Here is a 115,343-nt window from a genome sequence, read left to right on the forward strand (position 1 = left end):
CCGGCCCCAACCTTTGGCCAGAAGATATCCATCAATTCCACCCTGCCATCGGAAATTGCGGCAGATTGCAATAGAGTCACGGAACAGGCGTCGGCCGGCCGCGTTTCGCGGGGATTAAGGCGGAGGTTCGGACATGCGCATTCCCGCGCATTCGGTATGCACGGCAATCCGTGACGACATCGTCTCCGGTGTCTACGAGCGCGGCAGCCGCCTCACCGAGGAGCTGCTGGCGCGGCGGTACGGGGTCTCCCGCGTCCCGGTGCGCGAGGCGCTGCGCACCCTGGAGTCCGAGGGGTTCGTCGTCACCCGCAGGCACGCCGGGGCCTGTGTCGCCGAGCCCACCGAGCAGGAGGCGGCCGACCTGCTGGAGGTGCGGATGCTCCTGGAGCCGCTCGGCGCGGCCCGGGCCGCCCAGCGCCGTACGGAGGCCCACCTCAAGGTGCTCCGCGGGCTGGTCAGGCTGGGCCAGGAGCGGGCCCGCCGGGGCGAGGGGGAGGATCTGCGGTCGCTGGGCGGCTGGTTCCACGAGACCCTCGCCCAGGCCTCCGGCAGCCCCGGCCTCATCGCCCTGCTCACCCAGCTCCGCCACAAGATCGCCTGGATGTACGCCGTCGAGCAGCCGGCCCGCCCGGTCGACTCGTGGGCCGAGCACGGGGCCATCGTGGACGCGGTGGCGCGCGGCGACGCGGAACGGGCCAGGGCGCTGACCGCCCAGCACGCGGAACGGGCCGCCGGGGCGCACCGGCTGCGCCGCCCGGACCGCCCCGGCCGGCGCACGGCGCCGCCGCCCCGGGTGAGTTCTTCGCAACACGGCGTAAACATCGCGGGTGCCCGCCATTAACAAGAACGCCGTATACAAAGAGAAGTAATTGCCGAGGGCTTTATCCGTGCTGCCCGAATAAAGCCTGAGCGGTCGACGGGGCGGCGTCAGGAATAACGAAAGAGCCGTGGTCCCCCTCGGGGAACCACGGCTCACAGTCCGTCGCCGTTGTACGGTCTCGGGATCGTCAGACGGTCTCGGGAAGCTCTTCGAGCCCCTCGGCGACCAGCTTCGCCAGACGGTCCAGGGCGGCCTCGGCGTCGTCCGCGTCGGACGCGAGCACGATCTCCTCGCCACCCTGCGCACCCAGACCCAGCACCGCGAGCATGGAGGCGGCGTTGACCGGGTTGCCGTCGGCCTTGGCGATCGTCACGGGGACGCCGGAAGCCGTGGCGGCACGGACGAAGATGGAAGCGGGGCGGGCGTGCAGGCCCTCGGCCCAACCGACGTTTACGCGGCGCTCAGCCATGGTTCTGCCCTTCACATATCAACGGTTGTCTAGACCAGTCTCTCATGCGGTGCGCGATGCTGTGCCCGGCCTCCCTCCCCTTTGCGACGCCCCGGCCGGGGCGGTCCTCAGACTGCCCCGGTACCGATCCCTCCGCGACCGGGAGACCGGCCGTAGGCTTTGCCCATGGAGCCCTCGCCGGAGCAGAGTCCGCATCACGCGTACCCCGACCACTGGGAAGCGGACGTGGTGCTCCGCGACGGTGGCACCGCACGCATCAGGCCGATCACCACGGACGACGCCGAACGGCTGGTCAGCTTCTACGAGCAGGTCTCCGACGAGTCGAAGTACTACCGGTTCTTCGCACCGTACCCCCGCCTTTCCGACCGGGACGTGCACCGCTTCACCCATCACGACTACGTCGACCGGGTGGGGCTGGCCGTCACGATCGGCGGCGAGTTCATCGGAACCGTCCGCTACGACCGCATCAACGACCAGGGCCGGCCCGCCTCCGCACCCGCCGACGAGGCCGAGGTCGCCTTCCTGGTCCAGGACGCCCACCAGGGCCGCGGCGTCGCATCGGCGCTGCTCGAACACATCGCCGCCGTCGCCCGCGAGCGCGGTATCCGGCGCTTCGCCGCCGAGGTGCTCCCCGCCAACAACAAGATGATCAAGGTGTTCCGGGACGCCGGCTACACCCAGCAGCGCAGCTTCGAGGACGGCTCCGTCCACCTCACCCTCGACCTCGAACCCACCGAGAAGTCCCTCGCCGTCCAGCGCGGCCGCGAACAGCGCGCCGAGGCCCGTTCGGTCCAGCGCCTCCTCGCCCCCGGCTCCGTCGCGGTGATCGGCACCGGCCGCACGCCCGGGGGAGTGGGCCGCACGGTCCTGCGCAACCTCCTCGCCGCCGGCTTCACCGGCCGTACGTACGCGGTGAACCGGGCCTTCGACGAGGGTCTGGCCACCCTCGACGGGGTCCCCGCCCACCGCTCGCTCGGCGAGATCGACGAGCAGGTCGACCTGGCCGTCATCGCGGTCCCCGCCCACCGCGTCCCCGAGGCCGTCGCGGACTGCGGCGAGCACGGCGTCCAGGGCCTCGTCGTCCTCTCCGCCGGTTACGCCGAGCGGGGCTCCGCCGGCCGCGAGCTCCAGCGCGAACTGGTCCGCCAGGCCCGCTCGTACGGCATGCGCATCATCGGCCCCAACGCCTTCGGCATCATCAACACCGCCGAGTCCGTCCGGCTGAACGCCTCCCTGGCCCCCGAGTCGCCGGCCCGTGGCCGGATCGGCCTGTTCACCCAGTCCGGCGCCATCGGCATCGCCCTCCTCTCCGGCCTCCACCGGCGCGGCGCGGGCCTCTCCTCGTTCATCTCGGCGGGCAACCGGGCCGACGTCTCCGGCAACGACTTCCTCCAGTACTCGTTCGAGGACCAGGACACCGACGTCGCCCTCCTCTACCTCGAATCGCTCGGCAACCCCCGCAAGTTCACCCGCCTCGCCCGCCGCACCGCCGCCGTGAAGCCCGTCGTCGTGGTGAAGGGCGCCCGGCACAGCGGCACCAACCCGCCGGGCCACGCCGTCCCGGTCAGCCGCATCCCCGACGCCACCGTCTCCGCCCTGATGCGGCAGGCGGGCGTGATCCGGGTCGACACGGTGACCGAGATGGTCGACGCCGGACTGCTCCTGGCCGGCCAGCCGCTCCCGGCCGGGCCCCGGGTCGCGATCCTCGGCAACTCCGAGTCGCTCGGCCTCCTCACGTACGACGCCTGCCTCGCCGAGGGGCTCCGCCCGCGCCCGCCGCGCGACCTCACCACCGCCGCATCCCCGCAGGACTTCCGGGACGCGCTGGCCGAGGCGCTCGCCGACGGGACCTGCGACGCCGTGATCGTCACCGCCATCCCGTGGGTGGGGGAGAACGGCGAGGCCGAGACCGGTGACGGCGAGGTGCTGGCCGCCGCCCTGCGCGGAGCCGCGGCCGGCGGACCGGCCAAGCCCGTCGCCGTCGTCCACGTGGAGATCGGCGGCCTGGCGGAGGCGCTGGCCGCCGCGAGCAGCACGGCCGCACCCCGCACCCGGCCCACGACGCTCGCCGCCCAGCCGTCCGGCCCGCCTGCCGCGTCCACCCCGCCCGCCACGACGGAGACCGCGACGGAAGAAACCGAAGAGGGCACCGAACCTCCCGCCCGCCCCGGCCGCATCCCCGCCTACCCCGCCGCCGAACGGGCCGTACGGGCGCTGGCCGAGGCCGTGAAGTACGCCCAGTGGCGGCGCCAGGCGGCCACTCCCGGCAAGGTGCCCGAGTTCCTGGACGAGACCACCGACGGGCCCGGCGCCGCCGCCCTGATCGACACCCTCCTCGGCGCCACCCCCGACCCGCGCGGCCGCCCCCTCACCCACGACGAGGCCCGCGAGCTGCTCGGCCGCTACGGCATCCCCGTACGCCCCACGCTCCCCGCCCCGGACCCCGACGCGGCGGTGGCGGCGGCCGCCCGCCTCGGCTACCCGGTGGCGCTGAAGACCACCGCACCCCACCTGCGCCACCGCGCCGACCTCGGCGGCGTCCGGCTCGACCTCGCCGACGAGGACGCGCTGCGCCGCGCGTACGGAGAGTTCACCGAGCTCCTCGGCAAGCCCGCCGAACTCCTCCCGGTCGTCCAGTCCATGGCCCCGCGCGGCGTGGACACCGTCGTACGGGCCTCCATCGACGCCGCCGCCGGGGCGATCCTCTCCTTCGGCCTCGCGGGCGCCCCCTCCGAGCTCCTCGGTGACACCGCGCACCGGCTGGTTCCGGCCACCGACCGCGACGCCGCCGAGCTGATCCGGTCGATCAAGGCGGCCCCGGTCCTCTTCGGCTGGCGCGGCTCGGCCCCCGTGGACACCCCGGCCCTGGAGGAGCTGCTGCTCCGGCTGTCCCGGCTGGTCGACGACCATCCCGAAGTGGTCTCCGTGGCGCTGGAACCGGTGGTCGTGGCCCCCCAGGGCCTCACCGTGCTCGGCGCGAGCGTCCGCCTGGCCCCACCGCCCCCGCGCGGCGACCTCGGCCCCCGCCGCCTCCCGAACTACTGACAGGTCCCAGGCAGCCACCGGCCCACCGTAGGATGGTGCACATGGCAAAGACCGGTACGACGACCCAGGGGCTGCGCGCGGCGATCGAGCGCAGCGGCTACTACCCGGCCCTCGTGGCCGAGGCGGTCGAGGCCGCCGTCGGCGGAGAGCCGGTCGCCTCGTACCTGGTCCACCAGGAGACCACGTTCGACTCCAACGAGGTCCGCCGCCATGCCACGGTCCTCGTGCTGACCGAGAACCGGTTCATCGTCAGCCACACCGACGAGCAGGCCGCCGACACCAGCTCCCCGACGCCGTACGCCACCACCTCCACGGAGTCGGTCAAGCTCGACCGGATCTCCTCCGTCGTGGTCAGCCGGGTGGTGGCCAACCCGGAGAAGTACGTCGCGGGCACGCTGCCCCGCGAGGTCGTCCTCACCATCGGCTGGGGCGCGGTCTCCCGGATCGACCTGGAGCCCGCCGCCTGCGGCGACAGCAACTGCGAGGCCGACCACGGCTACACCGGCAGCTCCACCGCCGACGACCTGAGCCTGCGCGTCAGCGAGGCCGGTGACGGCCCCGACGCCGTCCGCCAGACCCTCGCCTTCGCCCAGTCCCTCTCCGAGGCCACGGCCGCCACCGCCGCGACCGGCCGGTGATGGCCCAGGCCGCCTGGCAGGACCCGGTCCCGCTCGCGCTCGACACCGCCCCCGTCCCGGCGTACGGCGGTGGCTCGCTGGCCGACCTGCTGCCGACGCTCGCGGCCGGGCAGGGCGTGGAAGGCCTCACCGCCACCATCGGCGAGCTGACGCCCGCCGACCGGAACTGCGTCTTCCTGATCGACGGCCTCGGCTGGGAGCAGATCAAGGCCCACCCCGCCGAGGCGCCCTTCCTGCACTCCCTGCTCCCCACCTCGCTCGGCAACACCGGCCGCCCCATCACCGCCGGCTTCCCCTCCACCACCGCGACCTCGCTCGCCTCGGTCGGTACGGGACTCCCGCCCGGCGAGCACGGCCTGCCCGGCTACACCGTGCGCAACCCGGAGACGGGCGCGCTGATGAACCAGCTCCGCTGGAAGCCGTTCACCGCGCCGAAGGTCTGGCAGCCCTACCCCACGGTCTTCAAGCTGGCCGACGCGGCGGGCGTGCACACCGCGCAGGTCTCCTCCCCGGACTTCGAGCAGACCCCGCTCACCAAGGTCGCGCTCAGCGGCGGCTCCTTCCTCGGCCGGCTCTCCGGCGAGGACCGGATGGACGTCGCCGCCCAGCGCCTCGCCGCCGGTGACCGCTCCCTCGTCTACACGTACTACAGCGAGGTCGACGGCAAGGGCCACCGCTTCGGCGTCGACTCCGACGCCTGGCGCGGCCAGTTGATGTACGTCGACGGGCTCGCCCAGCGCCTCGCCGAGCAGCTCCCGCCGCGCTCCGCGCTCTACATCACCGCCGACCACGGCATGATCGACATCCCGTTCGACGAGCAGTCCCGGATCGACTTCGACGAGGACTGGGAGCTGCGCGCCGGCGTCGCCCTGCTCGGCGGCGAGGGCCGCGCCCGGCACGTCTACGCGGTGCCCGGCGCCCAGGGCGACGTCCTGGCCGTCTGGCGCGAGGTGCTCGGCGAGCAGTTCTGGGTGGCGAGCCGGGACGAGGCGATCGCGGCGGGCTGGTTCGGGCCCGTGATCGACGAGCGGGTGTACGGCCGCATCGGCGATGTGGTCGCCGCCGCCCACGACGACGTGGTCATCACCGCGTCGGTCAACGAGCCGCACGAGTCGGTGATGGTCGGCATGCACGGCTCCCTGACCCCCGTCGAACAGCTCGTCCCGCTGCTCGAAGTACGCTCGTAGCCGCGTTTCCCCCCCACTGTTCCGATCCGCTGTTCCGATCCGCTGTTCTGAAAGGTGCTCGACCCCTCATGCCCGAGCTGGTGTTCTTCTCCGGAACCATGGACTGCGGAAAGAGCACGCTGGCCCTGCAGATCGGTCACAACCGCTCCGCGCGCGGCCTCCAGGGCGTGATCTTCACCCGCGACGACCGGGCGGGCGAGGGCAAGCTCTCCTCCCGGCTCGGCCTGGTGACGGACGCCGTCGAGGCGGACGAGGGCATGGACGTGTACGCGCACATCGTCGACCGGGTCAGCCGCGGCGGCCGGGTGGACTACGTGATCGTGGACGAGGCGCAGTTCCTCGCCCCGCTCCAGATCGACCAGTTGGCCCGGGTCGTCGACGATCTGGGCCTGGACGTCTTCGCGTTCGGCATCACCACGGACTTCCGCACCAAGCTCTTCCCCGGTTCCCAGCGGCTGATCGAGCTGGCCGACCGGATAGAGGCCCTCCAGGTCGAGGCGCTCTGCTGGTGCGGCGCCCGCGCCACGCACAACGCCCGTACGGTGGACGGCGAAATGGTCGTCGAGGGCGCCCAGGTCGTCGTCGGCGACGTCAACCGGCAGGCGGGCGAGGTCGGTTACGAGGTGCTGTGCCGACGCCACCACCGCCGCAGGCTCACCGCGGAGACGGCCCGCGCCGGCACGCTCTCGCCGGACGTGCTGCCGGTCGCTGCCGAAGGCTGATCCGGTCAGTCCTCGGACGACCGTACGATCGTGAACGCCGCGCCCTCCGGGTCGGCCACCGTCGCCAGCCTGCCGCTCGCGCCCTCGCGCGGCGGCTGCAGGATGTGCCCGCCCAGCTCCACCACCCGCGCCGCCGACGCGTCCACGTCGGCGACCTCGAAGTACGTCATCCAGTGCGGACCCCGGTCGCGCGGCAGCGACTGGCCGACGCCGTGCAGAGCGGCCACCGGGCGGCCGGCCAGGTGCAGGGTCTGGTAGTCGAAGTCGGCGGAGACCACCGCCTCGGTCTCGTAACCGAAGACCGTCTGGTAGAACTTCGCGACCATAGAGGTCTCCCGGGTCACCAGCTCGTTCCAGACGGGGGTGCCGGGGACGCCCGCCGTCATGGTCCCGATGTGCTCCGAGCCCTGCCAGGCGCCGAACACCGCCCCGCCCGGGTCGGAGGCGATGACGAGCCGTCCCGCCTCGCCCGCGTCGAGCGGGCCGACCGCGACCGTGCCGCCGCAGGAGCGGATCACCTCGGCCGTCCGGCCCGCGTCGTCCGTCGCCAGGTAGGTGGTCCAGGCGATCGGGAGGTGTCGGTCGGGTGGCAGTTGGCCGATGCCCGCGACCTCCTTCCCGTCGAGCAGCGCGCGGACGTAAGGGCCCAACTGGTCGGGCCCCGGCCGGAACTCCCAGCCGAACAGAGCCCCGTAGAACTCCTGGGTCGCGCTCAGGCCGTGCACGATCAGACTCACCCAGCAAGGTGTTCCGGGCGTGCGCCGGGCAGCAGCCTCGGTCATCGTCTTGTCTCTCCTCGGACCGTTGTGTGGCCGGACGGGGGAACGGGGCGCGGGCGGCCGTCCCGGGTCAGGACGCGGTCCGCACACCCCGTGCAGATGCTCGCACCACCCGGCGCCGGTACGGCTCCGGCCGCGCCGCGTTCTGCGGGTTCTCGACGGGGCGGGACCGCTTCGAGCGGGTATTTCCGTTCCGACGCGGGTACGGGTACGGGTGCCACGGCCTCTGCGCGAGGATGGCACCCATGAAGCCCATCATCACCGCATCCGCATACGCGAGCGAGTCGGCGGGACCACGGCCCCCGGTGCTCCTGGACGTCCGCTGGCAGTTGGGTGGTCCGCACGGCCGCCCCGACTACGAGGCCGGCCACCTGCCCGGTGCCGTCTTCGTCGACCTCGACACGGAACTGGCCGGACCGGCGGGCAGCGGCGGCCGCCACCCCCTCCCGGACCCGGAGGCCTTCGGCGCCGTGATGCGCCGCGCCGGGGTCGGCCAGGACGCCCCGGTCGTGGTCTACGACGGCGGGCAGGGCTGGGCCGCCGCGCGTGCCTGGTGGCTGCTGCGCTGGACGGGGCACCCGGACGTACGGGTCCTGGACGGCGGGCTCGCCGCGTGGACCGGCGACCTCTCCACCGAGATCCCGCACCCCGCCGAGGGCGATTTCCGGCCGAAGCCGGGCGCCCTGCCCACCCTGGACGCGGACGCGGCCGCCGACCTCGCCCGTACGGGTCTGCTCCTGGACGCACGGGCGGCCGAGCGCTACCGGGGCGACGTCGAGCCGATCGACCGCGTCGGCGGCCACATCCCCGGCGCGGTCTCCGCCCCCACCACGGCAAACGTCGCGGAGGACGGCCGCTACCTTCCCGCCGAACGGCTCACCGAGCGGTTCACCGCGCTCGGAGCGGGGAAGAGCGGCGGGCCCGTCGGCGTCTACTGCGGATCGGGGGTCTCCGGCGCCCACGAGGTGCTCGCCCTGGAGATCGCCGGCATCCCCGCCGCGCTCTACCCCGGCTCCTGGTCCGAGTGGTCCGCCGACCCCGCCCGCCCGGTCGCCACCGGCCCCGAGCCGGCCTGACGGGCGGCAGCACGGAGAGGGGCCCGTACGCCATGGCGTACGGGCCCCTCTCCTGCCGACCGGCACTCCCGGTCAGTCCTGCTTCTTGCGGCGGGTGCCGAACACGATCTCGTCCCAGCTCGGCACGGCGGCCCGGCGGCCCGGCCGGACCCCGTCCGCCTCGGCCTGACGGTCCGTCGTCCCGGTCAGCCGGTCGCGGTGACCCGCCACCGCCCGGGGCATCAGTACATCCGCGTACGCCGAACCGGCGCCGGCCGAGGCCGCGGCGGCGGGCGGCTCGTCCGCCTCGCTCTCCTCCACCGCCGGTTCGAGCGCGGGCGGCTCGGGCTGCGTGGGCCGCTCCGGTACGACCATGTCACCGCGGAAGCTCGGCACCGCCTCCAGCAGGCTGGTCAGCGAGTCACGCTCACCGGCCGACGCGCTGCTCACGTACTCCTCCGGCTCGGAAACCGGAGCGGGCCGCTCGACGTGCCGCTCGATCTGCCGGTCGAGAGCGCGGTCCAGCGGCCGGTCGCGCGGCAGCCGGGCGATCCGGGGCACGAACGGGAAGCTCGGCTCGGGCGCCGCGCTGTCGCTCTCGCCGATCAGCGAGCGCGCCTCGTCGTCCAGGGCCTGGACCAGCCGGCGCGGCGGGTCGTAGGACCAGCTCGCCGAGTGCGGTTCGCCCGCGACCCGGTAGACGAGGAGGACCTCCCAGGTGCCGTCGTCGCGGCGCCAGGAGTCCCACTGGACGGTCTCCTTGTCGGCGCCGCGCAGCAGCAGCCGCTCCTGCACCGCCTCGCCGAGCTGGGGGCCGGTGTTCTCGCCGGGGCGGCGCACGGGAGTCTTCCGGGCCCGCTCGGCCATGAAGGCGCGCTCCGCGAGCACGGGGCCCTCGAAGCGGCGGACCCGGTCGACCGGGATGCCGGCGAACTGGGCGACCTCCTCCGCGGAGGCACCGGCCCGTATGCGGGCCTGGATGTCGCGGGGGCGGAGGTGGCTCTCCACCTCGATCTCGATCTGGCCGAGCCGGGCGCGGTCGTTGCGCACGGCGGCGCGTAGCCGCTCATCGATCGGAAGCGTGTATTCCGTGCTGTCGGCAGCCTTGAGCACCAGTCGTGTGCCGTCGTTGGAGACGGCCACGACACGCAGTTCGGGCATGGGGACCTCCCGGGTGGTGCCTGCCGACGTCACGTGCGTCGCTGCTTCCGCTAGTCGAGTGTGACCTGCCCGGGTGCAGCCTGCCACAACCTTGCCAAGTTGCCCGGCGTGTCGGGCGCTCGCCCTGGAACGCCGCCATGGCACGGTTGTCTCTTGCGTCCCAAAGTGACCGATTTGGTCGCTCTGTACGGCAAGTGCCCGTGCCATGCCTTGGCGCTGCCCGGTCCGAGTGCCGCTGCCGGCCCCCTCCCGTAGCTGCGGATTCCGGTGTCGGAGTCCGCCCCAGGGCTCGTACGGTACTCCATTCGGGCCACTTGGGTGGACCGGCGCGCCGCCGAACTTCGCGGGAGGTGCGGGAGTTGGGATACCCGGTTCCCCGTGAAATGCCCCTGATGCGTGTTGTGCTTCACACAATCACCGGAAACGGAACTATCCACTTCGCTCATTTGTCCCTTCCTGTTGCATGGTGGGAGAGATGTCAAGCAGGGGCTGGTAATGGTTCAGAAGCCGGAAAGTGACACAGAACCCAAGGAAAGGCGCATAGATCTGAGTCTGCCGCAGGTCGCCGGGAGTGCCGTGGCGGCCGTCGCGGCAGCCGTGGCGGCCTCACAGCTGGGCGTGTACGGCACCATCGCCGGGGCCGGCGTGATGAGCGTCGTCGCCACGTGCGGCGGCTCCGTCTTCCAGCACTTCTTCCGCCGCACCGGCGAGCAGATCCGCGAGGTGACGGTCCAGGTGACCCACCCGGAGGGCCGCCAGGTGACGGTGCACACCAAGGAGACGACGCCCTCGGCGCACAGAGCCGCCGAGCGGCGGCCGCGACCGGAGCCCGCGTCGGCTGCGACGGAGGACGCCACCACGGTGCTGCCCACGGTCGACCCGGGCGCGGTCCCGGAGGTGCTGGCGGAGGGGGAGAGCACGCAGTTGCTGAAGCCGGTCGCCGACACCGACCGGACGCAGGTGCTGAAGCCGGTCGCGGAGACCGACCGGACGCAGATGCTGGACCTCGGCGACGCGCGCACCCGGATGCTCCGGGCGGTGCCCGGCGCGGGCGCGGGATCCGGCCCGGGAACGGGTGCCGAATCCCACCCGGACCGTACGCAGGTGCTGCCGCAGGCCGCCCCAGGTGAGCCGTCCCCTGATGACGCGTTCACCGAAGGCACCACCCACGGCACCCGGCTGCGCGGCTGGAAGCGCCCGGTGCTCGCGGCCGCCGCGGTCTTCGCCGTGTCCATGGCCGGGATCACCGCCTTCGAGGTGTTCTCGGGCAACGACCTCAGCGGCGGCAAGGGCACCACCCTCGGCTCCGTCGTACGCGGGGGAGGCGGCGGAGACCGCGATTCCGGCCCGGCCGACCCCACGCCCTCCGGGGAGACCGGCCAGGACGGGCGAGGCGAGCAGAGCCCGACCCCCGGCGACGGCGACGAGGACGGCAGCGGCACCGGTTCCGCCCCCGCCACCGACCCGGGCGACGGCAACAGCCAGAGCCCGGACCCCGGTACGGGAACGGGCGGCGAGCAGCCGGACACCGGGTCCACCCCCACGCCGACGCCCTCGGGCTCCGGCGACGGCGGGACCACGCCCGCGCCGACGCCGACCCCGTCCGCCCCCGACGGCGGCGGCACCGGCGCCCCCGACCCGACGACCGCCCCGGGCACCGGCGGCGCCGCCGGCCAGGGCGAGCAGGCGCCGCCCGCCGACGGCACCGGCGGCGAGTGACGACGTACGGCGGGAAACGCCTCGGCCCCCTTGAGGCATCAAGGGGGCCGAGGCGTTGCGGGAGGTCAGTCGCCGAGGACGCGCCGCAGGTAGTCGTTGCCGAACATCCGGTCCGGGTCGAGCCGGTCGCGTACGGCCGTGAACTCGCCGAAGCGCGGGTAGACCTCCGCCAGATAGGCCGCGTCCCGGGTGTGGATCTTGCCCCAGTGCGGGCGGCCGGAGTGCGCGGTCATGATCCGCTCGACCGCAGTGAAGTACGAGCGGTGGGGCGTGCCCTTGTAGAGGTGGACGGCGATGTACGCGCTGTCGCGGCCCGAGGCCGTCGAGAGGGCCATGTCGTCGGCGGGTGCGGTGCGCACCTCGACCGGGAAGCTGATCTTCAGCGGCGAGCGCTCGACCATGGCCTTCACCTCCCGCAGCGCCGCCACGGCCTGCTCGCGCGGAACGGCGTACTCCATCTCCACGAACTTCACCCGGCGCGGGCTGGTGAACACCTTGTACGGGATGTCGGTGTAGGTCCGGGCCGAGAGGGCGCGGCTGGAGAGCTTGGCGATCGAGGGGATGGCCGGCGGGATCGCCCTGCCGACCGAACAGGCCACCTGGAAGATGCCGTTGGAGAGCAGCTCGTCGTCGATCCAGCTACTCACCTTTCCGGGCGGGGCGGCCGGGCCGGCGCTGCGGTTGTTGCGCTTGGTGTTGCAGTTGCCGGTGTGCGGGAACCAGTAGAACTCGAAGTGCTCGTTCTCGGCGACCAGCCCGTCGAAGTCGGCCGTGACCCGGTCGAAGGTCATCGGCTCCTCACGGGCGGTCAGCAGGAAGACCGGCTCCACGGCGAGGGTGACCGCGGTGATCACCCCGAGGGCGCCGAGGCCGACCCGGGCGGCGGCGAACACCTCGGGGTGCTCCTGCTCCGAGCAGACCAGCACGGTGCCGTCGGCGGTGACCAGCTCCAGGGCGCGGATCTGGGCGGATATCGACGCCGAGTCACGGCCGGTGCCGTGCGTCCCGGTGGAGGTCGCCCCGGCGATCGTCTGCTCCATGATGTCGCCCATGTTGGTGAGCGAGAGCCCCTCACGGGCGAGCGCGGTGTTGAGGCGCTTGAGCGGAGTGCCCGCCTCCACCGTGACGGTCATCGTCGTCCGGTCGATGTCCCGGATGCCGGTGAGCAGACCCGGGCGTATCAGCACGCCGTCGGTGGCGGCGGTCGCCGTGAAGGAGTGGCCGGTGCCGACCGGCTTCACCGTGAGACCGTCCGCGTGCGCCCGGCGCAGTACGTCGACGAGCTCGTCCACGGACGCGGGGGACTCGGCCCGCGCAGGCCGGGCGGTGACATTGCCCGCCCAGTTACGCCACGCGTTCGTCGTCGTCCGTGCGTAGGTGTCGGTCATCTTCCCCGCGCCCTCCGGTAGGAGCCGGCTTCACGAGCCGGCGGTACCCCAGGAACGCCACCGCCGCCGCGAGCGCTCCCGCCGCGACGGGCACCGCGTACCCCGCCTTCGCCCCGGCGGCGTCGACCACCCAGCCGGCGGCCGAGGAGCCGAGCGCCACTCCGACCGCCAGCCCGGTACTGGTCCAGGTCATGCCCTCGGTCAGCTTGGTGCGCGGTACGTGCGCTTCGACGAGGCCCATGGTGGTGACCATCGTCGGTGCGATGGCGAGGCCCGCGACAAAGAGCGCCACGGCCAGCAACGTGAGGTTCCCGGCCAGTTGGAGGGGGATCATACTCACGGCCATCGCGCAGACTCCCACCAGCCACCTGGTCGCGGGCTTCCCCTTCAGGTGCAGCAGCCCGAAGACGGCCCCCGCGAGGCACGAACCGAGCGCGTAGACGGCGAGCACGAGGGAGGCCGCGGCCTTGTGGCCGCTCTCCTCGGCGAAGGCCACGGTCACCACGTCGACGGCCCCGAAGATCGCGCCCGTCGCCACGAAGGTGATCACCAGGACCTGGAGGCCGGGGGAGCGCAGCGCCGAGCCGCCGGTGTGGAGGGACTTCGGGTGCGGGATGGGCTCGGTGGCGCGCTGCGCGGTCAGCCAGAAGACGCCGACGAGGAGGAACGCGGCGGCGATCAGCGGACCGGCCTCCGGGAACCACGCGGTGGAGAGACCGATCGAGATGATCGGCCCGAAGATGAAGCACACCTCGTCGACGATCGACTCCCAGGAGTACGCCGTGTGCAGCTCACGGCTGGAACCCCGGTAGATCGCCGCCCAGCGGGCCCGAACCATCGACCCCACGCTCGGCACACAGCCCGCGCCCGCCGCGAAGACGAACAGCGTCCAGTCCGGCGCCCCCTGCTGGGCACAGATCAGCAGCCCCGCCACCGCCGCCACCGCGACCAGCGTGAAGGGGCGCAGCACCCGCCGCTGCCCGTACCGGTCGACCAGGCGCGAGACCTGCGGACCGAAGACCGCGGCCGCCATGGCGAGGGTCGCGGTGAGCGCCCCGGCCAGCCCGTAGCGTCCGGTGAGCTGGGAGATCATGGTCACGACGCCGATGCCCATCATGGACAGCGGCATACGGCCGAAGAAGCCTGCTGCGGAGAACCCCTTGGAGCCGGGGGCGGCGAAGATGGCGCGGTAGGGGCTGGGCAAGGGAACTCCGGTGGTGCCTGTCATGCGTGTAGGGGGCTGATACAGCTTACGGCCGGGCGGAGGGAGTCCGACACCGGATTTCGGAGCCTCCGGGGGCGCGGAGCAGGCGTGCGGCCGCCACGGTTTCCGGCTCTTGCCGACGGGGCGTCGGATGTCGGTTGCCGCGCTGTCGGCGGGGGGTGGCAGGATCGATGTCATGTCCGATCTGCGCGATCCCGCTCCTTACGACGCCCTGCTGCTGCTCTCCTTCGGCGGTCCCGAGGGCCCGGACGACGTGGTTCCGTTCCTGGCGAACGTGACCCGTGGCCGGGGCATCCCCGAGGAACGGCTCAAGGAGGTCGGGCAGCACTACTTCCTCTTCGGCGGGGTCAGTCCGATCAACGCCCAGAACCGCGCTCTGCTGGACGCCCTGAGAAAGGACTTCGCCGACCACGGCGTGGACCTCCCGGTCTACTGGGGCAACCGCAACTGGGCGCCGTACCTCATCGACACCCTGCGCGAGATGACCGCCGACGGGCACCGCCGCATCGCCGTCCTCGCCACCAGCGCCTACGCCTCGTACTCGGGCTGCCGTCAGTACCGCGAGAACCTCGCCGAGTCGCTGGCCGCCCTGGAGGCGGAGGGCCTCGACGTGCCGCGCGTGGACAAGCTGCGCCACTACTTCAACCACCCCGGCTTCGTGGAGCCCATGGTCGACGGGGTGCTGGCCTCCCTCGCCGACCTGCCCGAGGACGTCCGCGGGGGCGCCCACCTCGCCTTCACCACGCACTCCATCCCGACCGCCGCCGCCGACGCCTCGGGGCCCATGGAAGCGCACGGCGAGGGCGGCGCGTACGTCGCGGAGCACCTGGACGTCGCCCGGCTGATCGTGGCGGCGGTGCGCGAGCAGACCGGCACCGACCACCCCTGGCAGCTCGTCTACCAGTCCCGCAGCGGCGCCCCGCACATCCCGTGGCTGGAGCCCGACATCTGCGACCACCTGGAGACCCTGCACGGCCAGGGCGTGCCCGCGGTCGTGATGGCGCCGATCGGCTTCGTCTCCGACCACATGGAGGTCCTGTACGACCTCGACACCGAGGCCACCGCGAAGGCCGCCGAGCTCGGCCTGCCGGTCCGCCGGTCCGCGACGGTGGGCGACGACCCGCGCTTCGCCGCCGCCGTACGGGACCTGCTCCTGGAGCGCGCTGCGCGTGAGCGGGGGCGTGAGGTGAAGCCCTGTGCGCTGGGCTCCCTCGGCCCGTCCCACGACCTCTGCCCGGTCGGCTGCTGCCCGGCCAGGGCCCCGAAGCCGGCCGCGGCAGGCGCGGACAGCCCGTACGCGTAGCCCGTACGCACCGACCACCTCTGGGAGCACCGTGACCGACCCCGCCCTGACCGAACTGCTCGACCTCGCCCTGGAGGCCGCGCGCCGCGCCGGAGCCCTGCTGCGTGACGGCCGCCCCGCCGATCTGGGGGTGGCCGCGACCAAGTCCAGCCCCATCGACGTCGTCACCGAGATGGACATCGCCGCGGAGAAGCTGATCACCGGCTACCTCTCCGACTTCCGCCCCGACGACGGCTTCCTCGGCGAGGAGGGGGCCAGCTCCCCGGGCTCCACCGGCATCCGCTGGGTCATCGACCCGCTCGACGGCACCGTGAACTACCTGTACGGCCTGCCGACCTGGGCGGTCTCCATCGCCGCCGAGCGCGACGGCGAGCGGGTCGTGGGCGTCGTCGAGGCCCCGATGCGCCGGGAGACCTACCAGGCGGTCCTGGGCGGCGGTGCGTACGCGAACGGCAACGCCCTGCGCTGCCGCCCGGCCCCGCCCCTGGACCAGGCCCTCGTCTCGACCGGCTTCAACTACGTCAGCACCGTCCGCAGCCACCAGGCGGACGTCGCCCAGCAGCTCATCCCGAGGCTTCGGGACATCCGGCGCAGCGGCTCGGCGGCCGTCGACCTCTGCGATGTGGCGGCGGGCCGGCTGGACGGCTTCTACGAGCGAGGGCTGCACCCCTGGGACCTGGCCGCCGGCGACCTGATCGCCCGGGAGGCGGGCGCGCTGACCGGCGGCCGCCCCGGGCTTCCGGCCGACGGCGACCTCGCGGTGGCCGCCACCCCGGGCGTCTTCGAGCCGCTGCAGGCCGCCCTGGAGGAGCTCGGCGCCTGGCACGACTGACATCCCTGCCCGGCCGAACGCCCTGGTAGAAGCTGTGGGGGCCGCACGGCACAGCAGAGGGCCCCGGATGCCGCCAACGGCATCCGGGGCCCTCTTTCGTACGGCTCAGACGCTTGTGGCGCCGATTTCCACGCCGTGCTCGGCCGCGAGGCGGTGCAGGTCGTCCAGCTCGCCCTGCTCGACATCCGCCAGGAAGTCGTCGCCGTCCTCGCGAGCCCGCGTGAGGTCGGTCTCGGTCGTCTTGATGCGTTGCAGCAGACCTGCGGTGAAAGCGTCCATGATGCGCCCCCTCATCGTGGGTCGGTGGCACGGGGGTGTGCCCGGAATACCTCAGGCCGGGGAGCCGGAGGAGCGGGTGATCTCGCCGCTCTCCGGGGAACGGAGACGGGGCCGTGGGATGCCACGGGCCGGGGCGTGATCGCGGGTGTGAACCCCTCATCCCCATACGCAGACTCAGAGAAACCTCAACTGACCGGTAATTCCGCCCCCTTCCCCGGGTCCGTCCGGCCCAGCGCCGTCTTACCGCCGGTTTATACGCGTTGCGGGCAGGATGGACGCACACAGTCGGCCTCCCTCGGAGGCCGTTCGCCGTGTGAACCCGTAGAAGGACCTAGGGAAGGACTGCGCTGTGCGCGTACTCGTCGTCGAGGACGAGCAGCTGCTCGCCGATGCGGTGGCCACCGGACTGCGCCGGGAGGCCATGGCCGTCGACGTCGTCTACGACGGTGCCGCGGCTCTGGAGCGCATCGGGGTCAACGACTACGACGTCGTCGTGCTGGACCGGGACCTTCCGCTGGTGCACGGCGACGACGTCTGCCGCAAGATCGTCGAGCTGGGCATGCCCACCCGGGTGCTCATGCTCACCGCCTCCGGTGACGTGAGCGACCGGGTCGAGGGCCTGGAGCTGGGCGCCGACGACTACCTGCCCAAGCCCTTCGCCTTCAGCGAGCTGACCGCCCGGGTCCGCGCGCTGGGCCGCCGTACGACGGTGGCGCTGCCGCCCGTCCTGGAGCGGGCCGGCATCAAGCTCGACCCGAACCGGCGCGAGGTCTTCCGGGACGAGGTGGAGATCCAGCTCGCCCCCAAGGAGTTCGCGGTGCTGGAGGTCCTGATGCGCAGCGAGGGCGCCGTCGTCTCGGCGGAGCAGTTGCTGGAGAAGGCCTGGGACGAGAACACCGACCCCTTCACCAACGTGGTGCGGGTCACGGTCATGACGCTCCGCCGCAAGCTCGGCGAACCGCCCGTCATCGTCACCGTGCCGGGCTCCGGATACCGGATCTGAGGACCATGGCCGCCACCCCGCCGCCCCCCACGGCGCCCCCGAAGCCCACCTGGGAGCCCAAGCAGCAGGACCCCCCGTACCCTTGGCTGCGCCCGACCATCCGGATACGGCTCACGCTGCTGTACGGCGGGATGTTCCTGATCGCGGGCATCCTGCTGCTCTCGATCATCTACATGCTGGCCGCGCAGGCCCTCCACGACGCGGGGAGCCTGGAGTTCAAGGTCGGCGGCAACAACGTGCTGATCGCCAGCGACACCTGCCCGCAGCTCGGCGCCGCGACCAACAACGACCAGCTGAACGAGACCATCAAGGCGTGCACGGCGGCCCAGCGGCAGCACGCGCTGGACAGCCTGCTGAACCGGGCGCTCCTCGCCCTGGTCGGCCTCAGCGTGATCGCCTTCGCCTTCGGCTACGCCATGGCCGGACGCGTCCTGTCCCCGCTCGGCCGGATCACCCGGACCGCGCGTCGGGTGGCGGGCACGGACCTCACCCGGCGGATCGAGCTGGACGGCCCGGACGACGAGCTCAAGGAGCTCGCGGACACCTTCGACGACATGCTGGACCGGCTGGAGCGGGCCTTCACCGCGCAGCAGCGGTTCGTCGGCAACGCCTCGCACGAGCTGCGCACCCCGCTGGCGATCAACCGCACGCTGCTGGAGGTCCATCTCTCCGATCCGGAGGCACCACCGGAGCTCCAGCAGCTCGGCAAGACGCTGCTGGCCACCAACGAACGCAGTGAGCAGCTCGTCGAGGGGCTGCTGCTGCTGGCCCGCAGCGACAACCAGATCATCGAGCGCAAACCGGTCGACCTCGCCGAGGTCGCCGACCGCGCCATCGACCAGGCCCGGGCGGAGGCGGTGGCGCGGAAGGTCGAGATCCGCGGTGAGCGGTCCGCCGCCGTCGTCCAGGGCAACGGGGTCCTGCTGGAGCGGATCGCGCTGAACCTCGTACAGAACGCCGTGCGTTACAACGTGGCCGAGGACGGCTGGGTGGAGGTCGACACCTCCGTACAGCCCGGAGAGGCCCTGCTGACCGTCTCGAACACCGGTCCCGTGGTGCCGGCGTACGAGATCGACAACCTCTTCGAGCCCTTCCGGCGGCTGCGTACGGAGCGCACGGGCAGCGACAAGGGGGTCGGGCTCGGCCTGTCGATCGCACGCTCCGTCGCGCGGGCCCACGGAGGCCGTATCATCGCGGAGCCCCGCGAAGGCGGCGGTCTCGTGATGCGCGTCACCCTGCCGGTCTGAGAGGCTGCACGGTGTGACTCTGCACCGAATCTTCATGTTCGCTTTGGGCGGAATTTTCAGGACCCGCTCCCGGGCGAGCCGTGTGTGATCGATCACAGAGCCCCTTTTCGGGTCATCTACGCTCCGTGAGCGCATCCCGTTCGGAAAGCCGGTAATCGTCCGGGTTTTCGGGGGGTGCTATCACGGGAAGTACACGGGGTGGCGCCTGTGAACTGCACCGTCGGGACCGTGTACGGTCCCCATCGCCACCCAAGCCGAGCCTCGCCGAGGCGGCCGGTTGGGTGTCGATTGAGTAACAGACCTTGATGTGAGGCAAAATCTCCGCCTCAGGTCGGGCACAAGTCCGGCCTCTCACGCGTTACGTGCGCTGAGACACCCGCAGAAACCCAAGAGGGGGAGAGCGACATGGCAACGGATTACGACACCCCACGCAAGACCGACGACGACGTGGACCAGGACAGCCTCGAAGAGCTCAAGGCTCGTCGGAGCGACAAGACGGCATCCGCCGTCGACGTCGACGAATTCGACGCGGCCGAAGGCCTCGAGCTGCCCGGCGCGGACCTCTCCAACGAGGAGCTGGCCGTCCGGGTACTGCCCAAGCAGGCCGACGAGTTCACCTGCATGAGCTGCTTCCTGGTGCACCACCGCAGCCAGCTGGCTCGCGAGAAGAACGGTCAGCCCATCTGCCGCGACTGCGACTGAGGTCGGGTCGGCCGTGGCAGGCGACACACCGTTCCGGAAGCGGCGCCCCTGGCGCCGGCACGGACCGGAGGCGAATCAGGGCGGCACAGGCCCGGCAGCAGGCGTCAGCCCGTCTGCCGAGCGGTCCGCCGCCCTGCCGGACCCCTCCGGTGTCCCCGGTCCCGGTAATTCCGGCACCTCCGACGACGACGAGCGGGGCCGTTCGGCCTCGCTCGAAGTGGCGGGGGCGGCAGACCTGCCGGACGGAAGCGGAGAGCAGGACCAGGCGGAGCCCACGACCGGGGCAGGCCGCCTGCACGCAGTGAAACGGGGGGTGCGCAAGGGCGGGGAGAGCGCCCGGGTCCTGGCCGGCCAGCTGGCCGACCGGATCATCGAGACGGCTCCCCGCGTCCCGGTGCGCGATCTCGCCACCCTGCGCAAGCAGTTCCCCGGGCTGGGGCCCGAGGAGCTCGCCGACAAGCTGGTGGCGGGCGCGAGCCGGGCCACCGCCACCGTCGGCGCGGGCATCGGAGCGGCCGCCATGCTGCCCGTACCGCCCGCCATGGTCGCCGAGCTGGCGGCCGAGGTCACCGGCGTCGCCGCGATCGAGATGAAGCTCGTCGCCGAGCTCCACGAGGTCTACGGCCGTCGCCCGCCGGGCCATCTCGCCCAGCGCTCCACCGCGTATCTGACCTCGTGGACGGAGGAGCGCGGCATCGACGTCACCCGGCCCACCACGCTCAACGCGGCCCTGGGCGGCCAGATGAAGCGCGAGCTGCGCCAGCAGATCATGAAGCGCATGGCCCGCAATCTGCCCAACCTGATCCCGTTCATGATCGGCGCCGCCGTCGGCGCCACGATGAACCGCCGCGACACCCGCAAGCTCGCCGACCGGATCAGGAACGACCTGCGCAAGCAGCAGATCCCCTGGGACCGGCTCGCCGAGCTGCCCCCGCTGGAGCGGCCCGCCGTACCGGTGGTGCTGCCCAAGGAGATCGAGGGCTGAGCCCCCGATCGTCCGTACATCCCGCTCGGGCCCCAGGTCCCTCAGGCCGTCGGGACCGCCGTCAGCGCCGCCGCCAGGCCCTTGGGGTCCCGGGTGGAGAGGAAGACGTACGGAGTCGGGTCCTGCGGATCCGTCACCTCCACCCGCACCGCCGTCCCCACGTAGCTGCGCAGCAGCATGAAGGCGCGCGCGTCCGCCTTGTGCGTGCGCCAGGCGCGCGCCTCCTCGGCGTCCAGCACCTCGGGCTCCCCGAGCGCCGAGAGCGGAACACGGGCGTCACCCGCCACCAGCGCCCCGGCCACCACCCGGATCCGGGCGGAGCCGTAACTGCTCACCGCGGCAGCGGCCGCGGCGGTGCCGCCGACCAGCCCGGCGAGCAGCGGCAGGGCCCCGAGAGGCAGAAGCATCAGCGCGCAGGCGACACCGATCCCGAAGGCGATGAACCACCAGGAACGGGGAGCGGTGAGACGTTCGTCGAAGGGCGGTGCGGAAGGCTGCATGGAGCCAAGCTTGGCACGGCGGGACCGGCACACCGCCGCGCGGGTAAGGTCTGCGCCTGTGAGTGGAACATCAGCAGCTCTGACACCTCCGGCCGACGCCGTCGCCCCGGTCCGGCACCCTGACGCCCCCGCCCCCGGCGAACTCCTCGGCGCGCACTACGAGCACTGTTTCGGCTGCGGCGAGGGCCAGCCGCACGGCCTGCACCTGGCGGCGCGGGCCGGCGAGGGCGTGAGCGTGACCGCCGAGTTCACCGTCAGGCCCGCCCACCAGGGCGCTCCCGGCCTCGCCCACGGCGGCGTGCTCGCCACCGCGCTGGACGAGACGCTCGGCTCGCTGAACTGGCTGCTGCGCACGATCGCGGTGACCGGACGGCTGGAGACCGACTTCGTGCGCCCCGTCCCGGTGGACACCGTGCTGCACCTCGACGCCCGCATCACGGCCGTGCACGGCCGGAAGATCTACTCCACGGCCACCGGCCGGATCGGCGGCCCCGATGGACCCGTCGCGGTGCGGGCCGACGCCCTGTTCATCGAGGTCAAGGTGGACCACTTCATCGAGAACGGGCGGCCCGCCGAGATCCAGGCGGCGATGGCCGACCCGGACCAGGTCAAGCGTGCCCGAGCCTTCGAGGTGAACCCCTGATGCGCAGCCCCGTCGACGTACTGATCCGCCTGCTCGACCCGGACGTGCCGATTCCGGCGTACGGACACCCGGGGGACGCCGGGGCCGACCTGGTGACCACCGAGGCCGCCGAACTCGCCCCCGGTGAGCGCGTGGTGCTGCCCACCGGGGTCTCCATCGCCCTGCCCGACGGGTACGCCGCCTTCGTGCACCCCCGCTCCGGCCTCGCGGCCCGCTGCGGAGTGGCCCTCGTGAATGCCCCAGGGACGGTGGATGCCGGGTACCGTGGGGAGATCAAGGTGATCGTGGTCAACCTCGATCCGCGCGAGAGCGTGCGGTTCGAACGGTTCGACCGGATTGCCCAACTGGTTGTCCAGCAGGTCGAGAAGGTGCGCTTCCACGAGGTGGCGGAACTTCCCGGCTCGGCGCGGGCCGAAGGGGGCTTCGGGTCCACCGGCGGCCATGCGTCGGTGGACGTCGCCGAGGGCGGGATCACCCACGGTGGGAACAGCTACGCTTCGGTCGTATCCGACCGGGAAGGACAGTGACGTGTTCGGACGTCGCAAGAAGAGTGGTTCCGCCGAGGACGCGGCGGACGAGGTGCGCGAGGCCGAGCAGGTCGCCGACGAGAGCGCCGACGGGGCCGCGCCGAGCGCCCGCCGGACGAATCTTCCGCCGGCTCCCCGGCCCGACGGACCCTGGGACAGCGCCGAGGTCTCCCAGCCCGGCGAGGGCCGGGTCGACCTGGGCGGCATCTTCGTGCCCGGGGTCGAGGGGATGGAGCTGCGGGTGGAGGTGGCCGGGGACGCCATCGTCGCCGCCACCGTCGTGCTCCGCGACAGCGCGGTCCAGCTGCAGGCCTTCGCCGCTCCCAAGCGCGAGGGCATCTGGGGCGAGGTCCGTGAGGAGATCGCCTCCGGCATCACCCAGCAGGGCGGCGTCATCGACGAGGTCGAGGGCCCGCTGGGCTGGGAGCTGCGCGCGCAGGTCCCCGTACAGCTCCCGGACGGCACCAACGGTGTGCAGCTGGTGCGCTTCGTCGGCGTCGACGGCCCCCGCTGGTTCCTGCGTGGGGTCATCTCCGGCCAGGGCGCGGTGCAGCCGGAGGCCGCGGGCCTGCTGGAGACGATCTTCCGGGACACCGTGGTGGTCCGCGGGGAGGGTCCGATGGCCCCCCGTGACCCGATCGTCCTGAAGCTCCCCAACGACGCCCAGATGGTGCCCGAGGGCATCCAGCAGGAGGAGCAGGAGGGCTCGAAGTTCTCCGGCGGCATGGGCCAGCTCCAGCGCGGACCGGAGATCACCGAGGTCCGTTAGCGGTACGTCACCACAGCATCGCGGCCGGTGGGCCGCACCCCTTTCCGGGGTGCGGCCCACCGGCCTTTCCGCGTCCTTCGGCCAGGGCGTGTCCGGCGGGCGGGCCCGCGCCACCGCCATCAGGGTTGCGTCAATACGGCCCTCACCTGCGCTCCCAGGTGCCGGAGCCATGGATTCGCGGAGTAGCGTCGTCAGCGGCAGCCGCACCCGGCGCCATCGGCCACCGGCACGGACGGCCGCAGGAAGAAGACAATGGGGCCATGGGACGCGGCACACTCCGGATCTACCTCGGCGCGGCACCGGGCGTCGGCAAGACGTACGCGATGCTCGCCGAGGCGCACCGCCGGGTCGAGCGCGGCACCGACTGCGTGGTGGCCCTCGTGGAGCACCACGACCGGCCGCGCACCGAGGTGATGCTGCACGGCCTGGAGCAGGTCCCGCGCTCCGAGATCGAGTACCGTTCCGCCGTCTTCACCGAGATGGACGTCGACGCCGTCCTGGAGCGCGCCCCCGCCGTGGCCCTGGTGGACGAGCTGGCCCACACGAATGTGCCGGGCTCCCGCAACGCCAAGCGCTGGCAGGACGTCGATGAGCTCCTCAAGGCCGGGATCGACGTCATATCCACGGTCAACATCCAGCATCTGGAGTCCCTCGGCGACGTGGTCGAGTCCATCACCGGCGTACGCCAGCAGGAGACCGTCCCGGACGAGGTGGTGCGCCGGGCCGACCAGATCGAGCTGGTCGACATGTCGCCCCAGGCGCTGCGCCGCCGGATGGCGCACGGCAACATCTACCAGCCCGACAAGCTGGACGCCGCCCTCTCCAACTACTTCCGCCCCGGCAACCTGACCGCCCTGCGCGAGCTGGCCCTGCTGTGGACCGCCGACCGGGTGGACGAGTACCTCCAGCAGTACCGGGGCGAGCACGACATCCGCACCACCTGGCAGGCCCGCGAACGCATCGTCGTCGGCCTCACCGGCGGCCCCGAGGGCCGCACCCTCATCCGCCGCGCCTCCCGGATGGCCGCCAAGGGCTCCGGCAGCGAGATCCTCGCCGTCTACATCGCGCGCAGCGACGGACTGACCTCCGCCTCGCCCAAGGAGCTCGCCGTCCAGCGCACCCTGGTCGAGGACGTCGGCGGAACGTTCCACCACGTCATCGGCGACGACATCCCCGCGGCCCTCCTGGAGTTCGCCCGCGGCGTCAACGCCACCCAGATCGTGCTCGGCTCCAGCCGCCGCAAGACCTGGCAGTACATCTACGGCCCCGGGGTCGGCGCCACCGTCGCCCGGGAGTCCGGACCCGACCTGGACGTCCACATCGTCACCCACGAGGAGGTCGCCAAGGGGCGCGGCCTGCCCATCGCGCGCGGTGCCCGGCTCGGGCGGGCCCGGATCATCTCGGGCTGGCTGGTCGGCGTCGCCGGCCCGGTCCTGCTCTCGCTGCTGCTGCTGAGCCTGGAGAACGGCCCCGGCCTCGCCAACGACGTCCTGCTCTTCCTCTTCCTGACCGTTGCCGCGGCCCTGCTCGGCGGACTGCGGCCCGCCCTCGCCTCGGCCGCCGTCGGCACCCTGCTCCTGAACTACTGGTTCACCCCGCCGACCCATACTTTGACCGTCCAGGACCCGGAGAACTTCGTCGCCATCGTGATCTTCTTCGCGGTGGCGGTGGCGGTCTCCTCGGTGGTGGACCTGGCGGCCCGGCGTACCCACCAGGCCGCCCGGCTGCGCGCCGAGTCGGAGATCCTCTCCTTCCTGGCGGGCAGCGTGCTGCGCGGCGAGACCGCGCTGGACGCGCTGCTGGAGCGGGTCCGCGAGACCTTCGCGATGGAGTCCGTCGCCCTGCTGGAGCGGGCCAGTGACGTCGACCCGTGGACCTGCGCCGGATCCGTCGGGCCCGCCCCGGTCGCCCGGCCCGACGACGCGGACGTGGACATGCCGGTCGGCGACAACATGGCGCTCGCGCTGTCGGGCCGGGTGCTGCCCGCCGAGGACCGCCGGGTGCTCGGCGCCTTCGCCGCCCAGGCGGCCGTCGTCCTGGACCGCCAGCGCCTGGTCTCGGAGGCCGACCGGGCCCGCAGGCTCGCCGAGGGCAACCGGATCAGGACCGCGCTGCTCGCCGCCGTCAGCCATGACCTGCGCACCCCGCTCGCCGGGATCAAGGCCGCCGTCAGCTCGCTGCGCTCCGACGATGTCGCCTGGTCGCCGGAGGACGAGGCCGAGCTGCTGGAAGGCATCGAGGACGGCGCCGACCGGCTCGACCACCTGGTCGGCAACCTGCTGGACATGTCCCGCCTCCAGACCGGCACCGTGACCCCGCTGATCCGTGAGATCGACCTCGACGAGGTGGTGCCGATGGCGCTCGGCGGGGTCCCCGAGGGCAGCGTCGACCTGGACATCCCCGAGACGCTGCCCATGGTCGCCGTCGACCCGGGGCTGCTGGAGAGGGTCGTCGCCAACGTCGTCGAGAACGCCGTCAAGTACAGCCCCGGCGCGGAGCCCATCGCGGTGGCCGCCAGCGCGCACGGCGAACGCGTCGAGCTCCGGGTCGTCGACCGGGGGCGCGGCGTCCCCGACGAGGCCAAGGAGCGGATCTTCGAGCCCTTCCAGCGGTACGGTGACGCCCCGCGCGGCGCCGGGGTGGGCCTCGGCCTCGCCGTCTCCCGGGGCTTCGCCGAGGCCATGGGCGGCACCCTGGACGCCGAGGACACCCCTGGTGGCGGGCTCACCATGGTCCTGACCCTGACGGCCGCACCGGGCCGGGAGCAGGCCCGGGACCGGGTGGTGCTCCCGGCCGAGGCCACCTCATGACGGACCCGCCCCGCGTGACGCCCGCCCCCTCCTCCCCGTACAGCCCCTCCCGTAGAAACCCGTACAGCCCCTCCCGCAGAAAGGCAGGTCCGCGATGACCCGGGTGCTTGTGGTCGACGACGAGCCGCAGATCGTACGCGCCCTCGTGATCAACCTGAAGGCCCGCAAGTACGAGGTCGACGCCGCGCCCGACGGGGCGACCGCCCTCCAGCTCGCCGCCGCCCGCCACCCCGACGTCGTGCTCCTGGACCTCGGGCTGCCCGACATGGACGGGGTCGAGGTGATCAAGGGCCTGCGCGGCTGGACCCGGGTCCCGATCCTCGTCCTCTCCGCGCGCCACTCCTCCGACGAGAAGGTGGAGGCGCTGGACGCGGGCGCCGACGACTACGTCACCAAGCCCTTCGGCATGGACGAGCTGCTGGCCCGCCTGCGCGCCTCCGTACGCCGCTCGGAACCGGCCGGCCAGGACATCGGCGAGGACCTCGCGATCGTGGAGACGGCCGGCTTCACCGTCGACCTGGCGGCCAAGAAGGTGCACCGCGCCGGCCGCGACGTACGGCTCACCCCCACCGAGTGGCACCTGCTGGAGGTCCTCGTCCGCAACGGCGGACGCCTGGTCAGCCAGAAACAGCTCCTCCAGGAGGTCTGGGGGCCCTCCTACGGCACCGAGACCAACTATCTGCGGGTCTACATGGCCCAGCTCCGCCGCAAGCTGGAGGCGGACCCCTCGCACCCCCGCCACTTCGTCACCGAGCCGGGCATGGGCTACCGCTTCGAGCGCGGCTGACGCGCACCGGCTCACCCTTTCGAGTGGTCCACCCAGGGCTCAGTGCACGGCCCGCAGGACCGGTACCCTTCGGTTATGAGTGCTGTTCCCCGACACGAGAAGGCCGGCAGGGCGGAGAGGCCTTCCGGGCGCTTCCGCCGTATGCTCGACCGGCTCTCCAGCTCCCAGGAGGACCTGGAGTCCCAGGAGCTGCGGGAGGACACCCAGGCCACCGGATGCACCCGGATATCCGAGTGCTCCGACCGCCAGATCGTGAAGGTGGCTGGTACGTTGCGGACCGTCACCCTCCGACCCCGTGCCGGAGTGCCCGCCCTGGAGGCGGAGCTCTTCGACGGCACCGAGCCGCTGGACGTGGTCTGGCTGGGCCGGCGCTCCATCGTCGGCATAGAGCCCGGCCGCAGGATCATCGCCTCGGGCCGGGTCGCCATGAGTCACGGCCGCCGGGTGCTGTTCAACCCCACATACGAACTCCGACCGCTCGGCAAGGAGTAGCCGGTGACGTCTCTCGACAAGCCGACGTCCGAAACGGACCAGCCCCACCCCACCGACCGTCAGAGCGCCGGCGGAAGGCACGCCGCCCAGCAGGACGCCGCGTCGAAGGCGGTCACCGAAGCCGCCCTCTTCGAGGCCTTCGGCGGCGTGCGCGGCATGGTGGAGACAGTCCTGCCCGGGCTGCTCTTCGTCACGATCTTCACGATCAACAAGGACCTGCACGTCTCGGCCATCGCGGCCCTGGCCGTCTCCCTGGCCCTGGTCGCCGTACGGCTGATCCGCCGGGACACCGTGAAGCACGCCTTCAGCGGGGTCTTCGGGGTCGCCTTCGGTGTCGTCTTCGCGATGATGACGGGCAACGCCAAGGACTTCTACCTGCCGGGCATGCTCTACACCCTGGGGCTGGCGGTCGCCTATCTGGGCACCGCCGCCGCGGGCGTACCGCTGATCGGGCTGATCCTGGGCCCGGTCTTCAAGGAGAACCTCTCCTGGCGGACGCGTAACCCGGGCCGGAAGAAGGCGTACACCAAGGCCAGTTACGCCTGGGGTCTCATCCTGCTCACCAAGTGCGCGATCCTCTTCCCGCTCTACTGGTGGGCCGACACCACCCAGTTCGGCTGGGTGCTGATCGCGCTCAAGATCCCGCCGTTCCTGCTCGCGGTCTACCTGACCTGGGTCTTCCTCGCGAAGGCTCCGCCGCCCATCGACGTCTTCGCCGAGATGGAGGCCGAGGAGAAGGCCGCGGAGCAGGCGGAGAGGGACCGGAAGGCCGAGCAGGCCGCGGCGGCTCTCCGCAACCCGGAGGCGTAAGACGTACGTATAAGAGGGCCCGTAACCGCTGTTGGGCGGTTACGGGCCCTTCTTATGCTCACGCGTCAGCTGTGCGACTACTCACGCGTCAGCTGTAGGACCGCTCACGCGTCAGCTCTAGGGCTGCTCACACGTCAGTCGTCGGACGACAGATCGCGGCGGACCGACAACAGGTCCTCCAACTGCTCCTCGCGCGCCTGGGCCGCCACGAACAGCAGCTCGTCACCGGCCTCCAGAGACTCCTCGGGACTCGGCGTCAGCACCCGCGTCCCCCGGATGATGGTGACCAGCGAGGTGTCCTCGGGCCACGCCACATCACCGACCCGGGTGCCGGCCAGCGCCGACTCCGGCGGCAGCGTCAGCTCCACCAGGTTGGCGTCGCCGTGGCTGAAGCGCAGCAGCCGGACCAGATCGCCGACGCTCACCGCCTCCTCCACCAGGGCCGACATCAGCCGCGGGGTCGAGACCGCGACATCGACGCCCCAGGACTCGTTGAAGAGCCACTCGTTCTTCGGGTGGTTCACCCGTGCCACGACGCGCGGCACGCCGTACTCGGTCTTCGCGAGCAGCGAGACGACCAGGTTCACCTTGTCGTCGCCCGTCGCCGCGATCACCACGTTGCAGCGCTGGAGGGCCGCCTCGTCCAGCGAGGTGATCTCGCAGGCGTCCGCGAGCAGCCACTCCGCCGACGGGACCCGCTCCACCGAGATGGCACTGGGCGCCTTGTCGATGAGTAGCACCTCGTGCCCGTTCTCCAGCAGTTCGGTGGCGATGGAACGGCCCACCGCGCCCGCCCCGGCAATCGACACACGCATCAGTGACCGCCCTCCTCAGGACCCTCGGCGAAGGCCTCTTCGACCTTGGCGATCTCATCCGTACGCATCATCACGTGGACCAGGTCGCCCTCCTGCAGGACGGTCTGCGACGTCGGCAGGATGGCCTCGCCCAGCCTGGTGAGGAAGGCGACGCGGACGCCGGTCTGCTCCTGGAGCGTGCTGATCCGGTGGCCGATCCACGACGGTGTCGTGTGCACCTCGGCGAGCTGCACACCCCCGCTCGGATCGCGCCACAGCGGCTCCGCGCCCGAGGGCAGCAGCCGCCGCAGCATCTGATCCGCCGTCCAGCGGACCGTGGCCACGGTGGGGATGCCGATCCGCTGGTAGACCTCGGCCCGCTTCGGGTCGTAGATGCGGGCCGCGACGTTCTCGATGGAGAACATCTCGCGGGCCACACGGGCCGCGATGATGTTGGAGTTGTCGCCGCTGCTGACCGCGGCGAACGCCCCGGCGTCCTCGATGCCGGCCTCGCGGAGGGTGTCCTGGTCGAAGCCGACCCCGGTGACCCGGCGGCCGCCGAATCCGGACCCGAGACGGCGGAAGGCCGTGGGGTCCTGGTCGATCACCGCGACCGTGTGCCCCTGCTGCTCCAGGGTCTGCGCGAGTGCGGCTCCGACGCGCCCGCAGCCCATGATGACGATGTGCACCGTTCGCCTACCTCGCAGTCCTGGTCAACCGGCTGACCTGCGAAAACACGCTGCTCACACTTCTCTCTCAGCTTGCCGGGCAAACAACGGGGCAACGACTTCGGCGTTGCCCGGGGATGAGCTTATGCCGCGGAGGGACCGCTGTTTCCTCCGAGTGTGCGTTGCCCCGGACACATGGGCAAAGGGGGAGTAAAAGCGCTGCGCTGTTCGCAAGGATTGCGTTAAGGATTACGGCTGAATTCTGCTCCCGCCGCAGGAGAACAGGGGTGTCACGCCGATCAGGCGCGCTTGACCGGCACGGCGGCCGCTTACGATCCTCGACGTGTCCAAACTGACCGACGTGCCCAAAAGGATCCTGATCGGGCGGGCGCTGCGCAGCGACAAGCTGGGGGAGACCCTTCTCCCCAAGCGCATCGCGCTCCCCGTCTTCGCATCCGACCCGCTGTCCTCGGTGGCGTACGCACCCGGAGAAGTCCTCCTCGTGCTGTCCATCGCGGGTGTGTCGGCGTACCACTTCAGCCCGTGGATCGCGGTGGCCGTCGTGGTCCTCATGTTCACGGTCGTCGCCTCCTACCGGCAGAACGTCCACGCGTACCCGAGCGGCGGCGGCGACTACGAGGTCGCCACCACCAACCTCGGGCCCCGGGCCGGACTGACCGTCGCCAGCGCGCTGCTGGTCGACTACGTCCTCACCGTGGCCGTGTCGATCTCCGCCGGTGTGGAGAACCTGGGCTCCGCGATCCCCTTCGTCATCGAGCACAAGACGCTCTGCGCGATCGGCGCCATCGTGCTGCTCACGCTGATGAACCTGCGCGGGGTCAAGGAGTCGGGGAAGCTGTTCGCCGTCCCGACCTACCTCTTCGTGGCGGGCGTCTTCCTCATGCTGCTGTGGGGCGCGTTCCGGGGCCTGGTCCTCGGCGACGCGATGCACGCCCCGACCTCCGAGCTGGAGATCAAGCCCGAGCACCAGGGCCTTGCCGGCTTCGCGCTCCTCTTCCTCCTCCTGCGTGCCTTCTCCTCCGGCTGCGCCGCCCTCACCGGCGTCGAGGCGATCAGCAACGGGGTGCCCGCCTTCCGCAAGCCGAAGTCCAAGAACGCCGCGACGACCCTCGCGATGATGGGCCTGCTCGCCGTCACCATGTTCTGCGGAATCATCGCCCTGGCCATGACCACCGATGTCAAGATGGCCGAGAACCCGGCCGTCGACCTGCTCCGCGACGGCGTCCCGGTCGGCGAGAGCTACACCCAGGACCCGGTGATCGCCCAGGTGGCCGAGGCGGTCTTCGGCCATGGCTCGTTCCTGTTCATGATGCTCGCCGCGGCCACCGCGCTGGTCCTCTTCCTGGCCGCGAACACCGCGTACAACGGCTTCCCGCTCCTCGGCTCGATCCTTGCCCAGGACCGCTACCTGCCGCGCCAGCTCCACACCCGCGGCGACCGGCTCGCCTTCTCCAACGGCATCGTGCTGCTGGCCGGCGCCGCCATCCTGCTGGTCGGGATCTACGGAGCCGACTCCACGCGCCTGATCCAGCTGTACATCGTCGGCGTCTTCGTCTCCTTCACCCTCAGCCAGACCGGCATGGTGCGGCACTGGAACCGCCTGCTGGCCGACGAGAGCGACCCGGCCAAGCGCCGGCACATGATCCGGTCCCGCGCCATCAACGCCTTCGGCGCCTTCTTCTGCGGCGTGGTCCTGGTGATCGTCCTCGCCACCAAGTTCAGCCACGGCGCCTGGGTCGCCCTGCTCGGCATGGTGATCTTCTACGGCACGATGACCGCGATCCGGAAGCACTACGACCGGGTGGCCGCCGAGATCTCCGCCGAGAACGCCTCCCCGGACGAGACGATCCGCCCCTCCCGCGTCCACGCGATCGTGCTGGTCTCCAAGCTGCACCGCCCGACCCTGCGCGCCCTCACCTACGCCAAGCTGATCCGCGCCGACCACCTGGAGGCGCTCTCCATCAGCGTCGACCCGGACGAGACGAAGGCCCTGCGCGAGGACTGGGAACGGCGCGGCATCGACGTACCGCTCAAGATCCTCGACTCGCCCTACCGCGAGGTGACGCGCCCGGTCATCGAGTACGTGAAGGGCCTGCGGCGGCAGAGCCCGCGCGACGTGGTCAGCGTGTACATCCCGGAGTACGTGGTCGGCCACTGGTACGAGCACCTGCTCCACAACCAGAGCGCCCTGCGCCTCAAGGGCCGTCTGCTGTTCACCCCGGGCGTGATGGTCACCTCCGTCCCGTACCAGCTCCAGTCCTCCGAGGCGGCGAAGAAGCGGGCGCGCAGGCGGGCGGACTGGAGCGCACCGGGTTCGGTACGGCGGGGCCCGGTGGAACGCCGGCACAAGGAGCCGGGCCGGAAGGGCTGAGGCGGGGGCGGCCGGTCGTGGTCGGCGTCCTGACCACACCCACGTAGACTGGACGGCTGTTGTCCGGCCGCAGGCCCGACCGTTTGCCCCCTTCCTCCCTGGAGCCTCCCCTCATGCAGAACGCACCCACGTCGTCGCTGGTCGGGGAGGAGTACGAGGTCGAGGTCGGTCCCGTCGCACACGGCGGCCACTGCATCGCCCGTACCGCCGAGAACCAGGTCCTCTTCGTCCGTCACACGCTGCCCGGCGAGAAGATCATCGCCAAGGTCACCGACGGCGACACGGACTCCCGCTTCCTGCGGGCCGACGCGGTACGGATCCTGGAGCCGTCCAAGGACCGGGTCGAGGCCCCGTGCCCGTACGCCGGCCCCGGCATGTGCGGCGGCTGCGACTGGCAGCACGCCAAGCCCGGCGCGCAGCGCCGCCTCAAGGGCGAGGTGATCGCCGAGCAGCTCCAGCGCCTGGCGGGCCTGACGCCCGAGGAGGCCGGCTGGGACGGCACGGTCATGCCCGCCGAGGGCGACAAGCTCCCGCCGGGCGAGGTCCCCGCGTGGCGCACCCGCGTCCAGTACACCGTCGACGCGGACGGCCGGGCGGGTCTGCGCAAGCACCGCTCGCACGACGTCCAGCCGGTCGACCGCTGCCTGATCGCCGCACCCGGCGTCGCGGAACTCGGCGTCGAGAAGCGCGAATGGCCGCAGATCGCCGCAGTCGAGGCCATCACCGCGACCGGCTCCAACGACCGCCAGGTCATCCTCACCCCGAAGCCCGGCGGCCGGCTCCCCCTGGTCGAGCTGGACAAGCCGGTCTCCGTACTCCGGGTCGAGGAGCACGACGGCGGCGTCCACCGCGTCCACGGCCGCGCCTTCGTCCGCGAACGCGCCGACGACCGCACGTACCGCGTCGGCTCCGGCGGCTTCTGGCAGGTCCACCCGCAGGCGGCCAACACCCTGGTCCGCGCGGTCATGCAGGGCCTGCTGCCCCGCAAGAACGACACGGCCCTCGACCTCTACTGCGGCGTCGGCCTCTTCGCCGGAGCCATCGGCCAGCGCATCGGCGAGAAGGGCGCGGTGCTCGGCATCGAGTCCGGCAAGCGCGCGGTCGAGGACGCCCGCCACAACCTCAAGGACCTGGACCGGGTCCGCATCGAACAGGGCAAGGTCGACCAGGTCCTGCCCCGCACGGGCATCACGGAGTGCGACCTGATCGTCCTGGACCCGCCCCGCGCGGGCGCGGGCAAGCAGGTGGTCAAGCACCTGGTGTCGCTGGGGGCGCGCCGTGTCGCGTACGTCGCCTGCGACCCGGCGGCGCTGGCGCGGGACCTGGCGTACTTCGCGGAGGGCGGGTACCGGGTGCGGACGCTGCGGGCGTTCGATCTGTTTCCGATGACGCACCATGTGGAGTGCGTGGCGATTCTTGAGCCTGCGGACAAGGGTGCCTGAAATGCCGCTTTGTGGTTCGGGTGGGTTGCTCGACCTGTTTCCCTTCGTGCGGCGGGTCGAGGGGACGGATCACCCCTCGTGCATTCCTGACCTGCGAATTCATCAGGGGGGCGCTTGCGTCGGCGACACCTTCAGGGTCGAGATCGGAGAGTCCTGACGCTCGTGTGGCGCTCGCAGGTCCGCCCTGTTCTGAGTCGTCGTGTGCATCGGCTGTCTGCGGGACGCGGTCAGCCGCCGTGCGACTGTTTGTGGAACCGGCCGTCGACCCAAGGGGATGCACGGAGGTCTCTGTCCCGACGTGGCCTGCTTCGCCTGCGTGAGTCAGTAGGCCGAGGCAAGCGAGCGTAGCTTCTGGACTGGGGCCCCTGTCGGCTGTGCCGGCGCGCGTGCCCAGGATCACCTTGGGAGCTGGGTCAGAGGCCCACCGATCCGTTGCCTGGACGCTCTGCGGGTGTTTTGACCGGTCAGTTCAGAAGAGGTCGAGCTCTGCAGACTCGACTGCACCCAGTAGTCGGCATTCTCCGGTATTTCCGTCAACGAGCAGGTAGCACGTACCCGCAGCTATGTCCCGGAGGCCTCCGTCACGGAGAGGCAGCTGACTGGCAGTCGAAAAGGAAGTTGCTTCCCACTTGGGCGCGTTTCCCTTCGACGAGATTGTCGCTGTCGGTGAAGGGCTCGGCCCATGAGACCAGCGTTCGGCCACCTGATTGAGGTGGCCGGACGCTGCGTCTCCCGCCTGGATCTCGGGACCTGCGGATTGCCTTCCCTTGGAGCTAGTCAGCCAAGACCAGCTCGTCAGGGCCATCCATCCCAGCCGTCCTGACTACCGCCCGGCAGAACTCCGCGGGGGGGCAGTAGCGGTGCTCCGTGATGTAGTGGATGACGAGGTTGGGGGCCGAGTAGACAGTGCCGTCGGTGTCCTGAGCCCGGATCTCAGCGGAGCCGAGCCACACCTGGGTGTCGAAGGCCGGACCACCAAGGATGACGGGCCGTTCGGTGGAGCAGAACTCGCAGTCGTGAACACCGCGCGTCTGGTTGTCGTAGGCACTGCTGAGGGCCTTCAACGCATCGATCACACGGTCATCCACGATCCCGGTGCGGTAAGCACAATCGGGCGCCAACCAGCCGACGTTGAGCATCTCCTGGTCCGATGTGTCGTACACGTAGGCGGTCATGTCGGGGAAGTGTGGCATAACCACTCCTCAGCGTGGGTTGCAGTGTTCTCGGCAGAAGGCCATGTGCACGGGTCCCATGTTGGGTTTGAGGATATCGCTGAGCAGCGTGGGCTTGCTCACCGTGATCGACCCCGACATCATCCTCAGGTCGGTCCCCGGGAACACGGTGTAGTTCGGGATGTCCTTGCCGGGTCCGAAGACCTCCGTGGGCTTCACTTTCTTGCCCTGCTCGACGGCAAGCCCGACGGGCTGTCCGAGCATCTTCCCGTCCTCGACATAGAGGTAGCCCCAGGTGCCGCTAGGCATCTGAGTGTCCCCGGTGCCTCGGATGTATGCCCCGTGGCCCGCGATGACGGCTTGGCCGTCCGGCCGCCCGCCAGGGATGCGAACGCGGGCCGGGCCGACGCCCTTACCGTGAGAGGGAATGCTGTGTCCGCGCAACTCGGGTGCCACGGCTGCTCGCCGCCACCCGGTCAGTCCGCCGAGTCCGGTGACCGCGAGCTGTTGGGTGAGTTCGTCGGCTGCTTCGGCGTAGAGGTCGGCGAGTGCGTCGCAGCCTTGTTGGCGGAGCATGTACTCGGCGCGGTAGAGGCGGTAGGCGGGGCGGACGGGGAGGTACTTGTCGAGGAAGGCGCCGGCGCCGCCGTTCTCGCCGGTGAAGGCGTCCTGCGCGTCACCGAGGAACACGAACGGTGACTTGACGACGTCGACGAAGGCGTTCCCGAAGATGCCCAGCACGTCGCCGATGCCGTCGACACTGTCATTCGGGTCTTCGGGAGTCCGGCCGCTGGGGTCGGTGAGCAGGGTGGGCTTGTTGTCGGCGTAGGCGTACGGGGACACGTAGGGGGTTGAGGTGCTGCGGGTTGCCGGGTCGGTGCTGTTGAAGCGGCCGGTGGCGGGGTTGTACTGGCGGGCGTGGAGGTCGATGTTGCCGGTGGTGGTCTCGTAGCGGGCGCCGGTGTAGGTGGGGGTGCTTGAGGGTGCGCCTGCGGTGACGGTGCCCAGGACGCGGGTGCCGTAGGGGTCGTAGGCCCAGCGCTGGTGGAGGGTGCCGGTGCTGCTGGTGACGGCGAGCGGGGAGCCCTGGGTGTCGTGGTGGTAGTAGAAGACCGCGCCCGTGCCGGTTTTGGTGGCGGCGGGCTGGCCGAGGGGGTCGTAGCGGTAGGACTGCTTGACGGTCCAGGCGCTGTCGTACTCGGTGGCGAGGATCGGCAGGGGTGCGTTGGGGTCCCACTGGGTGCGGCTGGTGACCGCGCCGTCCTTGAGCGTGGCGACCTGGTTGCCGCTGGCGTCGTGGTCGTAGGCGTAGTTGGCGCCTGCGACGGTGGCGGAGGAGATCTGTCCGGCCAGGTCGTAGGTGAAGGTGTCGGCGCCGGCCTTCGTCTGGTTGCCTTCCGCGTCGTACTCGTATGCGGTGGTGGCGGCCCCGGTGGTGGTGGAGGTGAGCTGGTCGGCGTCGTCGTAGGCGTAGCTGGTGGACGTGGCGCCGAGGGCGGAGGTCAAGCGGTTGCCGACCTTGTCGTATGTGTAGGACGTGGCGCGTGTCGCGGCGCAGCCGGTTACCCAGGGCTGGGGGTAGCAGCCGGAGGTGATACGGCCCGCCGTGTCGTAGGTCTGGTCGTAACCGCCGGTGCCGACTCCAGCCCGGGTGACGTCGACGCGGGTGGGCAGGCCGGCCGCCGACAGCGTCAGGGCGGTCTTGGTGACCGTCGTGCCCGCCTTGGCGGACGTGACGGCGGTCACGCGGCCCGCCCGGTCGTAGGTGCGCTCCTCGGTCTCCGTGTTGGGCAGCGCCGTCTTCGTGAGGTTGCCCGCCGGGTCCGAGGTGTAGGTGGTGGTGGTGCCGTCGGCCGTCATCGTGGCGGTGCGGCCGTCGTTGTCGTAGGTGTAGCCGATGGTGTTGCCGTCGGCGTACTTACGGGTGAGCATCTGCCCGGCGGCGTCGTAGGTGTACGCGAAGCCGCGGGTCTTGGTGAGGTCGCCGACCGAGTTGTAGACGAAGTCCTCGGAGATCCTCGCGTTGGCACGGGCCGTCATCTGCCCGGCGTCGTCGTAGCCGAAGGTGACGTCCGGCGTGGAGTCCGAGTAGTCGATCTTGGTGACCAGGCCGCGGACGTCGTACGTCCGGGTGGTGGTGCCGCGGGGCGTCGTCACCTTGACCGGATTGCTGTCCGCGTCGTACGCGTACGACGTCACCCGGTCCAGCGGGTCGGTGACCGATGTCAGGCGGTGCGCGGCGTCGTAAGCGTAGGTGGTGACGTGGTTGTTGGCGTCGGTGCGACCCGTCATGTTGCCGACCGCGTCGTAGCCGTAGGTGGTGGCTGCCCCGCCGGGGGCTGTGACGGTGGTCAGCTGGTCGAGCTTGTTGTAGCTGTAGGTGGTGGCGCGCTGGTCGGCGTCCGTGCTCCGGGTGACGTTCCCGACCGCGTCGTACTCGGTTCTGGTCACGTTGCCGAGCGGGTCGGTGACGGCGGTCGGATTGCCGGCCGGATCGTAGTCGTAGGTGGTGGTGTACTGGGCGGGTGAGGCACCGGTGACGTTGCCTCGCGGGTCGACGGCGGTGGCTTGGCGGCCGTCGTCGTCGTAGGTCCAGCTCTCCTTGTTGCCCAGGGGGGAGGTGCTGCTGAGCAGGTTCCCGTCGGCGTCGTAGGTGTAGGTGGTGGTCTTGCTCAGCTGGTTGGTGCTGCTGGTGAGCCGGTTGTTTTTGTCGTAGACGGACAGGGTCGTCTTGCCTGCGGCGTCGGTGACCTTGGTGACGTTGTCGTTGGCGTCGTACGTGTAGCCGGTGGTGTGGCCCAGCTGGTCGGTGTTCACCAGGGGCCGGTTGATCGCGTCGTAGGTCGTGGTGCTGAACGCGCCGGTGGGTCCGGTGACCTTGGTGCTGTTGCCTGCGGCGTCGTAGGCATAGCTCGTGGTGTAGGCGGCCGGGTCGGCGCCCGCGACGTTGCCGCGCGGGGAGACGCTGGTGAGCAGGCGACCCACCTTGTCGTAGGTGTAGGTGGTCTTGTTGCCGGCTGCGTCCGTCTCGGAGGCGAGGTGTCCGGCGGCGCTGTAGGTGCGGGTGACGAACTTGCCTACCGGGTCCGTCGTTCGGGTCAGGTGCCCGGCGTCGTCGTAGGCGAGTGCAGTGGTCTCGCCGTCGGGGTTCTTCGCGGTGAGGAGCTGTTCCGCGCCGTTGTAGGTGTAGGTCGTGGTGCGGCCCAGAGGGTCGGTGGCCGAGCTGAGCAGCCCTCGCCCGTCGTAGGCGTACATCGTTGTGTAGGCGGCGGGGTCGGCGCCGGTGACGTTGCCACGGGGGTCCGTCTTGGACAGGATCCGCCCGGCCGCGTCGTAGGTGAACGTCGCCTTCTCACCCAGGGGTGTGGTCACCGACGTGCGGTTCCCGGCTGTGTCGTAGCCGTAGGTGGTGACCTTGCCGCGTGGTGTCTTCACCGTCTGGATGGCGCCGAGTGTCGTGTATGTGTAGGCGGTGGTGCCGACGAGCGGGTCGGTGGTGGTCGTCAGCTGGTTGGACGTGTTGTACGCGTACGTGGTCTTGTTGCCGCGGCCGTCGGTGTGGCTGGTGATGTTGCCCGACGTGTCGTAGGTCCAGATTTCTTTGTAGCCGAGGCTCGCCGGTGAACTGCGCGTGAGCATGCGGCCGGCGCTGTCGTACGTCATCGACGTGGTGTTGCCACGCTGGTCGGTGATGGACACGGGCCGCAGATTGCGGTCGTAGTCGTAGGTGATGCTCTTGCCGTACGGGTCGATGGTCGACATGAGGACGTTGCCGGAGTACAGGTCGGTCCACACACCGCCGTCGGGCGCCGTGGTGTGCGACTCGCGACGGCCGTCCCAGGCGAACGTGGTCGTCTTGCCGTTCTGGTCGGTCTGGGAAGTGATCCGGCCTGCGGTGTCGTAGGTGTTGCTGACCTTGCCGCCTGCGGGGTCGGTGTAGGACGAGAGCCGCTTGTTCGCGTCGTACGTGTAGGAAGAGGTTTTCCCCGCCGGGTCGGTCACCGAGGTCAGCAGACCACCGGTGTAGCCGTAGGACACCGACGTCGTGTCCGGCAGGGCCACCTTGGTCAGCAGCCCGTCGGCACCGGCCGTGAACGTCGTTGTGCGTCCGGCGGCGTCCTTGACAGAGGCGAGCTTGCCGGACGTGTACGTCAGGCTCAGCCCCTTCCCGGTCTTGTCCACGACGGAGGCGAGCTGACCACCGCTGGTGAAGGTCCGCCTGGTGTGGTCGGGCGTGGTCAGGATGTAGTCACTGGTGCCCTTGACCAGCTTGGCCGCCGACCCGGCCGCGGCTCTGTACGTCCCGTCGCTGTTCTGCGCGAACACGAACGACGCCCCGTCGTCCGCCCGGTAGGTGACCTTCCCCGTCGCGACCGTGAGCTTCGAGTCGAACGGTGATGCCCACCCGCGGCCGAGCAGGCCCGCCGTGGTCGAGTCGGAACGGTAGGTGCGTTCCAGGGCCAGTGGCACACCGGGGCCGACCAGCGACGCGTCGGTGAGCTGTTCGAAGAACATGCCGGTCGCCGTGTTGACCGGGTCAGCACGGTGAGCCTGCGCGTAGCAGGTGCAGATGCCTGCCTGAGCCCCGGGAATGTCAGGCGTGTAGAAGGCTTCCACCAGGGGAGAGGTGGTTCCGCCCGGACTCGAAGACCCGTCCGTGCCGGTGAGGAAGATCCAGGCGTAGTACTTCTTGCCGTCCTCGAGATGCCCCCCGAGTATGCTGCCGCTCCACCAGAAGCACTGGTCGGCGGGGTGTGCGTTGCCTGGCCACCATCCGTAGCACCAAGCGCCGTTGTCGAGGTAGCGGCCCGAGGGGTCTCCGGTGGAGCGCTTGATCTCCTGTTGGAGGACGAAGTTCCCCGCCTCGTCGCGGACGTAGAGCCACATCCCGGACACCTGGGATGCCGCCGTGCCCGTCGGCAGCTGCAACTGCCCGCCGATCGACAGCATCGCCGGGTAAGCAGTGGCGTACGCGCTGACCCAAGACGGATTCCCTGTTGCCTGCGCGCCGAAGGGCGATGCCAACTTGCCGGCGGCCGGGCCCCGGTCGGCGGGCTCGGTGGGACGGGGGTGCGGTGTGCCGGCCGGCTTTACTGCGCGCGGAGCGATGTAGTTGTGCATGGGCGACAGCTCGCCCCGGTCGCGCCTCATCTGCTGGCGTCTCTCGGCCAGCGTCATGGCCTTGGGCGGCTTCGGAAGGTCCGACGCTGTTCTCGCGGAGGCCGTCTCCATGGCAGTCGATGGCGGTATGGAGGTCTGTCGGTCTCCGGGGGAGGCCCAGGAGGGGATGGCCCCTGGAACGGCCAGGAGCGCCACGGCCAGGAGTGTGGTGAGGAGTCTTCGCGCTTGTGTGCGCACTGTGCATCACCCGTGAGTAGATCGTGAACAGAGTCGGGATGATGCTTGATCCGAAAGTGGATCGAACTAACGCACGGTGCTGAATGGGGCTCAATCCCGACGTGTCACACCGAGTGGCGCCCAGAGTCTCCCCTGGTCGGATGGTTGACCAGCCGTCCCTTGGTGAGCGATTGGCGTGAACACGCCTTTCCGTCCTGGAAGCGGTGGTTGAACACCCGGAGAGCAGTCGGCCAAGCCTGGGTTTCCTATCTGGGACCGGCGTGGTTGTGGCGACTGGTGGGGGGAATCAAGGTGCGCCTCGTGCGCGGGACCTCACTTGCCATCGACGTGCGGGAGTAGAGCTTCTGGTGGCGCTGTGGCTTCGTGGACCATGATCGGCCGAGTGCCGGCAACTGTCGTCGGTGCCGCCTTCGACCGGGGCGTTGGCGCCTGCCTCGCGAGCCGGCGTGAGGCAGGCGGCGCAGGGCCGGGCGCGCCGAGCTGTCGACGTCGACGGCAAGGTGCTGCAGGGGTCGGCCCATCTGGCCGCAACCTACAGGCGCCCTCACTCCGCGGTCATCCGCCATGGCCCCGTAACTCTCACCCCGTGGGGTGGCCGGGTCGGTTATGGAGATCCGGTACAGCGCGAGGCTGTTGGCGTCCATGCCCGAGGAGTTCCTTGGCGCGGGAGCCGAATGTTGTCGACCGGCGGGCATGACCCACGATGTCGGTCGGACAGATGGTGCGGGGCATAGCGGGTGAGTTGGGGTCCGCAGCTGGCGGGCGTGGACCCGATGGGTGACGTTGGTCCGGCGGCCTGTGCACCGGCTGCCAGCAGTGACGCTCGTTTGACGCTCCAGGCGGCCCCACGCAGGCCGTCGAGCCGAGAGAGGGTATCTGGCCTGGGCTTTTCCGTCACATGCTCAGGCCGACATCTTTTCGATGACGCACCATGTGGAGTGCGCGGCGATTCTGGAGCCGGTCGGGAAGGGTGCCTGACCTGCAGTTTTGTCGGCCCAGGGGTTCCTCGCGGGACGGCCGGGCTGCCTTGAGGGTGAGGCGGACCCGGGTGTTCCGGGCGAGTCGGCGGTGGACGGCCTGTTCGTTGGCGGTCACCACCTGCTGGGTGGCCCACTGGGCGCTCTCCCGGTCGGGGTAGGAGGCGGAACGGGTCAGCCCGGGGGTCCCTCTCACATCTCCGGGACAGGACCTGCGCGCGTACAGACTCACTAGTCCGCGAAGCTCCAGACCAGGCCCACCTCGGTGTCCGAGACGATGACGAGGCCACAGTCTTCCATGCACACACTCAGCGGGCTGTACCCGAGGCTTTTCAGCGTGAAGTCGATGATGCCGGGCGGGCTGCCCTGTTTGTTCATATTCGTGTAGTACCTGGCCCCGTCCCCGTACCGAGCGAGGATCGTGCGCGCCATGGCCCGCAGCTCGTCCGGGGATTCGGCGAAGTACTGGAGGTTGGCAAGGGTGCATCCGGTCTCCGTGAGGGCCAGGAGCAGGTTCTCGGCGCTGCCCCGGTCGATCTCCTTGAGGCGCGGTGCGATGTACTCCGGGGGGTGGTCGGCGAACGGGTACTTGGGGTCGCCCGCACGCTCCGGGCTCTGCGCCGCGTCATCGACGCCGGCCCAGCCTCTGGGGTCCGGAACCCGGGCCATCACGGTGAGGACGTCGAGCGCCCAGGCCTCGTGGTGGCGGGGTCCTGTGGCGACGTATGCGTACGCGTCCCTGTACAGGTGGCGTACTGCGGCGTCCCAGGACGACTGATCGACGGGCGACATGCGGTGCGGCCTTTCTCGGCGGTCGATCAGGGCTTGTAGGGAATTGAGGTCACGACCGTGAAAAAGACGAAGAGCTGCCGGGAAGCGGCTTGCCGTGGGGCCAGGCCGCTCTGTTTCTCGGTGTCCTCAGCGGAGGTGCCGACTGGTCGTCCCGCCTGATGGCCCGCTTCAAGGGGTCCCTGGCCGACGCGGACGGGCGGTACTGGACGGTGCTCGCCGTCATCGGGGCGCGTGGTGCGGTCCTCGTCGGCCTGGTGGCGCTGCTGGGCTACTCCCTCGCCCTGCCCGTTCACCTGCTCCCCGTCGTGGCGGCGCCCTCTCACCCCGTCAGCCGCACCGGCAACGTCCGCACGCTGTTCCCCACGAACGAGGCGTGGCGTGGCAGTTCCGGCTCCGGGACCGCGAGGTCCAAGGCCGGGAAGCGGGTGAAGAGCTGTTCCAGGGCCGTGGTGCTCTCCAGGCGGGCCAGGGGCGCGCCCATGCAGTAGTGCGCGCCGTGCCCCAGGGAGAGGTGGCGGGATGTGCCGGGGCGGGTGATGTCGAAGCGTGCCGCGTCCGGGCCGTGGGCCCGGGTGTCGCGGCCGGCCGCCGAGTAGCCCGCCAGGACCGGGGTGCCCTGGGGGATCACGGTGCCGTCCAGGGTCAGATCGCGGGTCGGGTAGCGGAAGGGGAAGTAGCTGACCGGGCTGTCCCAGCGCAGGGTCTCCTCCACCACGTCCGCCCAGCTCGCCCCGCCGGTCAGGACCAGGTCGAGCTGGTCCCGATGGGTGCACAGGGCGCGTACGGCGTTCGTGATCAGGTTCAGCGTCGTCTCGTGCCCCGCGATGATGGTCAGCATCAGCGTGCCGATCAGCTCGTGCGGGCTGAACCGGTCGCCGTCCTCCTCACGGGCCGCGATCATCGCGCTGGTGAGGTCGTCGCCCGGGTCGGCCGCGCGGGCGGCCGCGACCGCGCTCAGGACCTCCACCATCTCCCGGTTGGCCGCCATCGCCTCGGCCGGCCCGATGTCCGTGGCCACGATCTGGTTGGAGAGATGGTGCAGCCGGTCGTGGTGGGCCTCGTCCACGCCCAGCAGTTCGCAGATGACGCCCATCGGCAGCGGCAGCGCGAAGTGGGTGCGCAGATCGACGACGCCGTCCTCGGTGGCGGCCGACTCCAGGCCGCTCAGCAGGCGGGTTGTCAGTTCCGCTACATAAGGGCGGAGTTCCTCGACCCGGCGGGCCGTGAACGCCTTGCTCATCAGCGACCGCAGCCGCCGGTGGTCGGCGCCGTCCGCGGTCGTCATCCCCTGCACCGTGGCGAACGTCTTCAGCGGCCAGCCGTCGGCGATCTCCCCGGCCTGGAGCGCCGCGAAGTGCTGTGCGTTCTTGGCGACGTCGGGGTGCGCGAGGAATTCCCTCAGCGCGTCGTGGCCCAGCACGGCCATCCCCCGCACCTCGCCGGGGAGGACCACCGGGGTGACCGACCCCTGGGCCAGCAGCCGGGCGTTGGCCGCGTGCGGGCAACCGCCCGCCGGGTCCAGGCGGTGCGGGCGGTCGGCTGCGGGGTTCAGCGGTGATGTGTTCAACAGGGCTCCAGGTCTTGGAGGGGGGAGGGGGGAGAGAGACAAGCCGGGGAAGGGCGGGCTCCGAACGGGTCAGTGCGGCCGGGCCGGTGGTTCCACCGTGTTCCGGTGCGGCCACGTCGGGGCGGGGGCCTCGGCCGCCTGGGAGGGCACCGAGCCTTGTGGTAACTGCGGTGAGGCGAAGCGTACGGGGAGTGTGCCCAGTCCCTTGCTCCAAGGCGAGTCGATCCGCTTCAACTCGCTCTCCGGGACCGACAGTTCCAGGTCCGGCAGGCGGTGCCGGATCGTGTCGACCGCGGTCCGGGTGATCAGTCGGGCCGGGTCCTGGGCGGGGCAGGTGTGCGGGCCCGCGCCCAATGCCAGATGGGAGCGGTTGCCTACCACAGGGGTGCCGTCGGCCGGCAGGATCTCCGGATCCGCGTTGGCCGCCGCCAGGCCCAGGATCAGCATGTCGCCCGCCCGGATGTCCTGGCCGCCGAACCTCATGTCGCGGGTGGCGTAGCGGGCCGGGAAGTTCTGGGTGGGTGGGAAGCGCCACAGGACCAGGTCGAGTGCGTCGTCCACGCTGAGGTGGCCGCCGCTCAGCGAGGAGCGCAGCGCGGGGTTGCAGAGCAGGATGCGCAGCGCGGTGGCGATCCAGTTCACCGTGGTCTGGTTGCCTGCGACGAACATGACCACCAGGTTGTGCAGCACCTCCTCGTCGGTGAGCCGCGCCGGATGGTGCAGCAGTGCCGAGACGATGTCCTCGCCCCTCACCCGCCGCCTCTCCTCGATCAGTGACAGGAGGATGGCGCCCATCCTGCGGCTGGCGTCCGCCGCCCCGCTGGTGGCGGACACCATGCCTCCCACCGCCTCCACCAGCTCCCGGCCGGTCCGGTCGTCCACCCCGAGCAGCCCGGCGATCACCCGCATCGGCAGCATGCGCGCGTAGGCGGCGACGAGGTCGGCCTCGCCGTGTGCCGCGAATCCGGCGATCAGCGCCTCAGCGGTGGTTCGTACGCTGCGGCGCAGCTCGTGCCCGTTGATCCCGGCCAGCGCGTCGGAGACGGCGACGCGCATCCTGCGGTGCTGTTGCCCGTCCGCGAAGAGCAGCGCGGGGCGCCAGCCGACCATCGGCAGGATCGGCGAGTCGGGCGGCACCCGCCCTTCGCGCAGCAGGCTCCACCGGCGCGGGTCGTGCGAGAGATCCTGTTCCTCGCGGGTGAGCCGGAGCAGTTCGCGATGGCCGAGGACCAGCCAGGCGTCGATGCCGGGGGCGACGGACACCGGTGCCACCGGGCCGTGTGTGCGGCGCAGTTCCTCGTACAGCGCGGGCATCGTGTTGCCGTCGAGGTCGGGTCCGTACAGTGCGGCCCCCCTGACGGGGGCGCCGGTCACGGGGCGGCCGACGGCCGGCCCCGCCGTGGGGTGAGGCGTGCTCATGAGGGCTCCGTGGCGACGTCGATGAGGTGACGGACCAGGGCGATCAGCGCCCGGATCGAGCAGGCCCGGTCCCGTGCGTCGCAGGTCACCAGCGGGGCGTCCGGCACGGCCAGGGCTGGCATCTCAGGGGACCGAACGCCCTGCGCATGATCGGCACGTCCCATGAGGTGGACGCCCGTCTGCTCAGGGCCGAACGCGACTGCGAGCTCCAGGAGAGCATCGTCCAGGAGGGCCGCCCCGAACTGCCCGACAACCGGCCGGCTCCGCTCACCGTCACCCAGCTCGACGACCTTCTCGGCGAACGGTCCAACCAGACCAGGGTCGTCCTCGGCACCACCGCGACCGGGGTCAGGGACGTCGGCGACACCCTTCGCGCGATCGCCGGACGTATCGTCGACTGGACGCTGCCGCCCATCGGCAAGCCCGGCGTGTACAAGCAGCAACTCGTGGGCGGACTCCCGCGTCAACGGCGGGTCGTCATCAGCGACTTCGCCCGCTACCCGGACGCCAGGCCGGAGGCGCCCCGGCAGGCCGTCGACTGGGCCGAGACCCTCCTGCCCACCACCCCGGGGGTGACCCGTGCGGTCGTCATCGTCACCGATCCCACCCAGCTGGGCCTCTGGCGCCGCCTGCTGACGGGTTCCGAGCCCACCTCCGCCGCCCCCGTCGTGCTCCGCCGGCACGACCGCCGCACCCTGCGCGGCTGGGCCCAGCGGGTCGAGAGGTTCCACACGGAGGACCGCCTCGACCGGCTCCACGAGCTGACCGGCGGATGGCCGCTCCTGGTCGACCGGGCGCACCGCCTCCACGGCGAACTGGGCGACGCCGCACTGGCGTTGGATCGCCTGGCGGGACTGCGCACGGACCGGGCCGAGGCCCGCGCCTTCGTCGAGGCGACCGGCGTGTATGCGGACCCGCTGCTCGCGACCGGTTACCGGGCCCTTGCCGAGGAGTTCAAGGAGGATCCGTTCGACCTGGAGAGCGCGGTGACCGCTGTGGCCGTGCGCAACGAGGACGAGGAGGAAGCCCGCTGGATCGTCACCTGCCTGGAGGCCCTCCAGGTGTTCGACCGGGAGGAGACCCCGTTGCTGCGCCTGGAACCGCTGCTCCGGGAGTGTGTGGCACTCCAGAGCTGACAGGAGAGCGGACGGGGCGGCGGCGAGGGAGGGGGACGTAGTAAGGATGCGCAGGTTTCCGCCGTAAATGCCCCGGTTCACCACGGGGGAGAAGGCCGATCTGAACGGGGCCGTGCTGAAGGCCTTCGGTGTGGCGGGCGAACACCTGGAGACGACGCTCGGGCTCGGCGGCGTACGCGAGCGGCTGCGTGCGGTGGGCCGGGTGGCGGACTTCTCGCCCGGGTGGCCCGTCTGGACAGGACAGGGTTGCCTCCGCCTCCATCCGCGTGGGGTGGGTCAGCCGAGGACGAGGGGCAGGGTGGCCAGGCCGCGGGTGAGGCGGGTCCGGCGCCAGGTGAGGGTGTCCGCCGGGATGGCCAGGCGGGTTTTCGGGAAGCGGGTCACCAGGGTGCGCAGCGCGGTTTCCGCCTCGGCCCGGGCCAGGGGGGCGCCCGGGCAGCGGTGGATGCCGTGGCCGAAGGAGAGGTGGCCGGTGGCGTCGCGGTCGAGGTCCAGGTGGTCCGGGTGGGGGAAGTGCGCCGGGTCGCGGTTGGCGGCGCCGGGGGCGATGAGAACCGGGAAGCCCGCCGGGATGCCGGTCCCGCCGATGCTCAGGTCCTCCGTGCTGTGGCGGAAGGTGGCGACGCTCACCGGGGAGTCGTAGCGGAGCAGTTCGTCCAGGGCGCCGGGGACCAGGTCCGGGTCCCGGCGCAGCCGGTCGAACGCCTCCGGGTGCCGCAGCAGGGCCAGGACGGCGTTGCCGATGAAGTGGGTGGTGGTCTCGTGCCCGGCGACGACGAGGAGTGCGGCCAGCGAGACGGTCTCGTCCCGGTCGAGGCCGCCCTCCTCGCAGTCGCGTACGAGGGATACGAGGGAGGGGAGAGCGGCGTCGTCGGGGGTGGCGCGGGCTGTGTCGACGAGGTCGGTGAGGTAGTCGCCGATGCGGTGCGACGCGGCGTCGACGATGGTGGTGTCCGTCGCGTCGAAGAGGTCGTGGGACCAGGTGGCCAGCTCGGCGCGGTCGGATTCCGGGACACCCAGCAGTTCGCAGATCATCGTGATGGGGAGGGGGAGCGCGAGTTCCGCCACCAGGTCGACCTCCATGCCCGGCCGCCAGGCCGCCGTGAGGCCGTCGACCACCCGGGTGATGGACGGGCGCAGTGCCCGGACGCGTCCGGTGGTGAACAGGGGCGTCGCCACCCGTCGGTGGCGGGTGTGGGTGGGCGGGTCGCTCGCCAGCATGGTGCGGGAGACCGCCGGGTGCAGGTCGCGGTTCGAGGGGCGGTCGGCGAAGAAGCGGGCCGTGTCCTTGGACAGGCGGGGGTCGGTGAACGCCTCGCGGGCCTCGGGGTGGCCGGTGATGAGGTACGCGTGGTGGCCGCCGGAGCCGGTGGGGATCCGCTGGACCGGGCAGCGCTCGCGCAGCCTGTCGTAGGTGGGGTAGGGGTCGGTGAAGAAGCGCGGGTCGCGCAGGGGGTCCTGCCGCGGGCGCGGGGCGGTCATGAGGCCGCTCCCGCGTTCTTGGGTGCTGGGTGGGTCGGTGGGGTTGTTGCCGCGCTCCCGGGTGTCGGGTGGCTCGGCGAGGTCGCTTTCGCGTTTTCGGGTGTCGGGTGGGTCGGCGAGGCGCCGGTCCTTCCGGGCCGAGCGGCGGCTTCCGCGGTCCTGGGCGTCGGGTCGTTCGGCGAGGCCTCTTCCGCGGTCTCCGGTGCCGGGTGCCGCGTGTAGGCCGCCGCCACGAGCAGCAGCCACGCGGTCTCCGCCGGGAGGTCGCCCTTGCGGGAGCGGGTGCCGGCGGCGGGCGGGGCCTCGTCGCCTTCGCGGGGGAGCCCGGTGCGCTTCGCGGCGACGGCCGCGGCGATGACCGCCGCCTCCACCTCGGCCTCGCCCTGGGGGGTTTTGGCCGTTCCCCGGCGGGCGGCCTCGGCCGCCGCGGCGTCCCGTACCGCTGTCCGGCGGTACGGGCGCAGGGCCAGCACGCAGTCGTTGATCTCGATGACCCGGCGGTGGAGGTGGAAGTCGACGTCATGGGCGTCGACTTCGGGGGTGCCCGGGTCGAGCACGACCTCGGGGACCGCCGAGGTGACCTCCCGCCACAGGGGTTCCAGGGCGGTGAACGAGTTCCGTTCCCAGCGGCGGCGGCGCAGTCGGCTGAGCGGCCACAGCAGGGCGGGAAGGGTGAGTCCGACGGTGATGAGGAGTACGGCGACGGCGGGCGCGGTCACGCTGAACGCGCAGCGGAAGGGGGTCAACGGGCTGGAGCACCGGGCATGGTCGGGAACGAGCCCCAGACCGAGGCCGATCGAGATCAGGGCGAAGAGCTTGTACGCGGCGTAGAGGAGGGCGAAGCCGCAGCCGACGGAGGTCGTGCGCAGGCCCCAGCGCTGACTGCGCCGGGTCGAGCGCTTGGAGTGGGCCCAGGTCTGCAGCAGGAAGTCCTTGGCCGTGAGCCCCAGGTAGGAGATGTAGATGAGCACGTAACACGCGTACAACACCGGGTTACGGCCGGTGAGTTGTTCGGCCACGAAGAAGGCGGTCATGCCGGTGACGGAGACCGCGAGCGCGATGACGCGCAGTCGGATCTGCCGGTCGGCCCGCTCCCGGTCCAGATTGAGCTGGAAGAGGAAGGCGAGGACCGCGGTGGCCGCCGTCAGCGTGAAGGTGTTGCTGAGGAGCCGGGCGACGTGGGGGACCACCGATTCGACCGCGCGTTCCACGGCGGGGGCGTAGGAGGCGAAGGCTAGGGCGAACGAGGTCAGCAGCGCCGCCATCGCCCAGGTGCCCGTGGGGCGGTGTCCGCCCCGTCCCCGTACCCAGTACGCGGCGAAGCACAGCAGCACGACGGCCGTGCCCGTGAACAGGACATTGATCATTTCCGGTGGCGTTTCTTCCTGTGTGGCTCGGCGAACAGCGCGTCCCAGCTCTCGGCGCCCCTGGCGGGCCGGCTCGGCGGGCCTTCGCGCCCCCGGTACATGAGCTGCCGGATCACGCTGGCCATCACCTCGGCCTCGCGTTCGTCCTCGCTCGTGTAGCTGGTCCGGCCGGACATGCGCTGGACGAGGGTGGGGTCGAACCCGATCGCGCGCAGCGTGTCCTGGTCCAGTTCCAGGCTGCCGGGATGGTCGCAGACGATGTGGCTGATCTCGTGGGCGAGGATGTGGTTCTGGTGGAGGGGGGAGGTGGCCTCCTCGTAGAACAACAGGTCGGCGTCCGGGGTCTCCAGACGGATGCCGCACGGGGCGTCCAGGGCGCCCAGCGTGCTCAGGGGGCGCAGGATGATGGGGCGTCCGCGTTGTTCGGCCACGGCGTCGCGGAGGTCGCGGGTGCTGAAGCGGTGCGGGAGCGCAAGCGCCTCGACGCGTGCCTCACACGCGGCGCGAAGCTGCTCGAAGTCCATGTCCTCACTCCGGTGACGCCGGTCGGGGGTGACCGGCGGGGGTGGCCGGCGGGGCGGATCTCTCCTGGGTAGCTCTGTGTGAGCGCACCAATGCTGACATGTTCGCGACGCCGCTCCGAGGGTGGGGTGCCGCTGCGACACGGTGTCCGGGGCAGAATGCCGGGCTTGTCCTGGGAAACGCCCGATGCCCCCCGGCGATGAGCGGCCACAGGGGGGTTCGTCGGTTAGGCACCGGGCGGGGATCGTGCGATCGCCGTCCGGTGCGCGGTTCAGTCGTCCAGGTTCAGGTCCTGCGGGCTGTCGTCGGTGGTGAGTCCTTCGAGCCTCCGGGCCTGTTCGATCACGGTGGACAGCATCTTCAGGCTGTCCACACTCAGCCCGTTGGCGCGCAGGGCCACCTTGCGGACGTCCTGGTCCCGCATCGCGGCGAGGAGGCCGATCTCCGCCTTCGTGCGTTCGGCCGCCTCGCTGTCGACGAAGTAGCCCGCCGGTACGCCGAAGAAGTCGGCCAGGGCCTTGATCGTGTGCCGCGTCGGGTTCCGCTTGGCGCCGGTGCGCAGTTGCTGGATGGCGCTCGCCGTGACCCCGCGCCCCTCCCCGGTCGCGGCCCGACGGATCCCCTCCGCGACCTCCGCGTAGGTGTAGGGCCCCCGGGAAGGGGGGTGCACCTCGCGGAAGAGGTGGTCCAGGAGCTGGGCGAAGGTGGGTGACCGGTCATCCTCCACGTACACGACCTCCTTGGCGTGATGCCGGGCCTTGGCCCACCACAGTGTGTCTCGAAGCCCTTCGGGCCGACCCCGGCGACACTTTGGTTGACGCCGGGCCGTCACTCTGGTGTACGTTACCAATGCTTCGTCGCCACTGAAGTGTCGAGGGGGCGGGTGGCCGCAGGGCCGCCGCCGGGCCGGGGTCGAGCTTCACGGGGGTGAGCTCGGCCGACGGCCCGCCCCCGGCGGCGTCCGCCATGCGGCCGGGCGGCGGGGGGGAGAGAGAGACGGGGCCGGCTCGCGGTGACGCCGACTGCCCCGTGTTGACTTCCGCCGGCAGCCCGTCCAGGGCGGCCAGGGCCTTGACCCGCGTACGCGACAGCTCGGGATCGGCTGCAGCGTGCCTGTTCCGCGGCCGCGAGGTCAGGGAGTTCGTAGGGGGATGGTCAGGGGGGCGACAGGGGCGTGCCGAGTTGAGACCGATGGTCAGCACCGTGCGTCGGCCCCGGCGTCCCCGTCCGATCCGGGAGCGGTCGAGGAACGCCGGAAGCCCCATCGACCGAGAGGTGCAGTGACATGCTCCGTGCCGAGCTGATTCGGCCGCTGCCCCAAACGCTGAGGGAGCACGCCGTTCGCTTCGGGGACGGCCGTCGTGACAGGCAGAGGCCATCGGTGAGATCGGCGAGCCCTCCGGCGAGTACACCTGGAAGAACGCGGCCGTGCAGGCCCTCCTGCACATCGATGTGGCCGAGCGGGGGCTGTGTGGCCGGCCGGAGTCCACCTCGATGGGCCGTTCACCCCACGGCGAGCGCGTCTCACTGGTCGGTGCGGGGGGCGCGGGCGGCGCGATCGCCGCCGCCGTCCGCCAGGCGGGTGCCGGGCACCTCTCGGTCTGCGACCACGACGGGAGGAAGCTGGACACGCTCGTCTCCCGCCTCGCACAACGCTGGCCGGGCCGGGTGACCGGCGCCGCGACCCCGGAGCTCGAAGCCGTGGACATCGCTCTCGACGCCACCGCACTGGGGCTGCGCGCCGACGACCCCCTGCCCATCGACCCCGCTGCGCTGCCCCCGGGCACCGTGGTGGCCGACGTGATCATGAAGCCGCGCGAGACACCTCTGCTGCGTGCGGCGGCGGCGCTCGGCCACCATCCTCACCACGGGTCGCACATGCTCACGCGTCAGCTCGGCCTCTACCGGGAGTTCTTTCGGCTGGGCGGGTGATGACCACCCCGTCCTCGGAGTCCGGACTGCTTCGGCGAGATGTGGTCGCCGTCAGGGCCCGGCCCGTCAGGTCGACCAGACCACCCTGCCGTTGTGCACGATGACCACCTTGCCGTCCGAACGGAGAACCATCCGGGCGCCGCCGAAATCGTGGGTCTTGGACGCCCAGATCGCGCGGTCGTCGCCGTTGTGGATGACCAGGTTGCCGTCGGGCTGGAAGATCGCCCGGTGGTTCTCGCCGAAGGTCATCGCCGCCCAGATGGGCTTGTTCTGCTCGTTGTAGACGACGAGGTTGCCGTCCGGCTGCATCGTCATCCGGATGCGGTTGGTGGCCCAGGACTGGCCGACCCCGATGGAGCTGGTCGCGGAGACCGTCTGGGTGCCCCAGTTCGGCTTCGGGGCCGCCTTGGGCTTCGCCTTCGGTTTCGGTTCCTGGGAGGCCTTCGGCGTCGGCTTCGGCGTCGGTTTCGGTTTCGGTTTCGAGGAGGACTTGGGATTGGGCTGCTCGGTGGGGGCGCTCGTGCCGGGCTGCGGGGCGGGGGCGGCCGGGGCGGCCTTCGGTGGGGTGATCTTCTTCTGTTCGGTCGCGGACGGTGTGGGTTTCACCGCCACGTAGTCCTCCAGGGCCGCCGGAGCCGTCTCGGGGTTCAGGACCGTGTCGGCGCTCCCCGCGACCGGTGCCGTCCCGGTGTTACGGGGCTCCTCGTCGTTCGCGCTGCCCATCAGGAGCACAGGGATCGCGACCAGGGCCGCGCCGATGAACACGGCCCCCGCCAGGACCGGGGTGCGGGGGCGGCCCCTGTCGACGGCCGTGAGCGTCTTGGTCTCCGGCGCGGTTCCTACGGCCGCCGCCAGGGCGGCGCCCTCCGCGCGGGCCTCGCCCGGTTCCTTGGCCGCCTCGGCCGGCGCGGGCGGTGCGGCCGGGGGCGAGGGCTCGGCCGGCGCGCCGGGCTCGGGTGTGGCAGCCGGCTCCGGTGTGGTGGTCGCCTCCGGCTTCTTCTCCGCCGGTGCGGTGGGCGATGGGGGCGCGGGGGTGGTCTTCTCCGCGCCGGCGGTGGCTGCCGCGGTGCCGGCGCCAGGGGTGGGGGGCTCGGGGGGCATGCGGTGACTCCTCCTCGGTGGCGCGCCCAACGTAGCCCGTCGGGGGGCGGGCGGGCGGTGTCTCGCCCTTTACGCTCCCGGCGCTTTGTCCATCTGCGCCTCACTGGTCCCGGAAAGTTCTCCGTTCGGGCAGAAAACGGGCACGTGACCAGGCCATTCGGATCTCCTGCCGTGCGCCGTGAACGAAGCTCGTATGACATCCTGTTGGCTTCCCGATCTGATCACTGTCGGCCGTGCGCGAAGACCGCTCGGCGCTCAAGAAGTCGTACGGAGCCAAGAGTTCAGGTGGAGAATCCGACCGGAGAGCCGCGAGAGGGCCCGCAGGGGCTCCCGTTGGCCTTTTCCGACGCCTCCTCGGTGTCCGATGCTGCCCCGGTGCCCGATGCCTCTCTCGTTCCTGATGCCGTGAAGGACGCGGCTCGTCGGGCGCCGGGACACTGGATCGGGATCGTCGATCCGGAGTGGACCGAGGAGCGGACACCGCCGGAGTGGGCCGTGCTGGGGGAGTGGCAGTCGGACGCGAGCGGGGACGTGGCCGAGTACCGCGCCAACCCGGCGTACCGGCCCTCGGCCCGCGTCCTCGGGTGGCCGGAGCCCACCGATCCGGTCGACGCGGCGGCTCAGCGGGCCGCGACCGGATACGGCACGGTCGAGGCGGCGCTGGCCGCCCTCGCGGAGGCGGACGTCACCGTCGTACGCGGGCCGGACGGCGGCCCGCTCGTGGCCGCCGGGCGGGACGGGGCGCCGGTGGTGCTCCTGTTCACCTCGCCCACACATGAATTCATGTCGGCGGCACTTCACCATGACACGCTGTCCGCACGGGAGCTGGCCAGGTCGGTGACGGCCGCCGGCGCCCTGTTGTCGGTCAACCCCGGTGCCGCGGCACCCCTGCTCGTCCCGGCCGACAGCCTTCTCGGGCCCCCGGACCCCGCCCCCGTGGCCGGGGCGGGCGGCCCCCATCCGACCGAACCCTGGCCCCACACCACAGGGAGGACCCCGTGACGCGTTCGTCGTCGTCCCAGCAGACCCCCACTTCTCCTGAGGCTCGTACGGAGCCCGGTGCCGAGGGTGAGGGCACGGCCGCGAACTCCGCCGCCGGCGCCGCTCCCCTCGCCTCCGGTGCTTCCGCCGCGCCTGATACGGCAGTCGCGCCCGATTCCGCGCCCGATTCCGCCCCCGCACAGGCGAAGAGCGAAGCGGCCGCCGCCCCGAAGGCCTCGGAGACCCCGACGGTCCCGGAGGCCCCGGAGGCCCCAAAGGCCCCAAAGGCCCCGGAGGAGGAGGCGTCCGGAGAGCCTCGGTCCTCCGAGGGTGAGAAGTCCGCAGCGCCCAAGGCCCCTGAGGCCGCTGCCCCTACCGTCGGCACCGCCGAGGCCCAGCCCGGAACCCCCGGGGCCGCCCCAGGCTCCGACTCCGACCCCGATCCCGACCCCAGTGCCTCCGTCGCCGCCCAGAGCCGGCTCCCCGCCCTCGTACGGACCATGAGCGCCACCGCCATCGGCCGGCCGCAGGAGGAGGCCGGTCCTGTGGGGCGGCCGGGCAAGGCCGCACTCGCGGGCGCGGCGGTCGTGGGGGCGCTGCTCGTGTCGGTGCCCTTCCTCGTGCTCGCCGGGAACAACGACGACGGGCCCCGGCAGACGAACGCGGCGGCGGCCGGGACCGTCCTCGACGGGAGCGGGCCGGAGGCGCCGGGCGAGTTCGCCGTCACCGCGCCCGAGACCAGCGCGGCCGCCGAGGACGAGAAGGGGAAGAAGAAGGGGGACGAGGGGGCGCCCGAGAAGGCCGGCAACGCCGTTCCGGCCATTCCTCCGCCCGCCGCTCCACCGGGCGGGGACAAGGACGCGCCGAAGAAGGAAGCCGATTCCGAGGCACCGCCGAAGAAGAAGGCCGCCCCCGAGGCAGCGCCCAAGAAGGCCGACAGCCCGAAGGCCCAGCCCAAGAAGGACACAGGCGGGGCCAAGGCCCAGCCCGCCAAGGCCCAGCCCGGCGTCACGTTCAGCGGGCCCGTCTCCTTCCGCAGCCATCTCTCCGGCCGCTGCCTCGACGTCCCCGGCCACAACTTCAACGACGGTCAGCCGCTGTTCATGTGGGACTGCAACGGCGCCGAGGCCCAGCAGTGGCGCTTCGGCTCCGACGGCACCATCCGGGCCAAGGACAAGTGCCTGGACGTGGCCAACGCGAACTTCAACAACGGCACGCCCATCCAGCTCGCCTGGTGCAACGGCTCCGCCGCCCAGAAGTTCACCCTGAACGGCGCCCACGACCTGGTCAACACCGTCGTCGGCAAGTGCGTCGACATCCCGAACCACAGCAGGGACCGGGGCCCGTCCACCTATCTGATCCTGTGGGAGTGCACGGGCAACGACAACCAGAAGTGGAGCACCTGACCCGAAGGTCCGCGGACCCGGAGCCCCGCTCCCGGCCTCCGCGTGCCGCCCCGGGCCAGGCATGATGGCATCGCCGGACCGCCGCACCGCGCCCCGGCGAAGAGGGGCGTCCGGACAGGGCGCCGCCGTAGCAAGGAGGTTGGTGCGTGTCGCGCCAGGTACTGTCGGTCGGCCCCGGGGACCGCTTCTCGACGATCGGTGAGGCGCTCGCCGCCGCCCGCACCGGGGCGCTCATCAGCGTCCGGCCCGGAACGTACGCGGAGAACCTGGTGATCCACACCCGGGTCACCCTCACCGCCGCCGAGGGGCGGGGCACGGTGGAGATCCGGCCGCGTACGGGCAGCGTGATCGCCCTGCGCGCCGACGCCGTCATGCTCTCCGAACTCACCCTGCGCGGCGGGGATCCGGAGCTGCCCGCCGTCGATGTACGGCGCGGGCAGGCCGCGTTCGACGGCTGCGAGATCGTCGGCGCCGCCTGGACCGCGATGCTGGCGGGCGGGACGGGCTCCCTCGCGCTGCGGAACTGCCGGGTGAGCAACCCGCAGGGCGCGGGCATCGTGGTGACCTCCACCACGCCCACCACCGTCGAATCCTGCACCCTCGAACACCTCGGCACCAGCGGCATCGTCCTCGCCGAGCAGGGCGAGGCCCGTATCCGCGACTGCACGGTACGCGGCGCACGGGGCAACGGGCTCCTCGCCAACGGCGAGACCCGCGGCACCGTCGAGGACTGCGACATCTCCTCCACCGACAAGCCCTCCATCGCCCTGGAGGAGAACTCCGCCGTCTCCGTCGTCCGGACCGTCGTCCACGACACCAGCACCGGCGTCCACCTGAGCAGCGCGGGCCGCACCACCCTGGAGGACGTCCGCGTGACCGGCGCCTCCGGCAACGGCATCGCCCTGGCCGGAGGCACCGACCCCGTCCTGCGCCGCTGCCGCGTCTCCCGCGCACGCGGTCACGGCATGGTCGTCACCGACCGGGCCCGCGGCACCTTCGAGGACTGCTGGGTGGACGGCGCGCAGGGCGCCGCGCTCCGGGTCGCCGGGGCCTCCTCCCCGGCGCTGACCGGGCTGACCGTCCGCGACTGCGAAGGCGCCGGGCTGCTCCTGGAGGAGGACGCGGCGCCGGAGCTGGACCGCCTGGAGGTGATCGGCTCCTCGCCCGCCGTCGCGCTGCTCGGCGGCGCCAACCCGCTGCTGCGCCGGGCCCGGCTGGTGGAGCCCGCCGGCGACGGCATCGCCGCCTCCCGGGACGCCCGGGGCCGGGTCGAGGACTGCGAGATCGTCCGGCCGAAGGGCGCCGGGGTACGGGTGGCCTCCGGCTCCACCCTCTACCTGGCCGGCGGCGGGGTCTCCGACACCACGACCAGCGGCCTGATCGTGGAGGACGGCGGCAACGTCACCGTCCGCGACTTCCGCGTCGAGATCTCCGGCGAGGAGGGCGTGGTCGTCGACGCGGGCGGTGAACTCACCGCCAACCGCACCACCGTGCACGCCCCCAAGGGCCACGGCTTCCTGCTCCGCGAGGGCGCCCTCGCCTCGCTCAGCGGCTGCGAGGTGGGCGGCGGTGCCCAGGACGGTTTCCGGGTGGAGTCCACCGCGCCCGTCTCGCTCGTCAACTGCACCGCCCGCGAGAACGAGGGCGGCGGCCTGGTGCAGACCGCCCCCGGCGAACGGCTCGCCGTGGAGGGCCTGAACAGCGTCTCCAACGGCAAGCGGGACGCCTGGGGCAGCGGCAGCGCCGAGAACACCGACCCGGCGGGCTCCGGCGCCGCCGACGGACCCGCCCCCGACCGCGCGGACGGCCCTCTCGGCGCCCTCAACGCGCTCATCGGCCTGGAGAACGTCAAGCAGCAGGTCCGCACCCTGGTCAACCTCACCCAGCTCGCCCAGCGCCGCGAGCAGCTCGGCATGCCCGCACCGCCGATGAGCCGCCACCTGGTCTTCGCCGGTCCGCCCGGCACCGGCAAGACCACCGTCGCCCGCCTCTTCGGGGCGATCCTCGCCGAGCTGGGTTCGCTGCGCAGCGGCCATCTGGTGGAGGTCTCCCGCGCCGACCTCGTCGCCCAGGTCGTCGGCGGCACCGCGATCAAGACCTCCGAGACCTTCCAACGGGCCCTCGGCGGAGTGCTGTTCATCGACGAGGCGTACACGCTCACCGCCGACAGCGGCAACGGCGGCGCCGACTTCGGCCGTGAGGCCGTGGACACCCTGCTGAAGCTCATGGAGGACCACCGCGACGACGTGGTGGTGGTCGCGGCCGGCTACTCCCGTGAGATGGACTCCTTCCTCTCCTCCAACCCGGGCCTGGCGTCCCGCTTCTCGCGGACCGTCGAGTTCGAGAACTACTCCGTGGACGACCTGGTCGCGATCATGGAGAGCATGTGCGCCCAGCACCAGTACGAGCTGGGTGAGGGGACCGCCGAGGCGCTGGCCACCCACTTCGGGGCGATGGACCGGGACGCCGGATTCGGCAACGGCCGTGCCGCACGCGGGGTGTTCGAGGAGATGGTGGACCGGCAGGCGGTCCGGCTCTCCGCACAGCCCCAGGTCAGCGAGCGCGATCTGCGGCTGCTGCTCCCCGACGACGTCTCCGCCACCGCCGTCGCGTCGGCCGCCGGGACCGCCGCACCGGCCGACGACCCGCTCACCCGCCTCGGCGACATGATCGGTCTGGCCGAGGTGAAGCGCGAGGTCGCCGACCTGGTCAACCTCATCACCACCGCCCGCCACCGGGCCGCCGCCGGACTCCCCGTCCCCACCCTCAGCAACCATCTGGTCTTCACCGGCCCGCCCGGCACCGGCAAGACCACCGTCGCCCGCCTCTACGGCGAGGTGCTCACCCAGCTCGGCGTCCTGGCACGCGGCCAGTTGATCGAGGCGGCCCGCGCCGATCTCGTCGGCCGCTACATCGGCCACACCGCCCAGTTGACCCGCGAGGTCTTCGAAAAGGCCCGTGGCGGTGTGCTGTTCATCGACGAGGCGTACACCCTCACCCCGCGCGGCGGCGGCGCCGACTTCGGCCAGGAGGCGGTGGACACCCTGCTGAAGCTGATGGAGGACCACCGCGACGAGGTCGTCGTCATCGTGGCCGGCTACACCGACGAGATGGAACGCTTCCTCGCTTCCAACCCCGGCCTCTCCTCCCGCTTCCCGCGCCGGATCGCCTTCGCCGACTACTCCTCCGAGGAGCTGGTCACCATCGTCCGTGCCCAGGCCACGCACATGGGGTACGAGTGCGGGCCCGGCACCGGGCCGCTGCTCAAGGAGTACTTCGACGCGCTGCCCCGGGACCGCTCCTTCGGCAACGCCCGCCTGGCCCGTCAGGTGGTCGAGTCGATGGTCACCCGCCAGGCGGGCAGGCTCAGTTCGCTGGCCGCGCCCACCCTGGACGACCTGCGCATCCTCCTCCCGGCGGACGTCATGGCCGTGGCCCCGAAGGCGGTCCCGCAGTGAGGCCGCCCGCGCGGGGGACGACCCGCCTGCTGTACGGTGCCGGGCTCGCCGCCGCCCTGCTGCTGCCCCTGGCCGCACCCGCCCAGGCCGGGCCTCCCTCCCGTACCCCGGCGGCCCTCCCCGCCGCCGACGGGGCGAAGGGCCAGGAGCTGCCCGGGATGCCCACCGCGCTCGACCCTCGGGCCGACGCCGTCGCCTGCACGCCCGCCTCCAAGGAGGAGGCGAAGAAGCAGGACTGGTCCCGCCAGCGCCTCGACCTGGACCGCCTCCACCGGCACACCACCGGGGCGGGTGTGACCGTCGCGCTGATCTCGACCGGTGTCGACCCCGGGGCCGAAGGACTCGACGGCCGCGTCACCGCCGGGGGCGAGGCCGCCGACGACTGTGTCGGGCAGGGGACGTTCCTGGCCGGGCTGATCGCCGGGACCGGGGGCTCGACCTCCCGCCTCGCCGGGGTCGCCCCGGGCGCCAAGATCCTGGCTCTGCGCGGCACCGACCGGCGCGGGGAACCGGACTCCACACGCGTCACGGCGGCGGTACGGGCCGCGACCGCCGCGAAGGCCGACGTCATCGCCGTCGCGGTGGCCCTGCCGCGCAAGGACGCCGCACTTACCCGGGCCATCGCCGAGGCCCGCAAGGCCGGGGCGGTGGTGGTCGCCGCCGCCACCCCGGAGCCGCCGTCCCGGGTCTCGGGCGACGAGATCCTCTCCCGTACCTACTGGCCGGCCGGCGAACCCGGAGTCCTCGCGGTCGCCGACATGCTGCCCGCCGGCACCCGCCCCGACGGCGCCCTGCCCACCGGGAGCGTCGATCTGGCCGCGCCCGGCGCCGGGGTGGTCTCGGGCGGGCCGCGCGGGAAGGGCCACTACCTCGGGGGCGGCACCGCCGTGGCCACCGCGTACGCGGCCGGGGCCGCCGCGGCCGTCCGCGCCGCCCACCCCGACGACCCGGCCGACGCGGTGACCCGCCGGCTGACCGCCACCGCGTACCCGGCCGACATCCCCCAGTTGGACGCCTACGCCGCCGTCACCACGGTCCTCGGCGCCGCCGGAGCGCCCGCCGCCGGTGCGGAGCGGGCCGCCGAGCCCGTGGCCGTACGCGACACCTCCGACACCGACCGCGCCACCGGGCGGGCCACCCTCTTCGTGCTCCTCGGGTCGGCCGGCGTCCTCTCCCTCCTCTGGGCCGGTTTCGCCCTCAGCCGGGCCCGCGCCCGGGGCTGGCGCCCGGCCGGGACCGGCCCGGCCAAGGGCTGACCGAGGGCTGAACGCGTGAGGCGCCCTCCCGTCGGGGGAGGGCGCCTCAGTGGCGTAACTCCGCGGCGGTAACCCTCCGCGCTACTCCACCAGCGCCGTCTGCACCAGCCGCGGCTTGCGCCGCTGGATGTGCAGGGCCCGGCCCGGCGGCAGGTTGAGCGGCTTCGCGTTGCCGAAGAGGCGGCCCTCCGTGGGCGGGCAGGAGAGCAGGACCGCCGGGTTGTTGGCCTCGTCCAGGCGGCGGATCAGGCCGTCGCTGAGGCCCCGGCCCGCGCCCATGGCGCTGCGGGCGACGACCAGGTGCAGGCCCATCTCGTAGCCGAGGGTCAGATTCTCGAAGAGCGGCTCGAAGGGGCTCTGGAAGGAGTTCCCGGAGACCATGTCGTAGTCGTCCACCAGGATGAACAGCCGCGGACCGGTCCACCAGTCGCACGTGCGCATCCGGGCGGGCGAGATGTCGGCGCCGGGCACCCGGGTCTTCATCGCGCGGGCCGCGCCCTCGATGGTCTCGTTGAGGTTGTCCAGGGAGATGACGTGCCCGATGCGGTACTCCTCGGGGATGGCGTCGACCAGGGTGCGGCGGTAGTCCACCGCGATGATCTTCGCCTCGGCGGGGGTGTACCGGGTGGTGATGCCCTGGGTGATCAGGCGCAGCAGGTTGGTCTTGCCGCTCTCGGTGTCGCCGACCGCGATCAGGTGCGGGGTCCGGCTGAAGTCGTGCCAGACCGGCTCCAGCGCGTCCTGGTCGAGACCGAGCGCGATCCGCATACCGCCGCCCTCGGTGGCCTCGGGCGCGGGGAGTTCGGAGACCGGGAGGCGGTGCGGCAGCATCCGGACCTGCGGGGCGGACGGACCGGACCAGTGCCGGCCGATCTCCGCGACCAGGTGGGCGACGCCCTCGCCGAGGTCCTCCAGGGAGCCGCTGCCGTCCAGCCGGGGCAGCCCGGCGAGGAAGTGCATCTTGCTGTCGGCGGTGATGCCCCGGCCGCCGGTGCGCGGCACCGTACGGGCCTTACGGGTGTCGATCTCCGAGTCCATCGGGTCACCCATCCGCAGCTCGAGACGGGTCGCGGCCTGGTCGCGGACCTGGGCGGACAGCTCCACCCAGCGGGTGGTGGTGATGATCAGGTGGATGCCGTAGTTGAGGCCCCGGGCGGCGAGTTCGTTGAACTTCGGGATCAGGTCGTCGTAGTCCTGGCGGACCGTGGACCAGCCGTCCACGACCAGGAACACATCGCCGAACGGCTCGTCCGGGAACTCCCCGGCGGCGCGGCGGCGCCGGTAGGACTGCATGGAGTCGAGCGTGTGGTCCACGAAGAACTGCTCACGGCGGGCCAGCAGCGTCATCACCTCGGCGACCGCCCGGTGCACCCGCTCCGGGTTGAGCCGCGCCGCGACCCCGCCGACATGCGGGAGTGCGGCGAGCTGGGAGAGGCCACCACCGCCGAAGTCCAGGCAGTAGAACTGGACCTCGGCCGGAGTGTGGGTCAGTGCCAGGGCCGCGATGAGCGTCCGGGCGAGCGTCGACTTGCCGCTCTGCGAACCGCCCGCGACGGCGACATGGCCGCCCGCCCCGGACAGGTCCACGATCAGCGGGTCGCGCCGCTGCTCGAACGGCTTGTCCACCAGACCGACCGGGACCCGCAGCTTCCCGGTCCCCGGCCAGCGCGCTGCGGTCAGACCGCGCACCTCGTCCGGCGCGATGCCGGGCAGCAGGGCGTCCAGCGGCGACGGCTCGTCCAGCGGCGGCAGCCACACCTGGTGCGCGGCGGGCCCGGAGCCCCGCAGCCGCTCCAGCGCCACATCGAGCAGCGCCTCCTCGTCCTCCTCGCTCGAAGGCTCCGGCTCGGGCGCCGCCTCCAGGGTGCGCGGCACCACCCACCCGCTGGTCCACGGCACCACCTGGCTGGCCACCCGGGCCTGCACGACGGCTCCCGTACGCCGTCGGTACGTCCCCGAGGAGTACGCGGCCCGGAACCGGGTCAGCGCCTCCACCCCGGACTTCAGATAGCCGCTGCCGGGCGCGGCGGGCAGCTCGTAGGCGTCGGGCACCCCGAGCACCCCGCGGCTCTCCATGGCGGAGAACGTGCGCAGTCCTATGCGGTACGAGAGGTGGCTCTCCAGTTGGTGCATGCGCCCCTCGTCCAGGCGCTGCGAGGCGAGCAGCAGGTGCACGCCCAGCGAGCGGCCGAGGCGGCCGATCATCACGAACAGCTCCATGAACTCCCGGTGGGTGGAGAGCAGTTCGCTGAACTCGTCGACCACCACGAAGAGGCTGGGCAGCGGGGTGAGGCCCGTCCCGGCGGCGCGCGCCCGCTCGTACTCCAGGGCCGAGGTGTAGTTCCCGGCCGACCGAAGAAGCTCCTGGCGGCGGATCAGTTCACCGTGCAGGGCGTCCTGCATGCGTTCCACCAGGGCGACTTCGTCCGCCAGGTTGGTGATGACGGCGGAGGTGTGGGGGAGTTCCTCCAGGCCGAGGAAGGTGGCGCCGCCCTTGAAGTCGACCAGGACGAAGTTGAGGGTCTCGGAGGAGTTGGTGAGGGCGAGGCCGAGGACCAGGGTGCGCAGGAGCTCGCTCTTGCCGGAGCCGGTGGCGCCGATGAGCATGCCGTGCGGGCCCATACCGCCCTGCGCGGACTCCTTGATGTCCAGCTCGACCGGGCGGCCGTCCACCCCGACCGCGATCGGCACCCGCAGCCGGCCGGAGCCGGCGTGCCGGTCGAAGAGGGTCTGCGGTTCGTGCCGGTGCAGATCGGGGATGCCGAGCAGGGTGGTCAGCTCGACGTCGGTGTCCAGCGGCTGCGCGATGTCCGTGCCCAGGCTCATCCGGCGCGGGGTGAGCAGCCGGGCCAGCGACTCGGCGCCGAGCGGGCCGAGCCGGTCGGGGCGGCCGAGCGGCACGGAGCGCTCCTTGCGGCTGCGGTCGGTGCGCACCAGGTTCACCTGGTCGGGCCCCACGGTGAGGCGCAGCGTGTTGCGGCCGGGCCGCCAGCGCAGCGCCCCGGACACGTCGAGGATCAGGGCGTTGCGGTAGCCGTGGCCCTCCCAGCGGTGGCCCTCCGGGACGGTGACGCCGTCCAGCACGATGACCGTGTACGGCTCGTCGCGGCCCGGGCGGGCGTCCGGGTCGAAGCCGGGGCGCTCGGCGAACTCGGCGCCGAGCAGATCGTCCAGCTCGGTCAGGTCGGCGGTGATCCGGCGGGCCTGACCCGCCCCGTCCTCCTCATGTGGATCCAGCACGTGCGGCAGCCACTTGACCCACTCCCAGTCGGGCCGCCGCTCGTCGCTGACACAGAGCGCGATCCACAGCTCCTCCGGCGCGTGGAACACCGCGAGCTGTCCGAGCATGGCCCGCACCAGGGCGCGTACGGCGTCACTGTCGTCCGCACCGGCCGCCGCGCTCCCTGCACCGGCCGCCGCGCTCTCCTCACCGGCCGCCGCGCCGGGCGTCTCCTCCGGGCGCAGCAGGATCCGGGCCGAGGAGCGCAGATAGAGGCCGAGCGGCTGCTCGGGGATGGTGGAGTAGGCGCGGATGAAGCGGCGCAGGGCGTGCGCGCAGAGGGGTTCGAGGTCCTCGACCGGGCGGGTGGAGACCGGGTTCAGGGTGAGGGCGAGCTGCTGCTCGCCGACCGCGAGCCGGACCTCGCCGAAGTCCTCGTCCGCCGGCCGGCGCTCCCACAGCCGGGAGGTGCGGGCCAGCGCGCGGAGCGAGGCGGGCTCGGGGTGGCGCCAGGCGAGTGCCCGCTGCTGTTCCGCGATGGTGGTCCGCACCCGCTTGCGGGTCTGCGCCAAGTAGCGCAGGTAGTCACGGCGTTCCCCCTTCAGCCGTTGCTTGCGCTCGCTGGAGCGGCGCATCAGCTGCCCCAGCAGCATGGCACCGGCGGAGAGCGCCATGACGCCCATCGCCAGATACATGAAGACGCCGTTCCCGCCGCCGGGGCGCAGGAACATCAGCATCATCGACACCGACATCAGGGCCATCGGCAGATAGGTCCACACCGCCGAGGTGTCGGGCACCGTCTCGGCGAGGACCGGGGGCTCCTGGAGGGTCAACTGCCCCTCGGGCATCTCCGGTCCGCGCCTGCGGGCCGGGCGGCGAAACAGCACGACACTCAAGGAAGAGAACCTCCGGTTCACTGACTTTCCGGCCCGCTCCGAATACCGGCCCCTCCGCACGGAGGAAAGACCGCACCCGTCGGATTCCTCGGGTGCGGGTGCCCCGATGAACGACGCGTGAATGTTTCGAGCGGATAGCGGGGACGGTCAACTTCCATGATGGCCGCCCGTTTGCCGGATTGCGCACCCGGCCCGCAGTACGGCCGGTGGCCGCAGGCAGTAGTCTGCATTCACGGAACGCGCCCTGTCCACGCGGGAGTGGCGGGCGCCGGGTGTGCGGGCGCAATTCCCCGGCCCGGCGCCCCGGTTCACAGCCAAGCGGACTTATCCGTACTGTTCGCACATTCCTTCTCCTCGGGGAAGCTTCCTCAAAGCCCGCACGGAAGACGAGAGTTCTGCTGATGACCGACAGTGCGGTGGCCGAATCGTGCCGCCTGACCGTACGTGCGCCGAGCGTCACCATCGATCTGGCCGTGCCCGCCGACGTGCCGGTCGCCGACCTGCTCCCCACCCTCCTGCGGTACGTCGGTGAGGAGGCGGAGGAGGCCGGGCTCGACCACGCCGGCTGGGTGCTCCAGCGCCTCGGCGACGCCCCGCTGGACGAGGAGACCACCCTGGCCCAGGCCGGTCTCGCCGACGGAGCCGTGCTCCATCTGCGCCCGCACACCGAGGCGCTGCCCGAGGCCCGGCTGGACGACCTGGTCGACGGGATCGCCGAGACGGTGGGCCGCCGGCTGCACACCTGGCACGCCGGGGCCGCCCGGGGCCTGCTGGTGAGCACCGCCGTGGCGACGGTGGTGGCCGCCCTGGTGCTGGTGTTCTGGCCCGGAGTGGCCGATTCCACCGCCATCAGGGCCGCCTGCGCGGCCGTGGCCGGGGTGCTGCTCCTCGCGGGGGCCGGCTCCGCCAGCCGCGCGGTCGGCGACCGCCTCTCCGCGACCGCGCTCGGCCTGCTGGTCGCCCCCTGCTTCGCCCTGGTCGGCTGGGTGCTGCCCGGCGGTGACGTGTCCGGGCCGGACGCGGCCCAGGTCGTCGGTGCCCGGCTGCTCGCCGCAGGTGCCGCGGCGGCGGGCGGCGCGGTCCTCGCGCTCGCCGCCACCGCCGTCGGCGCCCCCGCCCTGCTGGCCACCGCCGTGGTCGCGGTCGCCACCGCGGTCTCCGGGGCCCTGATGGGCTACACCGGCCTGGACGTGCCGGCCGCCGTGGCGCTGGTCGCGACGATCGTGGCGCTGGCCGCCGGTGCGGTCGCCCCGTTCGCCTTCAAGCTGGCCGGAATGCGGATGCCCTCCCTGCCGTCCTCCGCCGGACAGCTCCAGGAGGGCATCGACCCGTACGCGGGCGACGAGGTCGCCGAGCGCACCGAACTCGCCGGACGCTGGGTCACCGCGCTCTTCGCCGCCACCGGCACCATCGCCGCCGCCGCCCTCGCCGTCCTCGCCCACACCCCGGACCTCCCCGAGACGCTCACCGCCCTCGCGCTGGCCCTGCTGCTGCTCCTGCACTCCCGGGGTCTGGTCCACATCGGCCAGCGGCTCACCCTGGCGCTGCCCGGGATCTGGGGGCTGCTGCTGCTCGCCCGCGCCTGGGCGGTGGACAGCGACGCCGACGGCCGGGTGGTCGTCTTCGCGGTGCTGCTCGCCGTGGCGGCCGCCCTCGTGACCGCGTCCTGGATCGTGCCCGGCCGCCGGATGCTGCCGTACTGGGGCCGGGCGGCGGAGCTGGCCCACACCGGCCTCGCGGTCGCGCTGCTGCCGTTCACCCTGTGGGTGGCGGGCCTTTTCGGCTGGCTGCGCGGCCTGTTCGGCTGAGTCCGCCCCGAACGGCCCACCAGCCCTGAACCACCCCCGTACGGCCCACCAGGCCCGAACCACCCCCGTACGCCGGTCCATCGAAGAAGAGTTGAGGAGAGGCTGTGCAGTCCAAGCGCGACCAGGTGCAGGCCCACGGTTTCATGATGGGCAGGCTCAGCTCGGGCCTGCTGACGGCCGACCCGGACGCCCCGGAGAGCCCGCTGGGCCGGACCACCCGGGGCGTGGTCTTCGGCCTGCTGGTCACCGTCCTGATCGGCGCGGGCGCCACCGTCTACGGGCTGCTGCGCCCCGGCGGCAACGAGACCTGGCGCAAGGGCGAGAACCTGGTGGTCAACCGCGAGACCGGCGCCCGCTACCTGTGGACCGGCACCGACGGCGTACTCCACCCGGTGCGCAACTACGCCTCGGCCCGGCTGATCGGAGGCGCGCAGCTCAAGGCCGTGGACGTCTCCACCGCCTCGCTGCGGGACGTGCCCGTCGGCTCCCCGGCCGGTATCCCCGGCGCCCCCGACACCCTGCCCGGCTCCGCCCAGCTCGACTCCGGGGCCTGGCACATGTGCGTGACCGGCCCGGACGGTGCGCTGCCCAGCACCGCCGGTGGCGTCACGGGCATCGGTGTCGACCGGGCGGGGGCCACCACCCTGGTCGCCGGGGCGCCGCTGGAGACCCAGGACGTCGGCGCCGGCCGAGGGGTCCTGGTGAGCGGCCCGGACCGCACCGAGTACCTGGTGTGGCGGGGCAGCCGACTGCCCCTGGACCGCCCCTCCGATGCCCGCAACGCCCTCGGTTACGGCTCCGAACGGGCCATGCCCGTCTCCGCCGCCTTCCTCGACGCCCTGGCCCCCGGACCGGCCCTGAAGCCGCCGGAGGTCCCGGGGCGCGGCGGGAAGGGCCCGCTGCTCGGCGGCGAACCGAGCCGGATCGGCCAGCTCTTCGAGGTGAGCGTGCCCGGTGGCGGGTCCACGTACCACCTGCTGCGCAAGGACGGCCTGGTGCCGCTGTCCCGGCTGGAGGCCGCCCTCGTGCTGGGCGACCCGGCCACCCAGAAGGACGCCTACGAGGGGCGCTCGCCCGAGGCCCGCGCGGTCGGCGCCGACGCGCTCCGAACGCACCGGGCGAAGGAGACGGCCTCCGCCGGAGCCGCCGCCGAGCTGCCCCGTACGCCGCCGGTCCCGCAGTCCGCACCCCGGGGCACCGCGCTCTGCGCCCAGGTCGACGGCGGGAACGGCGGCGCCCGGATCCGGTCGGTGCTGGTGCCGCTCGCCGGGCTCGCCCCCGTGGCGGTCTCGCAGGGCGCCGCCCAGCCGGTCGCCGAGGCCTGTGCCCGGACGGACGCCACCGTCGTACGGCCCGGACGCGGCGCCCTGGTCCGGGCCCTGCACGCCAGCGGTGCGGCGCACGCGGGGACGACCTACCTGGTCGCGGAGAACGGCGTGAAGTACCGCGTCCCGGCCAAGGACTCCCTGGGCGCGCTCGGGTACGGGGAGGGGGACATCGGCTCGGTGCCCGCACCGCTGCTCGCGGCGCTGCCGACCGGCGCCGACCTGGACCCGGCCGCAGCCTCGGGCGCCGCGGAGCCGAGGGTCACGGCCCCCCGGTGCGCTTCCGGCAAGGGCGACACAGTCGACTCCCGGCCATGATTCAGGCATACCCCCCATACGGTGCTGAAGAAAGGGAAAGGGGAGCGGGAAAGTAAAGTTTCGAACATAACTCGGCGGAGAGAAACCTCAGACAAAGCTCAGAGAATGGGCTGCCGCGATGACCGTTCGGATTCCCCGGCTGCCCGTTTCCCGTCCGTATCGCCTCCGCTCGGCCGACCGGCGGCGGGGAGCGTTCATTTAGCCGAAGCCTTCGGACAACTCCGTTGGCGTGCAAGGATTCTGGTGACCTGACCTATGCTCAAATCTTCCCTACATGCGTTGCGCCGGACGGTGAGTTCTCTTTAGCCTCAGCGGGCAACGGTGCCATGAGAGTCACTCAACGAAGGGAGCGCGACATGGCTGACAGTGGCCAGAGGCGGGCGGACTATGCCAAGGGCTTGGGAGGTGTCTCCTCTCTGGAGTCGGCCCGGGCCGCGGTCGAGAAGATCCAGAACAACGTCGCCGAGATCGCCGCTCGTTCGGGTGTGGGCGGTGACGAGGGCCAGGCCCTGCTGAAGCTGTTCCGCAGTTGGAACGGCGAGGCGCAGAAGGTCGTCGTCCAGATCAGCAAGATGGTGGACGCGCTCCAGGAGAACGTCACGTCGGCCGACCGGCTGGCGAAGGAGAACCAGGACCTCACCGAGGTGCTCAACAGCAAGACCAGCCAAGGCGTCTTCGAAGCACTGCGCTGACCCGCCCCCCACCCGAGAGGAGATGTCATGGCCGACGGCATCATCGATGTGCAGTACTCCACGGTCCGCAACGCGATCGAGGAGCTGAAGCAGCAGACCCAGCAGATCATCACCACCCTCAACAACCTGGAGGACGAGCTGAAGCCGCTCATCACCTCCTGGGAGGGTGACGACCAGGCGATGTACCGCGGTGTCCAGGCCGAGTGGGACCAGGCGACCAAGAACATGGCCCTGCTCCTCGGCGACAGCGGCGAGCTGGTCCAGAGCATCCACGACAACCACTCCCGTGACGAGCGCAGGAGCGCCGACAACTGGGGTGGCGTGCGGGCTCGCTAGCCTTCCCACCGGGGGCCGCCTCCCGCCGCACGCGGTGGAGGCGGCCCCCGGCTTCCCGTAGCTCCGTTCCCGTGACCCGAACCGGGCCCGATCGCAGGAGGACGTCCCATGGCCGGTGAGCACGCCGACGTCAAGCATTTCGACCTCAAGCAGATGGAGAACTTCCGCGACAACGAGGTCCACCCCGTATACACCAAGGCCAAGAAGCACAAGGAGGAGGGCGAGGGCGAGGGCGACACCCGCATCCGCCCCCTCAGCGAGCTGGTCGGCGGCTACACCACGCCCGACAACCTCGACCAGACATCGCAGATCCTGCGCATCGGACTGATCGGCCGGGAGAAGATGATCTCCGGTCCGACGCTGGTCGAGAGCGTGACGTCGGTCGCGACCTCCCTGGACAAGCTGCTCGGCGACCAGATGGAACTCTTCAAGGAGCTCAAGGAAGCTCTCACCGACACCATCGAAGAGGCCAACAAGACCAAGAACAAGAACCTGGACGCGATCGACGCCCAGACGCTGCTCCAGACGTTCGAAGAGGTCGACACGCTCACCAGCGGGTCCTCGGGCACGGAAGAGAACTAGCCGGCCCCGCGCACGGGGTGGACGGCGAGAGACGAGAGAGGGCACGCGGTGGCCGACCGGTACGACGAATCATCCGTGGGGAACGTCGACAAGTACGAGGACACGGACGCGGCATCGTCCGACAACTGGGCCGACCTCGTCCATCACATCACCGGCTACCCCGTGCCCAAGCGCGGCGAGATCTTCGACACCCTCCGCTCCGACCACGGCGGCAAGCTCTTCCGCATGGACATCAAGGAGCGCAGCCTCAGCCTCCTCGTCAAGGACTCCGGCTTCCTGCAGAACAAGGGCCAGGACTACGACATCTGGTTCTTCGACAGCGGGAAGAAGCGCTCCATCATGCAGGCGCGCATCGTCTTCGAGGGGCGGGTGAAGTCCGGCGACGAGATCATCTTCGCCGGCACCGACTCCACCGACGTCAACAACGTGGACGTCCGCGAGGGCAACGAGTTCACGGACTACAACAAGGACAAGTTCAGCACCATCCCGCTGGCCCGCTACATGAACGGGCCGCGGGCGGCGCTCATGTCCCTGCTGGACGGTGGCAACAGCGCCAACGGCCGCTTCAGCGGTGAGGTCGCCAAGGAAGGCGACGCCGTCGACCTGAATTCCTTCACCAGGGCTGGCCAGTCCTTCGACTACGCGGCCCAGTTCTTCAAGTACCACGCGCCGGTGCTGAAGGACTGGGAGGACCGTTTCGGCCGGGACGACGCGAGCTGGAAGGGCGAGGCCGCGGAGGTCTTCCGCAGCCTCATCAAGAAGATCCGCGAGAACTACGACGCCTACGTGGAGACCTTCAACGAGACGGCGGGCAGCGGGGACGCCACCGGCACCGGCAGCACCGTCTACTCCCGCGCGCTCTCCCTGGGCCGCTCCCACCTGGAGCAGGCCGCCCGGGACCTGCTCGGCTACTGGCTCGCCTGGGCCCAGTCCGACTACTACGACCCGCACCGGGTACTGCGCTACGTCCTCGACGACCTCGCCAAGTGGGTGGACGCGGAGAACGTGGCCAAGACCGACATCACGTCCACCACAAACCGCTACACCACCACGGTCAGCCACAAGCCGAAGGGCGACTTCAAGCAGGTCCACCCCGAGTACGGAGACCTCACCGACATCGCCAACTGGGCGAAGGTCGGCGACAAGGCGGTGACGATCTGGAGCCGGGCCGTGGACGACATGCTCGTCAAGAACGCACGCATCGTGCAGTCGCGTCTCAACAACCAGTTCCTGGACCTCTCCAAGGACTTCTCCGAGAACGTACCCGAGCCCAAGTCGACCAGCACGGCGAGCGAGGAGTACGAGAAGAAGAAGCTGGAGGAGGAGAAGGAGGAGATCAAGAAGGAGAACGAGGAGAACCGCCGCTACCAGGACGAGCTGCGTGAGGAGCAGCGCCTCCAGCGCGAGGAGGACAAGAGACTCCAGGAGGAGCTCCGCAAGGAGCAGGAGGAGCAGCGCGAGGAGGACAAGAAGTACCAGGAGGAGCTGCGCGAGGAACAGCGCCTCCAGCGCGAGGAGGACAAGAAGCTCCAGGACGAACTGCGCGAGGAACAGAACCAGCAGCGCGAGGATGACAAGAAGTACCAGGAGGAGCTGCGCGAGGAGCAGCGGCGGGAGCAGGAGGAGGCCAAGCGCGAGGCCGAGGAGCAGGCCAAGCAGATGGAGGAGAGCCTCGGCAACATCAACGGGCCGGGCGGCGGGGGCGAGAACCTCGGCAACCTCGACGATCTGCTCAACCTGAAGCAGGACATTCCGGTGACGGAGAGCCTGGGCGACCTCGGTGGCATCAACAACCCCGGCCCCGGCGGCTCGAACACTCCCAGCCTCGGCGACGTGAACAACGCGGTCTCCGAGAACCTCGGCAACCTCGGCGACGTGAACAACCCCGGTGGCGGCCCGGTCCCCGTGACCTCGAACCTCGGCAACCTCGGCGGGATCAACAACGGCCCCGGCTCGACCCGGAACCCCAACGACGCGGCCAACCAGGCCATCACCGAGAACCTGGGCAACCTCGGAGACCTCAACAACGGCGCGGGCGGCTCCCTCGACACTCCGACCGGCGGCAAGACCCAGCTCGACGCCTCCGGCCTCAACACGGACTTCCCGGATGGCAGCAGCACCTCCTTCGACAAGGACACCGGGATCCTCACCACCACCCACCCGGACGGCAGCGTCACCACGCAGGACCTGGGCGACGGCGCCCGGGTGACCAACCCGGACGGTTCGGTCACCTCTCTCGGCGACGACGGCAAGCTGACGACGACGTTCCCCGACGGTACGAAGCAGGAGATCGACCCCGCGACCGGCCAGGCCGTCTCCACCGCCCCGGACGGCACCGTCACCACGGAGAACCTCGGCAACCTCGGAGGCCTCAACGGACGGAACGGCATCGGGGACCTGGGCGACCTCCGCGACCTGGGCAACATCAACGCCGACCTGCCGACCGAATCACGCGGCGACCTGGGCGACCTCGGCCTCGGCGACCGGGAGACCATCAACGACCTGGGCGACCTCGGGAACCTCAACACCGGCGACACGGGGCTGAAGTCCTCGACCGGCAGTCTGACCGGGCTGGAGAACGGCGACTTCGCCACCACGTTCCCGGACGGCGGCAAGACCGTCTTCGACCCGGACACGGGCCAGCTCACCAGCATCGCCCCGGACGGTTCCAAGACCACCACCGACCTCACCCACGGGGCCGAGGTGACCAACCCGGACGGCTCGGTCTCCTCGCTGGACAACGGCCGGTTCCTCAACTCCTTCCCGGACGGCTCCCAGCACTCCATCGACCCCGACACCGGCATCGCCACCGTCACCGACGCCCAGGGCAGGACCGAGACGGTCACCCTCGACGAGCTCAACTCGCGCTCGGGCGACAACAACAGGCCGGACTTCCTCGACGACCTGCGGGACCTCGACCGGGACCTCGACCGGAACCGTGACCTCGGCAACCTCGGTGACCTCAACGGGAACCGGGACCTGGACGGCCCGAACGGGAACCGGGACCTCGATCTCGACAGCCTCAAGGACCTCGCCAACGGGAGCAGCGGGAGCAGCAGCGGCGGGGGCAGTGGTGGCGGTGGGGGAGGCGACGGGACCAGCACCCGGGACGTCTCCCTCTCGGAGCTGGGGCTGGGCGCCCAGGTCGGTGCGGGCGGCCCCCTCGGCTCCGGCGGCGGCCTCCCCGGTACGAACCTCCCGTCCTCGGAGACCCTCGGCCAGGTCACCCCGCTCTCCGACAGCGCCACGAACAACGCGACCACCCCCGGCGGCGGCCCCGGCGGCGGACCGGGAGCCCCCGGCGCCCCGGGCACGCCCGGCACCCCCGGCATGCCGATGGGCGGCGGTATGGGCGGCATGGGCGGGGGCGGCGAGAAGGGCAACGGCGAGCGCGTGCGGTCCGTCCTGGTCGACGCGGCCGAGGAGAGCGAGCGCCGCAACCGCCGCAGGCGCAGCCCGTGGAACCGCCAGGAGGACAGCGACACCTTCCTCACCCCCGCCTCCCGGGTGGCGACCACCGGCGGCAACTCCCCGGCCGAGGACGAGGAGGAGCAGGGGCGCAGGCCCGTCACCTCGGCCGACTACCTGGAGGAGGACGCGGACGTCTGGGGCACCGAGGAGGGCGGCACCCCGGCCGTCATCGGGAGGTGACGTTCGCTCAGACGTCCGCCACCAGGCAGGATGAGCGGGCCGGGCGCCATGCCCGTACCGAGTCCGTACGTATGTGAAGACCGAGGCAGAAGGAGGGGAGCGGGCGTGACGGAACCGCTGGAGAAGCGGCTGGAGAAGGCCATGGCCGAGCTGCAGGCGGCCCAGGAGGCGGTGGCGCGCACGGAGCGCGAGCTGCGGTCGGCGTCGTTCTCCGTGCTCTCCTCCGACCGGGCGGTCCGCGCCACCGCGGGCCCGCAGGGCGAGCTGACCGGGATCGAGTTCCTGGAGAACAAGTACCGCGACATGTCCCCGCAGGAGCTGGCCGCCAGCGTGCTGGAGGCGGCGGGCGCGGCCCGGCTGAAGATGAACCGCCATGTGATGAAGGCGATGGCGCCCTTCGCCGAGCCCAGCAGCGACGTGCCCGAGCTGAAGGGCTTCGAGCTGGACTGGGAGCGCATCTTCGGCCCCGAGGTGCTGCGCGAGGACGACGAGGACACCGCGCGCGGCCCGGCCACCCCCGCGTGGCGGGACGCGCTCGGCGACGAGGGAGAGGACTGACGGAATGGGACAGCGGTATTACGTCGACCCGGAGCGCATCGAGGCCCTGGCACGGCAGTTGGAGGAGATCGGCACGCTCACCCGGTCGATGACCGAGGAGTTCCTCGACGAGCTGGCGCCCACGGTGAGCTGGCCCGGCACCAACAGCGAGTTCTCGGAGAAGGCCAAGCCGCAGGAGCAGAAGGAGCGGCAGACCACCAAGGACACCATGCTCTCCATCCGGGACGCGCTGGTCGGCATCACCGACGCCACGATCGGCAACGTCCGGATGATGAAGGACACCCGCGACCGCAACCTCGACGAGATCCAGCACGGCAACAGCCGCCTGGAGACCGATGGATTCGACGGCCCGGGCGGGCATGGCCGGCGCTGACCTCCGCACCGCAGGCCGCTCCCGTACGCGACCGGGAGCGGCCGCTCCGTCCTGCCCGCACGGCCCCCGAGGCGGCCGTCGGTGAGTATCCAGGTATCGCCCGAGGTCAACGCCATGATCTTCATCCTCACCGGGGAGAAGCTCATGGACGCCGACGAGGACCTCGCCTTCGAGAGCCGTCGGCCCTACTCCGGCCTCGGGCGCAAACTGGACCGGCTCTCCTCGCTGATCGACAAGTCGATCCACGACATCGGCGAGTCCATGCCGGACGACCTCGCCTCGTCGTACGCCAAGGCGATGGGCATGCTCATCGACGACGGCGGCAAGAACTACCTGCGCGACTTCTCCGACCAGCTCGACAAGATCGCCGAGGGCCGCCGCAAGACCTCCATGGACATCATGGAGTCCAAGTGGCAGGTGATCGCGGAGATCATCCGGCTGCTCATCGAGATCGCCATCTACCTGGCGATGTCCTTCTTCACCGGCGGCGCGTCGGCCAGCCAGATCATGATGGCCAAGCTGCGCAGCCGTTTCTTCATCCTCACCACGCTCAGCCATCTGCTCCAGCGGCTGCACCTGGCACCCTCGCTGACCGAGGCGTTCGCCGAGGCGTTCACCACCTTCGCCGTGCGGCTGGCGATGATGAACTTCGCCCCGGACGGCCGCCGCCCGGATTCCATCGACTGGGGCGACATCGGCAAGGCCGCCGCGTTCGGCGCGGCGGCGGGGTTCTTCACCAGCGTCTTCGAGAAGTTCGCCAAGGACATCGTCAAGAGCTTCGACGGCAACTTCCTCAAGGGCGGCCCGGATCTCGACTTCAAGAACCCTCCGAACCTGCGGGACACGCCGAACGTCGACCTCAAGACCAACGGCCCCACCCCCAACCCCAAGCCGGACCCCGACCTTCCCGACCCGCCGAAGGACCGCCCCGACCCGGACCCGTACGGCAACACCCCCGGCCCCACCCCCTCGCCCGGCCCGGTGCCCGTCACCTTCCGGGACGGCCCGCTCTCTTTCCGCAACAACCCCGAGCTGTGGCGCAACAGCCAGATCCTGCGCCTCAACCTCGACCGGCCGGGCGCGCTGGCCGGGCACTACGCCCTCAAGGGGACGGCGGACTTCATCGCCGCCGGAGCGGGCGAGGTGGTCGCGGAGATCCTGATCAAGGGGGCGTTCGAGGGGGACTGGTCGTCCAGTTGGACCACCTTCTTCGGTGCGGGCATCAGCAGCCGGGTCGAGTCCTCCCTCATGGGTGCGGCGCTGAACAGCGGCGCCGAACTCCGCCACGCCATCGACAAGTTGCGCAACCAGCCGCCGCCGACCGTTTCCAGTGGCAACGGCAACGGCAACGGCAACGGCTCGGAGACGGGCGGCCCCGACCGGGCCGAGGGACCGTCGCGCACGGACAGCGCCGGCGGCCCCGGCCCCGGTCTCTCCTCGCCGCCGGTCGTCCAACAGACCGCAAGCGAGGGCGACTTCAGCGGCAGCCAGTCGCCGCCCCCCTACGTTTCGCAGGACGCGCCGCCGCCCTACGTCTCCGCCGATCCGCCGCCGTACACCCCGGGACCCCTGCCCGTGACGGCGGCCGAGAACGCGCTGTGGCAGCAGGTCCACCAGGGCCCCGCCGAGGTCCGGGAGCAGGCGCTGCGCGACCTCGCCGCGCTCCGCGGCTCCCAGGCGCCCGGCCCCGCCGAGATCGGCGTACGCGACGGGGTGCACGACCGGCTCTCGCAACTGCCCGAGGTACGGGTGGTGCCCGGCGGGAACAGCCCGGCCGGCCAGGTCGACACCGACGAGGTGCGCCGGGCCCTGGAGGGCTTCGGCACGCCGGTGACGGTGGACGCGCCGATCGTGGGGGAGGGGCCGGGGGCGTCGACCGGCAGCGGCACCGGAGGGTCCGGTGGCCCAGGCACCGTGGAATCACCGGGTACGGAGACCTCCTCCGGCCCCGCCGAGCAGCCCGCCCAGCGGAACCAGCCCGACCCGGACACCCGCACCACCGCCCCTCCCGAGGTCAACACCAGTGGTTCGTACGGCGATGCGCGCGCTCCCGGAGAGACCGGTGGCGGCCCCGGGACGCGCGGGGTCGAGGGCGGTACCCCGACCACCGCCGACGCACCCGGCACCGGTGCGCCCCCGCTGACCGTCGTCGTCTCCGAGGGCCCGCCGCCGGTCGCCGGATCGCCGGAGGCGGCCGAGCTGCTGGACGGCGCCGGGGTGGACCGGGCCGTGGTGCTGGGTCCGCCGACCGGCTCCGACGCGGCGGGGCAGCCGGTGCGGGAGGCGGTCGAGCTGACCCGCGAGGGCCCCGGTGCGCCGGTGGAGGTGCGCCCGCTCACCGGACCCGAGTCCGCCGCGACGCCCGACGGCGGGGTGAACACGGCGTTCCCGGGCGCGAACGTGCTGCTGCCGCTCGCCGACGCCCTGGGCGTGCCGCCCGTCATGGCGCCCGCACCGCCGCCCGCAGCCTCCACCGTCCCTCCCGCCACGTCGACCACTCCTCCCACCGCGACGGCCAACCCTCCCGCCGCGTCGACGGCCTCGCCCCCGCGTTCCGTCGCGCAGGGCGGCCCGACCGGCGACACCGGCCCCGCCGAGGCCCCGCCGGGCGAGCAGGCGCTGGCGGCGCCGGAGACGTCCGCCGACCCCGAGACCGGTCCGGTCGACCCCGTAACCGCGCCTCCCCGCACCGAGTCCGGGCGGTACGACACCGACCCGTCCCCCGTGAAGGTGGTCTCCGGCGAACCGGCCCCCGCCGCCGGCGACCTGCCGGGCCCGGACTCCACGCCGACGCCGTTCCCCACCGCCGGCTCCGCGCCCGCCCCGGACATCAAGCCGCCGCTCACCGCCACCGGCCCCATGCCTGCCCCGGACATCAAGCCGCCGCTCCCCACCACCGGCCCCATGCCCGCCCCGGACATCAAGCCGAAGGCCGTCCCGACCTCCTCGGTCCCCTCGACCACCCGCGCCGACGTCCCCGTCGCCGCCAAGCTGGCCGCAGACGCCCGCCCCTGGACCGAGACGGCCACCGACCTGCACCTGGAGTCACGGCGGGACAGCGTCATGGAAACGGACGACGCTCCGGTCGCCCCGATCACCACGAGCACCGCCGACGGCGACGGCGAGGGCGAGGGCGACGGAACCACGCCGCCCCCCACCGCCGGGCCCTCCGTCACCACGCTCGACCGGAAGACGGTGCCCTTCAGCGAGCTCCGGCGCCTCGTGCCGCAGACGGCGCTCACTCCGCAACCCGGCGTCGCCGTACGGACGGTGACCATCTCCCAGGGCCCGGCCGAGGACGGTACGGGGAGGAGCGCGGGCCGTGAGGCGCTGCTCGGCCTGGACACCTTCCGAGGGGTGCGGACCGCCTCGGCCGAGCCCCCGCCCCCAGGAACCTCCGAGGCCCCGCCCGCTCCCCGTACGGTCTTCACCGGCCCGCCGGCCGCGCTCCCGGGCTCGGGCACCGAGCGGGGCGCCGACTACTTCGTGGGCCACGGCACGCCCCGTACCGTCACCCTCGGGACGGACAACCCCGCGTACCCCACGGTCAAGGTCAGCGGTGTCCAGCTCGGCGAGGTGCTCAAGTCCTGGGCGCAGGACGGGGACCGGGACCGGCCGCTGGTGCTGTTCTCCTGCGAGACCGGGCAGCAGCCGAAGATCGCGGGCCTCCCGGTCGCCCAGCACGTGGCGAACCGGACCGGGCGCCCGGTGTACGCGCCGACCACCGAGGCGGGCACCGCCAAGGACCGGGACGGCAACGTCCGCGCGGTGCTCGGCGAGGGTCCGGACGGGCCGGGCCGGTGGCGGCTGTTCACCCCGGAGCCCGCCGGAACCGACCTGGACGACCTGGCCCGCGACGCCGGACTGCACACGGGTCCGGAACCGGCCGACGCCTTCGCCCGCGCCCGTACCCTCCAGCAGCTCCGCACCCTGCGCGAGGTACTCGGCCCGGACGCCGAACAGCACCCGGGCAACCGGGAGTTGCTGGCGGCGCTCGCCTATGTGGACGGTCTGCGCTGGCGCGATCCGGGCACCGCCGCCCGGTACGGCGAGGGCCGGATGACCCCGGACCTGCTGGACCGGATGGTCACCGACTGGCACACCGCCACCAACGGGACGAACGTCGACCCGGCCACCGGTCCCACCCCGGGGCAGTACACCGCGTTCCTGGAAGCCGCCGCCGCACTGCGGGCCGGCGCGACCCCCGCAACCACGCTCGACAGCCTGCTGCCGCCCCCGCCTCCCTCACTGCCGCCGGACACCTTGGTCTCGCAATCCGACGTGCTCGGTCTCTCCTACGCGCGCGCCGCGCAGATCGCCTGGTCGCTGTCGGACGCCCCGCTGCCGCTGTCCGACCTGGACCTCGGCCCCGACGACACCGCCGAGCTGGCCAGCCGCCTGCACCGCTCCGAGCCCGCAGGGCCGCCCGCCCCGACCGTCGGGCCGGACGCGCCCGTGTCCTCCCCGTCCGGCCGCCCGGAGAGCATCGCCGAGGACGTGCAGTTGTCCGGCAAGGACACCAGGACGCCGGGCCTCGCGGACACCGTCCACGCGGACGGGCAGGCCCTCCGCCGGCTGCACACCCGGGGAGACGGGGACTGCCTCTTCCGGTCGCTCCTCGACACCGCGCGCAGCCACCCCGTCCCGCCCCCCTGGGCCGCGCGGAACGTCGCCGGCCTCCGCAGCCTGCTCCGCGACCGGCTCACCGGCTCCGAACTGCTGGCCCCGGACGTCGAGGCCACCCCGGACCCGGTGCTCGCCGTCGTCGACGACCTGCGGATGACCGCCCTGGCCGGGGTACGGGACCCGGAGGCGCGGGAGCGGATCGGTCAGCGCTGGGACCGGATCGAGCAGACGGTCGTCAAGGACGGGGACGCACGCCGGTGGCGGCGCATCCTCCGGGACAGCGGCTACCCGCACCTCGCCGACGTGGCGCCCACCCCCGCCGACGCGCGGCGCCTCGGCACCGACGGGCTGATCGTCGCGGCGGCCGAGCTGCCGGCCCTGTGGTCCTCGCCCTTCGCCGACGCGCTCCCGCTCGCGCTGGCGCACACCCTCGACATCGAGCTGCGACTCGTCCGGCCCGACGCGTCGGGCCCGGCGGGCACCTCCGTCACCCCGCTCAACCCGGGCGGCCGCAGCGGCACCCTGCACCTCGCCTACAACGGCTCCGACCACTACGACGCCCTGGTCCCGGCCGCAGCCGTGCCCGCCCCGACCACCCCGGCTCCCACTCCGACCACCCCCACCCCGGCCACCGAGGCCCCCGCCGGTACCGACGCCTTCGGGGAGTGGCTGCGGAGCATGGGCGGGGCTCCCGACCTCTACGCTCCGGCCGAGGAGACCCCGGACCGCGGCGACCCCGTACCGCTGGAGACCCAGCTGGAGCGACACCGTCCGGCGCGGCTGCTGACCGGTGAGGACGCGCGGCCGCCGGGCCCCGCCCCGCGCACCGTCACCTTCGACGACGGCAGCCGGCTGCCCACCGTCCTGATCAGCCCGGACGCCGACCCGGACGACGGCTCCACCGGTCCGGGCGCCCGGACCGGCACACCCCCCGGGGCCGGGCTCCTCAACGGCCTGGGTGTCCTCACCCTGCGCTCGCCCGAACAGGTGGCCAAGGAGGTCTTCGACCAGCTTCCCAAGAAGCTCCGCGCCCAGTTCGACGAGGCCGAGCTGCTGCGCCTGCTGAAGGACCAGCCCGGCGCGTTCACCGCCCCGCGCGGCGCCCGCTTCGTGGGCCGGGAGAAGTCCGGAGTCGGCCACGAGATGGTCGTCGAGGCGATCCCGTACCACCGCTGGGAGCGTTTCGGCGAGGTCGGCGGCGCGACCGTCCGGCTGGACACCATGCGGCGCGGTCAGGCCGGTACGGGCGGCGGGCGCAGCGTCGGGGTCGGCCGCCGGGTCGCCGCCGCGCTGGGCATGGGCCCGCCGCTCACCTGGATGCTGAAGATCGGCGTCTCGCTCGGGTGGAGCCGCAGGACCGACCACACCCTGGGCACCCAGGCGTACCACCAGAGCGAGTACCGGGCCTGGGAGGGGTCCCACCTGCATCTGGACGACGTCCACTACCGGGTGCGCGTCGAGCGGGTCACCGAGGCCCCGAAGACCCCCGCGCCGACGCCCCCCGGGCCGGGTACCGCGCCCCCCGCCGCCCCCCGCTGGCAGCGCAGCCAGGTGCACTCCGCCGCCTTCGCCATGCGGGACGGGCTGAGCTGGCGGCTGCCGGACGACCTCACCGTGCCCTTCAAGGGGCCCAAGCGTGCCCCTGAGACGCTCACCTTCCCGGACGGGGCCGAACCCCGGATCACCGACACGACCGCGCTACACCTGACGGACCCGCCGGAGGACGTGGCGCTGGCCATCTCCGGTGCACGGCCGGGTAGTTCGGCCCACCGCACCCTGGTCTCCTACGTTCGCCCGGGACGGCTGCTCGGCCTCTTCGGGCGGTTCGCCGGACCCGTCAGCGGACCCGAGCTGACCCGGGGCAGCGGGCAGCACCCGCTGGGTCATCTGATCGTGGAGCGGTCGATCCCGCACCGGGCCACCCTGGTCACGGAGTCGGTCAAGGCGGAGGTCCGCGACCTCGCCCAGACCACCTACCAGAACCAGCGCGCCCACGTCCGTGACACCCGGTTCGGGGTCCAGGTCACCGCCGGGCCCAACTACACCCTCATCGGCCCCGAGACCGACGTACGCCTCCAGGGCGGCCCCCTGGTCCGCACCGACCTCAGCACCGGCAGGGGCCACTACCTCGGCTCCGACGCCGCCCGCAAGGTGACCGGCCGCGTCCGCAACCACCCGATGGCGCTGTACCGGGTGGAGCGCACCCTGATGGTGCGCAAGGCCGGCCGGCCCGCCTCCGCCGCGCAGCCGGTCCGGGTGGTCAGCCTCGACTGGTACTCCACCCAGGACGCCCGCCGCCTCGCGGGCTGGGACAGCCGTACGCCCGGAGCGGCCGGCCCGAACCCGGACGCCGAGCCGCCGGTGCCGTGGTACCTCACGCGGGAGAACCCGGTGCACCTGGGCGGCCAGGTCCGCGCCGAGGGCTTCGTACCGGACCGGCGGCCCCCCGCCCCGCCGCCCCCGGCCACGACGGCGGCCCCCGCCCCGGCCACCACGACGACGGCCCCCGCCCCGGCGACGGCCGCCACCCCTGCGCCCGCCCCGGCGCCCGCCCCCCAGGACCCCCTCAAGGCCTTCACCGACACGGTCCTGGACACCCTCACCCGCGCCTACCCGTCCCTCTTCGTCCCGCCGCTGATGCTGCGCCACCCCCACCTGGCCAAGCTCTGGTACGGGGACGGGCGCATGCGGACCGCCCTGCACAACGAGCGCCAGGTGCGGGAGGCGCTGAACCGGCCGAGCCTCGCGCAGAGCCTCGACGACCTGACCACCACCGGAGTGCCCGTCACCCTCACCGAGGACGGCAAGGTCCGCCGGGGCCACCACACGCTCATCCTGCGCGCCCGCCTCACCGACCGGCAGTTCGAGACCACCCTGAGCGAACGCTCGCTGCGCAATGCCGTGATCGGCACCGAGATCTCCGGCCAGGGACAGCAGGAGTCCGCCACCCTCTCCGCCGGTGTCGAGCTCGGCATCTCGCCGCGCGACCACGACAAGGACCCCGCAGCCGGACTGCCCCGCCAGGCGGGCAACGTCTCCCTGGGCGCCCGCTACGCGCAGACGCGCACCCGCGCCACCAAGAACACCGTCGCGGTCGCCCACGACCAGCTCACCTTCCAGAACGGAGCCGATCTCTACAGCTACCAGGTGGAGTTGGACGCCACCTTCGAGGGCCACCGCCGCCCGCGCGGCTGGACCCGGCTCGCCACGGTGGGGCTGCTCGGCGCGGGCGTCTTCGTCAGCAAGGTCACGGAGCGCCCACTGTTCACCCGGGGGACCGAGGCCGTGGGGCGGGTGGAGCTCGCCGTCCCCGCCGCCCACGGCTCCGACCGCCACGCCCCCGCCGACCCGCCGCCCACCGGCCCCGCACCGACGCCCGCGCCCACCCCCGCACCGCGTCCCCTCGCCGCCACCGAGGCGGACCAACTCCTGGACGGAACGCGGCCGTTGCCCCGGACTGCCGCGTCCGACCGGCAGCTCGTGAACAAGCTGCTCAGCGCCCCGCACGTGGTCCTCAGCACCGAGGGCGGCGAGCAGCGGCAGCGGCTCGTCCAGGACACCGCCGACCGCGCCACCGGCACCTCCTGGCACGTCAGCGCGCCCGGCACCCCGATCCGCACCGCCCTGCGCCGGGCCATGGCCAACCTCGGCATCGCCGGGCAACTCGGCCAGTACCTCGGCCCGTTCGGCTCCCGCATCACCGGACTCACCGGCGCGGGCCCCTTCTCGACGCACTACCTCAAGGCGGCGGTCCGGGGCGAACTCGACAACGTACGCGTCAAGAGCGACCCGAAGCCGGGCAGCCTCGAAGCCACGATCGGCAACGAGCACCGCGTCGCCGGAACCTCCGGCACCGGGACCCGGACCACCCTCGGACTCCAGGGCGGCGTCACGCCGTTGCAGCAGGCACCCGGCCAACAGCCCGTGGTGGGCGCGTACTCGACCGCCCTCCAGTACGCCTGGGGCAAGGGCCGCAGCATCTCCCAGACCCTCACCCGGGGCCGCAACACCACCCTCACCTACGCCGGCCGGATGTATCTGGTGGTCGCCGACGCCACCGAGACCGTGGCCGTACGGGACCGCTGGACGGCCGCGATGGGGGCGGTCGGCACCCGTGCCGGGGCCCAGATCAGCTCCGCCGCCGGGCGGATCTCCGACCGCCTCGGGCGCGGCCTCGCCCCGCGCCGGGCAGCCGCCGCCCTCCAGCGCATCCGCGACGCGGTGATGTTCCACCTGCCGATGCAGGACGCGATCGAGGCCGGGCTCGCCCCCGACGGCCTGGGGACCACCACACCGGCCAACCTCGGCGGCGGCTACAAGCTGCCCCCCTTCCTCCGCCGCCGTCACTTCCCCTCCCACCCCAGCGGCCAGCTCGACGCGAGCCGGGCCGCGCAGCGACTGATGGGGCAACTGGAGCGGATCGGGGTGCCTTCGCACGACCGGGAACAGGTGCTCCAGCGCCTCTCCCCGGACTTCCTCCGCTCCCATGTGCACGAGCTGACCACCGACGGTATGGCCCTGCCGGTCCGCTACCGCACCTGGACGAGCCCGCACCACCTGCCGGTCGGCGGCAGCCCCGGACAGCTGAAGCTGACCCTGACGCCGGTCACCACCACCGTGGAGCGGCTGCGCACCGGCTACGAGCTGGAGGACTACCGCACCACCGCCCGCGACGACGTCCAGGGCCGGTCCCAGGACCGCGGCGCCGATGTGACGCTCAGCGCGAGCGAACGCGCCGCCGGCAGCGGGGTGCTGGTCGCCAACCCGGCGCTCCAGGGCACCGCTGCCAAGCAGCGGTCGAGCAATGTGACCGAGGCGGTCGGCAGCACCGCGATGCCCAACATCGCCACGACCCAGGCGCACGCCGAGATCGTGACCACGTACACCCTGACCGCCACCCTGGTGGACGCCTCCGGGAAGCCGCTCGGCCCCACCGCCACCGCCCCCGTCGGCTCCCTCAACGAGATCCTCCCGGCCAGCCTGCTCACCCCGGACGGTGCGGGTGCGGACGGCGCGCTCACCGAGCAGGATGTACGAGAACCCGACCGCGCCGTAAGGGTTTTGACGGCTGATCAGGCGCGCCCGGAAGGCATCGCCCGGTGGCGGACCACGGACGGGGAGAGCGGCGAGGCCGACCCGGACATCCTGCCCTTCGACGAGGTGATCGGCTCCGGCATCCTCGCCGTCGACATCCTCGGCTCGGCCAACGTGCAGGACGCCCTCACCCTCGCCACCGCCCGCGCCGACGGCTTCCCCGGTGACACGGACCTCGGCAAGCGGCATACGGGCACCTCGCTCACCGAACGCGTACGGATGGCCCGCCACACCCCGCTCACCGCCCTCGGCACCGCCCCGGCCCAGGCCCAGCAGGAGGCCACCTCCCAGGTCGGTCTGACCGCGGGCTTCCGCGAGGCGCTCGGACCCGACGGCTCGCCGCTGCCCACCCAGTCCTCCGCCCGCCTCCTCGGCCAGTCCCACACCGCCGACTCCCGCCTCTACGCCAAGATGCACCGCACCGGCGCCCGGCTGCTCGCCGTGGAGAACAAGCCCCGTATGGAGGCCATGCAGCGCCGCAAGACCGGTGACGCGCTGGAGGCCGGGATCACCGACAACGTCGAGGGCGCGGTCAGCACCTCGCCGCTGGCGGGCAACAGTAACGCGGGCGTGACCAACCCCGGCGCCACGGTCCCGATCGGCGGTACCAACGACTCCACCGCCCTGCGGAGCGCCACCGACACCACGCTCGGCACCCACATCAAGGTCGTCACCGACCGCAGCATGCTCTTCGCGGTCCCCGTGAGCTGGCTGTCGGTGGCCGAGGTGAACCACCGGGTCACCGACAGCCGCCCGATGCAGGCCCTCGGCAAGCCCCGGCGGGGCCCGCGCGCCGTCGAGGCCGAGACCACCGCCCTGGTCTGGCTCCGCGAGGACATCGCCCGCGACTACGGCCTGCTGGACGACACCACCTTCCCCGACGAGGCCCGCACGGCCTGGGACGACCAGGCCAAGGCGGCGGCCGACCTCGCCACCGCCGAGAAGAACTACTACGACGCCCGCGCCAAGACCCGGGAGACCTGGCTCGACCTGAGCCCCGAGGAGCAGACCGCGCTCGGTGACGGCGCCGGGGCCACGACGCCGTCCCCGGCAGTAGCCGCCTCCCCGGCCGTCACCGCCTGGCAGACGGCCCGCGACGAGGTACGCCGGTGGCAGCAGCGCCTGGACGCCGCCGCGAGGGACCACCACCGCCTCCACCTGGCCGCCGCCCGCCTCACCGCCCACCACCAGGGTTCGGGCTCCGTACCGGTGAAGGACGTGCCGCAGGAGTACACCGCGCCCGACTGGCGCTCCGAGGCGCCGGAACCGTACAAGGTGACCGACGCCACCGACTCCCGCCCGCGCACCCTCACCTCGCCGGACGGGCGCACGGTGCACGAGGTCCACGAAGTGCCGCACGACGGGGCCTCGTTCTTCCACGCGCTGCTCGCGACGGCCCAGGACCAGGGCAAGCTGCCCTTCCTGCTGGACGCGGACCTCGCCGACCGGTTCGCGGCGGCCCCCGGTGACCCGGCGGTCACCGCCGAGGCCGTCGGCGCCGTGCGCGACCGGCTCGCCTGGGCGCTGGGCGACAACGGCAACGAGGATCTGCTCGACGGCCTGGCCCTGGATGCGGCGGACACCTTCACGCAGGTCGAACTGGACTACGCCGAGATCGATCTGACGGCTGCTCAGCAGGCGGAGTTCGACGCGTTCGGCCGGCTCCCGCAGACCGTCTGGCCGAGCCCGGAGCAGCGGGTGGCGCTGGCCACGGCGGCCCTGTACCGCCCCTTCACGGCCGAGCCCGCGGCGGCCGACCCGGACGGCGGAGACCCGGCGCCGCCCGAGCGCCGGGCGGGCGACCACGGCGGCGCCGACGTGCTGCCCGCACTCGCGGCCCGGATCCTGGGCACCCCGGTGACGGTGGTGACGGGGGAGGGGCGGCCGCAGACGTTCCTGCCGCGCGGCGCCGACCCGGCGACGGCCGACCCGGCTTCGGGCCCGGTGCTCTTCGCGGCGGACGGCTTCTTCTCCGCCGCACTGACGCCCGGCACGGTGCCGCCCCCGACCATCGCGTTGCCGACCCCGCCGGCCACGAGTACGCCTTCGGGCCGTACGGAGACCGTCCCCAAGCCGCCCGTCCACCGCAGCCACCCCACCCCGCCCTGGCTGCCGCCCGCCGACACCACCGGCCCGCGCTACCGCCTGGACCGCGACGGCCTCCTCACCGCGCCCGACGGCGCCACCTACACCCAGGGCGCTCCGGCGGGCCGGGGCAACGGCTTCTTCGGCGCACTCTCCACCGCCCTGCGCCAGGCCGCCGAGCAGCCCGGCCCCGACCCACGGGCGGCGGCCCGGCTCCGGACCCGCGCCGGAGCCTCGCCCGCCCAACTGATGCGGCTGAACGGCCTCCCCGGCGAACGGGCGGAACGCGACACGCTGTTCTCGCCCCCGCCGCCCGACGACCGCAAGGGCACCCCTGCCCTGAGCCAGGACGCCCTCGACGGCCGACTGCGCCGTCACCTGGCCAACGCCCCCTGGGGCCCGGACGCCGACCGCGCGGTGGCCGAGTGGGCCGCAAAGGCGACCGGGGCCACGGTCATCCTGATCGAGGAGAACGGCACCGCCCACACCTACGCGGGCCCCTCCACCCACGCGCCGGTCCTCCGACTCCGGCGCAGGGGAGGGGACTTCGTACCGCTGCTTCTCCGGAGCCCGGCGCCGGCCCCGGCGCCCGCACCGAAGACCCCGGCCCCGGAGACGGCCGTCACCGGCGAGGGCCCCGGGCTGCCGGGCGAGGAAGAGGCGTACGAACTGAGCACGCTGTCCGGCGCGGAGCCGCAGCCGCAGCCCCACGACGACACCGACACCGACAGTGACGGGGACTCCGACTCCGAGGGGGAGGACACGCCGATCTGGGCCGACCCCGAGTGGCTGACGGCCGTGTTCGGCCCGCAGTGGAGCCGGGCCCCCCGCGCCCGGCTCCAGGAGACCTCCGAAGCCCTCTACGAGCTGGTCGAGGAGGCGGCCGGCGGCCGCACCACCCGCGACGGCCTGGCCGACCTCGTCCGGCATGTCCTGCACCTGCCGACCCGGGCCCGGGTGAGCAACCAGGACGTCCTGGACCTGGGAGCGCTGGCGCTGGAGGCCTCCTCGGACGACCTGGCGACCGCCGAGGACCTCGCCGTCTACTTCGTCGACCGGCAGATCGAGACCCGGCGGGACGCCCTCGCCGAGGAGACCCTGCTGCGCACGGCGGACCGGACCCCGGCGGGACGGGACTTCACCGGGTCGGGCCGGGGTCTCCCGACTCCGGACACCTACTTCGCCGAGCGGTCCGGGCACGCGGCCGAGCAGGGCGCGGCCTGGCGGAACCCGTATCTGTTCGTGGCCGGGGCGGCGGAGGGCGGCGGCGTCGAGATCGTCACGCCGTGGCGCACCTTCGTGGTCCGCGACGCCGAGGAGATGGCCCGGATCATCTCGTACGACTCCCGGCGGCCGGCCGGCGCGGACATCGTCCTCGCCCTGCCCCCGGCGTTCGCGGCACAGGTCGCCGACCTGGTCGCCGGTACGACGGCCCGCCCGGTCTGGTATCCGCTGGGCCCGGCCGAGGTAGCGACCCACCCCACCACCGGAGCCGCCCATCTCGTGGTGCACCGGAGGGCTGGGGAGGCCGGGCCGGACTGGACCACGCCCCCGCCACCGCCCGAGCCCGGCCTGCCCGGCGCCCGCGACCACAGCGGCGACACCGACAGCGACGACGGCCGTGGCAGCGAGGCCGGGAGCGACAGCGGCTCCGGCTCCACCAGCGACGGCGACGCGGAGTTCGACCGGCTCGCCGACCAGGCCCAGCACGAGCACCGGATCGACGCCCTGCGCCCCCGCCCCCTGGTCACCCGCGACTACCAGGTCCTCGACGACAGCGGTACCGGAGTGCTGTTCACCGAGGCCGGGCCCCGGACCGTCGGCGAAGTCCGTACGGAGGAGGGGGCCGAAGGACCCGCGCTGGTCCTGCCCCAGCAGATTCCGGGGACCCTCCCCGCCGCCGACCGGCCGCCGCTGCACATCTCCGCCGACCGGACGGTCGCGCTGCTCTCGGCCGGGGACGACACCACCGGCCGGGGCCGCCAGGTGTACGCCACCCGCGCGGCGATCGAGCGCTCCTCGGCCCGACTGGCCGCCGCCGGAGCCGGGGTACGGCTGCAGGCCGACCCTTCGGTACGTGTGGTTCTCGACCAGGAGGACGGCAGGCCCGGCGAACCGCTCTTCCGGGTGGAGCCCGAGTTCCTCACCGCCTCCGGGGCCTCCGAGCACGCCTTCACCCGCGACTTCGCCCGGATGGTCGCCGGAACGGACGCCGCGCCGCTCTCCCATCTCGCCTTCCGGGGGCCCGACGGCACAGTGGCCACGGCCCCGGTCAACGGGCTGCACGGCCGGGAGGTCACCGGCACCCACCACCTGGCCCAGGCGCTGACGGAGGTGGCCGACGGCACCCGCCCGCCCACCGCCGTCACCCCCGCCTGGGCCGTCCGGCAGGCGGGCCGGGACCCGCGCTTCACCGGCGGGGTCGTCGGCGCGCCCACCCCGGGCGAGGCGTACGGCCAGGCCCTCAGCCACACCCAGGACAACGCGCTGCGCGGGCCGCTGACCCGGGCCGCCGCGCGGGCCGGGGTCAACGAGTTCGCCTGGGCGGAGGTCGGTGAGGGCTATCTGATCCAGTCGGTCTCCACCACCAACGACGGCGGCGCCCAGCTCTTCACCCACAACCACGCCAAGCCCGGCGACCCGGTCGGCCCGCACGCCCCGTACCACTTCGCGCAGGTGGTGCTGGCCAGCGAGGACGGCACCCACCAGATCACCCTGGAGAACGAGACCCACTCCCGCGCGGAGATCCCGACGGACCAGCTCGACGCCGTCGTGGACGACAACCTCGACCGCTACGACGAGGACCGACTCACCCTCCTGGCACAGGAGACGGACGAGCGGGCCGAGTCGGCCCGGCGCGACGGAGCGGGCCCGGCGGAGATCGCCCGGCTGGAAGGGTTCGCGCGCGCCGCCCGGGCCCTGGCCGCCGTCCACGAAGCCGAGCACGTCCGGTGGCACTTCACCGAGGACCGCCCCGAGCACGCCCTGGCCCAGAGGGAGGTGGACCAGGCCCGAGCCCGCGCCCGGGACGCCGTACGGTCGGCCGCACCGGTCCCGCACGACAAGGACCAGTGGTACTTCCGGGCTTACAGCAAGCGCCCCGGAGAGTCGGCCCACGCCGTCAACGCGGCGCTCCTCACGGACCGTTCACCCGCCGTGTCCAACCCGCTCACCACCGTCGCCCTGCACGGCCACGCACTGCGCCCGGACCGGCGGACCGTACGCTTCGCCGAGCAGCAGCACACCCTGGCGCCCGACGCGGACGAGAACCTGGACGCCCTGGCCCTGTACCTCGCCCGCACCGGCCTGTGGAACAGCGCCAACGGCCTGCCCCTGCCCACGGTCACCGTCACCGGACACGGCAACCGCTCCCGGGCCAGTGGCGAGAAGCGCGCGGCGGCGGTCGGCAAGGCCCTCGGTGACCGGCTGGCCCGGCTGCTGAGGACGTTCCAGGAGGGCGCCCCCGGGCCGCACGTCCGGCTCTCCGACTTCACGCTCACCCTGGACGCCCAGCGGGTCCGCCGCGCCACCGACCCGGACCGGGGACGGGTGGTGACCGTCGGCATCGACGACCACCGGCAGACACCCCCTCCCGAGTCCGGCCGCCCTGCCTCCGGCCGCCCTGCTTCCGGCCGTCCCGCACCCGTCGGCGAGCCGCTCCGCACCGAGCCCCCCGCCCTGCCGCGCCCGACCGGCGGGCCCACCCCGGAGGCGTCGCCGCTCGCCGGAACGGACCCGGCCACCACCGGGTCGCGCACCTCCTCCACCGACCGTGACCCGTCCCGTCCCGGCCGCCGGTCCGCGACGCCCAGCCCCGACCGGGGCGCACCGGTACCCGCGTGGGTCCGGGCCCGCATCCGGTACGCCGAGGAGTCCGTCGCCTTCGAACGCCGCCTGGCCGAACACCTCGCCGAGAACGAGGCGGTGACCGAGGAGTTCCGGAAGATGGCGCGCGCCGCGTGGGACCGGGTGCGGCAGCAGTACCCTCCGCGCGTCCTCGCCACCTTCGGCAGCGACAACCCGAGCATGCCCGGAACGGTCGGAACCAGCAGGCCCGCCCTCCAGCAGGTGCTGCGGACCGGCAACCTGAGGGAGCTGGTGACCTTCCTGTTCCAGGGCATCTCCAGCGACCTGGTGCCGGAGACGCTGGGGGGCAGGGAGGACCCGAACCCGGAGATCGAGCAGGAGCGGCCCAGCCGTCGCCAGGCGGAAGGCCGTGCCGAACTGGAGCGGCTGGCAGCACAGTTGAACCTGGACGACACCCTCTCCGCAGCGCAGAAGCAGGCCGCGCTCGCCCGGGCCACCCGGGAGCACACGGTCCAGACCGACCCCGACGACGTACGCCCGCCGCTGAGCCGGGCCGAGCGCCCCTTCGCGGTGAACGAACTCGGGCTCACCTGGATGCCGGCGTCCTCCGTGTACGACCTCGCGATGAGCTCCGGCCTCCAGGAGACGTCCGAGGACTCGGGCGGCCTGGTCCTGACCGGCACAGCGGGGTCGACCTACCGCTTCCTCGTGCACGCCGCCCGGATGCGGGACCAGTGGGGCCTCGACCTCGACCTCGGGCTGATCCGGGCCGGGATGATCGCCATGTCGCTGTCGGCCGGCCACCACTCCTTCCACGAGGTGATGCGCGGCGCCCAGTTGGCACTGGACACCCTCCCCGGCCACGATCCGGCCCTGGACTACCAGGACAACTGGGGCCGTTACTGGAACATCCACCCGCTCACCGAGCAGGAGCTGCGCGAACACGTCGCCCGCGAGGGCCGCTTCCCCGACGAGCACGCCCAGGACGTGCTGGACGCCGGGGACCCTGCCCCGTCCTCCGCCCCGGCCCCGCAGCCCGACTCAGCCCCGTCCGGGCCGCTCACGGAGCTGGCGGAACGGCTCCCGGACCTGCCGGCGGCCGACCGTGCGGAGCGGCTCGCGCTGCTGTCGGCGGCCGAACGCGAGCAGTTGGCCGCCCGGCCCGGCCTGGCGGCGGCGCTGCGCTCTAAGCTGAGCGACCGCGACTTCGCCGAAACCGTGGCCCACCTGCTCGTCACGGTGGCACCCGGGGCCGACCAGCCGGTATCCGCCGGACGTGAGGCGCGGGCGCGGATCGCGGCCATGCTGCGCGATCCCGCCGTGGCGGCCCGGCTGCTGGAACGGGGTGCCAGGGTCCTGGTGGTCCCGAGGAACGAGGCCCTGACCACGCTCGGCCCGTTCCGCGACCTCGCGGGCCGGGAACTCTCCACGACGGACCGGCGCACCTGGGACACCGCGCGGGGCCTCGGCCGGCTGAACACCGGCATCACCGAGGAGAACCTGCTCGGAGAGACCACCGGCGTACCCGGTGCGCTGGGCTACGCCGACGGATACTCCACCACCACCCACGAGTTCGCGCACGCCATCCACCGGTACGGGCTGAGCGACGCCGACCGGCGGACCATCGCGGCCGCCTACCGAGGCAAGCTCCACCCGCCCGCCGGCCAGGACCCGGCCGACGTGGACTGGCCGGACGGCCCCCGCCGGAGCGCGAAGGACGGACAGCCCGCCGACAACTACGCCTCCACGGACGAGTTCGAGTACTTCGCCCAGGCCGTCAACGCCTACCTGGGCACGAACACCGGCCACGACCCGTTGACCGGTCGGCCCCGGAACAACGGCCCGTCCTGGGTGCGGGAGAACGAACCCGCTCTGCTGCCCCTGCTGGAACGGCTGTTCGGGACCACGCCGGAACAGGACGGCCCCGGCCCGGCCAACCCGGTCCGGGCGGTCCGCGCCGAGAACGAGATGTACGAGGGCTTCCGCGCCGTGTGGGACCGGGCGGAGGGCGTCCACCGGGCGCAGCCGCACCCGACGGTGTCCGCTCCCTCCCCGGTGCACCACCCCGCCCCGACCACGGATGACAACGCTGAAGCCCCGCTGCCCCCGCCGCCGGGCGACCCCCGCGGTGGCTGGGCCGAGTTCCCCGCCGACCTGACAGCCGAGCTGGACCGGCTCCTCGCCGGCAACCCCGAGGCCCAGGCGCTGTCCCAGTTCCGGTTCACGGAGGAGAGCGACAGCGACGACGACAGCGTCGAGAGCGATCCGGCGGACGACCCCCGCACCTGGGCCGGGCTGCTCTTCGGGCCCGCCTCCCGGGACGAGTACGAGACCGAGGCGCTGCTCGACACCGCCCGTGCCGTGCGGGACCTGGCGAACCGGGGGACCACACCCGCGGAAGCGGCCACCGATGTCCTGGCGGGGCTGCGGGAGCTGACCCGGCAGGTACTCGGCCTCGCCGACGAGGCCCAGGTCGGTGCCCGGGACCTGATGCTGCTGGGCTCCCTGGCGCTCAGCGCCGACCCCCGCCAACTGGCCGACGCCGACGCGCTGGGCCGCCTCCTGACGTACCAGGACAGCGCGCTCGGCGAGCGGACCAGGCTCGGTCCCGGACGGGGTGCCGGACGCGACTGGAGCGGCACCGGCGGCCTGACGCCCCCGCTCGACACCTACGCGGCCCAGGACGAGGACGGCACGCCGGCCGTCTGGCCCGTCCCCTGGCCGGACGCGTACGTGGTGCTCGCCCAGTCCGCCGTGGACGCCGTGGACGCCGTGCGCCTGCACACACCGGACGGAGTCCTGCGGATCGAGGACACGGCGGAGCTGGCCCGGCTGATCGCCCGCGACCCCTACCGACCGGCCGGCGACGACATCGTGCTCGCCTTCGCCCACAGCGACATCGAGACGGTCGCCCGCCAGGTGGCGGACCTCACCGGCAACCGGGTCTGGTACTCCGAGCTGGGCCCGAGGGTGGCCACCGACTGGCGCAGCGGCGCCGAACACCTCATGACAGGCCAGGCACCGGACGGCGGGGCGCACGCCTGGATGTCGCTGCGTCCGGGGCAGGGCCCGGTGCCCGGCGGACGGGTCACCGGCACACCCGCGGCGGACCCGCACCCCTCGGACGGGACCGCGTCCGACATCGAGGCGCGCCGCGCCCACCCGCTGACCACCCGTGCGTACGGCTTCGCGGACGGCCACGGGGACGGCGAACTGTTCCGCAACCCCGGCGACCTGGAGAACACCTGGACAGCCCCCCGGTCCCTCGCCGCGGACACCGACGCGCCCACCCTCCTGCTCGCCGACCAGACCTGGGACGTGGAGCGGGCGGACGGCCACCCGGCCGTCCGGATCTCCGCCGACCGCACCCTCGCCGTCCAGAACGAGCACGGCAGCCAGCAGGCCTACGCCACGCGCAAGGCCGTCGCCGAGTCCAACGTCAAGCTGACCCGGGCGGGTCTGGCCGTACGGCTGGGACTCGACGAGGAGCGGAGCATCGTGCTGCCCACCCCGGACGGCGGCGCCAACCGGCTGTTCCGGGTGACCCCGGTCTTCACCAACCGGGCCGGTGAATCCACCGAAGAGGTCTGCCGGGACTTCGCCATCATGCTCGCCGGCGACGGCCGCCCCTCCCACCTGGTCTTCCGGGACCCGGAGGACGGGTCCACCGTCACCGCACCCGCCAACGCCTCCGACGGGGCCGAGGTCACCGGTACGCACCACCTGGCCGAGGCGCTCGGCCAGGTCGCCGACGGCATCCTGCGGCCCGGCTCCGCCGATCCCGGCTGGGCCGCCGCCCTGGTACGCCGCGACGAGCGGCCCACCGGGGGTGACGGCACCGGACCGCTGCCCGCCGCCGCGTACGGCAGTGCGCTCGGCCTGGAGCGGCCGCATGACCCCCGGCGCACCGCCCTGACGGAGGCGGCCCGCCGGATCGGCGTCAACGAGTTCGCCTGGGCCGACGTCGGTGAGGGCTACCTCGTCCAGTCCGTCGCGGCCCCCGGCGAGGACGGCCCGAGCCTGGAGACCAACTACGCCAAGCCCTCGACGGAGTCCGGCGAGTCCTACTTCGGCTACCACTTCATCACCGTGGTGCTCGCCAGCGAGGACGGCACCCACCAGGTCTCCCTGGAGAACCACGCCCGCGCCTCGGCCCGCGAGGACCGGCTGCGCGGCATGGTGCGCGCCAACCTCAGAGCCGTCGACCTGGACGACCTGCGGGCCCAGGCCGACGTCCTGCGCCGGGAGATCGCCCGGCTGGAGGAGAGCGGTGACGACGGGCACCTCAAGGAGGTACGCGGCCACCTCGACCTGACGATCCTCCTGACCCGGGCGAAGCTGGCACAGCAGGAGGTGCTGGACGCCCCCACCGGGTCCCCCGAACGGGCAGCGGCACAACGCTCGTTCGACGGCGTCGTCACCGCCGCGTCCCGGCACCTGGAGCGCCTGGAGTCGACCGTCCCCGGCAAGCGGCTCTGGTACATGCGGATGTTCACCCGGCGTCCGGGCGAGTCGGCCCACGACGTCAACGCCAGTCTTCTGGAGGACGGCGCGGCCGAGGCCAATCCGCTCACCGTGGTCGTCCTGCACGGGCAGGAGGAGCGTCCGCAGACCCTGCACTTCGAGCCCGGCACCGAGCGGACGCCCGACAGCGCGCTCAACGCGATCCGCCACGTCGCCGCGCGGGTGGCCCGGACCGGGCTCTGGAACACGGCCAACCACCTGCCGCTGCCCCGGGTCGACCTGGTCGGCGGTCGGACGGCACGGCTGGGCCGGGACATCGGCCGGGCCCGTGCCAACGCCGTCGCCGCCACCTTCCGGCAGGAGCTGGCCGCCGCGCTCCGGACCCTCCAGGACGGCACTCCCGGGCCGCACCTGAGCGCCGACCGGTTCACCGTCGAGGCCGATTCCGTACGCGTCGAGAAGACCAGCGCCCGGGCCGAGACCGTGGAACTCACCGTCGACGACGGGCGCGGCGGCCCCCGGCAGGTCGCCCTCCGCGGCCTGCGCGGCGGTTCCCCCGACGACGGCCTGGACCCCCTCGCCGAGCAGTGGCCGATCGGCCGGCCGGTCACTCTCATGCGCCCCCGCTTCGGCGGCCTGCCCCCGGCCCCGGCCCTCCCGGCGGCCGGGGCGCCCGACGACGGCCCGGCCACCGGGAAGGGCAAGGAGCCCGAACCGCGCCCGCGCCACTGGTTCCCCTACACCCGGCACACCGAGTCCCGGGCGGAGCCGCTGCGTTACGAGGTCGCCGACACCGGCCACCTCCGGCTGCCCGACGGGCAGGAGATCCCGCCCACCGGCTGGACGAGGTTCGGCGACGACTTCGTCCACTCCGCGACGGGAGCGCTGCTGCGCGGTGACCACGGCTGGCTCGGCCGGGTCGCCAACCTCGACACCCTCGTACCGGCACTCACCGGACTCGACCCGGACGCCGCGCCGTACCGGATCACGGCCGACGCCTCTTACCTTCACCTGGTCCCGGAGCACGGCGCCGGTACCGGTACCGGTACCGCGCTGAGCGTGCCCCTGACCCTGGACCCGGCGGACGGCGAGCCGGGGCCCTCGCACGCGGCGCACTCCACCGGAACGGTAACGCCCGCTGCCCAACAGGGCGCCGCGTGGGAGGCCCACGGCCGGGCGCTGCGCGAGCTCGACGCGGCTGCCGCCCGCGCCGTCGAAACCGGCCGTACGGGCCCCGAGGGCCGGTCCGAGGTCGATGCCGCGCGCGCGGCGGTGGAGCGGGCCGAGGAGCGGCTGTGGGCGCTCGGGGTAGCGCCGGAAGCGCTGGCCGACGCCCGGACCGTGGACCCCGGTGAGCCCGCCACCGCACCGGACTCCTCCACCGCACCCCGTGGACCCGCCCCTGCCGTCCCCCTGGACGCCGAGCAGCGGCGGTGGATCGCCGACCGGGTCACCGAGGCCGACCTGCCGCCCGTGCCGGAGGCCCCGGACGGCGCGGAGACCGTGACCTCGGCAGACCTGCGCGCGGCGGGCGTCGCCCTCCCCCCGGGGCTGCACGCCGAGATGGCCCTCCTCGGCGACCGGCTCCCCGTCGGCAGGCTCAGCGCGTCGGACCTCGCCCGGATACGGCTCACCCGTCCCGGCGACACGGGCGGGACGGTGGGCACGGTGGCCGCGGAGGTGACGCGCCGCCTCTGGGACGCGGCCTACGCCGAGGTCCGGGACGCCGCCCCCGAAGGCCGGGGCGACACGGAGACGGCTCGCGCCTGGTCGGCCGCCGTAGCCCTGGTGCTGCCGCCCGAACCGCACCCGGTGCTCGCCGACGCCCGGTACGCCGGTGAGGCCTTCCGCGATGCGGTGCGCCGGGTCGCCGGTCATCTGCTGGCGGCGGAAGGGGGTGCCGAGGGCGTACGGGCTTCCGCCGCGGAGCTGGCCGACTCCCTGCGTACCGGACTCGGCCTGGCACCGCGCTGGACGGTGCCCGCGGCCGGGCCCGCGACCGGGCCCACCGTCAGCCAGGCCGCGCCGGGGCGGCCCGCGCTCCAGTCCCGGCCGGATGGCGACATGCCGGATCTGGACATGCCCGACCTGGACCTGGGCGAGGGCCAGGGCTCTGGCCAAGGCCAACTCGGCGACACGGACATGGACATGGACGTGGACGTGGATCTGGACCTGGGCGGTAACGATCTGCCCGGTGCCTTCCCCTCCGCCCTGGACAGCCTCGACCTGGACGCCCTGGGTGACCTCGGTGACCTCCCCGACTTCGACTTCGACTTCGACTTCACCTTCGGCCTGCCCGCGCCCGTATCCGTCGGCGCGGGCGGCGGGCAGCCCGTGTACGCCGTGCCCGCCGCCCCGCCCGCCCGGCCGCTCACCACCCTGCCCGCGCTGACCCTCGTACCGTTCGCTCCGCAGGCCACCGGAACCGCCGACGAGGCGGAGCGCGAGGTGGAGCGGCTGGCCCACCAGGTCGCCCGGACCGCGCTGCGCAACCGGCGTCACCGGGTACCGCTGCCCAGGGTCGACATCGCCGGATACGGCGCCGACGCGCGCGGTGCCGGGACCGCGCGCGACCGGGACCAGGCCGCCCAGGCCCAGGGCGACCTGCGGGCGCGGGCCGCCCGCGACCTGTTCGTCCGTCACCTCGACCACGCCCTGCGCACCCTTCAGGCGAACCTCCCGGCCGGCGCCACGCCGTTGCGGCCGCAGGACTTCACCGTCACCGCGCGGGGCCGGAGCCGGGTGCCGGGCCAGGGTGCCACCGTGGCCCTGGCCGGGTGGATCGGCCGGGAGGAGCTGGGCCGCCAGGCCACCATCGGCGTCACCTCACCGCGTCACGCCGCCGCCCTGGACGCCCTGGACGCGCTGCGCCGCACCGACCCCGCCCTGCGCTCCGGGCCCCTGGACGTGGACGCCGTCGCCCGCCGGATCTGGCACCTGGCCCCGTCCGTGCTCGTCGACCCGGAGATGCGGCGCGACCTGTACACGCTGACCGGCCGGGCGCTCGCCGCCGGGCGGGCCACCAGCCTGGCCGCGCTCACCGCCCTCCACCTGGAGGAACAGGGCCTGCTCGCGGACGACCGGGCCCGGCACGTGACGGCCGGCGGCAACCGCGTACCGGGCCTGAACTGGACCGGCACCCGGACCGCCGAGCTCAACGCCCTCTTCGTGGACCGGCTCACCGTCGGCCCCGCGGGCGCGCCCGCCCCCACCGGGGACGCGGACATCGCGCCGTGGCCGTGGGACCCGGCCCCGTACCCGGTGCTGGCGGACGGCAGCCACGACCGGGTGACGGCCCACCTGCCGGACGGCACCACCTGGGAGCTGGACGCCGACGAGTTCGCCGAGCTGGTCGCCGCCGACCTGACCCGCCACCCGCTGCCCGAGCGCGCCCCGATCGTGCTGGCCGTCCCGTCGGCGGGCGACCGCTACCTGGAGCTGCCGCGCAAGCTCGCCGAGCGCACCGGCCGCACCGTCTGGGTCCACAGCGGCCCGGCGCAGCGCAACCCCGACCCGACCGCGACGAACACCGTCGGCGTCCTCCACCGGGACGGCCTGCCGGACGGCACCTGGCTCCCGGTCCGCCCCGGCCTGGCGCCGGACCCCGACGACGGCGCCCCGGCCTGGCACCGCGAGGTGCTGACCCAGCCCATCGTCAGCTCCCGGACCGGGGAGCAGACCGGGCGCAGCTTCCACCAGCCCGCCGAACTCGTCGGGGAGCGCGAGAGCTACCGCGACCTCGACCGCATGTCCTTCTACGTCCACTGGGACGCCGCGACCAACACGTACTCCGGCAAGCTGCCGATGCGGGACCCCGGCCCGGCGGACCAGGCGTACCGGCTGGCGGGCCACGGGCTGCCGGGCGGGCTGTCCCTGCCGCTGGCCGACGGTTCCAGCCGGACCGTGGACCGGGACGAGGCGGCCGGGTGGCTGCGGCGGCGCAAGAGCCTGTCGAGCCTGCCGCAGGACCACTGGGTCGACCTGGTGATCTGCCACTCCGGGGCCCCGGGGCAGGGCTCCGCGCAGGACGTCTCCCAGCTCGACGGCGTCCTGCCCGCGCCGTTCACCGCCGATCCGCTCGGCGACGACGCCCTCTCCCTGGGCCAGCACCTGGCCAACCAACTCCGGCGCACGACGCGGCTGTCGTACTCCTCCCAGGGCGTGGTCCGCTTCGGCGACGGCCCGGTGCGGGTGCTGGCCACCGACGCCCAGGGCCGCCCCTGGTGGTGGGAGACCAGCCGCCCGGAACCGGACGACGCGGAACTCGACCGGCTGGCGGAGCAGGCCGGGTTCGGGGGCGGTCCGTCCCCGCGTGTCCGCTCCGAACTGCTGCGCGTGGTGCGTGCGTTGAAGCTGGTCATCGGTCCCGATGTGCAGGCGGCCGACGACTTCCCCAGGCTGGTCGCCGGGGCCGCGGCGGTCGTCGACATGTGGTTCGCCGACCCGGACCTCCGGCCCACCGGCCCGTTCTGGCCGCAACTCCTCACCCAGGTGGTCGCGGCGCACCCCCTCGCGACGGGCGGCGTGGACGCGGACGTCACCCGCCAGGTGCTGGCCGAGGCGGCGAAGGCGTGGCGGGACGCGGGCGGCGCACTGCCGGTGAGCGGCTTCGTGCCCCTCCCGCAGTTGCGTACGGCGGCGGCCTGGCTCTCCGACCCGGCGGCGGTGGACCGGGCGGCCGTCGACGCGCTCCGGCTCGCCGACCCCGCCGACGCCCCCGCGCACCGGACCCGGATGTTCTGGGCGAGGGTCCGTGCCGAGGAGGCGCTGCCCGGCCCCGGACCGGCGGCCGATCTGCTGACCGTACGGGCCCTCCGCCTCGACCAGGACGCCCAGGTGGACGACGCCCTGCGCGACCGGGCCCGCGCCCTGCTCACCCGGGGCTTCGCGGCGGGCCGGAACATGGCCGACCCGGACGTGGCGGGCGCGTACGCCATCGAGGCGGCCGGTGCCCTCGCGGCGCCCGCACTGCTCACCACCGTGGGCGCGGCGTTCGGCTCCGGCCGGGACTGGCGCGGCCTCGCGACCCTGCTGCCCCGGCTCGACAGCTTCCGGGTCGCGGACACGACGGTGGACGCGCCGTGGGCCGGACAGGACGCGGACGGCACGGTCCGGCCGGTGCCCTACGCCGTACGGGCCTCGGTGGACCTGGAGGACAGCAGCCACATCCAGGTGACCCTGGGCGCGGCCACCCACCGCCTGTCGGCCGCCGAGTTCGCCGAACTGCTGTCCGCCGGAACGGACTTGCGGGGGATGCCGTCCTCCACGCCGGTCCTGCTGCTGCTCGACGGGCTCAGCGGCCCCACCCCGGAGGTCGCCGAGACCGTCTCCCGCAGGCTGGGACGGCCCGTGTGGTGGAGCACCTCCCCGGTCGAACTCTCCGCTCCGGACGCCGCCGAGGGCGAACTCCCCGTGCTGGCGCCCGACCTCTCCACGCTGTCCCAACCGAGCGCCACCGACTGGCGGTTCACCGCTCCGTCCGTTCCCGACCTGGGTGCGCGGACAGTGCCCGCCACACCGGCCCCGGGCCCCGGTGCGCCGACACCGGCCACCAACAGCGACCCGGCCGCCTACTCCTCGCGGACCGGCGACCTGGTCGCCGCACCCGCCGACAACGGCCCGAACTCTGCCCGTAACCAGCGCAGTTCCGTCGGCGACCCCATGGAAGGCGTCGAGCCCACCTCCGTGCCGACGGCCCCCGCTTTCCCCGCCGTCCCCGCGACCCCCGTCCCCGTCACCCCCGCCCCGGTGAAGGCCCTGCAACCGCTGCCGCCCCGGACCCTCGTGGCGTACGGGCGGGACGAGACGAGCCCCTCCGCGCAGGGGGACCGGACCCTGGAGCTGCTCGCCGCCCAGGTGGCGGCCACCGGTCTGCGCAACCGGCGGGCGGGCGCGTCCCTGCCCCGGGTGGAGGTCACCGGCTACGGCGCCGACATCCGCCCCGACCGGCCGGCGACCGGTTCGCCCGCGAGGCGGCGGGCCACCACCGCGCGCCACCGCTTCACCCGGCTGCTGGCGAGCGAACTGGAGCGGCTGCAAAGGGATCTGCCGGCCGGCGCACCCCGCCTGACCGCCCAGGACTTCGCCATCGTCGTCAAAGCCATGGCCCGCGTGCCCGCCGACTGGGTGGGCACCGGTGCCCTCGCCCAGGTGACCCGCGCCGAGCTGGGCCGCCAGGCGACCGTCGTCCTCCACCAGCCGCCGGACGCGGTGGCGGTGCAGAAGCTCGACTCCCTGCGCCGCCGTGACCGCGCGCTGCGGAACGGGCCGCTCGACGTGGACGCCATCGCCCGCCGTGTTCTCCACCTGGACCCGGGGGCCACCGTCCAACAGGACGCCAGGCAGGAGCTGTTCGGCCTGGTGGGCCGGGCCACGGCGGCCGGCCGGGCTAACGGATTCGCCGCGCTGGCCGCGTACCACCTGTCCGAGCTGGGGGTCACCGCGCAGGGCCGCGCCCAGCACTTCACCGTGGACGGCAGCCGGGTGCCGGGCCTCAACTGGGGTACGAGCGACGTCATCGGACTCGACCCCGCCCAGAGCGACCTGCTGGATGCCGACCCCGCAGGCGGCTACGACGTCGTCAGCACCTCACCGACCCCCTGGCCGAGCGGCACGACGCCTTACGTGGTGGCCGCGGAAGGCGGCCCCGACCGGGTGGAGGCGCGGCTCCCGGACGGCACCGTAAGGGAGTTGGGCGTCGAGGAGTTCGTGGAGCTGGTCGCGGCCGACCTGGCCCGCGAGGCGCTGCCGCCCGGTACACCCGTCGTACTCGCCGTACCGTTCGCCGCCGACGGCTACCTCGACCTGCCCCGCAGGCTCGCCGACCGTACGGGCCGGACGGTGTGGGCGCACAGCGGCCGCGTCACCGTCGAGTCCGCCCCCGGGGAGGCGAGCACCATCGACGTCGTCCGCGCCCCGAAGACCCCCCGGGGCGACTGGATCGCCAGCGTCCCCGGGCTCGCGCCGGACACCGACGACGACGCCCCCGACTGGCACCACGACGTGGTGAGCCGGGCCCTCGTCAGCGCGCTCAGCGGCCGGCAGATCGGCCGGGCCTCCCACCATCCCGCCGAGTTCGCCCGGGACTTCGAGGACGACGACCGCCACCTGGACCGGATGGCGACCTTCGTCCACGACCACCCGGCCACCGGCCGCACCTCCGGCGAGTACGACCTGCCCCGGCCGGGCCCCGAGGACCGCGCGTACCGGCTCGACCTCCACGGCTCACCCGGCAGTCTGACGTTCGCCCTGAGCGACGGCACCACCCGCGACATCGACGAGCGGGAGGCCGGCCCGTGGCTGCGCCGCCGCAAGAGCCTGACGACCCTGCCCGAGGACCACTGGGTCGACCTCGTCGTCTGCTGGAGCGGAGCGCCGCGCGACAGCGCCGTACCGAAGCCGGGCACCGCCTCCGACGCGTACGGCGGCCCCTTCGTGGCCGACCCGCTGGCCACCGTCTCGATGGGCCAGCACGTGGCCAACGCCACCGGGCGCTCGGTACGCCTCGCCTACGGCCCCCAGGGCACCCGGCAGAGCAACGGCCGCTACCAGCGGACCCTGTTCGCCGACGCCCAGGGGCGCCGCCGGGCCTGGGCCCTGGCCCGGCCCGAACCGGACGAGGACGAGCTGGACCGGCTGGCGCAGATCGCCGGCATCAGCCCCGGCGACGGCGAGGTGTCGGACGAGATGCGTACGGCGACGCTGCGCCTGGTGCGGGCGCTGCGGATCACCTTCGGCCACGACATCGACGACGACCCGGGCTTCGAGGACCTGCTGCGCGGCGTGGCGGCGGTGGACCAGATGTGGCGCAGCGACTCCGACTTCGAGGCGGCCGGGCCGTTCACGCTGGACCTGCTCCAGCGGGTCGTCGCCGCGCACCCGGAGGCCGCCACCGGGGTGGACCGGCAGACCACCCGCCGGGTGCTGGCCGCCGCCGCTGAGCACTGGGCCCGCTACCCCGACGACGGGCTCGTCAGCTTCGTCGACCTGCCCGCGGTGGAGGCCGCCGCCCAGTGGCTGGCGGAGGGGGACGTGGAGGACGAGGCCGCCGCCGTTCTGCGCATCCGCACCGACGAGGTGGGCGAGGCGGAGATGTCGCGGATGTTCTGGGCGCGGGTCAAGGCCGAGGAGACGCTGCCGGGAACCGGCCCGGACGCGCAGGAGTTCGCCGCCCGGGTCCTCCACCGGGAGCCGGACCCGCGCGCCGCCCACGCCCGCCGCACCGAGGCGCTCGACGTGCTGACCCGGGCCTTCGCGGTGGGCCGGGAGGCGGCCGACCCCGACATCGCGGCGGCGTACGCCCTGAAGGAGGCCGGTGCGTACGACGACACCGCACTCGACACCGCACTCGGCACGGCGGTGGGCACGTCGGACGGCACCGGCCGCGACTACACCGACGGGCCGTCGCAGGACGTGGACCTGACCCGGTTCCGTACCCCGGCCGGCCTGGTGGACGCGCCCTGGGCGCAGGGCAAGGACCGTCCCGTCCCCTACCTGGTGCGGGCCGGGGCCGACGCGGACGACCCGGATCTCGTCGAGGTGTCCTGGAACGGCGACACGTATGAGACGACCGCCGACGAGTTCGCCGAACTCCTGGCCGCCGATCCGGTGTTGGCCCGTACCGAGCTGACCGTACCGCTCGTCCTCGCCCTCCAGGGCCCGGCCGCCGACGCCGTCGGCCTCGCGGACCGCATCGCCCGCAGGCTGGGCCGCACCGTGTGGTGGACCGGTTTCCCGGCCGACCTCTCCGGCACCGATGACGCGGGGGGCCCGTTGCTGACCTTGCACCCGGCGCCCGACGGCACGGCCCCGGGGACCACCCCCTGGCAGCGGGCCCGCCCGGCCCACCCCGCCTCGGCCGAGGACGCCCCGCGCCCGGTTCCGGCACCGCTGCCCCGGTCCAGGCCGAGAGACGACGAGGACCGCACCGGGGCATCCGCCTCGACTCCCTGACACCCGACCCCGGTCCCTGCCCCCGAAAAATCCACGCACCCCCCAAGTACCCCAGTGAACGAGGACACGATGAGTGAGCCCGGCGCCCCGCCCGCCACCTCCCCCCTGGACCCCGCACCCCCGGAGGAGTTCGTCGAGGCCGCCCGGCTCGCGCCCGACCACTGGCTCTACCTGGCCGACCCCGCCTGGCAGGGAGAGGGCCCGCCACCGGAATGGGCCGTCATCGGCCAGTGGCGCTCGGACCACGCGGGCGAGATCGTCGAGTGGGAGGACAACCCGGACTACCGCCCGTCACCCGAGGCGATGGGGTGGCCCGAACCCGCCGACGCGGTGGACCGCGCCGTCCAGCTCGCCACCACCGGATACGGCCCCGCCGAGGACGTCACCGCCGCACTGGCCGGGGCCGAGGTCGCGGTGCCGGTCACCGCGGACGGGGAACCGGTGAGCGCGTCAGCACCCGACGGCACGGCGGTGGTCCCCGTCTACACCTCCCCGCGCTACCTCCGCGGCCTCGGGCAGCTGGCATCCGTGACGCTGCCGCTCACGGAGTTGCTCGCCCGCATCCCCGCCGGACACAGCCTCTGCCTCAACAGCTCGGCCCCGGTCAGCATGGTGCTGACCACGGAAGGGCTCGCGGAGGTGCTGACGGAGGCACGGGCGGAGTCGGCAGAGGAGACCACGGCCTCGACCCTCTAGTGTCCGCTCTCTAGTGTCCGGGGGGCGGGTCGGCGTAGACACCACGCAGCATGCCGGTGGCCTGACCGACCTCGATCAGGTAACCGTCCGGATCGCGCAGGTAGCAGCGGATCTCGGCCTTGCGGTCGATCGGTCCGGTGACGAACTGAGCGCCTTTGGCGCTCCACTCGCGGTGGACGGCCTCGATGTCCGCCACACGGATGTTGAGGAAACAGGACGCGCTGGTGACGTCCTCCGGTGGGCGCAGGGTGATGCCGGGTTTGTCGGGGGTGGGCCCACCGCCGGGATTCATGATGATCCAGCTGTTGGCCAGCCGGACCGTGCAGGGGTTCTCGGCGAGCACGACCTCACCGCCGAGGACGTCCGCGTAGAAGGCACGCGAACGGGGTACGTCGGCGACGCTGAGGAAGTAGGTCAGGAGCATCCCTGACTCGGGTGCGGGAAAGCCTTCCGTGGGCATGTTGCACATCCCTGCTTTCATGGTCGTCGGATCTGCGTCAGCGGCCGGGGTCGCGTCCGTGGCCGGCTGGCCAGCCGACTCTGCTCGGGTCACGTTCCGGACCGAGGATGTGCCGGGGCCTAGGACGCGCCCCCGCCCGTGCCCGCGCCCGAGGCCTGGGGGTCGGTCACTCCCCCCGGGCAGAGCTGGTCGGCGTCCCACCCCGCCAAGCGGGCGCCGGCCGCGTACGCGGAGTCGTAGAACCGGAGGATCCGGGCCGACGCGTCCGGCTCGGTGCGCACCTCGTCGTAGGGCAGCAGGGCCAGGTGCGATCCGTTGCTCTCCGTCCACCGCGCGGCCGCCGGTTCCAGCGGCTGCCGCTGCAGCCCGTCGGGTTCCGGCGCCGTGTACGAGTAGAAGGCGGGTTCCGGGTAGGACCGCTCGTCGCCGAACCAGAAGCCACTGCTGATCACCTCACGCGAGTACGCCTCACGGGTCACGGGATCGATGGACTGCCCTTGTGCCACCTGCCGGTCGGCGAACCGGGTGACGGCGATGTCGAAGGTGTGCCAGAAGTGGTGGACCGGGCTGGTCTTTCCGGAGTATCCGGCCGCGTACCTCTCCAGGACCAGCATGACCTGGGTGAGGATCGTCCAGTAGCGGTTTACGGCTGCCGGGTCGTACGTGGCGTGCTCGTCGTCCTCGGCGAACGGCCGGGCGGCGTCGGGCAGGTCGAAGGGGTACGGATGCTCCGGAACCACGCTGATGCCCAGATGGGCCAGTGCGCCGGTGAACGCGCGGTAGAAGTCGCCGACCGACAGGCCCGTCAGGGGGAACGACACCTGGCGCCCGTCGAGGGTCAGCACGCGGAGACGGTGGGTGGTGAAGTCGAAGTCGACGGTGAACACGGTGCCGTCGCCGAGCGGGCCGCTGGGCCGGGTGGTGATGCCGCTCCCGGTCAGGTGGAAGGGAACGTTCCACCAGTGGTTGCGCCGGACGCTGGCCGCCAGCCGCACCTTCCCGACGATCTGGAGGAACCGGTGCAGCGTTTCCTTCGTCGGGGCCCATGACCCCCTGGGCAGCGGGGGAAACACATCCATCGCAGGCGCCTCCGGTGGCCCGCCCCGGCCCGGACGGCCGAGGACACATGGTTCCACTCTCACGCCCCGTGCCCGGGGCCGCATCCGCTGAGCGCCGGGGGAGGGGGCAGGGGGGCCGGGGCGCTGGGGTGCGGGTGCGCTGGCGGGCCGGGCTGCTGCTGGAGTGCGTACCGCGTTCGCCGTGTCGCGATGGCCCTTCCCGTGCCGGTCCTCCAAGCTCAGGTCATCAGCCACCACGAAGGGACCCGCACCCGTGCCGTCCACCACTCCGCCCCGTTACGACGACCTCCGCGCCCTCTACCTCAACTGCACCCTCAAGCGGTCACCGGAGACGAGCAACACCGACGGATTGATCGACCGCAGCGCCGCGGTGATGCGCGCGGCCGGCGTGCGGACGCAGGTGATCCGCCCCGTCGACCGGGACCTCGCGGTCGGCGTCCAGCCCGACATGACCCAGCACGGCGCCGCCACCGATGCCTGGCCGGAGCTGTACGCCGAAGTGATGGCCGCCGACATTTTGGTGCTCTGCGGACCGATCTGGCTCGGTGACAACAGCTCCGTGATGAAGCACCTCATCGAACGGCTCTACTCCAACTCGGCCGAACTCAACGACGCCGGCCAGTCCGCCTACTACGGGCGGGTCGGCGGCTGTCTCATCACCGGCAACGAGGACGGCCTCAAGCACTGCGCCATGAACATCCTCTACAGCCTCCAGCACATCGGCTACGCCATCCCCCCGCAGGCCGACGCGGGCTGGATCGGCGAGGCAGGCCCAGGACCCAGCTACCTCGATCCCGGCTCCGGCGGCCCCGAGAACGACTTCACCAACCGGAACACCACCTTCGCGGCCTGGAACCTCATGCACCTCGCCGCTCTCCTGAAACGCGCCGGGGGCGTCCCCACGTACGGCAACCAGCGCCCCGAGTGGGAGGCCGGCTGCCGCTTCGACGCACCCAACCCTGAACACCGAAGCTGACGAACGCCCGTCCGGGGTGATCACGTCGCCCCGCCACCGTGCTCCCTCCGCTGGCCTCCCACCACGACCGGGCGCAGCCTGGAAGGGCCGGCCGTCCCACGCCACGAGGCCGGCCGCCGCACGCCGTGTGGGTGCACCGCCCGGCGAGGAACCGAGCAAGGAGCACATCCATGGCTGACCGAACGATTCCCGGAATCGACCCGCAGGCCGCCCCGAGCGGCCCGGGGTGCGCCGACTGCCTGGCGGGGGACGGCCCCGGCTGGTGGTTCCATCTGCGCCGTTGCGCCGCCTGCGGCCGCATCGGCTGCTGCGACTCCTCCCCGTCCCAGCACGCCACCAGGCACTTCCGAACGGCCGGCCACCCCTTCATCACCAGCTACGAACCGGGCGAGGAGTGGTTCTACAACAACGAGACCGAGCAGTTCTACGAGGGCCCGCAGCTCGCCCCGCCCACCTCCCACCCGTCCGACCAGCCCGTTCCCGGACCGGCCGGAGCGGTGCCCGAGGACTGGCAGCAGCGGTTGAACTGACGTCCTCGGCCGGGGGTCGGGCGGCGGGTGGGCGCCGACACCACCATCCGGCGCCAGCCATAGGGGCGATCGCCCCCTTTCGTACTAGTACGTCCGCCCCTCCGGATCCCGCATTGCGCGTTCCCGACCCCAGGGTTCTCTTCAGTCACGGCTGCCCAGCGGCAAAACTCGTCACGTACGGCGCCGAGATACGCCCATCGGAAGAGCGAGCCCTGAATCGAGGAGCGTCCTGCCCGTGAAATCCCAGCGCGAACTCCTGACCCCCCAGATGTTGCGGTACGACGACTTCGACGACCGTGCGGAGACCCGTTACCTGCCCTATCTGATGTATTTCCACCGGGCGGACTACCGTTCCGCGACGATCAACACCGACCGGTTGGGATTCAGGATCTCCCACGGCGCCACGGAACAGGGGTCGGTGGCGAATCCGCCCCGAGGTCCCGTCCGGCTGCTGGCCGGCAGCTCCACCCCGTTCGGGATCGGAGCGACCAGCGACGCCGCCACCATGGCGTCGCGCCTGTGGACCCGGTACGCGCCCTCCGTCCCGTGGCTCAACTTCGCCGGGCGCAGCCACAACTCCATGCAGGAGTTGCTGCTGTTCCTGATGCACCGCGAGCTGGTCCCCGAGGTCGACGAGATCGTCGTCTTCTCCGGACTCAACGACCTGGCGCTCGCCCGGCTGCCCGACTCCCAGCGCGGCGACCACGGCGGGTTCTTCAACTGCGGCGAGTACTTCGACAGCATGGAGGAGCTGCGCGCCTCCCACCGCAAGCCCAAGCGGGGCTTCGGCCGGCGCCCCGGCGGGCCGGAGGACGCCCCTCATGTGGTGCCCCCGCTCGCGGACCGGATCGCGTACGCCGTCGACCTGACCGCGCGCCACCTCGCCGCACTCCGCCTGCTGGCCGGGCCGACCGGCGCGCGCATCACCTACGTCCTGCAGCCCCTGGCGACCTGGGTGCGGGAGTCCGGCCCGCGCGAGGAGCGGGCGATCTTCGGCGAGCTCGACGGGATCTCCAACTTCTGGGAGCTGTACGGCGACATCGCCACGCTGGAGACCGGCCGTCGGTACGCCGACGCGCTCCAGGTCGCCTGCAAGGAACAGGACATCCGCTTCCTGGACCTGAGCCCCGTCGTCGCCGAGTCCGTCAAGGACGACGACTGGCTCTATGTGGACCGGGCGCATTTCACCGACCACGGTACGGAAATCGTCTCCGGCCTTCTCGCCGAATCCCTCGGGCTTTCCTGAGCTGTCAGATCCGGCACGATCCGGCACGATCCGGTCCCCACGTAATCCCTTTACGCAAGAGAGGGCTATTCAGCCATGTCCTTCGTCAAAAACCTCATCGCGAAAGTGTTCCGGCGGAAGCGGAAGCCCAAGAACGACGCCTCCATCTACCCCATGTTCTGACCGCGCGCGACGAGAAACCCGCGACGAGAAACCCGCGAAGCGAATCACGCGACGAGAACACGAGACCGAGAGAGGGGAACGATGCACAGCCAACAGGCAGCCGCCACGGCCACGCTGTCCGCAGAGCATCAGGCGGGTCGTCCGCACGGGCTGCCGGGGGACGGCGGCGGCTCCGCGCGGACTGTCTACGCGTACGCGACGGACCCGGAGGCCACCCTTCCCGAGGGCCGGTTCGTCGAGGAGGTACGGACCGTACTGCGCCGCCACGCCATGGCCGACGCCCCCGCAGGAGACGACGGCTCGCTCGACGCCCTCGCGCGGCAGGCCGCCGACTGGGGTGCCGCTGAGCGCGAGCGCTACCTCACCCTGGCCGGCGACGCGGAAGGCCCCGAAGGCCACCGCGAGGTGCTGGTCCGCCGGGCGGTCCTCGGCTGCGCCCCGCTCGCCCTCCTGTCCGGGGCCTGGCTGCAATGGCTCAGCGACCCCGGGAACGCCGACGACCCCCTGGTCCTGCGCATCCTCGCCCTGTACGCCTCCGACGTCGGCGCCGGCCACCCGGCGGCCTCCCGGGGCAGCGCCTGCCTCGAACTGTTACGCAGGCTGCGGCTCGCCGAGAACGCGGCCCCGGCCGCCCGGCTCACCGGCGACCAGCGCATCCCGGACGGCGCGTTCCGCCTCCCGGCGCTGCTCCTGGCGATGAGCCGGCGTCCCGACGACTTCCGGGGCGAGATCCTCGGTGCCGACCTGTGCCTGAGGGCCGTCGGGCTGCTGCCCGCCCTGGAGCTGGTCCGGGAGGTGCTGCCGACGGAGGCGGACTGGGCGACCCTGGACCCGGGCCGCAGGCGTGAGGGCGAGGGGCCCTCTCCCGTCGAGCGGTGCCGCGCGGCCGTGGACGCGCTGGTGGAGGGGGAGGGTGAGCGGGGCGGCGACGCCGTGCGCTCCGGCTTCCGCTGGATGCTGGCCGGCCTCCGCGACTGGTCCGACGCGCTCCACGCGGAGCTGGTGGCGGCCGGGGACCCCGCGTTCGACATGGCCGAGCTGATGCGGCTGCGCTCACGTGAAGGGGCGGTCTACCACCACCAGTTCCTGCTGGAGGGCAAGCCCTTGGCCCGCTGGCTGGCGGAGTGCCGGACCGACCCGGGCCCGCTGCTCGACGTCCTGGCGCGCAGCAAGCTGGTCAAGCCCGGCCGTTCCGGGGCCAGTTCGCTGGTTCGGGGGCTGGTCGGTGAGCGCGGGCCGATGTTCCGGGTCTTCTCGCCGGAGGATCTGACGGTGATCCGCCGCTGGATCGACTCGCTCCCGGCCAGGCCTGCGGAAGCGCCGGAACTCCAGAAGGAACCGGAACCCGGCCCGGGGTCGAAGAAGCCCTCCCCGGGCGCCACGCGGGACCCCCTCACAGCCGTCGCCGCAGCCCTGCGGACCGGCGCCCGCTCCCCGGGCCGCACCCCGTCCGGGCTCCGCGAGGCGTACCACCTGCTCATGAACCGTACCGACACCCCCGCCCTCCGCTCCTGGGCCATGGACTACGTCGCCGGCTGGCTCGCCCGCTCCGGCCACGGCATGGACCGTACGGCGATGCGGTTGCCCGAGCGCTGGAGCCACGAAGGGCTGCGCCCGTGGCTTCAGGCCCAACACGACCAGCACGGGGCCGAGTTCGAGGAGAACGCGGCGATCCCCCTGCCCTCGAAGGAAGCGGTCGTCGACGACACCGTACAGACGGCCCCGCTGACCCTGATCGACGGAAGCTGGCTCCAGGGGTTCACCGACTACGAGCAGGCCTCGTCCGCGATCGGGCACTCCCTCTTCGAGACGTACTGGGACGAACTCGGCAACGGCGAACCGCACTTGAACCACCCCCTCATCTACCGCGACGTGCTCAAGGAGATGGGGGTGGAGCTCCCGCCGACCGCCTCCGCCGCGTTCGCGCGGTGGCCCGGCTTCCGCGAGGAGTCCCTCGAACTGCCGGTGTACTGGCTGTGCGTGGGCCGCTTCCCGCAGACCTTCCTGCCGGAGGTCCTCGGCCTGAACCTGGCCATGGAGCTTTCGGGCGTCGGCGGCACCTACCGACGGGCGCGCCTCGCCCTGAAGGCGTACGGCTTCAGCACCCGCTTCGTGGACATCCACAACACCATCGACAACGTCGCCACCGGCCACTCCGCCTGGGCCGCCGACGCCGTGGACACCCTGCTCGCCTCGCTGCCCGACGCACCGGGCCCCGGCGCCCGGGCCGATGTGTGGGGCCGGGTGCGTGTGGGCTACCGCTCGCTCAACCCGCCGAGGACCGTCGGCGCACGGCTCGCCGCCCGCCGCACCCGCTTCACCGGCCGCCGCAGGTGAGCCCCCGGAGGCCGGCGGGCCTCACGACGCGGAGAGCCTCTCACTCCCCACCCCGATCCCGTATCCGAACCCAGCCGGAGGAACCCAGCGGTGTCTGACCTCATTCTCGGAGTCTCCGCGTTCTACCACGACAGCGCCGCCGCCCTGACAGCCGACGGCGTCCCCGTGGCCGCAGCCCAAGAGGAACGTTTCACCAGGCGGCGGCACGACCCCTCGTTCCCCTCCCGCGCGGTCGCGTACTGCCTCGACGAGCAGGGCGTGAGCCTGGACGACGTCTCCGCCGTCGCCTACTACGAGGACCCCCGGCTGAAGTTCCGCCGGGTGCTGTCCACCTTCGCGGGCGCCGCCCCCACCGGCTTCGCCTCCTTCCGCGACACGCTCCCCGCCTGGCTCGGCCCCGGCGGCAAGCTGCGCACCGCCGACACCGTGCGCGCCGAGCTCGCCGCGCTGGGCCGGGGCCGGGTGCCCGAGCTCTCCGTACGCCGCCACCATGAGTCGCACGCGGTCTCCGCCTTCTTCCCGAGCCCGTACGAGTCCGCCGCCGTGCTCTGCATCGACGGCGTCGGCGAATGGGCCACCACCACCCTCTGGCACGGCCGGGGCACCGACCTCCGGCCCGTCTCCGAACTCCGCTTCCCCCACTCCCTCGGCCTGCTCTACTCCGCCTTCACCTACTTCTGCGGCTTCAAGGTCGACTCCGGCGAGTACAAGCTCATGGGCCTCGCGCCCTACGGCAAACCGCGCTACGCCGACCTCATCCGCGAGAAGCTCATCGACCTCAAGCCCGACGGCTCCTTCCGCCTGGACATGCGCTACTTCGCGTACCTGCGCGGCCAGGTCATGACCGGTCGCGGCTTCGAGAAGCTCTTCGGCGGCCCGCGCCGCACCTCCGAAACCCCGCTCACCGAGCGGGAGTTCGACCTCGCGGCCTCGGTGCAGGCGGTGACCGAGGAGGCGGTGCTCCGGCTCGCCCGGACGGCCCGCGAGCGTACGGGGGAGTCCCGGCTCTGCATGGCCGGCGGCGTCGCCCTCAACTGCGTGGCCAACGGCAAGGTGATCGACGCCGGGATCTTCGACGAGGTCTGGGTCCAGCCCGCCGCCGGTGACGCCGGGGGAGCCCTCGGCGCCGCCCAGGCCGTCGCGATGGAACGAGGCGCCCGGCGCGACCATGTGCGTACGGGGCACGACGCGATGAGCGGCTCCCTGCTCGGGCCCGCCTACGGCGACGAGGAGATCGCGGCCTACCTGGACGCGCGCTCCATCCCGTACCGGCGGCTCGACAGCGACACCCTGGCCGCGCAGGTCGCGGACGGGCTGGCGCAGGGGAAGATCGTCGGCTGGTTCCAGGGGCGCATGGAGTTCGGGCCCCGGGCCCTCGGTGCCCGCTCCATCATCGGGGACCCGCGCAACCCGGACATGCAGTCGGCGATGAACCTCAAGATCAAGTTCCGGGAGTCCTTCCGCCCGTTCGCGCCCGCCGTCCTGGCCGAGGACGCCAAGGACTACTTCGACCTGCCGCAGGAGAGCCCGTACATGCTCGTCGTCTCCCAGGTCGCCGCTGCCCAGCGGCTGGAGGCGCAGGAAGGCGGGGCCTCGGGGCTCGACCTGCTCAAGGTGCGGCGCTCCACCATCCCCGCCGTCACCCACGTCGACCACTCGGCACGCGTGCAGACCGTGACCGGCCACAGCAACCCGGCCTACCACCGGCTGCTGACCGCCTTCAAGTCCCTCACCGGCTGCCCGGTCCTGGTCAACACCTCGTTCAACGTACGCGGCGAACCGATCGTCAACTCCCCGCAGGAGGCCTACACCTGCTTCATGCGGACCGACATCGACATGCTGGCGCTCGGCAACTTCCTGCTGGAGAAGAGCGACCAGCCCGCGTGGCAGGAAGCGTCCGACTGGCGCGACGAGATCCCGCTCGACTGAGCCCCCGGGCACACCCTTCCCGCCCCGGCGCCGCCGCCACGGGACCACACGAAAGAACGGACGGAACGGACCCCCATGCGCACCTTCCTGCTCCTCATCGCCTACTACCTCGTCGTGACCCCCGTCGGCCTGCTGAGCCGACTGGTCAACGACCCCCTGGCGCGCCGCTGGAACCGGCGCGCCGACACCTACTGGAACGCGCCGGCCCCCTCACCGGCTCGCTGAGCGACGCAATGAGGGCGTGCAACCGACCTAACGGAGACAGACGATGACCAGCTTGCTCCAGTTCGCCCGGTACCGAGTCGAGGACAGCGCCCGGGACCTGTTGCGCAAGGAGATCTCGGCCCGGGTATCGGAGACCAGCCTCGATTCCGACCTCGACGACGCCATCCTCGGCGGAATCGGCGCGTACGCGCTGCGGCGCCATCTGCCCGGTGACATCCTCCACGGCAGCCAGGTGTTCACCGCCGCCGGCTCCCACGCGTTACTCCTGTCCAACCTGCCCACCCAGGACTTCCCGGCCACCCCGGTCAGCGGCTTCGCCGACGAGGGCGGACTCGCCGTGACCAACGCCATCCACCTGGGCCTGATCCGCCTGCTCGGATGCACGCCGTTCGCGGTGAGTTACGAGAACGACGGCCGGCTCATCCGCAATGTCGTGCCCAACCCGGCGGCCTCCGGGACCACCAGCTCCTGGGGGGCCGACTCGGAGTTCTTCTGGCACTCCGACAACCCGCACCAGCCCTTCGGCCCGCCCGGATCGGACCCCCGGCTCTACACACCGCCGTACCTCACCTTCTTCGCCATACGCAACGAGGAGCGCATCCCCACCGAGATCGCGGCCCTCGACGACGTCGTCGTACGGCTCGACGAGGAGACCCGATCGGTGCTCAGCGCAACGGAGTTCGAGGTCGGCGCACCCGACTCCAACGACGGGGAGACCATCGGCCCGCTGGTGAAGACCCCGGTCCTGGAGCCCGGACCGGACGGCCGCCACCGCGCCCGCTACGACCGGGGCACCACGGCCGGACTCACCCCCGCCGCCCAACAGGCCCTGGAGCGCTGGCGCGAGGTCCTGCTCGACATCCCGTCGGCCGACCTCATCCTCCAGCCGGGCGACTTCATGATCTTCGACAACCTCCGCGTGCTGCACCGCCGTAAGGCGTTCACCCCGAACCCGAACGCGACGGCCCGGTGGCTCCGCCGCTGCTACGCCGCCTGACCGGCACGACAACTCCCCTACTGCCACAGCACATTCCGCACCCCACGTACCACTTCGAAGGGAACCCCATGGGCAAGTACCGCGTGGCCGTCATCGGCGGTCGGCCGGCACCGGTCGCAGGAGCCAAGGAACTCGGCATCGACGTCGTCCTCGTCCACCAGGAGGGCGCCTACGACGTGGCCGTGGCCCAGCACTGCGAACGCATCATCCACGGCCCCCTGGACGACGGCCCGGCCATCCTCGAACTCCTGAAGCCGCTGCACGCCGAGCGCCCGTTCGACCGCGTCCTCACCACCACCGAACCGGCCGCCGAATCCACCGGTTTCGTCGTGGACGCCCTCGGCCTGCCCGGCGTCAGCGAGTTCACCGCCCGCGCCCTCAAGGACAAGGCACTCACCCGGCAGTTGCTGGACGAACACGGCATCAGCCCGGTCCGCTACCGGCTGGTCCGGAGCGCCGAGGAGATCGCCGCGTTCCGGGCGGAGGTCGGTGACCGGATCATCGTCAAGCCGGTGGACGGCGTCGCCAGCCTGCACATCCACCCCGTGGACGGGCCCGAGGACGCCGAGAAGGCCTGGGAGGCACTCCAGGAGGCGGACACCTCGGCCGTCATCGCGGAGGAGTACCTCGACGGCCCCGTCGTCAGCGTCGACTCCTTCTCCCACGCCGGCCGCCACCTCACCATCGGCTACTCCGAGTACCGCATGAACGAGCGGTACGTCGAGTGGGAGGTCAGCACCCCCAGCCGGTACGCCACCCCGTGGCTGGCCGAACTCCGCGAGCTCACCCCGAAGTTGCTGGACGCCGTCGGCCTCACCGAAGGCCCCTCGCACAGCGAGTTCGTCCTCACCCCGAAGGGCCCGCGCGTCCTCGAATCCCACGCCCGGCTGGCCGGCAGCGGCGCACCCGAACTGGTCCGCCGCGCCTTCGGGCTCAACCTCAACCGGATGTTCCTCACGGTCCCGCTCGGCATCGACGAGCTCCCGCAGACCTCGCCCGAGCCGCTGGGCGGCGCCGCGGTCCGCTTCTTCACGCCGGAGCCCGGCACCGTCGACGCGATCGAGGTGGACGACGACGCCGCCCACGAGATCCGCCGGGTCCCGAAGGACGAGAAGCAGTACGTCTTCCTCCCGTACCTGGACGAGTTCACGGACACGGAGGTGGCGGCCGTGATCGGCAAGAGCGTCGGCGAGACCGTGCCGCCGCTGCTGACCGTCGCGGACTGCGTCTCCGGGTACGTCATCGCCTCCGGGCGCGACGCGGACGACGCGGTGGCCAAGTGCGAGGCGACGAACGACCGCATCCGCTTCAAGACGAGCTGAGGACGGCGCACGGCCGGCCCCGCCCCCGCGCGCTGCGGCCCAGGGCGGCCGGGACCTCCAGCCGAGGCCCCGGCCGCCCGCCTGCCCGTGCGCGCTCCTTCTCCCTTTTCACCGCGCTCCTGCCTCTTCCCTCCTGCCTCCTGCCTCCTGGGATGGACTCACCGATGAACACGATCATTTGCCCTGTCGTGGCGGAGGGGTCCCTGCCGGACCCCGTCGCCCAGCTGAAGACCGCCCGTCAACTGGTCGAGGACCGGTATAGCAGCGAGCAGCCCCTCGCCCGCGCCGCGCTGCACCTGATCGACTGCGCCACCGACATCGTGGGCCAGCTCCCGGACGGTGACCTGGACGCGGCGCGCGGCGCACTGGGCTCGGCCCGGGCCGCCGTGGTCTCCGCGACCTTCGCGGTGGGCCGGGTCCGGGACATGTCGGCAGCCGGAGCCGATGAGGCATGAGTAAACACGGCGAACACGGCGGACGCGGTGGCCACGGTGGAGGCGGCGGGCACGTTCTCGTCATCCACCGTTGGCGCGACCGCCACGCCCACTACGAGGAGTACGTCGACCACCGCACCCACCGGGTCACCTACGTGACCACGGAACTGGCGCTCGACTCGGTGCCCGGCGGTGCGGCAGCCGCCCGTACCGTCCCGGCCACCGACGATCTCGACGCCGTCTGGCGCGCGGTGACCGAGCTGCGAACCCATTTCGGTGTGCCGGAGCGGGTGGTGGCCCTCAACGAGGGCGACCTCGACACCGCGGCCGTCGTCCGGGAGCGGCTGGGCTGCGCCGGCCAGACCCCTGGTCCGCTGGCCCGCTTCCGCGACAAGCTCACCATGAACCAGGTGACCGCCGACGCGGGCATACCCGCCCCCGCCTTCGCGGACGCCCCCGACGAGGCCGCCGTCCTGGCCTTCGCCGAGGCCCACGGCTGGCCGGTCGTGGTCAAGCCGCGCCGGGGGACCGCGAGCAGGGGTGTCGTACGGCTCGACTCCCAGGCCGACCTGCCGCTGCTGCGCACCTCGCCCCCGGAACCCCGCCTGGTGCAGAAGTTCTGCGCCGATCCGATCCTCCACATCGACGGCCTGTGGACCGGCGAGGGACTGGGCCCCTGGCGGGCCTCCCGGTACGTCAACACCTGCGTGGACTTCACCCAGGGCGAGGCGCTCGGCTCGGTCGAGGTGGACGACCCCGAACTCCTGCGGCCACTGGGCGAGTTCACCTCCCGGGTAGCGAGGGTGCTCGGCCCGGACCCGTGGGTCTTCCACCTGGAGGCGTTCGTCGGTACGTCCGCCGACGGCTCGCCCTCGATCCAGTTCCTGGAGGCGGGGTACCGGGTCGGCGGGGCGGAGATCCCGTTCGTCTGGCGGGAGGTGCACGGCATCGACCTCGCCGGAGCCGCCGCCGACGTCCAGCTCGGCCGGCGCCCGGAACTCCCGATACCGGACGTCTGGCGTACGGGCGGCTGGCTGCTGGTGC

The 115,343-nt window shown here is 72.6% G+C and carries 71 protein-coding genes and 1 pseudogene (1 of these 72 only partly in view); 48 read left to right on the forward strand and 24 right to left on the reverse strand.

Going from position 1 to position 115,343, the window contains the following annotated elements:
- The first annotated feature begins 133 nt into the window (after nt 1–133).
- Nucleotides 134–841 (forward strand): GntR family transcriptional regulator, encoded by a 708-nt coding sequence (locus ACFWRT_RS16055; RefSeq protein ID WP_030571410.1) that lies wholly within the window; start codon nt 134–136, stop codon nt 839–841.
- 166 nt (nt 842–1,007) lie between these two features.
- Here ACFWRT_RS16055 and ACFWRT_RS16060 read toward each other — a convergent pair whose 3' ends face one another.
- On the reverse strand, nt 1,008–1,289 hold the full coding sequence (locus tag ACFWRT_RS16060; RefSeq protein WP_007449776.1) for an HPr family phosphocarrier protein: 282 nt from the start codon (nt 1,287–1,289) through the stop codon (nt 1,008–1,010).
- Nucleotides 1,290–1,454: 165 nt separating this feature from the next.
- Between ACFWRT_RS16060 and ACFWRT_RS16065 the strand changes: the two genes are divergently transcribed.
- The 4 genes from ACFWRT_RS16065 (at nt 1,455) to ACFWRT_RS16080 (ending at nt 6,881) form a co-directional block, all read left to right on the forward strand.
- Entirely contained in the window at nt 1,455–4,334 is a 2,880-nt protein-coding gene (locus tag ACFWRT_RS16065) for a bifunctional acetate--CoA ligase family protein/GNAT family N-acetyltransferase (protein WP_380949843.1), read from the forward strand.
- A 41-nt stretch (nt 4,335–4,375) separates the two neighbouring features.
- The gene (locus ACFWRT_RS16070; RefSeq protein ID WP_380949842.1) at nt 4,376–4,972 is read left to right on the forward strand and encodes a DUF5998 family protein; all 597 of its coding nucleotides are present in this window, start codon (nt 4,376–4,378) and stop codon (nt 4,970–4,972) included.
- Nucleotides 4,972–6,159 carry an alkaline phosphatase family protein gene (locus ACFWRT_RS16075; RefSeq protein WP_380949841.1) on the forward strand — a complete coding sequence of 396 codons (1,188 nt, stop codon included), beginning with the start codon at nt 4,972–4,974 and terminating at the stop codon, nt 6,157–6,159. The genes ACFWRT_RS16070 and ACFWRT_RS16075 overlap by 1 nt, the downstream gene beginning before the upstream one ends.
- 68 nt (nt 6,160–6,227) lie before the next feature.
- Entirely contained in the window at nt 6,228–6,881 is a 654-nt protein-coding gene (locus ACFWRT_RS16080) for a thymidine kinase (protein ID WP_380949840.1), read from the forward strand.
- Nucleotides 6,882–6,886: 5 nt separating this feature from the next.
- Here ACFWRT_RS16080 and ACFWRT_RS16085 read toward each other — a convergent pair whose 3' ends face one another.
- Nucleotides 6,887–7,663 (reverse strand): VOC family protein, encoded by a 777-nt coding sequence (locus tag ACFWRT_RS16085; RefSeq protein ID WP_380949839.1) that lies wholly within the window; start codon nt 7,661–7,663, stop codon nt 6,887–6,889.
- Between the two features lie 242 nt (nt 7,664–7,905).
- Between ACFWRT_RS16085 and ACFWRT_RS16090 the strand changes: the two genes are divergently transcribed.
- Complete coding sequence (locus ACFWRT_RS16090) at nt 7,906–8,736, forward strand: sulfurtransferase (protein WP_380949838.1); 831 nt, start codon at nt 7,906–7,908, stop codon at nt 8,734–8,736.
- A gap of 72 nt (nt 8,737–8,808) precedes the next feature.
- Here ACFWRT_RS16090 and sepH read toward each other — a convergent pair whose 3' ends face one another.
- Entirely contained in the window at nt 8,809–9,876 is a 1,068-nt protein-coding gene (gene sepH, locus ACFWRT_RS16095) for a septation protein SepH (protein ID WP_380949837.1), read from the reverse strand.
- A 495-nt stretch (nt 9,877–10,371) separates the two neighbouring features.
- Between sepH and ACFWRT_RS16100 the strand changes: the two genes are divergently transcribed.
- The gene (locus ACFWRT_RS16100) at nt 10,372–11,595 is read left to right on the forward strand and encodes a hypothetical protein (protein ID WP_380949836.1); all 1,224 of its coding nucleotides are present in this window, start codon (nt 10,372–10,374) and stop codon (nt 11,593–11,595) included.
- 65 nt (nt 11,596–11,660) lie between these two features.
- On the opposite strand, the gene ACFWRT_RS16105 is transcribed toward ACFWRT_RS16100, so the two are convergent.
- A complete protein-coding gene (locus ACFWRT_RS16105; RefSeq protein WP_380949835.1) occupies nt 11,661–12,983 on the reverse strand; it encodes a D-arabinono-1,4-lactone oxidase in 1,323 nt (440 codons plus the stop codon).
- Nucleotides 12,940–14,187 carry an MFS transporter gene (locus tag ACFWRT_RS16110; protein WP_380949922.1) on the reverse strand — a complete coding sequence of 416 codons (1,248 nt, stop codon included), beginning with the start codon at nt 14,185–14,187 and terminating at the stop codon, nt 12,940–12,942. Before ACFWRT_RS16110 ends, ACFWRT_RS16105 begins: the two co-directional genes overlap by 44 nt.
- 196 nt (nt 14,188–14,383) lie before the next feature.
- Between ACFWRT_RS16110 and ACFWRT_RS16115 the strand changes: the two genes are divergently transcribed.
- Together ACFWRT_RS16115 and ACFWRT_RS16120 are read left to right on the forward strand one after the other, a co-directional pair.
- On the forward strand, nt 14,384–15,511 hold the full coding sequence (locus ACFWRT_RS16115) for a ferrochelatase (protein ID WP_380949834.1): 1,128 nt from the start codon (nt 14,384–14,386) through the stop codon (nt 15,509–15,511).
- 31 nt (nt 15,512–15,542) lie between these two features.
- Nucleotides 15,543–16,343, forward strand: coding sequence for an inositol monophosphatase family protein (locus tag ACFWRT_RS16120; RefSeq protein ID WP_380949833.1), 801 nt, complete (start codon nt 15,543–15,545; stop codon nt 16,341–16,343).
- Nucleotides 16,344–16,448: 105 nt separating this feature from the next.
- Here the strand turns inward: ACFWRT_RS16120 and ACFWRT_RS16125 are convergent, their stop codons facing one another.
- Nucleotides 16,449–16,622, reverse strand: coding sequence for a hypothetical protein (locus ACFWRT_RS16125; protein ID WP_380949832.1), 174 nt, complete (start codon nt 16,620–16,622; stop codon nt 16,449–16,451).
- A 349-nt stretch (nt 16,623–16,971) separates the two neighbouring features.
- Here ACFWRT_RS16125 and ACFWRT_RS16130 point away from each other — a divergent pair, with 349 nt between their 5' ends.
- From ACFWRT_RS16130 to ACFWRT_RS16145, 4 genes are all read left to right on the forward strand, one after another.
- Nucleotides 16,972–17,625: a response regulator transcription factor gene (locus tag ACFWRT_RS16130; protein ID WP_018516262.1), complete on the forward strand. Its 654-nt coding sequence runs from the start codon at nt 16,972–16,974 to the stop codon at nt 17,623–17,625.
- A 5-nt stretch (nt 17,626–17,630) separates the two neighbouring features.
- Nucleotides 17,631–18,872 (forward strand): sensor histidine kinase, encoded by a 1,242-nt coding sequence (locus ACFWRT_RS16135; protein WP_380949831.1) that lies wholly within the window; start codon nt 17,631–17,633, stop codon nt 18,870–18,872.
- Between the two features lie 405 nt (nt 18,873–19,277).
- Entirely contained in the window at nt 19,278–19,574 is a 297-nt protein-coding gene (locus ACFWRT_RS16140) for a DUF4193 domain-containing protein (RefSeq protein ID WP_003965732.1), read from the forward strand.
- Between the two features lie 13 nt (nt 19,575–19,587).
- Nucleotides 19,588–20,559, forward strand: a complete 972-nt coding sequence (locus ACFWRT_RS16145; protein WP_380949830.1) for a hypothetical protein — start codon at nt 19,588–19,590, stop codon at nt 20,557–20,559.
- Between the two features lie 41 nt (nt 20,560–20,600).
- On the opposite strand, the gene ACFWRT_RS16150 is transcribed toward ACFWRT_RS16145, so the two are convergent.
- Nucleotides 20,601–21,059 (reverse strand): DUF3093 domain-containing protein, encoded by a 459-nt coding sequence (locus ACFWRT_RS16150; RefSeq protein WP_380949829.1) that lies wholly within the window; start codon nt 21,057–21,059, stop codon nt 20,601–20,603.
- A 58-nt stretch (nt 21,060–21,117) separates the two neighbouring features.
- On the opposite strand from ACFWRT_RS16150, the gene ACFWRT_RS16155 reads away from it, so the two are divergent.
- The 7 genes from ACFWRT_RS16155 to ACFWRT_RS16185 all read left to right on the forward strand — a co-directional run bounded on the left by ACFWRT_RS16155 (nt 21,118) and on the right by ACFWRT_RS16185 (nt 27,897).
- Nucleotides 21,118–21,702, forward strand: a complete 585-nt coding sequence (locus tag ACFWRT_RS16155; RefSeq protein ID WP_380949828.1) for a PaaI family thioesterase — start codon at nt 21,118–21,120, stop codon at nt 21,700–21,702.
- A complete protein-coding gene (dut, locus tag ACFWRT_RS16160) occupies nt 21,702–22,229 on the forward strand; it encodes a dUTP diphosphatase (protein ID WP_018488271.1) in 528 nt (175 codons plus the stop codon). Before ACFWRT_RS16155 ends, dut begins: the two co-directional genes overlap by 1 nt.
- 1 nt (nt 22,230) lies before the next feature.
- A complete protein-coding gene (locus ACFWRT_RS16165; RefSeq protein WP_380949827.1) occupies nt 22,231–22,998 on the forward strand; it encodes a DUF3710 domain-containing protein in 768 nt (255 codons plus the stop codon).
- Between the two features lie 260 nt (nt 22,999–23,258).
- Nucleotides 23,259–25,808, forward strand: coding sequence for an ATP-binding protein (locus tag ACFWRT_RS16170; protein WP_380949826.1), 2,550 nt, complete (start codon nt 23,259–23,261; stop codon nt 25,806–25,808).
- Nucleotides 25,809–25,902: 94 nt separating this feature from the next.
- On the forward strand, nt 25,903–26,595 hold the full coding sequence (locus ACFWRT_RS16175; RefSeq protein ID WP_380949825.1) for a response regulator: 693 nt from the start codon (nt 25,903–25,905) through the stop codon (nt 26,593–26,595).
- A 75-nt stretch (nt 26,596–26,670) separates the two neighbouring features.
- The gene (locus ACFWRT_RS16180; RefSeq protein ID WP_078533286.1) at nt 26,671–27,087 is read left to right on the forward strand and encodes an OB-fold nucleic acid binding domain-containing protein; all 417 of its coding nucleotides are present in this window, start codon (nt 26,671–26,673) and stop codon (nt 27,085–27,087) included.
- 3 nt (nt 27,088–27,090) lie between these two features.
- A complete protein-coding gene (locus ACFWRT_RS16185) occupies nt 27,091–27,897 on the forward strand; it encodes a DUF3159 domain-containing protein (RefSeq protein ID WP_380949824.1) in 807 nt (268 codons plus the stop codon).
- A 134-nt stretch (nt 27,898–28,031) separates the two neighbouring features.
- On the opposite strand, the gene ACFWRT_RS16190 is transcribed toward ACFWRT_RS16185, so the two are convergent.
- Nucleotides 28,032–28,712, reverse strand: coding sequence for a potassium channel family protein (locus ACFWRT_RS16190; RefSeq protein ID WP_030571485.1), 681 nt, complete (start codon nt 28,710–28,712; stop codon nt 28,032–28,034).
- Nucleotides 28,712–29,380: a potassium channel family protein gene (locus ACFWRT_RS16195; RefSeq protein ID WP_380949823.1), complete on the reverse strand. Its 669-nt coding sequence runs from the start codon at nt 29,378–29,380 to the stop codon at nt 28,712–28,714. The genes ACFWRT_RS16190 and ACFWRT_RS16195 overlap by 1 nt, the downstream gene beginning before the upstream one ends.
- Nucleotides 29,381–29,702: 322 nt before the next feature.
- Here ACFWRT_RS16195 and ACFWRT_RS16200 point away from each other — a divergent pair, with 322 nt between their 5' ends.
- Nucleotides 29,703–31,751, forward strand: a complete 2,049-nt coding sequence (locus ACFWRT_RS16200; protein WP_380949822.1) for an APC family permease — start codon at nt 29,703–29,705, stop codon at nt 31,749–31,751.
- Nucleotides 31,752–31,864: 113 nt separating this feature from the next.
- Nucleotides 31,865–33,193 (forward strand): class I SAM-dependent RNA methyltransferase, encoded by a 1,329-nt coding sequence (locus ACFWRT_RS16205; protein ID WP_380949821.1) that lies wholly within the window; start codon nt 31,865–31,867, stop codon nt 33,191–33,193.
- Between the two features lie 773 nt (nt 33,194–33,966).
- Here the strand turns inward: ACFWRT_RS16205 and ACFWRT_RS16210 are convergent.
- The 7 genes and pseudogenes from ACFWRT_RS16210 to ACFWRT_RS16235 form a co-directional block, all read right to left on the reverse strand.
- A complete protein-coding gene (locus ACFWRT_RS16210; protein WP_380949820.1) occupies nt 33,967–34,368 on the reverse strand; it encodes a DUF7919 family protein in 402 nt (133 codons plus the stop codon).
- A 27-nt stretch (nt 34,369–34,395) separates the two neighbouring features.
- Nucleotides 34,396–39,543, reverse strand: a complete 5,148-nt coding sequence (locus ACFWRT_RS16215; protein WP_380949920.1) for a DUF6531 domain-containing protein — start codon at nt 39,541–39,543, stop codon at nt 34,396–34,398.
- A 1,170-nt stretch (nt 39,544–40,713) separates the two neighbouring features.
- Nucleotides 40,714–40,878, reverse strand: a pseudogene (locus ACFWRT_RS37645) (RNase A-like domain-containing protein); the annotation flags it as partial.
- 53 nt (nt 40,879–40,931) lie between these two features.
- Nucleotides 40,932–41,492, reverse strand: coding sequence for a hypothetical protein (locus tag ACFWRT_RS16220; protein ID WP_380949819.1), 561 nt, complete (start codon nt 41,490–41,492; stop codon nt 40,932–40,934).
- 319 nt (nt 41,493–41,811) lie between these two features.
- Nucleotides 41,812–43,014, reverse strand: a complete 1,203-nt coding sequence (locus ACFWRT_RS16225) for a cytochrome P450 family protein (protein WP_380949919.1) — start codon at nt 43,012–43,014, stop codon at nt 41,812–41,814.
- A 114-nt stretch (nt 43,015–43,128) separates the two neighbouring features.
- Nucleotides 43,129–44,478: a cytochrome P450 gene (locus ACFWRT_RS16230; RefSeq protein WP_380949818.1), complete on the reverse strand. Its 1,350-nt coding sequence runs from the start codon at nt 44,476–44,478 to the stop codon at nt 43,129–43,131.
- A complete protein-coding gene (locus ACFWRT_RS16235) occupies nt 44,475–44,600 on the reverse strand; it encodes a hypothetical protein (RefSeq protein WP_380949817.1) in 126 nt (41 codons plus the stop codon). Before ACFWRT_RS16235 ends, ACFWRT_RS16230 begins: the two co-directional genes overlap by 4 nt.
- Nucleotides 44,601–44,624: 24 nt before the next feature.
- Here ACFWRT_RS16235 and ACFWRT_RS16240 point away from each other — a divergent pair, with 24 nt between their 5' ends.
- Nucleotides 44,625–45,614 carry a hypothetical protein gene (locus ACFWRT_RS16240; protein ID WP_380949816.1) on the forward strand — a complete coding sequence of 330 codons (990 nt, stop codon included), beginning with the start codon at nt 44,625–44,627 and terminating at the stop codon, nt 45,612–45,614.
- A gap of 276 nt (nt 45,615–45,890) precedes the next feature.
- On the opposite strand, the gene ACFWRT_RS16245 is transcribed toward ACFWRT_RS16240, so the two are convergent.
- The 4 genes from ACFWRT_RS16245 to ACFWRT_RS16260 form a co-directional block, all read right to left on the reverse strand.
- On the reverse strand, nt 45,891–47,096 hold the full coding sequence (locus ACFWRT_RS16245) for a cytochrome P450 family protein (RefSeq protein WP_380949815.1): 1,206 nt from the start codon (nt 47,094–47,096) through the stop codon (nt 45,891–45,893).
- Nucleotides 47,093–48,463, reverse strand: coding sequence for an MAB_1171c family putative transporter (locus ACFWRT_RS16250; RefSeq protein ID WP_380949814.1), 1,371 nt, complete (start codon nt 48,461–48,463; stop codon nt 47,093–47,095). The genes ACFWRT_RS16245 and ACFWRT_RS16250 overlap by 4 nt, the downstream gene beginning before the upstream one ends.
- Nucleotides 48,460–48,987, reverse strand: a complete 528-nt coding sequence (locus ACFWRT_RS16255; RefSeq protein WP_380949813.1) for a M48 family metalloprotease — start codon at nt 48,985–48,987, stop codon at nt 48,460–48,462. The genes ACFWRT_RS16250 and ACFWRT_RS16255 overlap by 4 nt, the downstream gene beginning before the upstream one ends.
- Before the next feature lie 269 nt (nt 48,988–49,256).
- The gene (locus tag ACFWRT_RS16260; RefSeq protein ID WP_380949812.1) at nt 49,257–49,712 is read right to left on the reverse strand and encodes a helix-turn-helix domain-containing protein; all 456 of its coding nucleotides are present in this window, start codon (nt 49,710–49,712) and stop codon (nt 49,257–49,259) included.
- Between the two features lie 701 nt (nt 49,713–50,413).
- Between ACFWRT_RS16260 and ACFWRT_RS16265 the strand changes: the two genes are divergently transcribed.
- Nucleotides 50,414–50,917, forward strand: a complete 504-nt coding sequence (locus ACFWRT_RS16265; RefSeq protein WP_380949811.1) for a hypothetical protein — start codon at nt 50,414–50,416, stop codon at nt 50,915–50,917.
- A 66-nt stretch (nt 50,918–50,983) separates the two neighbouring features.
- Here the strand turns inward: ACFWRT_RS16265 and ACFWRT_RS16270 are convergent, their stop codons facing one another.
- A complete protein-coding gene (locus ACFWRT_RS16270) occupies nt 50,984–52,018 on the reverse strand; it encodes a mannose-binding protein (RefSeq protein ID WP_380949810.1) in 1,035 nt (344 codons plus the stop codon).
- A gap of 333 nt (nt 52,019–52,351) precedes the next feature.
- Here ACFWRT_RS16270 and ACFWRT_RS16275 point away from each other — a divergent pair, with 333 nt between their 5' ends.
- The 4 genes from ACFWRT_RS16275 to ACFWRT_RS16290 all read left to right on the forward strand — a co-directional run bounded on the left by ACFWRT_RS16275 (nt 52,352) and on the right by ACFWRT_RS16290 (nt 59,119).
- The gene (locus ACFWRT_RS16275; RefSeq protein ID WP_380949809.1) at nt 52,352–53,020 is read left to right on the forward strand and encodes a type VII secretion system-associated protein; all 669 of its coding nucleotides are present in this window, start codon (nt 52,352–52,354) and stop codon (nt 53,018–53,020) included.
- Nucleotides 53,017–54,405 carry a ricin-type beta-trefoil lectin domain protein gene (locus ACFWRT_RS16280; RefSeq protein WP_380949808.1) on the forward strand — a complete coding sequence of 463 codons (1,389 nt, stop codon included), beginning with the start codon at nt 53,017–53,019 and terminating at the stop codon, nt 54,403–54,405. The genes ACFWRT_RS16275 and ACFWRT_RS16280 overlap by 4 nt, the downstream gene beginning before the upstream one ends.
- A gap of 146 nt (nt 54,406–54,551) precedes the next feature.
- On the forward strand, nt 54,552–57,863 hold the full coding sequence (locus ACFWRT_RS16285; RefSeq protein WP_380949807.1) for a right-handed parallel beta-helix repeat-containing protein: 3,312 nt from the start codon (nt 54,552–54,554) through the stop codon (nt 57,861–57,863).
- Entirely contained in the window at nt 57,860–59,119 is a 1,260-nt protein-coding gene (locus ACFWRT_RS16290) for a S8 family serine peptidase (protein ID WP_380949806.1), read from the forward strand. Before ACFWRT_RS16285 ends, ACFWRT_RS16290 begins: the two co-directional genes overlap by 4 nt.
- 81 nt (nt 59,120–59,200) lie before the next feature.
- Here the strand turns inward: ACFWRT_RS16290 and eccCa are convergent, their stop codons facing one another.
- Nucleotides 59,201–63,235: a type VII secretion protein EccCa gene (gene eccCa, locus ACFWRT_RS16295; protein ID WP_380949805.1), complete on the reverse strand. Its 4,035-nt coding sequence runs from the start codon at nt 63,233–63,235 to the stop codon at nt 59,201–59,203.
- A gap of 401 nt (nt 63,236–63,636) precedes the next feature.
- Here eccCa and eccD point away from each other — a divergent pair, with 401 nt between their 5' ends.
- The 10 genes from eccD to ACFWRT_RS16345 all read left to right on the forward strand — a co-directional run bounded on the left by eccD (nt 63,637) and on the right by ACFWRT_RS16345 (nt 102,602).
- Nucleotides 63,637–65,043 (forward strand): type VII secretion integral membrane protein EccD, encoded by a 1,407-nt coding sequence (gene eccD, locus ACFWRT_RS16300; protein ID WP_380949804.1) that lies wholly within the window; start codon nt 63,637–63,639, stop codon nt 65,041–65,043.
- Between the two features lie 104 nt (nt 65,044–65,147).
- Entirely contained in the window at nt 65,148–66,686 is a 1,539-nt protein-coding gene (gene eccB, locus ACFWRT_RS16305) for a type VII secretion protein EccB (protein WP_380949803.1), read from the forward strand.
- A gap of 356 nt (nt 66,687–67,042) precedes the next feature.
- Complete coding sequence (locus tag ACFWRT_RS16310) at nt 67,043–67,378, forward strand: hypothetical protein (RefSeq protein ID WP_003970669.1); 336 nt, start codon at nt 67,043–67,045, stop codon at nt 67,376–67,378.
- A 27-nt stretch (nt 67,379–67,405) separates the two neighbouring features.
- On the forward strand, nt 67,406–67,714 hold the full coding sequence (locus ACFWRT_RS16315) for a WXG100 family type VII secretion target (RefSeq protein ID WP_018516200.1): 309 nt from the start codon (nt 67,406–67,408) through the stop codon (nt 67,712–67,714).
- 108 nt (nt 67,715–67,822) lie between these two features.
- Complete coding sequence (locus ACFWRT_RS16320; RefSeq protein WP_380949802.1) at nt 67,823–68,296, forward strand: type VII secretion system-associated protein; 474 nt, start codon at nt 67,823–67,825, stop codon at nt 68,294–68,296.
- Nucleotides 68,297–68,344: 48 nt separating this feature from the next.
- Complete coding sequence (locus ACFWRT_RS16325) at nt 68,345–71,947, forward strand: AAWKG family protein (protein ID WP_380949801.1); 3,603 nt, start codon at nt 68,345–68,347, stop codon at nt 71,945–71,947.
- 105 nt (nt 71,948–72,052) lie between these two features.
- Nucleotides 72,053–72,505 carry a YbaB/EbfC family nucleoid-associated protein gene (locus ACFWRT_RS16330; RefSeq protein ID WP_380949800.1) on the forward strand — a complete coding sequence of 151 codons (453 nt, stop codon included), beginning with the start codon at nt 72,053–72,055 and terminating at the stop codon, nt 72,503–72,505.
- A 4-nt stretch (nt 72,506–72,509) separates the two neighbouring features.
- The gene (locus ACFWRT_RS16335; protein WP_380949799.1) at nt 72,510–72,878 is read left to right on the forward strand and encodes a hypothetical protein; all 369 of its coding nucleotides are present in this window, start codon (nt 72,510–72,512) and stop codon (nt 72,876–72,878) included.
- Nucleotides 72,879–72,992: 114 nt separating this feature from the next.
- Complete coding sequence (locus ACFWRT_RS16340; protein ID WP_380949918.1) at nt 72,993–101,906, forward strand: lonely Cys domain-containing protein; 28,914 nt, start codon at nt 72,993–72,995, stop codon at nt 101,904–101,906.
- Nucleotides 101,907–101,975: 69 nt separating this feature from the next.
- Nucleotides 101,976–102,602, forward strand: a complete 627-nt coding sequence (locus ACFWRT_RS16345) for a type VII secretion system-associated protein (protein ID WP_380949798.1) — start codon at nt 101,976–101,978, stop codon at nt 102,600–102,602.
- Nucleotides 102,603–102,612: 10 nt separating this feature from the next.
- Here the strand turns inward: ACFWRT_RS16345 and ACFWRT_RS16350 are convergent, their stop codons facing one another.
- Nucleotides 102,613–103,062, reverse strand: a complete 450-nt coding sequence (locus ACFWRT_RS16350; protein WP_380949797.1) for a VOC family protein — start codon at nt 103,060–103,062, stop codon at nt 102,613–102,615.
- Between the two features lie 119 nt (nt 103,063–103,181).
- Complete coding sequence (locus ACFWRT_RS16355; protein WP_380949796.1) at nt 103,182–104,141, reverse strand: DUF5996 family protein; 960 nt, start codon at nt 104,139–104,141, stop codon at nt 103,182–103,184.
- A 253-nt stretch (nt 104,142–104,394) separates the two neighbouring features.
- On the opposite strand from ACFWRT_RS16355, the gene ACFWRT_RS16360 reads away from it, so the two are divergent.
- The 10 genes from ACFWRT_RS16360 to ACFWRT_RS16405 all read left to right on the forward strand — a co-directional run.
- Entirely contained in the window at nt 104,395–105,117 is a 723-nt protein-coding gene (locus ACFWRT_RS16360) for a flavodoxin family protein (RefSeq protein ID WP_380949795.1), read from the forward strand.
- 170 nt (nt 105,118–105,287) lie between these two features.
- Entirely contained in the window at nt 105,288–105,647 is a 360-nt protein-coding gene (locus ACFWRT_RS16365; RefSeq protein ID WP_380949794.1) for a UBP-type zinc finger domain-containing protein, read from the forward strand.
- A gap of 235 nt (nt 105,648–105,882) precedes the next feature.
- Complete coding sequence (locus ACFWRT_RS16370; RefSeq protein WP_380949793.1) at nt 105,883–106,893, forward strand: Inducer of phenazine A; 1,011 nt, start codon at nt 105,883–105,885, stop codon at nt 106,891–106,893.
- A 243-nt stretch (nt 106,894–107,136) separates the two neighbouring features.
- Nucleotides 107,137–109,392, forward strand: a complete 2,256-nt coding sequence (locus ACFWRT_RS16375) for an iron-containing redox enzyme family protein (protein WP_380949792.1) — start codon at nt 107,137–107,139, stop codon at nt 109,390–109,392.
- A gap of 90 nt (nt 109,393–109,482) precedes the next feature.
- The gene (locus ACFWRT_RS16380) at nt 109,483–111,321 is read left to right on the forward strand and encodes a carbamoyltransferase family protein (protein ID WP_380949791.1); all 1,839 of its coding nucleotides are present in this window, start codon (nt 109,483–109,485) and stop codon (nt 111,319–111,321) included.
- Between the two features lie 75 nt (nt 111,322–111,396).
- On the forward strand, nt 111,397–111,546 hold the full coding sequence (locus ACFWRT_RS16385; protein ID WP_380949790.1) for a hypothetical protein: 150 nt from the start codon (nt 111,397–111,399) through the stop codon (nt 111,544–111,546).
- Nucleotides 111,547–111,589: 43 nt separating this feature from the next.
- Nucleotides 111,590–112,543 carry a TauD/TfdA family dioxygenase gene (locus ACFWRT_RS16390; protein WP_380949789.1) on the forward strand — a complete coding sequence of 318 codons (954 nt, stop codon included), beginning with the start codon at nt 111,590–111,592 and terminating at the stop codon, nt 112,541–112,543.
- Nucleotides 112,544–112,611: 68 nt separating this feature from the next.
- Nucleotides 112,612–113,865, forward strand: coding sequence for an ATP-grasp domain-containing protein (locus tag ACFWRT_RS16395; RefSeq protein ID WP_380949788.1), 1,254 nt, complete (start codon nt 112,612–112,614; stop codon nt 113,863–113,865).
- A gap of 164 nt (nt 113,866–114,029) precedes the next feature.
- On the forward strand, nt 114,030–114,320 hold the full coding sequence (locus tag ACFWRT_RS16400; protein ID WP_380949787.1) for a hypothetical protein: 291 nt from the start codon (nt 114,030–114,032) through the stop codon (nt 114,318–114,320).
- A protein-coding gene (locus tag ACFWRT_RS16405; protein ID WP_380949786.1) for an ATP-grasp domain-containing protein crosses the window boundary here: on the forward strand, nt 114,317–115,343 show its 5' portion. Its footprint extends 269 nt past the window's final position; 1,027 of the gene's 1,296 nt are visible here — the first part of the coding sequence; its start codon is at nt 114,317–114,319; its stop codon lies beyond the right edge, outside the window. The genes ACFWRT_RS16400 and ACFWRT_RS16405 overlap by 4 nt, the downstream gene beginning before the upstream one ends.

Source organism: Streptomyces cyaneofuscatus, from assembly GCF_042718795.1.
Taxonomy (GTDB): domain Bacteria; phylum Actinomycetota; class Actinomycetes; order Streptomycetales; family Streptomycetaceae; genus Streptomyces; species Streptomyces cyaneofuscatus_A.

Coding starts and splice junctions, on each gene's coding strand:
- ACFWRT_RS16175 (WP_380949825.1), top strand. CDS start 25,903: ATGACCCGGGTGCTTGTGGTCGACGACGAGCCGCAGATCGTACGCGCC.
- ACFWRT_RS16345 (WP_380949798.1), top strand. CDS start 101,976: ATGAGTGAGCCCGGCGCCCCGCCCGCCACCTCCCCCCTGGACCCCGCA.
- ACFWRT_RS16320 (WP_380949802.1), top strand. CDS start 67,823: ATGGCCGGTGAGCACGCCGACGTCAAGCATTTCGACCTCAAGCAGATG.
- ACFWRT_RS16125 (WP_380949832.1), bottom strand. CDS start 16,622: ATGGACGCTTTCACCGCAGGTCTGCTGCAACGCATCAAGACGACCGAG.
- ACFWRT_RS16385 (WP_380949790.1), top strand. CDS start 111,397: ATGCGCACCTTCCTGCTCCTCATCGCCTACTACCTCGTCGTGACCCCC.
- ACFWRT_RS16245 (WP_380949815.1), bottom strand. CDS start 47,096: ATGACCGCCCCGCGCCCGCGGCAGGACCCCCTGCGCGACCCGCGCTTC.
- ACFWRT_RS16270 (WP_380949810.1), bottom strand. CDS start 52,018: ATGCCCCCCGAGCCCCCCACCCCTGGCGCCGGCACCGCGGCAGCCACC.
- dut (WP_018488271.1), top strand. CDS start 21,702: ATGCGCAGCCCCGTCGACGTACTGATCCGCCTGCTCGACCCGGACGTG.
- ACFWRT_RS16350 (WP_380949797.1), bottom strand. CDS start 103,062: ATGCCCACGGAAGGCTTTCCCGCACCCGAGTCAGGGATGCTCCTGACC.
- ACFWRT_RS16150 (WP_380949829.1), bottom strand. CDS start 21,059: ATGCAGCCTTCCGCACCGCCCTTCGACGAACGTCTCACCGCTCCCCGT.
- ACFWRT_RS16100 (WP_380949836.1), top strand. CDS start 10,372: ATGGTTCAGAAGCCGGAAAGTGACACAGAACCCAAGGAAAGGCGCATA.
- eccD (WP_380949804.1), top strand. CDS start 63,637: ATGACCGACAGTGCGGTGGCCGAATCGTGCCGCCTGACCGTACGTGCG.
- ACFWRT_RS16395 (WP_380949788.1), top strand. CDS start 112,612: ATGGGCAAGTACCGCGTGGCCGTCATCGGCGGTCGGCCGGCACCGGTC.
- ACFWRT_RS16105 (WP_380949835.1), bottom strand. CDS start 12,983: ATGACCGACACCTACGCACGGACGACGACGAACGCGTGGCGTAACTGG.
- ACFWRT_RS16080 (WP_380949840.1), top strand. CDS start 6,228: ATGCCCGAGCTGGTGTTCTTCTCCGGAACCATGGACTGCGGAAAGAGC.
- ACFWRT_RS16240 (WP_380949816.1), top strand. CDS start 44,625: ATGATCGGCACGTCCCATGAGGTGGACGCCCGTCTGCTCAGGGCCGAA.
- ACFWRT_RS16180 (WP_078533286.1), top strand. CDS start 26,671: ATGAGTGCTGTTCCCCGACACGAGAAGGCCGGCAGGGCGGAGAGGCCT.
- ACFWRT_RS16075 (WP_380949841.1), top strand. CDS start 4,972: ATGGCCCAGGCCGCCTGGCAGGACCCGGTCCCGCTCGCGCTCGACACC.
- ACFWRT_RS16365 (WP_380949794.1), top strand. CDS start 105,288: ATGGCTGACCGAACGATTCCCGGAATCGACCCGCAGGCCGCCCCGAGC.
- ACFWRT_RS16190 (WP_030571485.1), bottom strand. CDS start 28,712: ATGCGTGTGTCGATTGCCGGGGCGGGCGCGGTGGGCCGTTCCATCGCC.
- ACFWRT_RS16170 (WP_380949826.1), top strand. CDS start 23,259: ATGGGACGCGGCACACTCCGGATCTACCTCGGCGCGGCACCGGGCGTC.
- ACFWRT_RS16255 (WP_380949813.1), bottom strand. CDS start 48,987: ATGGACTTCGAGCAGCTTCGCGCCGCGTGTGAGGCACGCGTCGAGGCG.
- ACFWRT_RS16335 (WP_380949799.1), top strand. CDS start 72,510: ATGGGACAGCGGTATTACGTCGACCCGGAGCGCATCGAGGCCCTGGCA.
- ACFWRT_RS16235 (WP_380949817.1), bottom strand. CDS start 44,600: ATGCCAGCCCTGGCCGTGCCGGACGCCCCGCTGGTGACCTGCGACGCA.
- ACFWRT_RS16085 (WP_380949839.1), bottom strand. CDS start 7,663: ATGACCGAGGCTGCTGCCCGGCGCACGCCCGGAACACCTTGCTGGGTG.
- sepH (WP_380949837.1), bottom strand. CDS start 9,876: ATGCCCGAACTGCGTGTCGTGGCCGTCTCCAACGACGGCACACGACTG.
- ACFWRT_RS16340 (WP_380949918.1), top strand. CDS start 72,993: ATGATCTTCATCCTCACCGGGGAGAAGCTCATGGACGCCGACGAGGAC.
- ACFWRT_RS16065 (WP_380949843.1), top strand. CDS start 1,455: ATGGAGCCCTCGCCGGAGCAGAGTCCGCATCACGCGTACCCCGACCAC.
- ACFWRT_RS16400 (WP_380949787.1), top strand. CDS start 114,030: ATGAACACGATCATTTGCCCTGTCGTGGCGGAGGGGTCCCTGCCGGAC.
- ACFWRT_RS16390 (WP_380949789.1), top strand. CDS start 111,590: ATGACCAGCTTGCTCCAGTTCGCCCGGTACCGAGTCGAGGACAGCGCC.
- ACFWRT_RS16205 (WP_380949821.1), top strand. CDS start 31,865: ATGCAGAACGCACCCACGTCGTCGCTGGTCGGGGAGGAGTACGAGGTC.
- ACFWRT_RS16070 (WP_380949842.1), top strand. CDS start 4,376: ATGGCAAAGACCGGTACGACGACCCAGGGGCTGCGCGCGGCGATCGAG.
- ACFWRT_RS16220 (WP_380949819.1), bottom strand. CDS start 41,492: ATGTCGCCCGTCGATCAGTCGTCCTGGGACGCCGCAGTACGCCACCTG.
- ACFWRT_RS16135 (WP_380949831.1), top strand. CDS start 17,631: ATGGCCGCCACCCCGCCGCCCCCCACGGCGCCCCCGAAGCCCACCTGG.
- ACFWRT_RS16210 (WP_380949820.1), bottom strand. CDS start 34,368: ATGACCGCCTACGTGTACGACACATCGGACCAGGAGATGCTCAACGTC.
- ACFWRT_RS16115 (WP_380949834.1), top strand. CDS start 14,384: ATGTCCGATCTGCGCGATCCCGCTCCTTACGACGCCCTGCTGCTGCTC.
- ACFWRT_RS16060 (WP_007449776.1), bottom strand. CDS start 1,289: ATGGCTGAGCGCCGCGTAAACGTCGGTTGGGCCGAGGGCCTGCACGCC.
- ACFWRT_RS16310 (WP_003970669.1), top strand. CDS start 67,043: ATGGCTGACAGTGGCCAGAGGCGGGCGGACTATGCCAAGGGCTTGGGA.
- ACFWRT_RS16090 (WP_380949838.1), top strand. CDS start 7,906: ATGAAGCCCATCATCACCGCATCCGCATACGCGAGCGAGTCGGCGGGA.
- ACFWRT_RS16230 (WP_380949818.1), bottom strand. CDS start 44,478: ATGAGCACGCCTCACCCCACGGCGGGGCCGGCCGTCGGCCGCCCCGTG.
- ACFWRT_RS16375 (WP_380949792.1), top strand. CDS start 107,137: ATGCACAGCCAACAGGCAGCCGCCACGGCCACGCTGTCCGCAGAGCAT.
- ACFWRT_RS16315 (WP_018516200.1), top strand. CDS start 67,406: ATGGCCGACGGCATCATCGATGTGCAGTACTCCACGGTCCGCAACGCG.
- ACFWRT_RS16355 (WP_380949796.1), bottom strand. CDS start 104,141: ATGGATGTGTTTCCCCCGCTGCCCAGGGGGTCATGGGCCCCGACGAAG.
- ACFWRT_RS16140 (WP_003965732.1), top strand. CDS start 19,278: ATGGCAACGGATTACGACACCCCACGCAAGACCGACGACGACGTGGAC.
- ACFWRT_RS16250 (WP_380949814.1), bottom strand. CDS start 48,463: ATGATCAATGTCCTGTTCACGGGCACGGCCGTCGTGCTGCTGTGCTTC.
- ACFWRT_RS16215 (WP_380949920.1), bottom strand. CDS start 39,543: ATGACGCTGGCCGAGAGACGCCAGCAGATGAGGCGCGACCGGGGCGAG.
- ACFWRT_RS16055 (WP_030571410.1), top strand. CDS start 134: ATGCGCATTCCCGCGCATTCGGTATGCACGGCAATCCGTGACGACATC.